Origin of the sequence: Geobacter sp. AOG2, assembly GCF_019972295.1 — a bacterium.
Lineage (GTDB): Bacteria > Desulfobacterota > Desulfuromonadia > Geobacterales > Pseudopelobacteraceae > Oryzomonas.
In genome coordinates this window covers 1-115,343 of the sequence record NZ_BLJA01000001.1, presented here as the reverse complement: position 1 = coordinate 115,343, position 115,343 = coordinate 1, and the positions used below count along the sequence as shown (strand labels likewise).

105 protein-coding genes and 1 riboswitch (1 of these 106 running past the window's edge) are annotated in these 115,343 nt (G+C 59.8%); of the genes, 32 read left to right on the top strand and 73 right to left on the bottom strand.

Going from position 1 to position 115,343, the window contains the following annotated elements:
* From LDN12_RS00525 to LDN12_RS00500, 6 genes are all read left to right on the top strand, one after another.
* A protein-coding gene (locus tag LDN12_RS00525) for an Nramp family divalent metal transporter (protein WP_223920623.1) crosses the window boundary here: on the top strand, positions 1-1,100 show its 3' portion. 247 nt of this gene lie to the left of the window's left edge; 1,100 of the gene's 1,347 nt are visible here — the last part of the coding sequence; the start codon falls outside the window, past its left edge; its stop codon occupies positions 1,098-1,100.
* Positions 1,101-1,104: 4 nt separating this feature from the next.
* Positions 1,105-2,010 (top strand): universal stress protein, encoded by a 906-nt coding sequence (locus tag LDN12_RS00520; protein ID WP_223920621.1) that lies wholly within the window; start codon positions 1,105-1,107, stop codon positions 2,008-2,010.
* Positions 2,011-2,251: 241 nt separating this feature from the next.
* The gene (locus tag LDN12_RS00515) at positions 2,252-3,010 is read left to right on the top strand and encodes a GPMC system MBL fold metallohydrolase (protein WP_223920619.1); all 759 of its coding nucleotides are present in this window, start codon (positions 2,252-2,254) and stop codon (positions 3,008-3,010) included.
* Between the two features lie 88 nt (positions 3,011-3,098).
* Entirely contained in the window at positions 3,099-4,934 is a 1,836-nt protein-coding gene (locus LDN12_RS00510) for a TIGR04442 family protein (RefSeq protein ID WP_223920617.1), read from the top strand.
* Positions 4,935-5,096: 162 nt separating this feature from the next.
* Positions 5,097-5,651 carry an acyloxyacyl hydrolase gene (locus LDN12_RS00505; RefSeq protein WP_223920615.1) on the top strand — a complete coding sequence of 185 codons (555 nt, stop codon included), beginning with the start codon at positions 5,097-5,099 and terminating at the stop codon, positions 5,649-5,651.
* Positions 5,652-5,703: 52 nt separating this feature from the next.
* Entirely contained in the window at positions 5,704-6,747 is a 1,044-nt protein-coding gene (locus tag LDN12_RS00500) for a hypothetical protein (protein WP_223920613.1), read from the top strand.
* A gap of 159 nt (positions 6,748-6,906) precedes the next feature.
* On the opposite strand, the gene LDN12_RS00495 is transcribed toward LDN12_RS00500, so the two are convergent.
* The 60 genes from LDN12_RS00495 to rpmH form a co-directional block, all read right to left on the bottom strand.
* The gene (locus LDN12_RS00495) at positions 6,907-8,259 is read right to left on the bottom strand and encodes an MATE family efflux transporter (RefSeq protein WP_223920611.1); all 1,353 of its coding nucleotides are present in this window, start codon (positions 8,257-8,259) and stop codon (positions 6,907-6,909) included.
* A gap of 95 nt (positions 8,260-8,354) precedes the next feature.
* A complete protein-coding gene (gene flgL / locus LDN12_RS00490; RefSeq protein ID WP_223920609.1) occupies positions 8,355-9,257 on the bottom strand; it encodes a flagellar hook-associated protein FlgL in 903 nt (300 codons plus the stop codon).
* An 11-nt stretch (positions 9,258-9,268) separates the two neighbouring features.
* Positions 9,269-10,660: a flagellar hook-associated protein FlgK gene (gene flgK / locus LDN12_RS00485; protein ID WP_223920607.1), complete on the bottom strand. Its 1,392-nt coding sequence runs from the start codon at positions 10,658-10,660 to the stop codon at positions 9,269-9,271.
* On the bottom strand, positions 10,660-11,139 hold the full coding sequence (gene flgN, locus LDN12_RS00480) for a flagellar export chaperone FlgN (protein ID WP_223920605.1): 480 nt from the start codon (positions 11,137-11,139) through the stop codon (positions 10,660-10,662). Before flgN ends, flgK begins: the two co-directional genes overlap by 1 nt.
* A 28-nt stretch (positions 11,140-11,167) precedes the next feature.
* On the bottom strand, positions 11,168-11,551 hold the full coding sequence (locus LDN12_RS00475) for a rod-binding protein (protein ID WP_223920603.1): 384 nt from the start codon (positions 11,549-11,551) through the stop codon (positions 11,168-11,170).
* Positions 11,552-11,603: 52 nt separating this feature from the next.
* Entirely contained in the window at positions 11,604-12,698 is a 1,095-nt protein-coding gene (locus LDN12_RS00470) for a flagellar basal body P-ring protein FlgI (protein WP_223920601.1), read from the bottom strand.
* A gap of 207 nt (positions 12,699-12,905) precedes the next feature.
* Positions 12,906-13,577 (bottom strand): flagellar basal body L-ring protein FlgH, encoded by a 672-nt coding sequence (locus LDN12_RS00465; RefSeq protein WP_223920599.1) that lies wholly within the window; start codon positions 13,575-13,577, stop codon positions 12,906-12,908.
* A gap of 184 nt (positions 13,578-13,761) precedes the next feature.
* Complete coding sequence (gene flgA / locus LDN12_RS00460; protein WP_223920597.1) at positions 13,762-14,484, bottom strand: flagellar basal body P-ring formation chaperone FlgA; 723 nt, start codon at positions 14,482-14,484, stop codon at positions 13,762-13,764.
* A gap of 96 nt (positions 14,485-14,580) precedes the next feature.
* The gene (flgG, locus tag LDN12_RS00455; RefSeq protein WP_223920595.1) at positions 14,581-15,369 is read right to left on the bottom strand and encodes a flagellar basal-body rod protein FlgG; all 789 of its coding nucleotides are present in this window, start codon (positions 15,367-15,369) and stop codon (positions 14,581-14,583) included.
* Between the two features lie 172 nt (positions 15,370-15,541).
* A complete protein-coding gene (flgF, locus tag LDN12_RS00450; RefSeq protein WP_223920592.1) occupies positions 15,542-16,276 on the bottom strand; it encodes a flagellar basal-body rod protein FlgF in 735 nt (244 codons plus the stop codon).
* Between the two features lie 155 nt (positions 16,277-16,431).
* Positions 16,432-17,181, bottom strand: coding sequence for a sigma-70 family RNA polymerase sigma factor (locus tag LDN12_RS00445; RefSeq protein ID WP_223920590.1), 750 nt, complete (start codon positions 17,179-17,181; stop codon positions 16,432-16,434).
* 3 nt (positions 17,182-17,184) lie between these two features.
* Positions 17,185-18,108, bottom strand: a complete 924-nt coding sequence (locus LDN12_RS00440; protein ID WP_223920588.1) for a MinD/ParA family protein — start codon at positions 18,106-18,108, stop codon at positions 17,185-17,187.
* Positions 18,105-19,436, bottom strand: a complete 1,332-nt coding sequence (gene flhF / locus LDN12_RS00435) for a flagellar biosynthesis protein FlhF (RefSeq protein ID WP_223920586.1) — start codon at positions 19,434-19,436, stop codon at positions 18,105-18,107. Before flhF ends, LDN12_RS00440 begins: the two co-directional genes overlap by 4 nt.
* Positions 19,426-21,510, bottom strand: coding sequence for a flagellar biosynthesis protein FlhA (flhA, locus tag LDN12_RS00430; protein WP_223920584.1), 2,085 nt, complete (start codon positions 21,508-21,510; stop codon positions 19,426-19,428). The genes flhF and flhA overlap by 11 nt, the downstream gene beginning before the upstream one ends.
* A 211-nt stretch (positions 21,511-21,721) precedes the next feature.
* A complete protein-coding gene (gene flhB, locus LDN12_RS00425) occupies positions 21,722-22,795 on the bottom strand; it encodes a flagellar biosynthesis protein FlhB (RefSeq protein ID WP_223923996.1) in 1,074 nt (357 codons plus the stop codon).
* A gap of 3 nt (positions 22,796-22,798) precedes the next feature.
* Positions 22,799-23,593 (bottom strand): flagellar biosynthetic protein FliR, encoded by a 795-nt coding sequence (gene fliR, locus LDN12_RS00420; protein WP_223920582.1) that lies wholly within the window; start codon positions 23,591-23,593, stop codon positions 22,799-22,801.
* Positions 23,594-23,720: 127 nt separating this feature from the next.
* Positions 23,721-23,990 (bottom strand): flagellar biosynthesis protein FliQ, encoded by a 270-nt coding sequence (gene fliQ, locus LDN12_RS00415; protein ID WP_223920581.1) that lies wholly within the window; start codon positions 23,988-23,990, stop codon positions 23,721-23,723.
* A 259-nt stretch (positions 23,991-24,249) separates the two neighbouring features.
* On the bottom strand, positions 24,250-25,005 hold the full coding sequence (fliP, locus tag LDN12_RS00410; protein WP_374045069.1) for a flagellar type III secretion system pore protein FliP: 756 nt from the start codon (positions 25,003-25,005) through the stop codon (positions 24,250-24,252).
* 11 nt (positions 25,006-25,016) lie between these two features.
* On the bottom strand, positions 25,017-25,430 hold the full coding sequence (gene fliO, locus LDN12_RS00405) for a flagellar biosynthetic protein FliO (RefSeq protein ID WP_223920579.1): 414 nt from the start codon (positions 25,428-25,430) through the stop codon (positions 25,017-25,019).
* Entirely contained in the window at positions 25,427-25,726 is a 300-nt protein-coding gene (gene fliN, locus LDN12_RS00400) for a flagellar motor switch protein FliN (RefSeq protein ID WP_223920578.1), read from the bottom strand. Before fliN ends, fliO begins: the two co-directional genes overlap by 4 nt.
* Complete coding sequence (fliM, locus tag LDN12_RS00395) at positions 25,719-26,699, bottom strand: flagellar motor switch protein FliM (RefSeq protein ID WP_223920577.1); 981 nt, start codon at positions 26,697-26,699, stop codon at positions 25,719-25,721. The genes fliN and fliM overlap by 8 nt, the downstream gene beginning before the upstream one ends.
* Before the next feature lie 16 nt (positions 26,700-26,715).
* Complete coding sequence (gene fliL / locus LDN12_RS00390; RefSeq protein ID WP_223920575.1) at positions 26,716-27,252, bottom strand: flagellar basal body-associated protein FliL; 537 nt, start codon at positions 27,250-27,252, stop codon at positions 26,716-26,718.
* 165 nt (positions 27,253-27,417) lie between these two features.
* The gene (locus LDN12_RS00385; protein WP_223920573.1) at positions 27,418-28,323 is read right to left on the bottom strand and encodes a flagellar hook-basal body protein; all 906 of its coding nucleotides are present in this window, start codon (positions 28,321-28,323) and stop codon (positions 27,418-27,420) included.
* A gap of 97 nt (positions 28,324-28,420) precedes the next feature.
* Positions 28,421-28,807 carry a TIGR02530 family flagellar biosynthesis protein gene (locus tag LDN12_RS00380; RefSeq protein WP_223920571.1) on the bottom strand — a complete coding sequence of 129 codons (387 nt, stop codon included), beginning with the start codon at positions 28,805-28,807 and terminating at the stop codon, positions 28,421-28,423.
* Between the two features lie 8 nt (positions 28,808-28,815).
* Positions 28,816-29,478, bottom strand: a complete 663-nt coding sequence (locus LDN12_RS00375) for a flagellar hook assembly protein FlgD (RefSeq protein ID WP_223920569.1) — start codon at positions 29,476-29,478, stop codon at positions 28,816-28,818.
* Between the two features lie 21 nt (positions 29,479-29,499).
* Positions 29,500-31,473, bottom strand: coding sequence for a flagellar hook-length control protein FliK (locus LDN12_RS00370; RefSeq protein WP_223920567.1), 1,974 nt, complete (start codon positions 31,471-31,473; stop codon positions 29,500-29,502).
* A gap of 116 nt (positions 31,474-31,589) precedes the next feature.
* Complete coding sequence (locus tag LDN12_RS00365) at positions 31,590-32,162, bottom strand: hypothetical protein (RefSeq protein ID WP_223920565.1); 573 nt, start codon at positions 32,160-32,162, stop codon at positions 31,590-31,592.
* Positions 32,162-32,605: a flagellar export protein FliJ gene (gene fliJ / locus LDN12_RS00360; RefSeq protein ID WP_223920563.1), complete on the bottom strand. Its 444-nt coding sequence runs from the start codon at positions 32,603-32,605 to the stop codon at positions 32,162-32,164. Before fliJ ends, LDN12_RS00365 begins: the two co-directional genes overlap by 1 nt.
* A gap of 23 nt (positions 32,606-32,628) precedes the next feature.
* Positions 32,629-33,945, bottom strand: a complete 1,317-nt coding sequence (locus LDN12_RS00355; RefSeq protein ID WP_223920561.1) for a FliI/YscN family ATPase — start codon at positions 33,943-33,945, stop codon at positions 32,629-32,631.
* Between the two features lie 12 nt (positions 33,946-33,957).
* The gene (locus tag LDN12_RS00350) at positions 33,958-34,698 is read right to left on the bottom strand and encodes a FliH/SctL family protein (protein ID WP_223920559.1); all 741 of its coding nucleotides are present in this window, start codon (positions 34,696-34,698) and stop codon (positions 33,958-33,960) included.
* Entirely contained in the window at positions 34,685-35,677 is a 993-nt protein-coding gene (gene fliG / locus LDN12_RS00345) for a flagellar motor switch protein FliG (RefSeq protein ID WP_223920557.1), read from the bottom strand. The genes LDN12_RS00350 and fliG overlap by 14 nt, the downstream gene beginning before the upstream one ends.
* Positions 35,678-35,719: 42 nt before the next feature.
* Positions 35,720-37,303 carry a flagellar basal-body MS-ring/collar protein FliF gene (gene fliF / locus LDN12_RS00340; protein WP_223920555.1) on the bottom strand — a complete coding sequence of 528 codons (1,584 nt, stop codon included), beginning with the start codon at positions 37,301-37,303 and terminating at the stop codon, positions 35,720-35,722.
* A gap of 212 nt (positions 37,304-37,515) precedes the next feature.
* Positions 37,516-37,818, bottom strand: a complete 303-nt coding sequence (gene fliE, locus LDN12_RS00335; protein ID WP_223920554.1) for a flagellar hook-basal body complex protein FliE — start codon at positions 37,816-37,818, stop codon at positions 37,516-37,518.
* Between the two features lie 63 nt (positions 37,819-37,881).
* Entirely contained in the window at positions 37,882-38,319 is a 438-nt protein-coding gene (gene flgC, locus LDN12_RS00330) for a flagellar basal body rod protein FlgC (protein ID WP_223920552.1), read from the bottom strand.
* The gene (gene flgB / locus LDN12_RS00325; RefSeq protein ID WP_223920550.1) at positions 38,319-38,741 is read right to left on the bottom strand and encodes a flagellar basal body rod protein FlgB; all 423 of its coding nucleotides are present in this window, start codon (positions 38,739-38,741) and stop codon (positions 38,319-38,321) included. The genes flgC and flgB overlap by 1 nt, the downstream gene beginning before the upstream one ends.
* 222 nt (positions 38,742-38,963) lie before the next feature.
* Positions 38,964-41,042: a tetratricopeptide repeat protein gene (locus tag LDN12_RS00320; RefSeq protein WP_223920549.1), complete on the bottom strand. Its 2,079-nt coding sequence runs from the start codon at positions 41,040-41,042 to the stop codon at positions 38,964-38,966.
* 71 nt (positions 41,043-41,113) lie between these two features.
* Positions 41,114-42,208, bottom strand: a complete 1,095-nt coding sequence (locus LDN12_RS00315) for a response regulator (RefSeq protein ID WP_223920547.1) — start codon at positions 42,206-42,208, stop codon at positions 41,114-41,116.
* Positions 42,209-42,276: 68 nt separating this feature from the next.
* Positions 42,277-42,783 (bottom strand): chemotaxis protein CheX, encoded by a 507-nt coding sequence (locus tag LDN12_RS00310; protein WP_223920545.1) that lies wholly within the window; start codon positions 42,781-42,783, stop codon positions 42,277-42,279.
* Positions 42,780-43,145 (bottom strand): response regulator, encoded by a 366-nt coding sequence (locus LDN12_RS00305; RefSeq protein ID WP_223920543.1) that lies wholly within the window; start codon positions 43,143-43,145, stop codon positions 42,780-42,782. The genes LDN12_RS00310 and LDN12_RS00305 overlap by 4 nt, the downstream gene beginning before the upstream one ends.
* Before the next feature lie 180 nt (positions 43,146-43,325).
* Positions 43,326-43,407, bottom strand: a riboswitch (cyclic di-GMP riboswitch).
* A gap of 109 nt (positions 43,408-43,516) precedes the next feature.
* Positions 43,517-44,926: a phosphoglucomutase/phosphomannomutase family protein gene (locus tag LDN12_RS00300; protein WP_223920541.1), complete on the bottom strand. Its 1,410-nt coding sequence runs from the start codon at positions 44,924-44,926 to the stop codon at positions 43,517-43,519.
* Between the two features lie 224 nt (positions 44,927-45,150).
* Positions 45,151-45,426 (bottom strand): EscU/YscU/HrcU family type III secretion system export apparatus switch protein, encoded by a 276-nt coding sequence (locus LDN12_RS00295; protein WP_223920539.1) that lies wholly within the window; start codon positions 45,424-45,426, stop codon positions 45,151-45,153.
* Positions 45,413-47,656, bottom strand: coding sequence for a flagellar hook-length control protein FliK (locus LDN12_RS00290; RefSeq protein WP_223920537.1), 2,244 nt, complete (start codon positions 47,654-47,656; stop codon positions 45,413-45,415). The genes LDN12_RS00295 and LDN12_RS00290 overlap by 14 nt, the downstream gene beginning before the upstream one ends.
* Positions 47,657-47,902: 246 nt before the next feature.
* Positions 47,903-48,847 (bottom strand): type II secretion system minor pseudopilin GspK, encoded by a 945-nt coding sequence (gene gspK / locus LDN12_RS00285; RefSeq protein WP_223920536.1) that lies wholly within the window; start codon positions 48,845-48,847, stop codon positions 47,903-47,905.
* Positions 48,844-49,473: a type II secretion system protein GspJ gene (locus LDN12_RS00280; protein ID WP_223920535.1), complete on the bottom strand. Its 630-nt coding sequence runs from the start codon at positions 49,471-49,473 to the stop codon at positions 48,844-48,846. Before LDN12_RS00280 ends, gspK begins: the two co-directional genes overlap by 4 nt.
* Complete coding sequence (locus LDN12_RS00275; RefSeq protein ID WP_223920534.1) at positions 49,451-49,864, bottom strand: prepilin-type N-terminal cleavage/methylation domain-containing protein; 414 nt, start codon at positions 49,862-49,864, stop codon at positions 49,451-49,453. Before LDN12_RS00275 ends, LDN12_RS00280 begins: the two co-directional genes overlap by 23 nt.
* 143 nt (positions 49,865-50,007) lie before the next feature.
* Positions 50,008-50,514 carry a prepilin-type N-terminal cleavage/methylation domain-containing protein gene (locus LDN12_RS00270; protein ID WP_223920533.1) on the bottom strand — a complete coding sequence of 169 codons (507 nt, stop codon included), beginning with the start codon at positions 50,512-50,514 and terminating at the stop codon, positions 50,008-50,010.
* Between the two features lie 170 nt (positions 50,515-50,684).
* Complete coding sequence (locus tag LDN12_RS00265) at positions 50,685-51,725, bottom strand: bifunctional UDP-4-keto-pentose/UDP-xylose synthase (protein ID WP_223920531.1); 1,041 nt, start codon at positions 51,723-51,725, stop codon at positions 50,685-50,687.
* 156 nt (positions 51,726-51,881) lie between these two features.
* Entirely contained in the window at positions 51,882-52,796 is a 915-nt protein-coding gene (locus LDN12_RS00260) for a formyltransferase (protein ID WP_223920529.1), read from the bottom strand.
* 309 nt (positions 52,797-53,105) lie between these two features.
* On the bottom strand, positions 53,106-54,062 hold the full coding sequence (locus LDN12_RS00255; protein WP_374045068.1) for a glycosyltransferase: 957 nt from the start codon (positions 54,060-54,062) through the stop codon (positions 53,106-53,108).
* Positions 54,049-55,203, bottom strand: coding sequence for a ribonuclease D (locus LDN12_RS00250; protein ID WP_223920526.1), 1,155 nt, complete (start codon positions 55,201-55,203; stop codon positions 54,049-54,051). The genes LDN12_RS00255 and LDN12_RS00250 overlap by 14 nt, the downstream gene beginning before the upstream one ends.
* Positions 55,200-56,270, bottom strand: coding sequence for a cyclic dehypoxanthinyl futalosine synthase (gene mqnC / locus LDN12_RS00245; protein WP_223920524.1), 1,071 nt, complete (start codon positions 56,268-56,270; stop codon positions 55,200-55,202). The genes LDN12_RS00250 and mqnC overlap by 4 nt, the downstream gene beginning before the upstream one ends.
* Positions 56,267-56,668: a YbgC/FadM family acyl-CoA thioesterase gene (locus tag LDN12_RS00240; RefSeq protein WP_223920522.1), complete on the bottom strand. Its 402-nt coding sequence runs from the start codon at positions 56,666-56,668 to the stop codon at positions 56,267-56,269. Before LDN12_RS00240 ends, mqnC begins: the two co-directional genes overlap by 4 nt.
* Positions 56,669-57,003: 335 nt before the next feature.
* Positions 57,004-57,657: a 16S rRNA (guanine(527)-N(7))-methyltransferase RsmG gene (rsmG, locus tag LDN12_RS00235; protein WP_374045022.1), complete on the bottom strand. Its 654-nt coding sequence runs from the start codon at positions 57,655-57,657 to the stop codon at positions 57,004-57,006.
* Complete coding sequence (gene mnmG, locus LDN12_RS00230) at positions 57,654-59,561, bottom strand: tRNA uridine-5-carboxymethylaminomethyl(34) synthesis enzyme MnmG (protein ID WP_223920521.1); 1,908 nt, start codon at positions 59,559-59,561, stop codon at positions 57,654-57,656. Before mnmG ends, rsmG begins: the two co-directional genes overlap by 4 nt.
* A 270-nt stretch (positions 59,562-59,831) precedes the next feature.
* Positions 59,832-61,202, bottom strand: coding sequence for a tRNA uridine-5-carboxymethylaminomethyl(34) synthesis GTPase MnmE (gene mnmE, locus LDN12_RS00225; RefSeq protein WP_223920520.1), 1,371 nt, complete (start codon positions 61,200-61,202; stop codon positions 59,832-59,834).
* A gap of 27 nt (positions 61,203-61,229) precedes the next feature.
* Complete coding sequence (locus LDN12_RS00220; protein ID WP_223920519.1) at positions 61,230-64,475, bottom strand: UvrD-helicase domain-containing protein; 3,246 nt, start codon at positions 64,473-64,475, stop codon at positions 61,230-61,232.
* Positions 64,476-64,693: 218 nt separating this feature from the next.
* Positions 64,694-66,298: a membrane protein insertase YidC gene (yidC, locus tag LDN12_RS00215; protein ID WP_223920518.1), complete on the bottom strand. Its 1,605-nt coding sequence runs from the start codon at positions 66,296-66,298 to the stop codon at positions 64,694-64,696.
* A 24-nt stretch (positions 66,299-66,322) separates the two neighbouring features.
* Positions 66,323-66,535: a membrane protein insertion efficiency factor YidD gene (gene yidD, locus LDN12_RS00210; protein WP_223920517.1), complete on the bottom strand. Its 213-nt coding sequence runs from the start codon at positions 66,533-66,535 to the stop codon at positions 66,323-66,325.
* Positions 66,508-66,888 (bottom strand): ribonuclease P protein component, encoded by a 381-nt coding sequence (rnpA, locus tag LDN12_RS00205; RefSeq protein WP_223920516.1) that lies wholly within the window; start codon positions 66,886-66,888, stop codon positions 66,508-66,510. Before rnpA ends, yidD begins: the two co-directional genes overlap by 28 nt.
* A gap of 7 nt (positions 66,889-66,895) precedes the next feature.
* On the bottom strand, positions 66,896-67,045 hold the full coding sequence (gene rpmH / locus LDN12_RS00200) for a 50S ribosomal protein L34 (RefSeq protein ID WP_223920515.1): 150 nt from the start codon (positions 67,043-67,045) through the stop codon (positions 66,896-66,898).
* A 368-nt stretch (positions 67,046-67,413) separates the two neighbouring features.
* On the opposite strand from rpmH, the gene dnaA reads away from it, so the two are divergent.
* The 6 genes from dnaA (at position 67,414) to LDN12_RS00170 (ending at position 75,079) form a co-directional block, all read left to right on the top strand.
* Positions 67,414-68,769 carry a chromosomal replication initiator protein DnaA gene (gene dnaA / locus LDN12_RS00195; protein ID WP_223923994.1) on the top strand — a complete coding sequence of 452 codons (1,356 nt, stop codon included), beginning with the start codon at positions 67,414-67,416 and terminating at the stop codon, positions 68,767-68,769.
* A 214-nt stretch (positions 68,770-68,983) separates the two neighbouring features.
* Positions 68,984-70,105, top strand: coding sequence for a DNA polymerase III subunit beta (dnaN, locus tag LDN12_RS00190; protein ID WP_223920514.1), 1,122 nt, complete (start codon positions 68,984-68,986; stop codon positions 70,103-70,105).
* Positions 70,106-70,117: 12 nt separating this feature from the next.
* Entirely contained in the window at positions 70,118-71,230 is a 1,113-nt protein-coding gene (gene recF / locus LDN12_RS00185; RefSeq protein WP_223920513.1) for a DNA replication/repair protein RecF, read from the top strand.
* A complete protein-coding gene (gene gyrB, locus LDN12_RS00180) occupies positions 71,223-73,631 on the top strand; it encodes a DNA topoisomerase (ATP-hydrolyzing) subunit B (RefSeq protein ID WP_274382175.1) in 2,409 nt (802 codons plus the stop codon). The genes recF and gyrB overlap by 8 nt, the downstream gene beginning before the upstream one ends.
* A 237-nt stretch (positions 73,632-73,868) precedes the next feature.
* The gene (locus LDN12_RS00175; protein ID WP_223920512.1) at positions 73,869-74,417 is read left to right on the top strand and encodes a DUF1003 domain-containing protein; all 549 of its coding nucleotides are present in this window, start codon (positions 73,869-73,871) and stop codon (positions 74,415-74,417) included.
* An 80-nt stretch (positions 74,418-74,497) separates the two neighbouring features.
* Positions 74,498-75,079, top strand: a complete 582-nt coding sequence (locus LDN12_RS00170; RefSeq protein ID WP_223920511.1) for a DUF4337 domain-containing protein — start codon at positions 74,498-74,500, stop codon at positions 75,077-75,079.
* A gap of 78 nt (positions 75,080-75,157) precedes the next feature.
* Here the strand turns inward: LDN12_RS00170 and LDN12_RS17830 are convergent, their stop codons facing one another.
* Positions 75,158-76,033, bottom strand: a complete 876-nt coding sequence (locus tag LDN12_RS17830) for a hypothetical protein (protein WP_274382174.1) — start codon at positions 76,031-76,033, stop codon at positions 75,158-75,160.
* 211 nt (positions 76,034-76,244) lie between these two features.
* On the opposite strand from LDN12_RS17830, the gene LDN12_RS00160 reads away from it, so the two are divergent.
* Complete coding sequence (locus LDN12_RS00160) at positions 76,245-77,195, top strand: D-2-hydroxyacid dehydrogenase (RefSeq protein ID WP_223920510.1); 951 nt, start codon at positions 76,245-76,247, stop codon at positions 77,193-77,195.
* Between the two features lie 25 nt (positions 77,196-77,220).
* The gene (locus LDN12_RS00155; protein WP_223920509.1) at positions 77,221-79,605 is read left to right on the top strand and encodes an ATP-dependent DNA helicase; all 2,385 of its coding nucleotides are present in this window, start codon (positions 77,221-77,223) and stop codon (positions 79,603-79,605) included.
* A gap of 114 nt (positions 79,606-79,719) precedes the next feature.
* On the opposite strand, the gene LDN12_RS00150 is transcribed toward LDN12_RS00155, so the two are convergent.
* Complete coding sequence (locus LDN12_RS00150; protein ID WP_223920507.1) at positions 79,720-79,941, bottom strand: hypothetical protein; 222 nt, start codon at positions 79,939-79,941, stop codon at positions 79,720-79,722.
* 311 nt (positions 79,942-80,252) lie between these two features.
* Between LDN12_RS00150 and LDN12_RS00145 the strand changes: the two genes are divergently transcribed.
* The 4 genes from LDN12_RS00145 (at position 80,253) to truA (ending at position 84,601) form a co-directional block, all read left to right on the top strand.
* On the top strand, positions 80,253-82,316 hold the full coding sequence (locus LDN12_RS00145; RefSeq protein WP_223920505.1) for a M1 family metallopeptidase: 2,064 nt from the start codon (positions 80,253-80,255) through the stop codon (positions 82,314-82,316).
* A gap of 229 nt (positions 82,317-82,545) precedes the next feature.
* Positions 82,546-82,809, top strand: a complete 264-nt coding sequence (locus tag LDN12_RS00140; RefSeq protein ID WP_223920504.1) for a hypothetical protein — start codon at positions 82,546-82,548, stop codon at positions 82,807-82,809.
* A gap of 108 nt (positions 82,810-82,917) precedes the next feature.
* Complete coding sequence (gene hslO / locus LDN12_RS00135; RefSeq protein ID WP_223920502.1) at positions 82,918-83,811, top strand: Hsp33 family molecular chaperone HslO; 894 nt, start codon at positions 82,918-82,920, stop codon at positions 83,809-83,811.
* Between the two features lies 1 nt (position 83,812).
* On the top strand, positions 83,813-84,601 hold the full coding sequence (gene truA, locus LDN12_RS00130) for a tRNA pseudouridine(38-40) synthase TruA (protein WP_223920501.1): 789 nt from the start codon (positions 83,813-83,815) through the stop codon (positions 84,599-84,601).
* Here the strand turns inward: truA and LDN12_RS00125 are convergent.
* A complete protein-coding gene (locus LDN12_RS00125) occupies positions 84,576-85,094 on the bottom strand; it encodes a TlpA disulfide reductase family protein (protein WP_223920500.1) in 519 nt (172 codons plus the stop codon). The genes truA and LDN12_RS00125 overlap by 26 nt on opposite strands.
* 6 nt (positions 85,095-85,100) lie before the next feature.
* A complete protein-coding gene (trxA, locus tag LDN12_RS00120; RefSeq protein WP_223920498.1) occupies positions 85,101-85,430 on the bottom strand; it encodes a thioredoxin in 330 nt (109 codons plus the stop codon).
* A 220-nt stretch (positions 85,431-85,650) separates the two neighbouring features.
* Here trxA and LDN12_RS00115 point away from each other — a divergent pair, with 220 nt between their 5' ends.
* The 9 genes from LDN12_RS00115 (at position 85,651) to LDN12_RS00075 (ending at position 99,592) form a co-directional block, all read left to right on the top strand.
* Complete coding sequence (locus tag LDN12_RS00115; protein ID WP_223920496.1) at positions 85,651-86,244, top strand: bifunctional precorrin-2 dehydrogenase/sirohydrochlorin ferrochelatase; 594 nt, start codon at positions 85,651-85,653, stop codon at positions 86,242-86,244.
* On the top strand, positions 86,241-87,059 hold the full coding sequence (gene ccsB / locus LDN12_RS00110) for a c-type cytochrome biogenesis protein CcsB (protein ID WP_223920494.1): 819 nt from the start codon (positions 86,241-86,243) through the stop codon (positions 87,057-87,059). The genes LDN12_RS00115 and ccsB overlap by 4 nt, the downstream gene beginning before the upstream one ends.
* Positions 87,060-87,121: 62 nt before the next feature.
* Positions 87,122-88,423 (top strand): glutamyl-tRNA reductase, encoded by a 1,302-nt coding sequence (gene hemA / locus LDN12_RS00105; RefSeq protein ID WP_223920493.1) that lies wholly within the window; start codon positions 87,122-87,124, stop codon positions 88,421-88,423.
* 18 nt (positions 88,424-88,441) lie between these two features.
* Positions 88,442-89,134, top strand: coding sequence for a DNA/RNA nuclease SfsA (gene sfsA / locus LDN12_RS00100; protein ID WP_223920492.1), 693 nt, complete (start codon positions 88,442-88,444; stop codon positions 89,132-89,134).
* A 457-nt stretch (positions 89,135-89,591) separates the two neighbouring features.
* The gene (gene hemC / locus LDN12_RS00095; protein WP_223920491.1) at positions 89,592-90,542 is read left to right on the top strand and encodes a hydroxymethylbilane synthase; all 951 of its coding nucleotides are present in this window, start codon (positions 89,592-89,594) and stop codon (positions 90,540-90,542) included.
* Positions 90,539-92,080, top strand: coding sequence for a uroporphyrinogen-III C-methyltransferase (gene cobA, locus LDN12_RS00090; protein ID WP_223920488.1), 1,542 nt, complete (start codon positions 90,539-90,541; stop codon positions 92,078-92,080). The genes hemC and cobA overlap by 4 nt, the downstream gene beginning before the upstream one ends.
* A gap of 263 nt (positions 92,081-92,343) precedes the next feature.
* Positions 92,344-95,526, top strand: coding sequence for an AsmA family protein (locus LDN12_RS00085; RefSeq protein ID WP_223920486.1), 3,183 nt, complete (start codon positions 92,344-92,346; stop codon positions 95,524-95,526).
* Positions 95,527-95,565: 39 nt separating this feature from the next.
* Positions 95,566-96,222: a DUF1318 domain-containing protein gene (locus LDN12_RS00080; RefSeq protein ID WP_223920484.1), complete on the top strand. Its 657-nt coding sequence runs from the start codon at positions 95,566-95,568 to the stop codon at positions 96,220-96,222.
* A gap of 400 nt (positions 96,223-96,622) precedes the next feature.
* The gene (locus LDN12_RS00075; protein WP_223920482.1) at positions 96,623-99,592 is read left to right on the top strand and encodes a PAS domain S-box protein; all 2,970 of its coding nucleotides are present in this window, start codon (positions 96,623-96,625) and stop codon (positions 99,590-99,592) included.
* Between the two features lie 377 nt (positions 99,593-99,969).
* Here LDN12_RS00075 and LDN12_RS00070 read toward each other — a convergent pair whose 3' ends face one another.
* From LDN12_RS00070 to LDN12_RS00040, 7 genes are read right to left on the bottom strand one after another with little or no spacing between them, the layout of a single operon-like run.
* Positions 99,970-100,689, bottom strand: a complete 720-nt coding sequence (locus tag LDN12_RS00070; protein WP_223920480.1) for a response regulator — start codon at positions 100,687-100,689, stop codon at positions 99,970-99,972.
* On the bottom strand, positions 100,686-103,358 hold the full coding sequence (locus LDN12_RS00065) for a sensor histidine kinase KdpD (protein WP_223920478.1): 2,673 nt from the start codon (positions 103,356-103,358) through the stop codon (positions 100,686-100,688). The genes LDN12_RS00070 and LDN12_RS00065 overlap by 4 nt, the downstream gene beginning before the upstream one ends.
* Before the next feature lie 47 nt (positions 103,359-103,405).
* The gene (gene kdpC / locus LDN12_RS00060; RefSeq protein WP_223920476.1) at positions 103,406-103,987 is read right to left on the bottom strand and encodes a potassium-transporting ATPase subunit KdpC; all 582 of its coding nucleotides are present in this window, start codon (positions 103,985-103,987) and stop codon (positions 103,406-103,408) included.
* A gap of 51 nt (positions 103,988-104,038) precedes the next feature.
* Positions 104,039-106,108, bottom strand: coding sequence for a potassium-transporting ATPase subunit KdpB (gene kdpB, locus LDN12_RS00055; RefSeq protein ID WP_223920474.1), 2,070 nt, complete (start codon positions 106,106-106,108; stop codon positions 104,039-104,041).
* Positions 106,109-106,110: 2 nt separating this feature from the next.
* Positions 106,111-107,895 (bottom strand): potassium-transporting ATPase subunit KdpA, encoded by a 1,785-nt coding sequence (kdpA, locus tag LDN12_RS00050; protein WP_223920472.1) that lies wholly within the window; start codon positions 107,893-107,895, stop codon positions 106,111-106,113.
* 54 nt (positions 107,896-107,949) lie between these two features.
* Positions 107,950-108,246, bottom strand: a complete 297-nt coding sequence (locus tag LDN12_RS00045) for a P-II family nitrogen regulator (protein ID WP_223920470.1) — start codon at positions 108,244-108,246, stop codon at positions 107,950-107,952.
* A 2-nt stretch (positions 108,247-108,248) separates the two neighbouring features.
* Positions 108,249-108,527, bottom strand: a complete 279-nt coding sequence (locus LDN12_RS00040; protein ID WP_223920468.1) for a hypothetical protein — start codon at positions 108,525-108,527, stop codon at positions 108,249-108,251.
* Positions 108,528-108,665: 138 nt separating this feature from the next.
* On the opposite strand from LDN12_RS00040, the gene LDN12_RS00035 reads away from it, so the two are divergent.
* From LDN12_RS00035 to LDN12_RS00015, 5 genes are all read left to right on the top strand, one after another.
* Entirely contained in the window at positions 108,666-108,812 is a 147-nt protein-coding gene (locus LDN12_RS00035) for a hypothetical protein (protein WP_223920466.1), read from the top strand.
* Positions 108,813-109,007: 195 nt separating this feature from the next.
* A complete protein-coding gene (locus LDN12_RS00030; RefSeq protein WP_223920464.1) occupies positions 109,008-109,607 on the top strand; it encodes a peroxiredoxin in 600 nt (199 codons plus the stop codon).
* A 149-nt stretch (positions 109,608-109,756) separates the two neighbouring features.
* A complete protein-coding gene (locus LDN12_RS00025) occupies positions 109,757-111,997 on the top strand; it encodes a DNA polymerase domain-containing protein (RefSeq protein WP_223920462.1) in 2,241 nt (746 codons plus the stop codon).
* A gap of 198 nt (positions 111,998-112,195) precedes the next feature.
* Entirely contained in the window at positions 112,196-112,612 is a 417-nt protein-coding gene (locus LDN12_RS00020; RefSeq protein ID WP_223920460.1) for an exosortase system-associated protein, TIGR04073 family, read from the top strand.
* Between the two features lies 1 nt (position 112,613).
* A complete protein-coding gene (locus tag LDN12_RS00015; RefSeq protein WP_223920459.1) occupies positions 112,614-113,084 on the top strand; it encodes an exosortase system-associated protein, TIGR04073 family in 471 nt (156 codons plus the stop codon).
* Here the strand turns inward: LDN12_RS00015 and galU are convergent.
* Positions 113,038-113,904, bottom strand: a complete 867-nt coding sequence (gene galU / locus LDN12_RS00010; protein ID WP_223920457.1) for a UTP--glucose-1-phosphate uridylyltransferase GalU — start codon at positions 113,902-113,904, stop codon at positions 113,038-113,040. The genes LDN12_RS00015 and galU overlap by 47 nt on opposite strands.
* A gap of 281 nt (positions 113,905-114,185) precedes the next feature.
* Entirely contained in the window at positions 114,186-114,422 is a 237-nt protein-coding gene (locus LDN12_RS00005; protein ID WP_223920455.1) for an FmdB family zinc ribbon protein, read from the bottom strand.
* Between the last annotated feature and the right edge of the window lie 921 nt (positions 114,423-115,343).

Below are 115,343 nucleotides of genomic sequence, written 5' to 3'. Positions count from 1 at the left end.
TGCTGGTCTGGGTGATCGTGGCCAGCAACCTCATGGCCATGCTCATCCAGACCCTTTCGGCCAAACTCGGCATCGCCACGGGCATGAACCTGGCCGAACAGTGCCGGGCCCACTTCCCCCGCCCGGTGGTCTTCGTCATGTGGGTCCTGATGGAGTTCGTGGCCATGGCGACGGACCTGGCCGAATTCCTCGGCGCCGCCCTGGGCTTTCAACTCCTTTTGGGCGTACCGCTGTTTGCCGGCGCCCTGCTCACCGCCCTGGCCACGGTGCTGATCCTCGGCCTGGAACGTTACGGGTTCAGGCCTCTGGAGGCGGTCATCTCGGCCATGGTCGGGATGATCGCCCTCTGCTACCTGCTGGAGACCATCATCGTCAAGCCCGATTGGGGCCTCGTCGCCTACCACGCCATCGTACCGCAGTTCTCCGGGGCCGAGAGCGTCCTTCTGGCCTCGGGAATCCTGGGGGCCACCGTCATGCCCCACGCCATTTTCCTCCATTCCGCCCTGACCCAGGGGCGTATCGTCGTCCGGGACAAAAAGCGGTTGCAGAGCCTGTACCGGTTCGAGATCGCGGACGTGGTCATCGCCATGGGCATGGCCAGTTTCGTCAATGCCGCCATGCTGATCATGGCGGCCGCCACGTTCCACTACTCGGGGCACGCCGCCGTCGGCACCATCGAGGAGGCCTACCGCACCCTGGAACCGCTCCTGGGATCATCGGCCAAATGGATCTTCGGCCTCTCGCTGCTGCTCGCGGGGCTATCGTCGTCCACCGTGGGCACCAGCGCGGGGCAGGTGATCATGCAGGGCTTCATGCAGCGGCACATCCCCATCTGGCTCCGGCGCCTGGTGACCATGGCGCCTTCACTGGCCGTCATCGGCATGGGCCTGGACCCGACCCGCACCCTGATCGTCAGCCAGGTGGTGCTCAGTTTCGGGCTCCCGTTCGCGATCATCCCCCTGGTCATGTTCACCCGCCGCGCCGACATCATGGGCGAGTTGGTCAACAAACGCATCACAACGGTCCTGGCCGGCATGATCGCGGGGGTCATCCTCGCGCTCAACGCCTACCTCCTCTATAAAACGCTGATAACGGGGTGATCCCATGTTCAAACACATCCTCGTACCTTTAGACGGCTCGGTCCTGGCCGAGGCGGCCCTGCCCGCCGCCGCTTTTCTGGCGGCCCGGTTCGACGCGCGGGTCACGCTCTTCCATGTGGTGGAGAAAAACGCCCCCAGCGAGGTCCATGGCCAGCCGCACCTGAGAAATGCGGAAGATGCCGCAACCTATCTGCAACTCCTGGCGCAACGCGCCTTTCCGCCGGAGATAACGGTGGACCGCCACGTCCACGCCACGGAAGCGGACGATGTCGCCGGCAGCATCGTCGCCCATGCGGACGAGCTGGAGCACGACCTGGTGGTCATGTGTTCCCACGGCCGCGGCCAGGCCCTGCACCTGTTTCTGGGGAGCATCGCCCAGAAGGTCATCGCCATGGGCGCACGCCCGGTCCTCATCACCCACCCGGACGAACAAGGCGGAGCACCGCCCTTTGCCTGCCACAACATCCTGGTCCCCCTGGACGGAGAACCCGGCCATGCGGAGGCCCTGCCGGTTTCGGAGGAGATCGCCCGGGCCTGCGACGCGGCCCTGCGCCTCGTGATGGTCGTTCCCCGTTTCGCCTCCCTGTCGGGTGCGGAAAAGGCCTCCGGCAGAATGCTCCCCGCCACCACCGCCCGGATTCTGGAAATGGCGTCCCAGGATGCGCGGGAGATCTTCCGGGAACAACTGGAATCCCTGCACAGACGGGGTTTTACGGCAAGCGCCCATGTGTTGCGGGGCGACCCGGCGAAAACGATCGCAAAGGCCGCCGACAACGCCAGGGTGGACATCATCGTTCTGGCGACCCACGGGAAAACCGGCATGGAGGCGTTTTGGGCCGGGAGCGTGACCCACAGGGTCTGCACCCTCACCAAGGTCCCGCTGCTCCTGGTCCCCCTCGAACGGGCGTAAGCCCCCCCGGCATCCCCCCAGGGAAGCGGCGGGCATGGGCGGCCGGCCGGAAATCCGCCTTGCCTGGCCGGGGGATTTCTGTTATTTTTCGTGCACCTTATCCCGGTTTCACATCAATGACGACATCAAGGCGGCGAGGATCGAGGCGACGAAGGCGTACAGGCCGTACGTTGGGGAGCCGAAGACAAGCCAACGCAGATGCCGCTTCGATTTGGAACCGGAATTACGGAAAGGACGCTGTATGAAGGTAACCATCCTGGGAAGCGGGACATCGACCGGGGTTCCCATGGTGGGATGCAGGTGCCGGGTATGCAGTTCCGACGACCCGAAGGACCGGAGGACGCGGGCTTCCCTGCTGATCCGGCACGCAGGGCGGAACATCCTGGTGGACACCTCCACCGATCTGCGGCGGCAGGCCCTGCGCGAAGGCCTGGACAGGGTCGACGCCGTCCTCTTCACCCATCCCCATGCCGATCACGTCAACGGCATCGACGACCTGCGCGGTTTCCATTTTTTGCACAAAGAGGTCATTCCCTGTTATGCCTCCCCGGCAACCTTCGAGGTGGTGCTGGCGGGATTCAGGTACATTTTCGCCGAACTGGACGGATCGGGCTATACCCCGCTTCTGTCGGCCCATGAGGTCTCGGACCCCTTCGAGCTGTTCGGACTGACGGTCGTCCCGGTGCCCCTGGAGCACGGCAAGAGCAGCGCCACCGGCTTCCGCATCGGGAGGTTCGCCTATCTGACGGATTGCAGCGCCATTCCCGACAGCTCCCTCCGGCTTCTGGAAGGGCTCGATGTGCTGGTCATGGACGGACTGCGCTGGACTCCCCATCCGTTCCATTTCAACATCGAAGCGGCCATTGCCGCGGTGGAACCGATCAGGCCGGGGCGCGTCATCCTCACCCATCTGACCCACGAAGTGCTTCACAGCGAGCAGACCAGGCTGCCGCCCGGTTTCGAATTCGCCTGGGACGGCCTGGAGTTCGATGTAAGCTGAATCCGTGAGCCTGAACGGTGGAGCGGGCGGAACCGTGAAGGCGCCGCGGATTCGGGTTATATGGGCAATTGCCATTGGAGAGGGAGTTATGCACAAGGACATACGGCTTCACGGGCAGGTCGGCGACCATGTGGAATATTTCGTCATGGTGGTCGGCAACGACGCCTATCAGCGCTACTTCTTCAACATCGTCCAGGAGGAGGACCACCTCCGCATCTTCTCGCCGGGCAACGAGTTCATCATCGCCCCGGAGGGGATCAGCTACCAGGGCAACGGCGGCTATTTCTGCGAATACATGTTCGGGGTCGACCAGCCCTCCTCCGACCTGGCCAAACCGGACATCATCAACCGCCTGGTCATGTACGGGGCGCGCTCCGACGACAAGGGCTCCATCCGCTTCAGCGACCGCACCCACGGGGAAGAGAGCTTCGAGAATATCTTTTTCGAGGGAAACGCCGTCTGCAACTACTACTTTTTCGTCCACTCCAACCAGCTCTCCCGCAAACTGAAATACCAGCAGGAAGAGTTGGTCAAGAGTCTCGGCAAGATCGTCAAACGCTCCGGATCGGTGGGCGACGAGCGGGACGACGCCCTCATCTCCCATATCTTTCCGCTGCTCAAGGACGAGGCCGCCCAGCTCTTCATCATCAAGCTGATCGACCGTCACCATCGCGAATACCGCGATCTCTTCAAAAGCCTTTACTACCGCAACAAGAAGATCGCCGACGACGATTTCGCCCGCCTGGTCAAACTTGCCGCCACCTACCGGATCGACCGCTACCAGCAGGAGCGCATGCGCATCGACGCCATGTACCGCCATCCGTCCAACAAGCGCATCGTGGACGAATACCGCAACATCCTTCTGGCCTGCAACAGCAAGGGGGAGATCAGCCCGCTGGACAACGCCCGCCTGACCCGGCTCAAAACGCTGTCGGTGCGCAACAAGATCCCCGGCGCCCTCTTCTACACCCTGGACGAGATGCTCAAGAAGGGGCGCAACCTGGTCCATCGCAAGGAGCAGGACTACATCGCCGCCACCCGCGAGGTGCTGGAGGGGTTCTTCCTCAAGGAAAAGCAGATCGAGAGCCATATCGACCGCGAGGACATGCTCAACCTGGTCAAGGCCAAGAAAAAGGCCGTGGAAAACCGCGATCATTCCTTCGATCAACTCATGCTGGACGCCAGCAAGGAGTGCGACGAAAAGATCCGCGACGGGGCCGATCCGGGGTTGATGGACGGGTTTTCCTACGTCATCACCTATCTGGACCGTTTCGACAGCGTCTCGAACCTGGTCAGCCAACTGGCCTTCATGGAGAACGTGCGCATCAGCGAGGAGATGCTCCAGGGGCTCTTGGAGCACAAGGCCGCCTTCGACAACCTCAAGGAGGGGTGCTTCGATGAGCTGTTCATCCGCGAGCTGTTCCAGAACGCCTATCTGGGCCGCTTCGGGCGCCGCAAGGTGACCGCCCTGCTGGAAGGGCTCAACGCCGTGGAGAGAGGGACCCGCATCGAGGAACTGCACAAGCGGCTCCAGGAGATCGACCAGGAAGAACGTATTTCATCGGTTCTCCTGGAGCATGTGCGCGACCGGATCCGCAACTTCTACTCCAAGTTCACCACCAGGGCCGATCAGGAGGCGCTGCGCCGGGAGGTGGTCGAGGAGTTGAAGAACAAAAGGCTCCTCAAGGCCGATATCCCCGACCACCTCTTCCACGAAACCATCTTCACCATCAAGAAGGAGGCCATGTACCTCCATTCCCTGTTGCCCCAGATCATCACCGAGCGTAATGTGGGGCTGCGGGAGGATTTCCTGGAGAACTCCGGCCTCGACCGTTTCTACGTGGAGGAGCTGGAACGGGAATACTACGAGAAGAACGGCTTGGACCTGGAGGGGCTGTACCAGATCAGGAAAGGCTTGAGCTAGGGACAAAACGACGCCGGGGCACTTTACTCTTCATTAAACCGCGGTACAATCATAATGAAGATTGTACGCAGGCTGAAAAACAATCTTGCATATCGCCGTATTTCCCCAGAACCAATGCAACGTTGCGGTTGTCTTTTCCCATGGGCCGACGAGGAGGGCGCTGTGGCGGGAAATCTCGTCGTCATTTTTTTACTCGTGTTTCTTCTTCAAAACCCTTGGCAGGCTTTCTGTGCGGATGCGCCGGCGGGGTGGAATGAAGTCGGCCTGAGGATGGGCCTGCAGGCTGACCGCAAACTGGAATATTTTCATCAGTACGAACTGTTCGCGGTGTACGGACTGCCCTGGAATTGGCGGTCGTCTTCAGGCTGGGGGCTGTTCCCGCAGCTCAACGTGTCCGCCGGCGCCCTCCATTCGGCGCGGGCAACCGGTTTCATAGGTTCCATGGGGACCGGTCTTGTCCTCGACAACCCGTATTTCGGCCTGGCCCCGGAGGTCGGCATCAATGTCAACATAATGGACAGAAGCCGGTTTGGGGATCAGGATTTCGGCAGCATCCTTCAATATGGCGCCTATATGGGCCTTTTTTATCGCTTCGCCGACGGGCTCAAGATCGGTTACCGCTTGCAGCACATCTCGAACGGGCATATTTTTTACAGCACCGGGACCCCCAACCCGGGCCTCGATACCCACGTGATCGGAGTAAGCTGGACCTTTTAGCTGTCGCGTCGCCATCATTGGAGATGAGCCTGTCACGCTCAAAAATCATCCTATGCCGGATCTGCCGCACAAAATAGCCGCCGACGCGCCGGCCGGGCGTTATGCCTTCCTGTCGAGGCAGATCTTCCGGCTGGCCCTGGCACTGGTCCTGCTGGCACTAAGCCCGCCCGCCCTGCGGGCGCAGGAGCTTTATCTCCTGGGCGGTCTGCTGCAAAATGCGAATGACGGCAAGGACTCCTACGCGTGGCAACTGGAATACATCGAAGGTCTGGGAGAAAATTTCGGCCTGGGGGTATCATACCTGAACGAGGGGCACGTGCCGGGGCATCACCGTGACGGCAACACCCTCCACCTCTGGGCGCGCACCAACCTGCTGGACCGGAAGCTCTCCCTGGCGGCCGGTATCGGACCGTACTACTTTTACGACACCTTGCCGGCAAAAGCCGGCACCTCCTACCAAAACGACCATGGCTGGGGCATGATCTTCAGTTCCGCGGCCACGTGGTACACGGATAGCCGCTGGCTGTTGCAACTCCGCGCCAACGTGGTGGAAAATTTCGCCACGTTCAATTCCTTTTCCGTCCTCGCGGGCATCGGATACCAGCTCGAAGCGCCTGCCGTGCCGGGTCCCGTGGACAAGGCGCCGCTCCAGGACCGGGAAAAAACGAAAAACGAATTCACCCTCCTTTTGGGCCAAACCATCGTGAACAGCCTGGAATCGCAGAAATCGGTCGCCCTGGCCGTCGAATACCGCCGTCGCGTCCGGCGGTATGTGGACTGGAGTGCAAGTTGGCTCTACGAGGGCGATAATCGCCTCTTCCGCCGCCACGGCGTGGCGAGCCAGTTGTGGGCCATCAGGGAGTTCTTCGACGACCGTTTCACCGTCGGCATCGGCGGAGGGGCGTATTTTCCCCTCAGCATGCGCGCGGCAAGCCGGCACTTCGGCGTCGACAGGAGCGTGTGCGGCATAGTGACCCTGACCTCAAGCTATCGCTTCCTCCCCCGATGGGACGCGCGCGTGTCCTGGAACCGCATCATCACCAGCTACAACCACGACACGGACGTGATCCTCGGGGGTATCGGCTACCGGTTTTGAGCAACGTGCCTGCGATTTTGGGATCAGTGGCATTATCAGGCTGTTCAAAAATAGTCAGATCGTCGCACCCGCAGAAAGACCCGCGGAGGCGTAGCAGCGCTACGCCGCACAAGGTGGCTTTCGAGGATGGCGGCGAGATGGCTGTTTTTCAACAGCCTGTTATACAATCGCGCCGTGCAGGTCCCGCTTGTGATACCGCCAGGCAAAGGCCGCCCCCCGGAAGTACCAGTCGATCAGGAACACCCCCCACACGGCGTACAGGGAGAGGTGCAGCCATTCGGCCGCCACCCAGGACAGCGCCACCCGTATCCCCCACATGGCCACCAGCGTGGCAATGAAGACGTAGAACGTGTCCCCCGTACCCCTTAAGCTGCCGGCATAGACGAAGGAGATCGCCAGCGGCACTTGGGCAAAGGCCACCAGCCTCAGGAACATGCTCCCCTTTTCGATGACGTCGGCGTCATGGGTGAACAGCCCGATCAGGAAGTGGGGGGCGCAGAAAAAGAGCAGCGCCATGAGGGTCATGACCACCACGGCCAGGCGAAGCGCCTCGTTGTGGCTGATACGGGCGCGGCGCAGTTTGTTGGCCCCCAGGGCCTGCCCCATGAGGGTGGCCGCGGCGATGCCCATGCCGGCGCCGGGCATGAAGGAGAGCGATTCGATGGAGAGCCCGATCTGGTGGGCGGCGTAGGCGCTGGTGCCGTAACCGATGATGAAGCTCGAGTAGAAGAGCTGGCCGCTCTGCTGGGCGACACGCTCCAGGGCCACCGGCCACCCGATCCGCCAGATCCTGCCGAACAGCGGGCCGTCCGGCCGGCCGAACGTGAGATAGCGCTTGCGCACCGCCTGGACCAGCAGGTAGGCACAGCCGATGAATTCCGAGCTGTTGATGGCGATGGCCGCCCCCTTGACCCCCAGCGCCGGCAGGCCGAACCTGCCGTAGATCAGCGGCCAGGCCAGGGCGACGTGCAGGATGTTGACCAGGATGACGGCCTTCATGGGCGTCCGGGTGTCCCCGGCGCCCTGCATGATGGCGGAAAGGATATTGAGGCCGGTCGTCCAGATCAGCCAGAGGAACACGAGACGGATGTAGTCGGCCGCCAGGGCCTGGACATCGGCGGCGACGCCCATCATCCGGGCGATATCCCCTCCCCAGACGGCGCCCGCCACGGTACAGACCGCGGTCATGGCCAGGCAGGCGAGGCAACTCGCGAAGGCGGCCCGGCGCGCCTCCTCGCGTCTCCCGGCGCCCCACAGATGGGCGATCACCACCGTCGCCCCGGTGGCCAACCCCCAGAACACGGTCATGGTGACGAACATGAGCAGTTGGCCCAGCCCGGTGGCGGCGATGGCCGCGGCCCCCAGACCGCCGGTCAGAAAGATGTCGACGATGGAGACCAGCCGCTGGAACAGGGAGGAGAGGAGCACCGGCATGGAAAGGCGAAAAACGTCGCGCCGGATGGAGACCGGCTTATGGCGGCGCGAAAGGGCTTTGAGTGGACGGCGGGACATGGTTCTTTATAGAGTTCGCATCAAACAAGGTCAAGGCCTTCGAATAAAAAAAAGCGGGACCTCCCGGCCCCGCTTGGCGAACTCCCCGGTGCGGATTACAGGTAATTCAGCAACGACATTTGGGAGATCTTGGCCGTTGCGGACAGGGCGGCGCTGTAGGCGGTCTGCTGCTGGGCCAACTGCACCCCCACCGTGGCCAGATCGACCTCCTGGATGTTACTGGCGATGTTCTGCAACGTCGTCTTGTTGTTCGTGTTCATTTTGGTCATGCTGTCGAGCCGCGTCATCCGGGAGGCCAGGTCGATCTGGGCGTTGGTGACCTGCTGGGCGCCGGCCTCCAGATCCGTCGCCCCCTGCTTCATGGCGGTCACGTCGTTCGCGTTCACCGCTGTGATCAGGTTGTCCAGGGTCCCCAGGATATCCGTCGAGCCGTAGCTGGGGCTCGAACCGACGCCCTTAAGAACCCGGTCGCCGGTTATGTTCATGGCCTGGGTGGAATTTTGGGCCACCTCGATATTGACCTGGGTGCCGTCGCCGGCATAGGTGTTGTTGGTGGTGTTGAAGGGGGGAGTGGCGCTGGTGGTGCCCCCGAAGATGTACCGGCCGTCCGCCGACTGGGTGTTGGCCATATCGACGATCTGTTTCTTGAGCGTGGCCAACTGGTCGCTGACCGTCTGGCGTTGCGTTGCGTCGCTGGTGCCGCTGCTGATGCTGTCCACGAGCGATTTGGCCTGGGTGATGAAATCGGAGATCCCGGTCAGGGCCGTACTGGTAGTCTGCATGAAGGTGGAGGCCTTGGTGATGTTGCTGTTATACTGGTCGGTTGCCTTGAGCCTGTCGGCGATGTCCAGAAGGACCCCGGCCGAAGCCGGATTATCGCTGGGGGTGTTGATGTTCTGCTGGGATGTGGACAACTCCTGCAATTTGCTCAGATTGGCAAGGTTCTGCTGGAGGTTGTAAATGGCATTATTGGCGGTCATGTTTGTGGTGATGCGCATGGCGGTAGCTCCTAGCTTATGAGTCCTAAGACCGTATCCATCATTTCGGTCGCAGTGGTGATGATCTTGGAGGAAGCCTGGTAGGAACGCTGAAAGGTAACCAGGTTGGTCAGTTCTTCGTCCAGCGATACGCCGGAATTGGATTCGCGCAGCGTACTCAGCTGATTGCTGAACGCCTCGTCCCGGGATACGGTGTTCTTGATCGACTGGACATCCAGGCCGACCTTGCTGACCAGGCTGTTGTAGGCGCCGCTGAAGGTCGACCCCGCCATGGTGGAGGTGTCGTTCAGCAATGCGGCCATCGCCAGGGCGTTGCTGTTGTCGCTGGAATTGGCGGCGCTTCCCGCCGCCGCGGCCGCGATCTGGCTCGTGCCGGTGATGGCCGGGTTGATGGCGATGGTCGCCGCGCCGGTGGCGGGGCTGAACAGGGCGATGCCCGCGGTGCCGGTCAGGTCGGCCCCTGCCTGCTGCTGGGTGTTGACCTTGGAGGCGATGGCGGTTGCCAGGGCGTCCACCTGGCTCTGGTAGTCGGGGATGATCGTATCGCGCAGCGCCAGGGTCGCCCCCAGCACCCCTTGGGTCGGTGCCACCACTGCTGCTGCGGCCCCGCCGGCAGGCGTCAGGTTGACGTCGTACAGGCCGGTGGCGGCATTGGTGGTCAGGGAGAACGACCCGGCCTGGGAGCCGGTCACCAGGGCGGCGCCGCCGTCCGCGAACTTGATGTCCGTGGTCCCGTCGCTGTTTTCCGTGTAGGTGATGCCGACCTGCTTGGAGAGGTCCTGGACCAGCAGGTCCCGCTGGTCCTTCAGCTCGTTGGCGTTGCCGTCGGCCATCTGGGTCGTTTTGATCTGGCCGTTGAGCTTGGCGATGCTGTCCAGGGTCGCATTGATACTGTCGGTCGTGGAAACGAGCGAGGTATTCTGGGCGGTGACGGTGTTGCTCAAGGTCGTGCTGACGGAATTGAAGTTGTCCACCAGGTTCTGGGCACTGGTCAGGACCGCCTGGCGCTCCGCCGTGCCGGTCGGGTTGAGGCTCAGATCCTGCCAGGAGGCGAAGAATTTGGAAATCGCGTCGCCTAAGCCGTTCGTGCCGACCTCGTTGAAGGCCGGCTCGATCTGCTGCAGGACGGTGGACTTGGTCGTATCGTAGCCGAGGGTGGTCTGGGCGGTGACCATCTGTTGCTGCAACAACCCGTCATAGTAACGCTGCACGCCGGAGACCGTGACGCCGGTTCCGAGGGAAAAGCCGTTGACCGTGCTCTGCGGGGCGGTTTCCAGAATGGCCCGCTGGCGGGAGTAGCCGGGGGTATTGACATTGGCGATATTTTCGCCGGTGACCTCGGTGGCCACCTGATACGCGGCGATACCGCTCCTGCCGATCTGCATAATCGAATTAAGACTCATCACGCCTCCTTGTTGATCATGACCGCCCCCGACGCACGCTGCTGGTAACCGCCCGAGGCACCGTACACGCTGGACTGGTTGATGAGACGGGTTAAAAAGTTCAGCGTCGTGGTGGCGGTGGCCGCAAACCGTTCCGCAATCTCGCGGTTCATGGCGGCGCGCTCCTGAACGCGCCGGGCGGTGGCGTTCAGTTCGCGGTACAGCCGCGGGATCTCCTTGTGCGCCGTTTTGGCAACAACGGCCCCCAGGGTTGCGTCCGCGGCAAGCCCCAGCTCGAGAGCGGCCGTGGCGATCGCCTGGCGAAGCGCCCCGGTATGGGCCTCGATGCGTTCGGTAAGCTCCTCCCTCATCCGGTTCACTTCGGCCATGGCGTCCAGGTTCATGTCGCCAAGCTCCCGCGTTTCCCGTTCCAGGAGGCTGTAAAGCTCTTCCAGCAGGTGCAGCTGGATCGTGAGTATCTCCGACAGCGTTTTATCCATAGGTGTCATCCCCGAACCACGGTACTGCCTACTCTTGCGGGTCCGTTTTCTTGACGGGCCGCCGGCTTTCCTGGCGAATGATGTCCTTCTCGATGATGGGCGCCAAACCCAGACTGCCCTGCTTGGCTGCGGCTGTGGCATACTCCTGGTCCAGCAGGGAGCGGTACACCTCTTCGCCGTGGCCGCCGTTAATCAGTTTGTCCTTGCCGACCGTTGCCCGCATGGATTTCATCATCATGCCCACGAAAAGGGCTTCAAAGTCCTGGGAGACCTTGTGGGCCTGCTTGAGCTGTTGCTCGCTCATGCCGCCCGCCTTGCCGCCGGCCGTCTGCCGTTGCAGTTGCCGCGCCTTTTCGGCGGCGGCGGTATCGGTGTCGGTCGTTATCTGGGAGATGCCGATATCCATAGCCATTCTTTCTTATCGCCATATCGGCCGGCTTCTTGAGTAACCGGCCCAAATAAAACTAAATGATGGAAAGATCCGCCTGAAGCGCCCCCGATGCCTTGATGGCCTGGAAAATGCCGATCAGGTCGCGGGGGGTTACCCCCAACTGGTTCAGGGCGCGCACGACATCGCCGATGCTGGCGCCTTCCGGCATGACCATCAAACGGCGCGACTCCTCGGTAACCTTTACCTCGGTCCGGGGCACGGTCACCGTTTTGCCGCCCGTGCTGAGCGGCGCCGGCTGCGACACCTGCGGCGTCTCCTTGATGACCAGGGAAAGATTGCCGTGGGACACCGCCACCGTGGAGATGCGGACATTCTCGCCCATGACGATGGTGCCGGTCCGTTCGTTCAGCACCACCTTGGCCTGATTATCCGGCCGCACCTCGAGGGTTTCCAGGGCGGCCACGAAATCGACGGTACGGTTGGCGTAGTTTTCCGGAATCCGCAGGATCACCGAGCCGGGGTCGGTGGTTGTCGCTATGGTCGAGCTGAACTTGCTGTTAATGACGGCCTCGATGCGGGCGGCGGTGGTGAAATCCGCCTTGTGCAGATTGAGACGCAGGGTCGTTTTACCCGCCAGGACATTGGGGAGTTCCCGTTCCACGAGCGCGCCGTTGGGAATGCTGCCGGCCGTGGGATGGTTCTTCTGGGCGCTGGCCGCCTGCCCGCCGAAGGCAAAGGAGTTGGTCAGCACCGACCCCTGGGCAACGGCATACACCTGATTGTCGCCGCCCCGGAGCGGGGTCATGATCAGGGTGCCTCCGGCGATGCTCTTGGCGTCGCCCAGGGAGGAAACCGTGACATCCAGTTGGTTCCCCTGCTTGGTGAAAGGCGGCAATGTCGCCGTTACCATGACCGCAGCCACGTTCTTCAACTTGATGGAACCGACGTTGGTCGTAATCCCCATCCGCTCCAGCATGTTGACGACGGACTGGATATGGATCGAGGCCTGGTCGCTGTCGCCGCTGCCGTTGAGGCCGACAACCAGCCCGTATCCCACCAACTGGTTCTCGCGCACGCCTTCGAACGAGGCGATGTCCTTGATGCGGATGGCATGGGCGTTGGAGGCCAGGAACAGGGCAGCTATCAGGAAAAAGAGTGTTCTTTTCATTTCACATCACCTTTGAGCACTAACACGCTGTTGAAAAACTCAGGTTGTTCAAAAATAGTCAGATCGTCGCACCCGCAGAATGCCCTTCGTGCGGCGTATAATTATGCGTGAGCATAATTATCGGTGACGGAGCGATAGCGTAGTCATCCCGCTTAGCGGGACGCCGATAGGCGCTAAGATGGCTGTTTTTCAACAACCTCCTAAACCTTAGAAAGGCCAGACCTTGTCGATGATATTCATCAGCCATCCCGGGCTCTGGCGGTCGGAGATGATCCCCCGCCCGGCATAGCTGATCTTCGCGTCGGCAACGAAAATGGAGTTGACGGTATTGTCCGTACTGATGTCGCGGGTTCTCACGGTACCGGTCAGGATGATCTCCTGGTCCTCGTTGTTGACCTTGATGTTGCGGCGCCCCTCGATAAGCAGGTTGCCGTTGGCAAGCACGTCGATCACCTTGGCGGAAATGGTTGCCGTCAGGTTCTCCTGGCGCGACGTGGAGCCGGAACCGGCGTACTTGGAATCGACGTTGGCATTGATCAATTGACTCAGATCCATGTTGTTTTTGAGTATGCCGGCCTTTTCCAGACCCAGAAAATTGGGCATGCCGGCATTGATCGACGTACTCCGCCCCGTGCTGGTGCTGGCCTGTTTGGACGCGCTGGCCGTCTCCGAGATGACGATGGTGATGATGTCGCCCCGGCGGTAGGCCTTGAAATCCTCGGTAACGCTCCGGGAGGCCGCCTGCCAGATCGAACCGCTGGAATAATCCAGGGGCGCTTTCTGGATCTGCTCGTCGAGGCTTGCAGTCCTGACTTCGGTTTTCTGCGTTGCGCAGCCGGCGCACAGCAGTACCAGAAAAAGACATATATTCCGCTTCATACTTCGTCCTCTTCTCCCGTACATCCGGGAGGTTGTTGAAAGGCTCGGGTTGTTCAAAAATAGTCAGATCGTCGCACCCGCAGTATAATCGCCTCCGGCGATTATCGGTGACGGAGCGTCAGCGTAGTCATCCCGTTGAGCGGGACGCCGATAGGCGCTAAGATGGCTGTTTTTCAGCAACCTCCTAGAACCCCACCTGTACGGTTGTGGCATTGATCACCCTGGCCGGGATATCCTTGAGCGAACTCAGGTTCTGCACCGTGATGATGTCCCCTTCCGCCCCGGCGCTCCTGGCCCGGCCGGTAACGGTAATCTTCATGACCGCGTTCTCGGCCACGATGGTCACCATCTGGCCGGATTTGATGATGGGGACCTTTTCCACCTGATCGGTCCGTACCGCGGCATTGGCCTTGATCGACGTCCTGACCCGCCGGCCCACGATCTCGCCCGGGTCGCGGGTATACCTGCCGGCCACCGAGGCGATATCCCGCTTCTGAACGGTGACATCCGTTCCCGAAATGACATCTCCGTAGTCGAGCTGGCGCAGGGCGACAACCATGTCGGTCAGCGCCTCCACCTCCACCTGCACCGGGGCGTTCAGCACCACACGGCCATTCTGCCGCACGACTACCGCCAGATTGGCGCTGCCCCATCCTTCCCACTGTTGCGGGGCAATCACGTCAAAATCCAGCGGCCCTTCCGGCAGGGTGGCGTTTCCGTTGATGTTCAGGCGCTTGATGCGGATCTCCAGGCCGAGATGAGCGGTCTTTTGCAGGATATACCCGGAAACGGCCTCCCGGACCCTGGCCTCGCCCGCCGAAACGTCCGGCTGCGCCACGGAAGCCGCAGCCATGACGGGCAGCGGCAGAAGACAAAAAAGAAAGACAATAATAATTCGCTGTATCATATGTTTGTTTGGGTCCGGCGGTGTTGGCGCGAAAACGTGTGCGCGCGAGCTCCACGCATGGCGTGAAGCCATCAAGTAACCGGCTGTCCAGCCCGGCTATCTCTTCATATTGTTAGCGGTCTGCAACATCTCGTCGGACGCCTGGACCGCCTTGGAATTGATCTCGTAGGCCCGTTGGCCGACGATCATGTTGACCATCTCGCTCGCCACATTGACGTTGCTCATCTCCAGGAATCCCTGGGTGATGGTCCCGATGCCGGTCTGGCCGGGGGTGCCGGTGGTGGCGTTGCCGGAGGCGTCCGTCTGGAGGAAGAGGTTCTTCCCCTGGGCTGCTAGCCCCGCCGGATTGGCGAACTGGGCCAGTTGGATGTTTCCCACGTTTGTGGGGGCGGTCTGCCCGGCCTGGGTCACCGACACGGTCCCGTCGTTACCGATGCTGATCTTGGTGGCGTTGGTCGGGATGACGATCTCCGGGAGCAGGGGATAACCGTCGGAGGTGACGATACGTCCCGTACTGTCCTTCTTGAAGGCGCCGGCCCGCGAATAGGCCGTGGTGCCGTCGGGCATCTGGATCTGGAAGAAGCCGTCGCCTTCGATGGCCATGTCCAGGTCGTTGCCGGTCTGGGTGAAGTCACCGGAGGTAAACAGCTTGGTGACCGCGGCAAGACGCGTCCCGAGGCCGATCTGGATCCCGGTCGGCACCTGGGTGGTATTCGTTGACGGCGAACCGGTCGTCTTCAGGTTCTGGTACATCAGATCCTGGAAATCGGCCCGGCTCTTCTTGAACCCCGTCGTATTGACGTTGGCCAGGTTGTTGGCGATGACGTCGATATTCGTCTGCTGGCTCTGCATGCCTGAAGCGGCTGTCCAAAGGGCACGTAACATGGTTTCGACTCCTTTTTACGATAACGTGATTGAATTTCTTATAGTAGGACCCAGGTTGTTCAAAAGCAGTCAGATTGTCGCACCCGCAGAAGGCCCTGCGGAGGCGTAGCAGCGCTACGCCGCACAAAAGGGCCTTCGAGGACGAAGGCCTGATGGCTGTTTTTCAACAACCTCACAGCTTGCCCAGATCGTTGGCGGCCTTGCTGGCCATACCGTCATAGCCCAGGATCACCCTCTGGCACGCATCGAAGTAACGGTTGGTTTCGATCATCTGGACCATTTCGCTGACCGGGTCCACATTGGCCCCCTCCAGATGCCCCTGGCGGACCTCCGCCTTGGACGCCTGGGGCGTGGCCTGCGGATCGGACGGCACGAACAGGGCGCTGGCCGTCTTCGTCAACTTGTAGGGTTTGGGAAAATCCACCATGGCGATGGCCCCCGCCGCGGTGCCGTCGACCGTGATCTCTCCCTTTGCGTTTATCTCGACCTTGCCGCCCTTCAGGCGGATCTCGCCTCCCTGGCCCATGACCGGGAAACCGTCGGTCGTCACCAACGTTCCGTCCGCCGTCAGCCGGAAATTGCCCTGCCGCGTATAAGCGGTCCCGCTGGGGGTCGAGACGGTGAAGAAACCGTCGCCGTCTATCGCCAGGTCCAGGGCATTGCCGGTCTGGCTGACCGGCCCGGCGCTGTAGTCGATATAGACGTTTTCCTTTTGCAGGATCGGGTCGGCCGTCTTGGATTGGGGAACCGCCGGCGGCGTGGTGCTGCTGGCGAGCATCCCCTCGAAGGACATCTGGTCTTTTTTGAAACCAGGGGTATTGACGTTGGCCAGATTGTTGCTGATGATGTCCATCCGCTTCATGGCCGCAATATTGCCCGAGAGGGCCGAATACATACCACTGTTCATATACAGTCTCCTTTAGCAGGTTGTTGAAAAACAGCCATCTCGCCGCCGTCCTCGAAAGCCGCCTTGTGCGGCGTAGCGCTGCTACGCCTCCGCGGGGCTCTCTGCGGGTGCGACGATCTGACTATTTTTGAACAGCCTGAGTTCTCCAAAACCTCTTAATCCCGGTAAAGCTTCAACTTCCCCTTCAGCCGTATCATGGCCTGGCTGAGGAGTTGCGAGATGCGCGACTCGGTCAACCCCGCGGTTGCACCTATTTCCTTGAGGTTCATGCCCTCGTTGTAGTAGAGCGTCACCGCCAGCCGCTCCTTGTCCGGCAGCGTTTCGATGGCGGCGCCCAGCGCCGTGATCAGCTGCATCCTCATCACCTGATGCTGCGGGTTCCTTTCGGTCGGCTCGCTCAGGACGTCCGCCAGGCAGAGCGAGTTGCCCTCGTCATCCTCCCAGCTATCGTCCAGGCTGATGAACGTGAGTACATGCACATCGTCCAATAAGTCGAAGTATTCGTCGAGACTTATGGACAGGGCCTTGGCCACCTCTTCACTGGTGGGGTTCCTGCCCAGGGCGTGCTCCAGGACCGTTACTTCCCGCTCCAGCCGCTTGTACTTCTCGCGCATGGACCGGCTCAGAATATCGTAGGAGCGCAACTCGTCGATGATGGCCCCACGCACGTGCTGTTCGGCGAACGTCTTGAACAACACGCCCCGCGCAGGGTCGTAGCGATCCGCTGCATTTATCAGGCCAATCACCGCCGCGCTCGTCAAATCCTGCGGGTCCAGATGCGGCGGGAGTTGGGGGACGATACGCCCCACCAGATACTTGACCATGGGCATGTTTTCCATGATCAGCGTATCGCGCAGTGCCGGTTCGGCCCCGGCGTAGGGGCTTTGTAGCTTGCCGGCGCCCACGGCTCAGTCGCCCGTCGGATTATCGAGAAACCGTCGGAAAAAGAACTGGATATTCCCCTTGAGCCTGGTTTGGCGCGTATTTTCGATGACCCTCCGTGCCAGCGTGGTGAAACAGGTGGCCGCCTCGGATTCGGGAAACAGGTCGTATACCGCCCTTTGCCGCCTGACCGCCTCCACCACCTTTTCGTCCTTGACGACGCACCCCAGGTAATCCAGGGAGATGTCAAGAAAACGACCGGCCACGTTGGCCAGTTTGCGGAACACCTCCAGGGCATCCTCGCTATCCTTGGCCATATTGACCAGCACCTTGAAGTGATGCTCCGAATAACGCGTCGCCAGCAGCTTGATCAGGGCATAGACATCGGTGATGGAGGTCGGCTCGGGAGAGACGACGACGATGATCTCCTGGGCCGCCACGGTGAAATAGGTGACATTTTCCGATATGCCGGCCTCGGTATCCACGATCATGATGTCGAACTGCTCTTCCAGCATGTCCAGCTCGTCCAGAAGTTTCAGCTTGTCGTGCTGGCTCAGGCTGGTCACCTCCTGAACGCCGGACCCGGCCGGGATGACCTTGATGCCGGCGGGGCCTTCGATAATGATGTCGCTGATGCTCTTCTCGCCGTTGAGCACATTGTTCAGGTTATACATGGGGGAGAGCCCCAGGAGCACGTCCAGGTTCCCCAGTCCCAGGTCCGCATCGATGATCAGCACCTGCTTGCCCTGGGCGGACAGGGCCATGGCCAGATTGGAAACCACGTTGCTCTTGCCCACGCCGCCTTTGCCGCTCGTTACCGAGATGACGCGAATGCCGCGATCTTCGTCTTCGCCGGCCGCAGCCGATTTGGGCGTCGCATCTTTGCGGTTCTGCCGAGCCATCTGGCGCAGGGTGTCGGCTTGATCGCCCATTCCGGTTACCATGCTCATTCGGCAGCCTCCCGCAGGATCATATCGGCCAGTTTGGCGGAGGTCGCCACCTCGATATCCTCCGGCACCCGTTGCCCGGTGGTGAAGTAGGCTATCTGCAGATTGTCCTTCATCAACAGGTTGACCATGTTTCCAAAACTCTCGCTCTCGTCGATCTTGGTAAAAACCACCTTGCTGACCTGGAATATTTTGAAACGGTTGAGGATTTCTTCAAGCTCACGGTCCTTGGTCGTGGCGGAGAGGCACAGATAGACCTCGATGGGGATCTTGTTGTCGAGAAAATTCTTCATCTCGTCCAGCTTCTCTTTGTCCTTGTGGCTTCTGCCGGCCGTATCGATGAAGATCAGGTCGCAGGCGGAATGTTTCTCCACGGCCTTTTCCAGCTCTTTGGGGGTGGACGCCACCTCCAGCGGGATCCCCATGATGCGGGAATAGGTTTTGAGTTGTTCCACCGCGCCCACGCGAAAGATATCCATGGTGATCAGCGCCACCTTGTTGCCCCGGTTCAAGGCGTACATGGCGGCCAACTTGGCGGTGGTGGTGGTCTTGCCGACGCCGGTCGGCCCCACCAGGGCAATGATGCGGGGAGAGTTCTTGCGCATCTTGAGGGTGCCGGCAAATTTGATCAGTTTCGAGAATGTGGTCCCCAGGCGGCTTTTGAGGTTCTGGCCGCCGTCATCGGCCGGCAAGGCGCTGAGGGTATCGAGGATCCTTCTGATCAGGTCCGTGGAAATACCGGATTGGACCAACTCCCGGGCCAGTGGCGAATCCTCCGGCAGGAGGTCCAGGCCGGACTGCGGCTCCGCCGGGGACGGTTCCGACGCATTGGGCCACTGCACCGTCTTGGCCCCTCCTTCCTGGCTCTTGGCCAGGGTATTGAGCAGGAGTTTCTTGATCTCCTCCAGATCCTCGCGGGGCACGTTCTTGAGGTTGAAACCGAGCGGCTGCGTCTCTTCCCGGCTTTCCTCCCTGCCGGGCTTGCCGGCATCCACTTCGCGCCGGGAGAGGGCGTCGACCTTCTCCCGCAACTCTTTAAGCTCCCGGGCCAACGGCGCGAACATGGAGCTTTCCAACTCCTCTTTTGCCGTCCGCTCCCGCTCCGGCCGGGGACGCTGGGTTCCATACGCCGCCGGCGGGGGTGGCGGGGCCTGTTTCTGCACCGGATCGATCGCGGCGGTCACGCGATACACCGATTTGCTGAAAAACCCGAGAATCCCGCCGGTGTTTTCCTTCTTGGTCGACAGGATCATGGCATCCGGGCCGAGTTCGGCTTTAACCATGCGGAGCGCCTCGGCCATACTCGCTGCTTGAAAGGTCTTAACCAGCATTGACGCTCACCACTCCTAGTGACTGGATTTTGATGTTCTGCGGAATTTCATTGTGGGAAAGCACCGCCATGTGCGGCACGAACCGTTCGATAAGCTTTCTGACATGCCGGCGGATGGTCGGGGACGCCAGCAGCACCGGCTGGGCGCCGCTCGAGCCGAAACGGTCCGCCATGGTGCGGATGGTGGTAATGATCTGCTGGGCCACGTTGGGTTCGATCGCCAGGAAACTCCCCTGGTCCGACGGCTGGATGGCTTCGGCGATGATATCCTCCACCCCGCGGTCCAAGGCTATCAGATAGAGCGTATCGTCGTCCAGCTTGTATTGATCGACGATGAAACGGCCCAGCCCCTGGCGCACGAACTCGGTCAGGACGTCAGGGTCCTTGGTAAGACCGGCGTAATCCGCCAGCGACTCCAGGATGGTACGCAAATCCCGGATGGAAACCCCTTCCTTGAGCAGGCTCTTGACTACCCGCAGCACCGTCCCCAGGTTGAGCTGGTTGGGGATCAGGTCTTCCACGACCTTGGGGGCGCTGACCGCGACATTATCCAGCAGTTGCTGGAGTTCCTGGCGCCCCACCAGCTCGTGGGCGTAGCGTTTTATGATCTCGCTGATATGCGTCGCCACCACCGTGGTGCTGTCGACGACGGTATAACCGCTGACCTGGGCCTGATCGCGGTCCTCGGAACGGATCCAGACCGCCGGCAACCCGAAAACCGGCTCCTTGGTGCTGTTTCCCGGCAAGGCGGCGGTCACCGCGCCCGAATCCATCGCCAGATACTGGCCGGTCAATTCGCTGCCGCCGACGCGGGCTCCCCGGATGAGCAGGTTGTACTCGTACGGCCTGAGCTGGAGGTTGTCGTGGATATGGATGGGGGGCACGACAAAGCCCATCTTCTGGGCATACTGGCGGCGGATCGAACGGATGCGCTCCAGGAGTTCCCCGTCCTGGGAGGCGTCCACCATGGGGACCAGGCCGTAACCGACCTCCAGTTCCAGCACGTCCACCGGCCGGATCGCCGAAGCCTGGTCGATGGACTCTTCGCCGCCGGCGGTTTCGGGCAGGCCGGCCTCTTCGACGACCTGGGCCTTCTCCCGCGCCATCTTGCCGACCAGGAAGGTCGCGCCCGAGAGCAGCAGGAAGGCGAAGTGCGGCAGACCGGGGATCAGGGCGAACAGGAACAGCACCCCCGAAGAGACGTAGAACGCCTTGGGGTAGTTCATGAATTGCCCGGTAATCTCGACGCCGAAGTTGTTTTCGTCGGCGGAGCGGGTCACGATGATGCCGGCGGCGGTGGAGATGATCAGGGCCGGGATCTGGGCCACCAGGCCTTCGCCGATGGTCAGCAGGGTGTAATTGGTCAGGGCGGCCTGGAGCGGCATCCCCTGCTGCCAGACACCGATGATCAAGCCGCCGAAGATATTGACCATGACGATCAGGATGCCGGCCACGGCATCGCCGCGGACGAACTTGCTGGCGCCGTCCATGGAGCCGTAAAAATCGGCTTCACGGGAGATCTTGGTCCGCCGCGCCCTGGCCTCTTTTTCGGTGATCATGCCGGCCGACAGGTCGGCATCGATGGCCATCTGCTTGCCCGGCATGGCATCCAGGGTGAAGCGGGCCGTGACCTCGGCCACGCGACCGGCGCCCTTGGTGATGACCACGAAGTTGATGATCACCAGGATCAGGAAGATGACGGCCCCAACGATATAATTCCCCCCGACCACGAACTGGCCGAAGGCCTTGATGACCGCCCCGGCCGCTTCGACACCCTCGCTGCCGTGCAGCAGGATCAGGCGGGTCGAAGCGATATTGAGGGCCAGGCGGAACAGCGTGGTGACCAGCAGGACGGAGGGGAACACGGAAAAATCCAGCGCATGTTGCGTATAGAGGCACACCAGCAGGATGGAAAGGGCAATGGTGATGTTGGTCGCCAGAAACAGGTCCAGGATGAATGCCGGCAACGGGATGATCATCAGCGAAAGCACGCCGATCAGGGCGATCGCCACATAGATATCCGAATTCTTGCGGAAGCCCTGTAATTCTATTGCTTCGGTTGTTCCGTTTGCCATGGCTGGTCCGTTACCGTTTTCTTTCGGGGGAAACTAAAAAATTCACATCTATTATGCATTTTTTGTGCCGCAAAACACCCCGCAAGGCGGCGCCCGGCAGCCTATACAACCTGCGGGAGTAGCTATAAGGCGGCTCGGCCGCCACGAATCCCGCGAGTCAAATCCTTGAAATTGTCATATTATTGACATAATTCCCGGAGCCGGGCCGGCGTCACATCTTGCCCTTGAGGCGATACACGTAGGCCAGGACCTCCGCAACCGCGGCATAGAGCGACTCGGGGATCGGCTCGTTCTCATCCACCTGGTCATAGAGCTCGCGCGCCAGAAACCGGTTTTCCACCAGGACGACCTTATGTTCCCGGGCGATCTTCTTGATGGCCTGGGCCATCACGTCGGCCCCCTTGGCGATGACGACCGGGGCGAGCATCCGCTCCCGTTCGTACCTGAGAGCCACGGCATAGTGGGTCGGGTTGGTGATGACGACATCGGCGGTCGGGACGATCTTGATCATCCGGCGCCGCGCCATCTGGAACTGCATCTTCTTGATCCTGCCCTTTACTTCCGGCGGCAGGTCGTGCTCCTTCGCCTCTTCCTTGACCTCCTGCTTGGTCATCTTGAGGTTGTCGATGTAGCGCCACTTCACGTACATCAGGTCCAGAACGCCCAGCACGATCAGGACGCCGCAGGCGTGGGTGATGATGTTGAACGCTATGTGGCCCACATAATTGATGATCGTTTCTATGTCGGCCTCGGCCAGAAAAGCGATGTTCTGGCTTTCGTCCCTCATCACCCGATACGTTATGTAGCCCACCACCAGGAGCTTGAGGAACGACTTCACCATCTCCATCAGCGCATCCCGGTTAAAGATCTTGCCGATGCCGTTTTTCGGGTTGAGCTTCGTGAAGTCGAATTCGAGGCGCTCGGTATTGAACGTGAACTGCCCGTTGTCCTGGATGATATTCGCCATTATCGCCGTTACGATGACGGTGATAACCAGGGGCGCGAGCAGCATGATGATCAGCGCAAAGAGCTTGAGCGAGAGGGTGTACATGTTGGACTCGGTCAGCTCGAAGTTGCCCATGGTGCTGAGGACCGCCACCATGTTCTTTTTCAGGCCCTCCATCATGTAGCTGCCGAAGATATACACGCTGACGATCCCGGCCAGGAGGGTCAGCGACGAGGTGAGCACCTGGCTTTTGGGCGGCGCTCCTTTTTTCCGTGCCTCGCTAAGCTTTTTTGCTGTGGGCTGTTCTGTTTTGGAGTGTTTGTCGGAATCTTCCCCCAGACGTCATCCCCCCTTTGCCATCAATCTGAAAAGGGTGCCGATCTGTCCGTTCAGATTACCGAATGCCACTTCCAGGACGTGAAAGAAGATCATCAGCGTCCCGCCCATGATCAAAAAACCGAGACCGATGTTGAGCGGCATGCTGACGATGAAGATATTCATCTGCGGAAAAGCGCGCGCCATGATGCCCAGGGCCACGGTGGCCAAAAGGAGCGATACCATCACGGGGGCTGCCAGACGGATGCCGAGCACGAAGATGTCGGAGGTGCGCTGGACCAGAAAGGAAACCAGTTGACCCGAAACGTGCCAGCCGCCGATGGGGATTATGCGGAAACTTTCGACGATGGCGCGGATGAACACGTGATGGACGTCGAGAGCCAGGAAAAGCAGCGTCGCAAACAGGCTCTGCAGCACGGACATGAGCTGGACCTGGGTGCCCCGGGTGGGATCGAGGATCGAGGAGATCGTCAGTCCCATTTGCATACCGATGATCTGGCCGCTGAACTCGACCGCGCTGAAGACCATCTGGGCGACAAACGCCAGCGTGAGCCCGACCGCCACCTCGCTCAAGGCCAGAAGGCCCAGGGTAAAGGCGTCCGACGGCATCGGCGGCGGGGTTATCTTCAGGACCGGGAAACAGACCAGGGTGATCATGAACGCGATCACGACCTTGATGCGCGTCGGCACCGCCCGCCCGCCGAAGGTCGGCAACGCCGCGAAGATGCCGGCTATGCGGCTCAGCACCAGGGCAAAGACGATCACCTCGCCCGGCGAGGGAAAGGGGTAGAGCGGCACCATGCCCTAGCACCCCGTACGCAGCCGGCCCGGCGCACGGCCGTGCGCCGGCTCCGGGTGGCTGCCACAGGACCGGCCCGCCGGCATTACTGCCGCAAACGGTTCTCCACACCAGCGCGCCGCCACCATGTCAGCGGCGCATGGTGGCGATGAAGGAGTAGATCTCGCGGGTAAAATCGCTCATATAACTCATCATCCAGGGGAAGAAGATTATCATGGCGATCATGACGACGATGATCTTCGGGGCAAACGTCAGGGTGGCTTCGTTGATGGAGGTCACCGCCTGGAAAATGCTTATGAGCAAACCAACCACCAGGCTGCCGATAAGGAGCGGGGCAGCCAGGAGGAGCGTCGTCTCGAAGCTGCGGCGCGCAAGCTGGACAACAAATTCGGGTGTCATAGAAAACCTCTTCCCGGACGATAGCTGTTGAAAAGTCCAGGTTGTTCAAAAATAGTCAGATCGCCGCACCCGCAAAAACCCCGCGGAGGCGCCCGAAGGGTGAAGCCAAAGGCCTCCGTCACAAAAGGGCCTTCGAGGACGGCGGCGTATAATTATGCGTGAGCATAATTACCGGTGACGGAGCGCTAGCGCAGTCATCCCGTTCAGCGGGACGGCGATAGGCGCCGAGATGGCTGTTTTTCAACAACCTCCTCACGTTTTATCCGAAACTCTTCACCAACGACCCTATCACCAACCCCCACCCGTCGACCAGCACAAAGAGCAGGATCTTGAAGGGGAGCGAAATCATGACCGGCGGCAGCATCATCATGCCCATGGACATCAGTACCGAGGCCACCACCATGTCAACCACGATGAAGGGAATGTAAATCAAAAAACCGATCTGGAAGGCGGTCCTCAGCTCCGAGATCATGAAGGCGGGGATAATGGTCAGGGTCGGGATGTCGTCGGCATTCTTGGGCCGCGGCAGCTTGGAGAGGCTGACGAACAGCGCCAGGTCCTTTTCCCTGGTCTGGGTGAGCATGAACGTCCGCACCGGCTTGACGGCCCGCTCCATAGCCTGATCCTGGCTGATCTGCTGGGCCTTCCAGGGTTGGTAGGCGTCCTTGTTGATCTGTTGCCAGACCGGGCTCATGATGAAAAAGGTCAGGAACATGGAGAGCGCCAGAATGATCTGGTTGGACGGCGCCTGCTGGGTCCCCATGGCGGTGCGCACGAAGGAAAGCACTACCGAGATGCGGGTGAACGAGGTCGTCATGATCAACAGGCCCGGAGCCAGGGAGAGGACCGTCAACAGCAGGAAGATCTGGATGGTCATGGCAACGTCGCCGGGCTTGGTCGCCGCACCCACACCGATATTCAACGCCGGAAACGGCAGCGGATCGGCCGCCAGGGCCGTGGCGGAGACAAGCACCGCCAGGGCGGGGACTGCCAGAAAACAGAGTTTTTTCGTCATTCGGTTCATATTCATGATCGCAGCCTGTCCAAAATCCCCGCAAAGCCCGTTGCGCTCCCCGTGCCCTCGGGAAGGATCTCGATCTCCTCAAGCATGTCGATCTGCTTGATGAGGGTAAGTCTGTCGTCGGTACACGACAAAAGCAGATATTCCCCCCCCACCTCGACGAGTATGAGCGACTTTTTGGGGGCGATGTAGCGGGACTCCACCACGCGGATATGCTTTGCAGCGAATCTTCCGGCGGCGATGCCCCTGGTGAACCTGTTGAAGAAGTGCCACGTGATGAGGATCAAGCCGATAACGACCGCCAGGGCGGCAATCATCTGGAGAAAACTGGAAAAAAAACTGAATTCCTGCCCGGTGGTGTTTTCGGCGCAGGCGATGGATGGCAGGCAAAGGAGTAGCGCGGGAACCGCACCTCTCACAAAATCTTCTCCACGCGCTCGTTGGGGCTGACGATATCGACCAGGCGCACGCCGAACTTGTCGTTGATGACCACGGCCTCGCCCCGCGCGACCAGTTTGGAGTTGACGAAGATATCCAGAGGTTCGCCGGCCAGTTTGGTCAACTCCACCACCGCCCCCTGGTTAAGCTGGAGGATATCCTTGACCAGAAGCTTGGTACGGCCCAGTTCCACGGTAACCTGCAAGGGGATGTCAAGGATGAAGTCGAGGTTCTTCCTGTCCTGTTCCGGCTCGTTCACTTCAGGCTTGTCACTCACTGCTGCCCCCTTTTATCTTGGTGATCTGAATCGCTTTATTGCCATGGCGGATACCGGGGACACAACTGAATTTCGGCATCCCCTCGATCTTGGCCAGCAGTTCGCTGGAACAGGGTTTGTCCAACATGATCGTATCGCCGACCGTAAGGTCCAGAAGTTCCCGCAGGGAGATTCCGGCATTGCCCATCTCCACGGAGACCTCAAGCGGGGCCTCGAGGATTTCGGACGAAAGCCGGTACGACCACTGGGGATCGATGGCCATCAGGTCGAACTGCATCCCCGACTTCAGCTTGTCGCGTATCGGGTCGATGGTCATGTACGGGACGGCAAACACGATATTCCCGGCTGTCTCTTCAATCTGGATCTTGAGCGACATGGTCACGATCTGGTACTCGGGCGGAACGATGTTGACCAGACGGGGATTCATCTCCATGCGCAGCAGATTCATATGGGTTGCGTAGAGCGGCGCCCACGCCTTCTCGAAATCCTGCAGGATGTCCTTGGCGATCTTCTCCACCAGCCGTACCTCGATCGACGTAAAAAGCCGGCTGGCGGCGGTAACCTTCGAATTGCCGGTACCGCCGAGCAGGCTGTCCACCAGGGCCAGCACCAGCGGGCTGTCGAAGGCGATCAGTGCGGCCCCCTTCAGGGGTTCGATCTTGAAGATGGCCATGCAGGCGGGCGACGGCAGGGTCTGGAGGAAATCGTCGAACTTGTAGGAACGGGCGCCGACCTTCTTGATCTCGACCACTTTGCGCAGCCGGTTGGAGAGGGTGACGCGATTATAACGGATCAAGCTGTCGTAGACAATGTCCAGGTTGGGGACAAAGCCCTTGTGGGCCTCCGTGTTGAAGAGGTCATAGGTGACGGCGGTCCCTTCGGTCTTGGCCAGTTCCTTCTCCGGCTCGATCCTGCCGTCGAAGACGGCGTTTAAGAGCGCCTCGATCTCTGCTTTGGTGAGAATCTTTTCCATAACGGCCCGCCGCGACCTACTGGACAACGAAGTCGGTGAAATAGACCTTGGCGACCTTGCCGGGCGGGATGTTCTTGTTTATCGCCGCCAGGATCTCTTCCTTGAGCTGGTTTTTCCCCTGCACATCCTGTATGTCCTGAAGGGTCTTGGCGCTCAGAAGCACCAGGATCGAATCCCTGATGGCCGCCAGGCGCGCATCGAGATCCGCCTTGACGCCGGCCCCGACCATCTCCAGCTCGATCTTGATCTTGAGGTAGCGCAGTTCCTGGCCGTCGTAGATGTTAACGATAAACGGCTCCAGCGGATAGATGTTGCTTACCGCCGCCCCTTCCTTGCCGCCCCCTTCGCCGCCGTGTCCGCCGGCCTCGGCCTTGGCCTCGACCTTGGCTTCTTCCTTGCCCTTATCCTTTTTGTCCCCTTTACCCGCCATCATGAAGACGACGACGCCCAGGATGACCGCTACTGCAACGGCAGCCCCGATGATGATAAACAGCTTCTTGTTGCCGCCGCTTCCGCCTTCCGTTTCAACAGCAGCCTGATCGTCCTTGGCCATCTTCTTCCTCCGTGCGCATCAATACTGATTCCAATGAAGTTGATGAGTAGTATCTTTATTAAAACTTATTGCGTGCCAATGCAACCAATTAAACCAACCAATTAAACCGGTACGGAGGCGCGTTCCCCAAGCGGGGCGCGCCCCCGTGCCGTTACCCGGAACCGATTACTGCTTGAGGCTCAACACTTCCTGGGTCATCTGGTCCGCCGTGGTGATGGTCTTGGAGTTGGCGGAATAGGCCCGCTGGGTGGTGATCATGCTGACAAGTTCCGTCGCCATGTCCACGTTGCTCTGCTCCAGGTAGTTGGAGAGCATGGTTTCGGAGGTGCCGTTGGCCGCGGTAAACACCATGCCCGCTGCCGGCGTACCGGTCGCCGCGCCCGACGCGCTCGTCAATTTGTAAAGCGAATTCCCCTGCTTGGCCATCCCGTCGGGATTGGCCACGGTTGCCTCGGCTATTGCCACTGCGCCGCCGGCAACGGTTGTGACGGGGGTCGTGCCGGTTGTGCCGTTGCTGCCTGCATAGTATACCGTGGCCGTGTTGCCGGCCGCGTCGGAATACAGCAGCGAGATGTTGCCGTTGGAGTCCACCCCGGAGACCTTGGAAAAGGTGAGGTTATTGGTGCCATCGTTGTACGTTCCTGCGAAGACGATGGCGTTGCCGTCGGCGCCTAACACCTTGTAGCCGTCGGAATTGACCAGCCCCAGGCCGGTGCTGTCGAGCTTGAAGGAACCCGCCCGGCTGTAATAGGCCGTAGCCGCGGTAGCCGATGTGGAGCCGGGGCCGCAGAGGGCAAAGAAACCGTTACCCTGGATCGCCAGGTCGGTGACGTTGGTCGAAGGCGCCAATGACCCTTCGGTAAAGTTGGTGCCGACGCTTTGAACCTTTACGCCGGTGCCGATCTGGGAATTATTCCCGGCGGTTTGGTAGAGCAAATCGGAAAAGAGCGTGCTGGCGGTTTTGTAACCGACCGTATTGGTATTGGCGAGGTTGTTGCCTATGACGCTGATGGCTTGCGCCTGGGACAGCAGACCGCTCGTTCCCGTGTACATTGCGGATGTAAGACTCATGATGATGCCTCCTTCATTTTTTTGAGTTTGGGTGAAACGCGTCAATCGGTCGGCGTTTCATGGGCTTCCTCAAGGAGGTCCAGCCCTGTTTCGTTATCTAGATAATGACCGCGGAATCGATATTCGTAAAAACATTTCCCTGCATCTGGCTTCTGTCCAGTGCGGTTACCACGGTGCGGTTCGTGATGCTCACCACCAGCGCCGCGTCTTTCATCATGACCAGAGATTCCTTGCCGCCTTTCTGGGCCACATTATTGACAGCCCCTTCAAGATTGGCGATGTCGTTGGCGGAGAGGACGATGTTACGCGATTTGAGCCTCTCCTGAGCATGTTGCGAGAACTTTACTCCCTGAGCCGGGAGCTTTTCATCCAGTACTCGGGCAAACGAAGAATCCGAAACCTGTCCGCTTGTCGGCTTCTGCGGCTGGGGGCGTTCTTGCCTCCCCGGCTGGACGGGGTTTGGGAAAAAAATCTGGTCTACCATTTTTCCGGTTACGCCCCCTTAACGTTGATGATATCCGACAATGACACCGACACGGAGCCGATGGTGAGGGTCGGAGTACCGTTGACAAATGCCACGCCGTCAACCGTCCCGGTCGTATAGGTCGTTGCCGTCAGGGCGGAGCCGCCGGACGACGTGCTCGATACGGAGAAGGTGTAGGCCCCGGCCGGAACCGTTGTTCCGCTGTTGTTGGTGCCGTCCCAGGTATAGCTGTTGTCCCCTGCGGACTGCGCCGAAACGGTGGCGGTCTTGACGGTCTTTCCCGACGAATCGGTGATGGTGATGGTGGATGAGGCCGAGGCGCCGGAAAGGTTGTACTGAAGCGTCGCCGCCTTTGACCCGTCGAACGACACGCTGCTGCCGTTCGCCTTGACGGTCTTGCCGATAAACGCCACGGTGTCCATGCTGGTGGCGTTATTCTGTGCCGTCAGCAGGCTCTGCAGGTTGGTGTTCGTGTCGTAGGCCTGTTCCACCTGTGCCATCTGGGCCAATTGCGTCATCATCTGCGATGAATCCTGGGGTGACAATGGGTCCTGATTCTGCAACTGGGCGATGAAGAGCTTCATAAAGTCCTGGCTGGTAAAGCCCAGGTCCTTTTGCATTTGGGCCGAAGCCGACGATGTATCGGTTGTTGAAGTTACGCTGCTTACCATTGGAAATCACCTCGCTTTCTTTTAGAAATGGAGATCGACCATCGTATGGGATGATGGCGTTTGATACGCCAGTTGGCTCGGGACCGTCGTCACCTCCGGCAGGCGATAGCCACCGGACGACATCCAGGCGTTCTGCTGTTGCTGCTGGGCAAACTCGCGCCAGCCGTTCTGTTGCTGCCCCTGGCCGGGATTTCCTGCGCCGCGGCCGTCGGTGGTCACGCTAAACGAATCCATGCTGATATTTTGACGCGCCAGCGATTCCTTGAGCGAATCGCTGTTTTGCAGCAGGCTATCGCGCACCATGTGGTTTTGCGCAACGATCTCGACCTTCAGACGCTGCCCATCCATGGTCAGGTTCACCTTCAACTCGCCGAGGTTCTCAGGGGAGAGCCTGAGCACGATCTGATCGCTGCCCGTTTTGATCTCGTGACCGGCAAGACGATCCTTCACCTGCTGCAAAATCTGCTCCGAAAGACCGGACGGCTGTGCACTGCCCTGAAGCGGAGCGGCGACGGTGCCCGTTGCGCTTGCGCCGTCCACATTCCCCTGCTGATGCATCAGGGTCGTGTGGAACTGGCCGTTCATGAAGCTGTCGGCCGTACCTTTATCGTCACCGGCGCTGAATTCTCCTCCGGATGACCCCGCGCCGGCAAGTTTCGCCGCGTCGATCGCGACGTTTTGCACCGGCTTTGCCGTTACTGCACTCTCAGGACGGGTCTGGACGGTTTCCCCTCCAGCTTCCGCACCTGCTTTTTCTGCCGCAGGCACAACAGCCGCCTGAACGGATTTGGTTGCTTCAAGGGTACGGTCGTTCGGTACTGCCGCCTGCTCCGGCTGTGGCGCAGAAGCCTGCGACGGCGCGGCCGGTACCGGTATCGAACCCGCTTTCACGGGGCGGATATCCTGCTGCAACGGCGGCGTCTTTTCCGTTGAAGCGGCGGTAATCCCGTCTACCGGCGTATTCTGCGCCGATGAAACGTTTTGAGTCTGCCCTGTCGTGCGGACCTCATTCTGGGGAACGCTTTCCGCCAGCGCCACCTCGAGGGGGGCGGAGCGGAACAGGGTCACTTCCTGCTGGGATTGTACCTTTACGTCACCCCCGGAGGGGGAAACCGGAGCGCCGGCGCTTCCCTTCCGGTCGCTTGGCGTTTTACCACGTTCTGTGGAAACCATGTCGCTCCCGACCGCCTGGTTCTTCTGCCCGGCGGTGGCCGAAGCCTGCTGTTGGGACTCAACCGCCCCAAGGGTGGCGGAATCCGCTGAAGCGCCTTTCGAGAGGGCATCCGTGCCGCCCTTGTTCGCAAGCGCCGTGACGGCGCCATCGGCAGCCGGGGCATCAACCGCCTGCTGCGCACCCGCGCCATTGGCCTGCGGCATTCTACCGCCCGTCACCTGAAGCATCTGGGCCATCAGCATCCCACCCGCATCCAGGCCCACATCCTGTGGCTTCCTGTCCGAAGCGGCCACCGGCGCCGGGTCTTCAGCGCCGTCTCCCGCGGCCGATGCCGACTGCTCATCCGGCCCCTGAGACGCCTGCTGCTCAACCTCGTCATTGATCTGCGGCGTTCTGCCGCTGTCCGCCTGAATCGGCAGGGCCATTTGAAGGCCATCCGCATTCAGGGCCACATCCTGTGGTTTTTTGCCCGGGGTCTGTGCTGCCGCCCGTGCTTCCGTCTCCGTTGCCGGCGATTTTTCGACCGCGTCGAGGGCATTCAACAATCCCGCCATCAACCCGGACAGGCCGTCCTGCTGTGCCGCCGTTGCGGCGGCCTCGGCGCTTTTCTCCGGTACCGGGGCATCTTTGTCGCCGGAAACCGGCACTGCCGCTCCCTGGGGAGTGCTCAGGGGGGTCATTGCCGCCAACAGCCCGACGAACAGCCCGCCTGCCTGGTCTCCCGAATCCGGCAGCGCCGTTGCGGAAGATGATAGCTGCGCGCTACCCGGTGTTGCTACGCCGACATTCGCCGGCATCATACTCATCTGTCCTGTATCCATTGTGTCTCACCTCCTTTCTGAAGAGATTTTTTATGGGCATGGACAGGTATCTGCCCATAAAAGCCGATTCGTTATCCAGGGTTACGACCGGAAAGAGTTCCTTTCCGAATCGGAAACTATTTACCCTGAAGGTTCTCGCTTATCCACTTGACGACGCGCGGCTGGTTGATGAAGGGGGCCAGCTTCGCCACCGTCTTGGTGTCCAGACGGCTCAACAACGCCAGGGCCAGGTCCTCATGCAGGCTGTCAATCAATTGACCGGCCTGTTCGCTGCGCATGGCCTTGAACAGCTTGACCATCTTCTGCGCTTTTTCGTCCTGCTGCTTCTTCTGGGCCGACGAGCGGGCCTTCATGCTCTCATCGACTCTTTTCCTGCTCTCCTCCAGGGCCTTGACCTGGGCCTCAAGCTTGGCGCTGAGCTTTTTCAGCTCCTGTTCCTTGGCAGCCAGGGCCGCCTCTTTTTCCGCCAGTTGCTGGCGGCGCGCATCCTGGATGGCCTTCTCCTCGCGGGCCGCGCGGGAAGCGTTGAAAGGCTGCTGCCCCTGCGCCGCTTCCGTGCCCGTCTCCGCACCCCTCCTGGAGGCTGTCCCGCTCTCGGCCGTGGCATGGGTGGCCCCCTGAGCCAGTATCCCCAAGGCCAAACCGGCCACGGCCACAAAGCACAGCAATAATCTGACCCGGCCGCGCATTAGAGTTTCGTACCTTTTTTCTGGATGGAGATTTCGTCCAGAAACGTCTGTTCCTTATGATCCATCATCAGTTTAAACTCTTTCGTCTTTTGTTCTTTAAGCGATTCCAGCACTTTTTTATCCTTGGTCGCGTCCAGCAGGAAATCCCGCCGGTCGTTCATGATAGTTCCAAGCTGGTCGAGCCGGTCCTTCTGGTTCCTGAGGTCCTCCCGCTTCCGGGCAAAGAAGTCGGCGTACATGCGCATCTCCTGGATGCTCTCCAGTTCTCCCTGGCGGTGGCAGAACTCCTCCGAGACGTTTTCGACGCGCTCTTTTTCCCGCCTGAGCCGGTCATCGGCATGCTCAAACTCCCGCTTGGCGCTGGCAAACTCCTGCTTGCGCATCTTTTCGATCTCGCAGCGGTAGTTGAGCACCTGCTCCAATTTGAAGCCGTTACCTTTCACGACTGCTCACCTCGGTCCGCGGTTCAGGACTCAAAAAGCTTTTTAAGATCCCGGACCGCATCGAACATGGATACCGGGTCCTGGACCGCCTGCTTGAGATAGGTCACCATCCCGTCATAGTGTGCTACAGCATAATCTATACCGGGATTGCTGCCCGCCTTGTAGGCCCCGATATTGATAAGGTCCTCCGACTGGCGGTGTGTCGCCAGGGCTTCCTTGAACCTGCCGGCCAGGTCCATCTGCTCGCGGGGGGCCACGTCCGCCATGACCCTGCTGGCGCTGGCCAGCACGTCGATGGGCGGGTAGATGTTGCGCGCCGCCAAGCTGCGCGAGAGAACGATATGGCCGTCCAGGATGCTGCGCATGGCGTCCGATATCGGCTCGTTGAAATCATCCCCTTCGACCAGCACGGTGTACAGGGCGGTAATGCTGCCGTCGGGAAAATTGCCGGTGCGCTCCAGCAACTTGGGCAGAGCGGCAAAAACCGACGGCGTGTATCCCTTGGTGGTCGGCGGCTCGCCGATGGCCAAGCCGACCTCGCGCATGGCCATGGCGAAACGGGTGGCCGAATCCATCATCAGCAGCACCTTCTTGCCCTGTTTCTGAAAATATTCGGCAATAGTGGTGGCGATATAGGCGCCGCGCATGCGCACAAGCGGCGGCTGGTCCGAGGTTGCAACGACCACCACCGACTTTTTGAGCCCCTGCTCCTGAAGGTCCTTCTCGATAAACTCCCTGAGTTCGCGGCCCCGTTCGCCGATCAGGGCGATTACGTTGACGTCGGCCTCGGTATAGCGGGCGATCATGCCCAAAAGCGTCGATTTCCCCACGCCGGAACCGGCCATGATGCCGACCCGCTGCCCCTGGCCGCAGGTCAAAAGCCCGTTGATGCTCCGTATGCCCAGGTCGAGCGGCTTCCTGATGGGGGGCCGTGTCATCGGGTTGACAGGCGTGGCGTAAATCGGGTACTCCTCCTCGACCCTGATCGGCCCCTTATCGTCAATAGGGTTGCCAAGACCGTCGATCACCCGGCCCAGCATCAGCGGCCCCACCCCCAGCGAGGCATTTTCCCGCCGGACGGAGATCAGGCTGTCCAGCCCCACTCCCCGCAGCTCTCCCAACGGCATGAGGAGGGTCTTGTTGTTGCGGAAGCCGACGACCTCCGCCGGGATCGGCTCCCCACTCTGGGGCCTGATCTCGCAAATGGCCCCAACCGAGGTATCCGGGCAATATCCCTCGATCACCAACCCGACGACCTGGGTGACCTTGCCGTGTAATTTGACCGGCTTGGCCGACTCCAGCGCAGCCCGGTATTTCTTCATCAGATTGAGTGGCGGCATGGGGTTCCCGGATCAAGCGCCGGGAGCCGAGGCCAGGCTCCGCTCCTCAAGCAAACGCCGGTGGATTTCGTCAAGCTGGGCGTCGATGCTGGCATCGATGGTCCCCAACTCGGTATCTATCTGGCAATTACCCGGCAAGACCGCAGCGTCCGCCTTGAAGTGCATCTGATCGTTCTGCAGCTCCTGGCGGAAATAGTCCCCGTGGCCGCTGGTAATCATCGCATAGTCGTCGGGGCTGAGTCGTATGGTCAGGCTGTCGCGCTCGGACAGGCCCGAAACGGCGGATCGGACCATATCCTCAAGGATGGACCGGTCCGCCCGTACCTCGCGCAGGATCACCTTGCGGGCGACCATGACGATCAGGTTGAGGAGTTCGTCCTCCGATTCCCGCATGACCTTTTCCCGCAGGTCGCGAATCCCCTCGGCAGCCCCGCGTAACGATTTGAAAACATTGACCAGGCCGCGCTCGGCCAGGTTTTTCCCCTCCTGGAGGCCGCTGTTGAAGGCGTCGCGAAGCTGCTGGTCCAACTCTTCCTCGGTCAGGACGACCCCGGCGGGTTCCACAATCTCCGGAACCTCTTCGGAGACCGCCGTTGCCCGTGCCTTGTCGATCTCCGACGAGTCGAATATGCCCATGGGGACAAAACCGCTCTCATCGGCCCGGCCGTGGATCTGGCCAACCTGGCCGAAGGCGTACTCCGTCACGACGAGCCCGTCGGAGTTGGCGGATTTCAGTATCCTAGACGAGGACATCGTCTCCCCCGCGGCCGGCCAGCACGATCTTGCCTTCCTCTTCCATCTTGCGCACGACCTTGATGATCTCCGACTGGGCCTTGTCCACATCCGAGAGCCGCACCGGCCCCATGACCTCCAGGTCCTCCTTGATCATCTCCGCCGCGCGGCTGGAGATGTTCTTGAAGATCTTGTCCTTGACCTCGTCCGGTGAGGTTTTCATGGCCAGGGTCAGGGTGTCGTTGGAGACCTCGCGCATGATGGCCTGGATGCTGCGGTCGTCCAGCTTGAAGATGTCCTCGAAGGTGAACAGGTGTTTGCGGATGATCTCGGCAAGGGGCGGACTGAGCACGTCCAGTTTGTCGAGGATCTGCTTTTCCTTGCTGCGGTCGAAATGGTTGAACATGTCCACAACCTTCTCGACACCGCCCACCTTGTAGCGCTGCCCGCCGCCCATGGACTTGATCTCCCGGCGTATGACGTCGTCGATCTCCTGGAGGATCTCCGGCGAAACCTGTTCCACGTCGGCAATGCGCAGAACGACTTCCGCCTGCAATTCCTGCGGGAGCAGGCTGATGATCTCGCTGGTCTGCTTGGATTTCAGCTTGGCCAGGATGACCGCAACGGTCTGGGGATGCTCCTGGGACAGGAAATTGGCGATACTCTTGGAATCCATGTTGCCCAGGATATCCACCAGGTCGCCATAACTGGAGGCCTGCAACTCCTCCATGAGCATCTCGGCCTTGGCGGGGCCAAGCGCCTTTTCGAGGATCTTCCGGACGAACTCTTCTCCCTGGGAAAAGATCCCCGCCTCGGGGTTGATGACGCCGGTAAAATCCTCCACCACCTGCATAATAGTGCTGCGCGGCACATGGCCCAGGTGGGCCATGCTTTTACTGATCCTTTTTATCTCGTCGTCATCCATATGCTCGAACACCTTGCTGGTAACCTCGTTACCCAGGTAGAGCAGCAGGATGGCAGCTTTTTCAGACCCTGTCATGGACCCTGTCATGAATACACCCGTTCATCGCTGTGAATATTTTTATTTGTTCTCTTCACCCAACCAGTTCTGAAGAATCTGGGCGACCTGGTAGGGGTCCTTCTTGGCCGTTTCGATGATACTTTGCTGTTCGGCCATCTGCATGGCGATCTGGGCCTTTTCGGCGGAAGAAAGTTTCTCGGGCATCTCGCCGATCGGCTCAAACGTCTCGAATGCCGGCTGCTTGATCACCTTGAGCGATTTGAGGAGCGGCCTGATGACGAACATGACCATCGCCAGGAATCCCAGGCCGATCAGCAGGTTTTTGTAGAGAGCCATGAAAAACGGGCTGCTCCACCAGGCAGACGTTTCGGCCGTGCCGGTATCGTCCGTATCCTGGAAAGGGATGTTCTGTACGCTCAGCTGGTCCCCGCGCTCGGCGCTGAAGCCTATCGCGCTTTTCACCAGGGTTTCGATCTTCTGCAACTCCTCGGGAGAGCGGGGGGTATACTTGGCCTTCACGGCCTGGCCCTCTTTGACGGCCGCGGGCATTTCATACTTGCCGTCCACCAGGACGGCCACGGATATCTTGCTCAGGGTCCCCACCGGTTCGATGGTTTTGGAGGTCGACCGGCTCACCTCGTAGTTGAGGGTTTCGTCGTTCTTGGAACCGCCGCCGGAAGCCGAGGCGGGCTTGGGGGCCGTCTTGCCGAGGTTGGTCTGGACACCGGGGACGCCGGCGATCGCGGTGCTTGACGCGCCTTTTTCCTCGCTGCGCTGCTCGCTCCTGACGGCAATGGTTTCAGGGTCGAATTTCTCGTCAACCCGCTCCACCTGCTTGAAGTCAAAGGTCGCCGTCGCCCGGGCCACCGATTTTCCCGATCCGACGATACGGTCCAGGAGCGACTGGATACGCTCTTCGACATTCTTCTCGTACATGCGCTGGGTATCCTGCATGGTGGCGGTCATGCGGGCAGCCGGATCGCTGCTTCCCCCCTTGCTGAGGATCTTGCCGCGGCTGTCGAGTACGGTGACGTGCTCGGGGTCCATCCCCTCGATCGAAGAGGCGACCAGGTGCACCACCCCCTGGACCTCACCCTCGCTCAGGGAACGGTTCGATTTCATCTTGAGCACGATAGAGGCGGTGGCGGGCTTTTCATTCTCCTTGAACAGCGATTTTTCCGGAATCGCCAGGTGAACGCGCGCCTGCTCGACGCCGTTGATCTGGGAAATGGTGCGGGACAGCTCCCCCTGGAGGGCGCGCTGGTAATTGAGCTTCTGGACGAACTCCGTCATACCGAAATTCTTGCGGTCGAAGATTTCGAAACCGACCCCGCCGCCTTGCGGCAACCCCTCCGAAGCCAGGGAAAGCCGCATCTCGTAGACTTTATCGGAAGGGACGAGAATCCCCTTGCCATCCGCCGTAATCTGGTAAGGGATTTTGGAATCCTTCAGTTTTTTTACGATCTCCCCCGCATCCTCCGTGGCGAGATTGGTAAAAAGCGGTCGATAGTCGGTGCGGTTGACGACGAAGATCAACACGGCAAATGCCAGCGCCGACAGGAACGCTATCCCGCCGACGAGCATGCGCTTGCCGGGGGACAGCGCCATAAAAGGCTCTATAAGTCTCTGGAATCCTTCAGGCATGTAGAACGCTAACATCCTTTCACGTACAGGTACAAAGCGGGTTATCTCTCAGGGCGCCCCGCGCGGGACGCTAACAGTCTGTTGAAAATCCAGGTTGTCCAAAAATGGTCGGATCGGCGCACCCGGAGAAAACCTGAGGAGGCGTAGCAGCGCTACGCCGCACGAAAGGGTTTTCGAGGATGGCGCTAAGATGACCGTTTTTCAACAACCTCCTACACCTGCATGCGCATCACTTCCTGATAGGCCTCCACAGCCTTATTACGCACCTGGGCCAGGAACTGGAAGGAAATGCTGGCCTTTTCCATGGAGATCATCACCTCATGGAGATTCTTGTTCTCTCCCGTGGCAAGCCCTTGAATGGCCTGGTCGGACTGCGTCTGCATGTCGTTTACCTTGGAAACGAGCTCACTGAAAAATTTTCCGGCCCCTTCGACCACCGACGTCGATTTTGTCCCGCTGACTCCGGGGAGTGCCGCGCCGAGGCCGAGATCGCTTCCAATACCTTTCAATTCCACACTAAACCTCCCTGAGGGTTCAACCGGTCACGCACCGTTCGGTGCCAGGGCCCGGCTGGGTAACTATTTGCCGATTTCGAGGGTTTTGAGCGCCATGCTCTTGGCCGCCTGCACCGCCGTCACATTGGCTTCATAACTGCGGCTTGCGTTGATCATGTCGGCCATCTCCTCAACCACATTCACATTGGGCATGGCCACGTAGCCCTGGGCGTTTGCGTCGGGGTTGCCGGGGTCGTACTGCATGCGCGGAGGATTCTGGTCCTCGACGATCTCCGTGATCTCCACCTGGCTGGCCTGCTGGCCGGCGGCGCTGTTCAGCGCCCGGTTGAAGCGGCTCTCCACGGGGGTTGCGGCGAAGACCGCATCCTTGCGTTTGTACGGCCCGCCCTCGGCGGTCCGGGTTGTACTGGCGTTGGCCAGATTGCTGGAGATCAGGTTCATCCTGGTCCGCTCAGCCGTAAGGGCCGAGGAGCTGATATTCATCGAGCTGAAAAAATCCATCAATTACCTCCCTTGATCGCCATACTCAAATCGCTGAACTTTTTGGAGAGCATCTGGACCGAGGCGTTGTACATGATCTGGTTCTCCACCATCCTGCTCATCTCGTTCTCCAATTCCACCGAGTTGCCGTCGTTGCCGGGGGTCTTGGCGGGGGTCTCGACGACCTGGCCCGTCACGGACTGGAGACGGGTCGCGGCCCCTTTCAACGGCAGGTGCCGCGGGTTGGTAATGGCCGGTGTCCCCTTGCTGCCGTTTTTGACCGCATCCTGCAACTCCTGCTCGAACTCCAAAGCCTTGGGGGTGTAATTGGGGGTTTCCGCATTGGCGATATTCGATGAGATCAGGTTCTGGTTTTTGGTCCGCAAATCTATATTCTTGCCCAACAGGTCAATGGTTGTGCCAAAAATTCCGTCAACCGGCATGGTGAACCTCCCCTTCGATAAAAGAACGCACCGTGACCCTTAATGCAAAATGCGTTCCGTTTTGCGGGTCAGGCAGGAACAGGCGGCTATTGCACGAAGGAGCCCGTCATCATGACATCGCCAACAGCAATTGCCTGTGCACAGTTCTGCCACAGTTTTGCCACAATTCGTGTCGGTTTTTTGACCGGGTCTGATTATTGACAGTTGCGACGCTTCCGCCGGTTACCGCTTGACCGGCTCTGGACCCAAGGAATCCATGGCCTGCTGGGCCAGCCTTTTCCAATCCCCGTCCTTGCCTTTTTTTACCACTTGCTCGAAATACGAGCGGGCGACCTGCTTTTTCCCCTCAAGGGAATTGATCTCGCCCGCCTTGTAGAGGAATTCTTCGCTACGGTCGTTGCCGGGCAGCTTGATGCCCGCGTCGAGCAGACGCAGGGCGCCCTTGCGGTCCCCCGATGCCAGGCGCGCCGAGGCGGCCACGTAATAGGCGTCGGGCAGGAAACGGGTATCCTTTTCATCCCGGCCGGCCGTGGCAATGTAGAGGGTCATTGCCTTATCGGCCTGGGGGCCGCCCTTTTGCTCCCACAAGGAGCGGCCGAGATAATAGTAGCTTTCGGCCTTCAGGGCGTGCTCCTTCTTGTTGAGCAGCCATAGCAGGGTGTCCCGGGCCTCCTGATACTTGCCGTCCATGAAATACATGGCTCCCAAACGCTCCAGCATAAGCCGCGCCCGGGGATGGGCGGGGTATTTCCGCAAGAAGGTGCGCAGGGTTTTCTCGGCCAGGACGCTATCGCCGAGAAGATCCGCATTGGAGGCAACCTCCTCATAGAGGTACGGGGCGCTGGCGGCCGCCCATTGGTGATCGAGCAGGGTCGTATAGAATTTGATCAGTTCGATGGGCTGGCCCGCCTCATCGAACGCTTTGGCCACATTCGGGAGAAAGTCGGGCAGGTCCATGCAGGCGGCCAGGTAGTCCTGATGCTCCTCGACAAACCTGATCAGACCGGGGGCATCCTTGCCCCAGGCGCTTTCATGGTAAACCTGGGCAACCAGGACCTCCCGGATGGTGCGGCACACCGTGGCATAGACTCCGCGCGGGAACCGTTTCTGAAACGTCACGAGTTGCTGCAGGGCATCGGACGCCTCGCCGTTTATGGCATTCAGCAAGGCATGCTTGAACAGCGCCTCCTCGCGCATGTCCACATCGCTGCTCTGGCGCGAAATCTCCAGGTAGAGGTCGCTCAGGCGCTGGTGGTCCCACGGGGTGGCGCGGAAAAAATCGCGGTCGGCCAGGCGCAACTGCGCCATCTGGTTGGCCTTGTTGTCCGGGAAGTTGTCCGCCACCGTTCGATAGATGGCCAGGGCCTCCGGGTCGTGCCCCTGGCGCGTCAGGATATCGGCCAGCCGTACCAGCAGGGTAGGGGCGAATTTCTTGTCCGCAAGCCGGGCGATCAGGCGGGCAAGGAGTACGCGGGCGCTGGCGAGGTCGCCGCTCCGGGCGATGCTGTCCCCATAATAGAACGTAACACTCGGGTTGAACACGAGGTATGCCGGCCAGAGCTTCTCGGCTTCGCGAAAGGCGGCCAGCGCCTGGGGGTACTTCTGCAGCTTATACCATGTTTCGCCGAGGCGGTAGAGGGCCAGCGGCCTCACCGCGCTCTGCCGGGAGGCGAACTGGGTGAAGGGCTCCTCGGCTTCGGTCAGAAAGCCTTTGTAGAGGGCCGCCTCGGCCGCAATGAACGCCTGTTGGTCGCTGTCGTTAAGGATATTCTTCAGAATCTGCCGGTCGGTCGGCAGGAAGGGGATGTCCGTTTTCAGCGGGGGGTCAAAATCCCGCACCAGCTTCTCCGCACCGTCCCAGATCCTTTCGCGCCCGGCAATATACAGGCGGGGAGGGGCCGGGCTGAACTTTTTGCCGATATCCAGGGTAATGGCGCAGGTGCCCGCGACGCTGATATCCCGCCAGCCGGTTCCGGGCGCCGTTTGAAACGTAACGTTCAGGTCCGCGCCCCGCCGGGTGAAGAGCAGGCCGCCGATGCTGGAATCGGAATAGCGGCGGTATTTGTGGAAAAGCGGGCCGTCCGTCTCCTGGAGCTCCAGCCGCAACCTGTTGCCGGGCAGGGACACAACGGAAAAGCGCGGATCTTCTTTGAACCGCAGAATTATACGCGTATACCCTTGTTTGGGTCTGATATCGACCCGGAACACGTGGTTAGGGATGGAGGCCTGGGCTGAGGACGGGCAAAACCCCATGGCAAGCATGGCCGAAAGCACCATCGGCATGGCAGCCGCGAAAGTCATGCCACGCATCAGCGTGCGTATGCCGCACCGATAAGACAACATAAAGGGACCCCCCCGCCCGTTACGGGCCGCTACTGCACCGGCGGGTTACAGAACCTGCGCACCTTGGCAATCAGTTCCTCTTCGCTACACGGTTTGATGATAATCTCCCGCGCGCCGTATTTCAATGCCTTCAATACGGCTGTCCGGGTCCAACGCTGGGCACTCATGATAATCGGGGGCGGGGAATCCTGGCGAATGGCGTTGACCTTGATGCAGACCGCCAGTTCGTGGTCATTCGCATCCTGCGAACCTATCAACACCAGCCGCACGTTGCGGCCGGCAAAGAGTTCCTTGATATCGGCGTTGAGCGTCCCTTCAACTACCTGATAACCGCTCAAAACCGCCACCGCCACCATCTGGCGGCGCGCTTCGCCATCGTCCTCCAGAACCACGACGCTGTCGATCCCGCTATCCGCCGAACCGGACTCAAGCGCCTGGGCGGCCGTAACACTTTCGCCATCCTGGGCTTGCGGCTGTGCCGGGGTATCCTCGGCCGGGGCCGCCTGGTCGGTCTCCTCCTCCGCCGGAGGGGCCGCCGGTTCCTCGCTGGGGGGATCGAACTGGTTGCCCAACCCAACGGGTATGAGCACATCCAGGTAGTTCAATTCCTGGTCCGGCATCTCGAGTTTCGAGCGGAACATGAGGTAATCGCCCTCGGGGAGCGGCTCGCTCTCGCTCAACTCGTCGACTTCGGGGATAAACTTTTTGGGTGAAAGCAACTTCAGATGCACCTTGTTGGGGAGGCTGCCCTGAAAAACGGTGTTGAACGCCCCGTTGATCATGTTGGCAATCTCGGCAAAGGCATCGATGTCGTCGCTTTCAATGATGCACAGGCGCTTCTTTTCCTGGATACGGGCGGGAGGGATGCCCAGCAGGATGCTGCTCATCACGATGGCGTCGCGCAGGGAGAACAGCAGGTAAAACTGGCCGGTGTAAGACTCCCGCGATTCGACGCCGATCACGAAACAGGCGTCTTCAAGACCGCCGAAATAGGAGGTCTTGCTGGACTTGAGCGAATCCGAAAGGGTGATGGCAAGCTCCTGCCCCAAAAGCATGCCGCTTTCTTCGCCGGCCTGCTTCAGGGCAGAAGCCAACATCTCATGTAACGTGGTATATCCATCCATCGGGGGTTGTCTTCCGTCCAGGATCGCGCTGTGCGCGGGGCAAGCAACCTTGCGCCCGCAATGCGCTGTTAGTCTTCCTTCTTAAGGGTGAGTCCGACGAGGAACCTGTTGTCGTTGACCTTGAAGGGAATGACGACGCAGTCGATATCGGAGAGCGAATTGACGGTATAGTCTTCTCCGGAGATCACCGTCGGGATCGAGAGTTTTACATCCATCCCTCCCTTCGACAGGACCTGCTTGACGCTGCCCCCCAGCATATTGGCGATTTCGCCGATGGCATCGTTCAAGTCCTCGTTGACCTCCTCGCACTCCATGCCCAGCATGCTGGAGGTAATCTGAAGGGCCAGGGCGACCGGACAGTGTATGGAGATCACCCCCGAATAGATGCCCGCGAACCCCACCATGCCGGTGATGCTGCATTGAAAGCGGTGAATGGGCTCCTTGAGAGGATAATCGTCGGCCGGGTCCATCATGACCATCGTGGAGAAAACATCCTTGGTGGCGTCGATCACGTACCGGGCGAGCTGTTCTTCCGTAAATCGTGCCGTATCAGCGATGTCGGCGTTAAGGCTCATATCAGCCCTCCCAGTTTCTCCTGCAACTGTTCAGGCGTAAAGGGCTTTTTGATGCTGTCGCTGGCTCCGCTCGCGATAGCCTCCTTGAGGATCTCCTCGCCCCCCTCCGTGGTGATCATGACGATCGGGACCGGATTGCCGTTGGCCCTGACCTGCTTGATGAATTCCAGGCCGTCCATATTCGGCATGTTGATATCCGAGAGGATCAGTGTAACCGGCTTGCCGGAGGCAAGCACGCTCAACCCTTCGATACCGTCGCCCGCTTCATATATTTCATCAACCGTCAGGCCGGCCTGCCTGAGCGAACGCGAAATGATCTTGCGCATTGTGGAAGAATCGTCAACGATGAGAATATTCGCCATGCCAGTAATCCTCCTCTTTCAAGTATCCCATTGGGCTTAGTATTTACGCTCATTTATACGTGGCAACTAATATCACAAAAACAGCAAAATTCATCCATTTTTATCATTTCTCTAATGTTACGGCCTTCCGCACAAAGAAAGCCTACCCAGATAACCGCAGTAGGCTTTATCCTGAGCCGATCGTATAGCCCCTCTTTCCATAAAGATGCGTGGACAGGTGGCTTTGCGTCACACGGTTGCCCATGTTTTGCCCTCTGATGGCTGGCTGATTATACTAACTTACCTTGATATAAAAAACTATACGAGGATATGTCAAGTTATTAATTCCATACCGTATAATTTTCGCTGTTTGCGGTCCTGACCGCAGTATTTCAAGCCGCCGCCAGGACCTCCGCCGCGCGCAGCAGCCGGTCCACCTGCTCCGGGGTTCCGGCCTCGCTGTAGAGCCGCAGGACCGGTTCGGTCCCCGAGGGGCGGATCAAAAGCCAGTCGCCGTTCTCGAAGATGAATTTGAAGCCGTCGCTGAAGTTGGTGGAAGCCACCCGGCGGCCGTCGATCTCGACCGGAGGGCGGGCATTCAGACGCGCAATGAGTTGTTCCTTGGCGGCAACCTCGATACGCCGGTCGATACGGCGGTAGGAGAAGTGCCCGATCTCGTCCATGGTTTCGTCAAGGAGCCGGCGCAGACCTTTCCCGCTTACCGCCACGGCCTCCAGCAGCAGCAACCCCAGCAGGATGCCGTCCCGCTCCGGGATATGGCCCTTGACGCCCAGACCGCCCGACTCCTCGCCCCCCATGAGGATATCCTCCGTCAGCATCAGCTCGCAGATATGCTTGAAGCCGATGGGGGTCTCGAACAGCGGCAGATCGTATTTCCGGGCCAAAAGGTCCACCATGCGGGTCGTGGAGACGGTCTTGACCACGCCGCCCCGCAGCCCCTTGTGCTCGATAAGGTGCCGCAGGATGACGGTGAAGATACAGTGGGACGAGAAAAAATCGCCGTTCTCATCCACTGCCCCGATCCGGTCGGCATCACCGTCCAAAGCCAGCCCTACCCGGTAGTCGCCGCCTCTGAGCAGCGCGGAGAGCTCCGTGAGGTGCTCGCCGATCGGCTCGGGAGCCTGCCCTCCGAAAGAGGGGTTCTCGCTGTTGTGGATCTCGTGGACCCCGGCCAGCAGGCGGGGCAGGAAACCAGAACCGGCACCGTACATAGGGTCGACGACGACCGGAATGCCGGCTTTGGCGATCAGCTCCAGATCCACATAGCGGCCGATCTGGCGGAAATAGCCCGCACAGGGGTCGAAAAATTCAACCATCCCCTTCTCCAGGGCCTCCTCGAAGGGGGTTGCCACCACGCGACGGTCGTTGGCCTGATTGAAGGCGACGATCTCCTCCAACACCTTTGTGGTGGAGGGGCGGGCCGAGCCGCCGAAAGACTCTTTGACCTTGAAGCCGTTGTATTCCGGAGGGTTATGGCTTGCCGTGATCATGACGCCCGCCCCGGCCCCCAATTCGCGAACCGCCCACGACACGGCCGGTGTCGGCGCATAGCCGTCGGTCAGGCGGACGCGTATGCCGTTGCCCGCCGCCACTTCGGCAACGCGCCGGGCGAACTCGCGGGAGAGGAAGCGCCGGTCATAGCCGATCACCAACCCTTGGGCGCCTGAACCGTCACGGTTGAGATAATCCATGGTGGCCTGGGCCACCCGGGAAAGGTTGTCAAAGGTGAAATCGCGGGCAATGACCCCCCGCCAGCCGTCGGTTCCGAATTTGATCTGCATTGTTCCCTCCCTCTAACAGACTGTTGAAAACCCAGGTTGTTCAAAAATAGTCAGATCGTCGCACCCGCAGGGAGACCCGAGGAGGCGTAGCAGCGCTACGCCGCACAAAAGGGCTTTCGAGGACAGCGGCGTATAATTATGCGTGAGCATAATTATCGGTGACGGAGCGATAGCGTAGTCATCCCGTTTAGCGGGACGCCGTTAGGCGCTAAGCTGGCTGTTTTTCAACAACCTGATTCCTGTTCGATTCCGTACAGCCACACCAACACCTCCGCCACGGCGCGGTACAATTCCGGCGGGATGAACTGGTCGGTGTCCACCTGCATCAGCAGGTTGACCAGTTCCGGTGACTCGTGGACATAGACCCCCGCCTCGCGCGCGCAGGCGATGATCGCCTCGGCCATCACCCCCTTGCCCCTGGCAACGACCACGGGGGCATAATAGCCCTGTTTGTAGGTCAGGGCCGCGGCGCGGCGTTCTTCGTCCTTACGGGATTTCATGCGTTACGCCGATCTCGGACGGCACCAGCCCGGAAGCCTCGAGCTGCTCGGCCAGGCGGGGTATGCCGCTCCTCAGGAGTCCGGCCGAATCGGGCTGTGCGGCGTGCAGCTCGATACTCACCCGGGTGCCGTCGAGTTTCAGGCTGGCCGTGACATTCCCCAACTTCGGCATATCCAGGGTAAGCGACGTCTCCCAGGAGCGGGTCTGTTCCCCCGACGCATTGCGGCGCGCCTCGCGCTCCCGCACCGTCCACTCCAACTGCTGGCCCGGCACCAGGTCTCCGCTGAAAACGAGTTGTCCGCTTTGCAACGTGGCCAACTGTTCCTTGACAACCGGTAAGGCCTGCTGGTCCACGACACCTTCATGGGGCATGGCGGCGCCGGCCTTCTGGAAGGCCGCCTCCAGAGACTCCAGGCTCCCTTTCAAACCGGCCGGGAGCGCATCCTGCGGCGGATTGGCCACCTCCAGCCCGGACGGCCGGCGTAGCGCGGACAATTGCCCCTGTGGTTCCCGCAGGATATCCTCCAGGGGATAGTCGCCGCCAAACCAGCGCGCCAGATGGGATTCGTAGAACAGGCCGCCATCCCGCAACCCCTGCTGCAAAAGCCGGCTTACCTGGGAGGCGTCGGTCGGTGGCTCGGACAGCAGGGCCTTCACTATTCCCAAGGTCTCCCGGGCCGGAACCTGCTCGCCGGCAGTGCCGATAAACCCGCTCAACCACCGGCCGGTTTCGCTGACCCGCGCATCGCCCGGCTTGCCGAAACGGGCCATCAGAAAGGTGGGTTGCGGCTCGTCGGTGACAAAAAAGAGCGTGGTCATGTCGCCCTGCCTGATGCCCTTGGGCAGCGAGAACTCCATGGCCTGTCCGGCCACCTGCACCATGAAGCGTCCCCCCCCCAGGGAGGCGACGACCTCGCCCTTGAGCTGCTGCCCCGGCACAAAACCGGTCCCGGCGGCCTGTTGGTTGATGGCTTCGAGGAGCGCCAGGCGATTCCCCTTGATCAGCGCCTGGAGCAGCTTGGCCATGTCGTCGCTGAGGACGATGCCGTTGCCCGGCAAAAGCGGGGCCTGCTGGCCGGACACGACGGCCGCACCCGCCTGGAGCGCCGTCTCCGGTTGTGCGGAGGGCGGTTCGGCGGACTGGCGGCCGCGCATGACCGTCTGATAGGTGATGGCCTCGTCCTGGATCGCGGTAAAGGCCGGCGAATCGGGCGGCAGGCTCTTCAGTACCGTGTTCAGCCGCTCCAGCACGTATATCTGTTGTTCCGAAACGCCCCCTTCCGTATGCTCCAGCGCGCTCAGCCAGCGACCGGCCTCGCTGAGGGAGCTGGGGACCCCGGCGGCGGTGCGCTGCAACGCGAACAGCGGCCGGGGCTCGGAGGTGATGAAGGTCAGACGGAGGATATCCCCGGTTTGGACCTGGCGGGGAACAACCAGTTCCAGCGCCGTTCCCGCAAGCTGGACGAACACCCGGCCGCCGGGCAGGGTGCCGAGCACCGCCGCGTCAACCTCTTCGCCCGGCATGAGGGGAAGCGGCGTTACCGGCTGGTTGGCCGCCTCGGTCAGGTCAAAACGGGAGTTTTGGGCGATATTCCGGAGGAGTTGGGCCGCATTGGCCTCGAATGACGACAGACGCGCCTGCTCGGTGGGGCCGCCTTGGGCGCCGGCCGCCGCTCCGCCCCCCTGCCCGGCACGGTCCTGCTGGAAAGGAACCTCCGGCAACAGGGTTGGCGCCGTGTCCCCCTCCCGTGCCGTACCATAGGTAAGGGCCTCGTCCATCAGGTTGGCAAGAACGCCGGCCTCTCCAGGGGAACGCCGCAGCATGTCGCTGATGCTCAGCAGAGAGGCGCGCACCTGCGGGTCAACGATCTCTTCGCTGCCGACCAGGAGGCTCAACAACCGGGACGCATCCGAAAGGGTAACCGCCGGGGCGGGGACATCCTGGCGCGCAACGGCAAAGGTCGAGCGCGGCTCCCCCGTAACGAAGGTCATCTCCAGGGTCTGCCCCGGACGGACCGTCATGGGCAACGCCAGATTGAAGCGCTCCGTGCCGATCTGCACCTGGGTCATGTTGTTCGGCAGCGTTGTCAGCACCTGGGCGCTCACCTGCTGGCCGGGGACAAAGCTGACCCGTGCCCCCGGCTCCTGCTCGGCGCTTACGAACGAGAGGTTGGACGCCTGGGAGAGCAGGTCGTAGACCTGGCGTTGGATGTCAGTCGGTATGGCCATAATACCCTGGAGGTTGTTGAAAAACAGCCATCTTAGCGCCTATCGGCGTCCCGCTAAACGGGATGACTACGCTATCGTTCCGTCACCGATAATTATGCTTACACATAATTATACGCCGCCGTCCTCGAACGCCCTTTCGTGCGGCGTAGCGCTGCTACGCCTCCTCAGGACATTCTCCGGGTGCGACGATCTGACTATTTTTGAACAACCTGAGTTTTTCAGCAAACGGCTAAACCCCCACGGTCCTCAGTACTCCTGCCACGACAGGATCTCCGGCGTCCCGTCCATCCTGACCACGGCCTCGACGGTGCGGGCCGCGTCCTTGACGAAGCCCCGTGCCGTGATCCGGAACAAGGTCCCTTTGTATATGAGCGTCACTTTGTCCCGGCTTGGCAGATTGTCAAACAACGAATTATTGACCCGCGACCCTGGTGTGTCCGAGTTCGTGAACGGTAGCCGGTTCCGCTCCTCGATGACCCGTTCCGCCAGCCCCTCGTCGATGTCGCTGTCCAGGGCCATGATGACCTCCTTGGGCGCAGTGTTCACATTGACGCGGACACTCTGGGCGACCAGGCTCCCCGGCTGGTCGGCGTAGATGGTCACGAACGGCGCGAGTTTGGCGACCATCTCCGGCGTAAACCCCTTGACCAGGGTCAGTTCGTTCACGGTGGTCAGCCTCCCGTTATGGGCCGAGTAGGGCGGGCTCAGGGACAGGTAATAGGGGCTTTCGGAACCGCCCGACACGGGGAGGTCGTCAGTGTCGATCCAGTCCGCCAGGGCGTTCCAGGCGCTCTCCGGTATCTGCAGCGGCGTACCCAGGCGCTTCAGGATATTCAGGGTCTCCTCTTTGACGGTATTGTCGGGATTCACCAGCGCATTGAGATTGATCTTGCCGCTCTCCTCGGTGACCGTGATCTCGATGCGGCCGGTCTCGTCCTCCTGTTTGAACGGCGCGGCCCATGTGTCCGAGAGCGAGGTATAGCCATCCTGGCTCGAAAGCGCCATCCGGAGCAACCTGATGCCGCCGTAGAGCCCGGACTCCGCCAGAAGCGAGGCCTGCTGGCCGTCGCGGAAATTACGGTTGAGTGACGTATCCACGTACACCTGGTGGATCAGTTCCACCGCCGCCGCCACCATCAGGGCGGTGACCACCAGGGTCAGGACCAGGGCAAAGCCCTTTTCGCCCCTCACAAGCTGCCCGCCCTGGGGGTTGCATAGACGGAGAACGCCACCAGGCTGCCGTTCTCCTCCACCTGCACCGTGACGCGCACCCATTTCGGCAGTCTGCCGTTCAGGGCGGTATCCCAGCTTTTCACCCATTTCGAGCCGTCGCTGCTGCATTCCACCAGAAAGGAGCTGATCCGCTCCATCTGCGGGTAGGCGGACACGTCGGTCGATTCCAGCAGGACATCCTGCTCCCTGCGGGTCAGGATCAGGTGCTTGTCCTCCTTTTCCTCCATGCGGTACTGCACGTCGATGACGCCCGATTCCTTGCGCCCGTCCACCAGAGGCGCCGGAGGCGCCAGGGTCGTCACTTCCAGATTGGAGGCCGGCTGGCCGAAACTGTCCCGGTCCTCGACGACGAATTTGAGCCGCTTGTCGCTGCTCGTGTAGAGGGCGGAGTCGATCTCCCGCCGCAGAAGGTCAAGGGTATTGCCCAGTTCCCGGCGTTCCTCCATCCCCTCCGCCGACCGTTCCCTGGCTTTCAATACCGCGAAATAGCTCCCGTACAACGCGGCGGTGAGGATTCCCAGGAGGACCACGGCGATCAGGACTTCCAGAAGGGTAAAACCCTTATTTCGTGAGATAGCGCTCAAGCACCACCTCCCGTTTGTCGCTGGTTCGCCACACCCGCAGCACCAACTTCCGGAGCACGGGGAGGTCGGTGGGAAACTGCTCGGCCTGCCAGGAGATTTCCGGATGGTCCGGGGCCAGGGTCCCCTCGGCCTTCTGGGGGATGCCCTGACGCTCCAGTTCGGACATCTTGGCCCGCGCCAGAATGGTCAGGGCGGTGCTGTCCCGCTCGTTGGTGATGATGGTGAGGTGGTAGTTGACCGCACCCAGCACCGTCAGGATGACGCCTGCCATGATGGCCAGGGCCACCATCACCTCAAGCAGGGTAAAACCTCTCAGTGGTTGTTGAAAAACAGCCATCTCGCCGCCGTCCTCGAAATCCCCTTTGTGCGGCGTAGCGCTGCAAACCCTCACCCTTGCCCTCTCCCAGAGGGAGAGGGCAAGGCATGCTCTCCCCCTCTGGGGGAGAGATAGAGAGAGGGCCTGCCTCCGCGGGGCTTCCTCCGGGTGCGACGATCTGACTGTTTTTGAACAACCAGAGTTTTCCAACAGCCTCCTCATAGCGCATCTTCCTGGTAGCCTTGGTAGACCTTGACCTTGCCGCTGGAAGGGAAGCCCATCACCGTCCAGAACTCGCCGTCGGGCGAGCTCAGGTGGATGGTGACGAAATCCCGCAGGCCTCCCGCCCCGATATCGAGGCGCACCTGCCCGTCGCTCAGCTTGCCCAGGCGCGGGATGACCACATCCGCCACCAGCACCCCTTCCTTGGTCGGCCGCTGTTGCAGGAAGGGATCTTCCGGCTCTTTTTCGCTCCCGTCGCCCGCCGCCTGCATCACCTTGACCGTGTCCGTGCCCGGCTCCAGGTGCAGATAATAGGTCGTCCCGGTGGTGGTTGCCCGGTCCTGAAGGTAGCGCAGCGTCGAGGCCAGGGTCCGCGCCGATATCTTCAGGTCCTCCCGCTCGGAGTTCGGCAGGCGCGGGATGACCAGCATCATCACCATGCCGATGATCGCCAGCACCACCACGATCTCTATCAGCGTGAAACCGCGACGGTCAAACATCATTCACGGTACGTGCCGCAGAGGCACGGAGACGCAGAGCTATGGCGGAGCTCATTTCAGAATGAACCATACGGGAAACGCGCTGTTCCATTGTGAATTTCAGATGACCCGCCATGCTGTTCTCTATGGTTTTATCTCCGAGCCTCTGTGGCTCTGTGGCAATCCGCCTCGGTTTACAGGAATTCCGACAGCTTCTCCCGCTCATCCACCAGATAGAACTCCAGGGTCTTGCGCAGGGCTTCGTCGGCGCTCGTCACCGGCTCCCATCCCAGGCATTCCTTGGCGCGCTTGACCGAGGGAACACGGGTCAGCATGTCCTGGTACCCCTTGCCGTAGAACTGGTCGGACGATATCTCGACGATCCGGCATTTCTCGGCCTTTTCCCGGTAGAGCGGGAATTCCGCCACCATGTCGCGCAGCTTGTGGGCCAACTCCTTGACGGACAGATCGTTGGCCGGGTTGCCGATGTTGAAGATCTTGCCGTCGGCGCAGCCGTCCTTGTTCTCGATGATCCGCATCAGGGCGTCGATGCCGTCTTCGATAAAGGTGAAGGAGCGGCGCTGGTTGCCGCCGTCCACCAGTTGGATCGGCTCTCCGGCCAGGATGTCGTACAGGAACTGGGTCAGGACCCGGGAACTCCCCTCCTTGGCGGTGTGGATGCTGTCCAGCTTGGGGCCGATCCAGTTGAAGGGGCGGAACAGGGTGAACTTGAGCCCTTCATGCATGCCGTAGGCGTAGATCACCCGGTCGAGCATCTGCTTGGCGCAGGAGTAGATCCAGCGCTCCTTGGCGATCGGCCCCAGCATGAGCGGCGAGTTCTCTTCGTCGAACTCCCGGTCGGGCGACATGCCGTACACCTCGGAGGTGGAGGGGAAGATGACCCGTTTCTTGTACTTGTGGCACAGCCTGATGATCTTGAGGTTTTCCTCGAAATCCAGCTCAAAGACCCGCAGCGGGTCCTTGACGTAGGTAACCGGCGTTGCGATGGCAACCAGCGGCAACACGACGTCGCACTTCTTGATATTATACTCGATCCACTCCTTGTTGATGGTGATGTCTCCCTCCAGGAAGTGGAACCGGGAATCCCCCAGGGAGCGCTCCAGCTTGTCGCAGGCCATGTCCAGGCCATGGACCTCCCAGTCGGTGGTGGTGAGGATACGGTGGGTGAGTGCGTTGCCGATGAAGCCGTTGACGCCCAAGATCAGTACTTTCATGCTCTATTTCTCCTTGAGAGGTTGTTGAAAACAGTCCTCTCGCTGCCGTCCTCGAAAACCCCTTGTGCAGCGTAGCCTTGCTACGCTTCCGCGGGGCTTTTCTGCGGATGCAACGATCTGACTATTTTTGAACAGCCTGAGTTATTCAACAGTCTGTTACGTAAACTGCCGTGCATCCGTGGTAAATTCCATTGCGGCGACCTCGGCCCCGTTCTCCGCCTGGAGCGACCGGATCTCCAGCAGCCCTTCCCCGGTGCCGACCAGAAACGGGCGAAGCGACACGATGCGCCCCGGTTCCCCGCTCCCCGCCACCGGCCAGGCGGACCAGATGACGACCTTTTGGCCGTCCAGGTGGCTGAACGCGCCGGGGTAGGGGTGGGTCACGCCGCGGATCAGGTTGTAGATCCGCACGGCGCTTTGCCGCCAGTCGATTTGGCCGTCGGCGGGCTTGCGGCCGCCGAAGTAGGCGCCTTCCGCCAGGTTCATGGGGATGCACGCCGCCCTCCCCTCCCGGACCTGCGGCCAGGCGCGGGCAATGACCGCCGCCGCCGCGTCGGTAACCTTGTTGAAGACATCGAAAGCCGTGTCGGTGAAGGCGATCTCCACCCGCTCCTGGTCCACGATAGCGCCGGCGTCCGGCTTCTCCACCATGTGATGCAGGGTCGCCCCGGTTTCGCTCTCGCCGTTGATCACCGCCCAGTTGACCGGCACCCGGCCGCGGTACCTGGGCAGGTACGAGCCGTGCAGGTTGAACGCGCCCCGCTTCGGGATCTCCAGCACCGCCGGTTTTATCATGTTGCGGTAGTAGAAGGAGAAGAGGAAGTCCGGCGCGATGGCCCGCACCCGCGCCACGTTCTCCGGAAGGGAGATGTCCGTGGTCAGGTACGGGATGCCGTGGGCATCCGCCAGCTCGCGCACCGACTTGAACCAGATCTCCTCCGTGGGCGAATCCTCGTGGGTGAAGATCAGGGCGATGTCCGCCCCCTGGCGCAACAACTCCTCGATGCAGCGATAGCCCACATTATGGTAGGCGCAGATTATCAGTTTGTCGGCTTGCACTGTTTTTCCCATGAAATGGTTATTTTCAATTATCCGCTCAGGTTGTTCAAAAATAGTCAGATCGTCGCACCCGCAGTATAATCGCCTTCGGCGATTATCGGTGACGGAGCGCAGCGCAGTTCATCCCGCAGGGACAGAGCCGGAACGGCTCTGCTAAAAAAACCGCGGAGGCGTAGCAGCGCTACGCCGCACAAGGTGGCGTTCGAGGACGGCGGCGTATAATTATGCGTGAGCATAATTATCGGTGACGGAGCGATAGTGTAGTCATCCCGTCTAGCGGGACGCCGTTAGGCGCTAAGATGGCTGTTTTTCAACAACCTCCTATTCTTCGAACCCGTAGGTCTGACGCACCACATACCGTGGCCGTTTGCGCACTTCCTGGTAGATCCTGCCGACATACTCGCCCACGATGCCGATGCCGAAGATGATGATGCCGACGAAGAAGAACAGGATGGCGAACAGGGTGAAGACCCCCTCCACCTCCGCCCCGACGATGAAGCGCCGCACCAGCAGGAACAGGGCGAATACCAGGGAAAACAGGGCGGTGCAGATGCCGAACAGGGCGAAGATCTGGAGCGGCACCACCGAAAAACCGGTCATCAGGTCGAAATTGAGCCGGATCAGGCTATAGAACGAATACTTGCTCTCCCCCTCCATCCTCTCGGCGTGTCCCACCTCGATCTCCGTGGGATTGGAGGCAAAGGTCTGGGCCAGGGCCGGGATGAAGGTGGTGGCTTCCCGGCAACGGTTGATGTTGTCCACCACGTAACGGTGGTAGGCCCGCAGCATGCAGCCGTAATCCTGCATCTGCATGCCGGTGATCCGGTTGGTGGTGATGTTCACGATGCGCGAGGCGGATCTCCTGAAAAAGGTATCCTGGCGTTTTTGACGGATGGTGCCGACCACGTCGTGCCCTTTTTCGATCTCCGCCACCAGGCGCGGGATCTCCTCGGGCGGGTTCTGCAGATCGGCGTCCAGGGTGATGACGATCTCCCCCCGGGACACCTCGAAGGCCGCCAGGATGGCCATGTGTTGGCCGAAGTTGCCGTTGAACTCGATCACCTTGACCCCGGGATACTCCCGCACCATCCCGCGCAGGATCTCCAGGGAGCGGTCACGGGAACCGTCGTTGGTAAAGATGATCTCGAACGGCCGGCCGGTCCCCTGGACGGCAGGATAGAGCCTCTCCATCAGGGGGCCGAGATTGCCCTCCTCGTTGTAGACCGGTATGACGATACTCAGGTAGGGTTGTTCCGTGCGTGTTTCATTGTCCATCAGCTTCAAGCACCTCGATCAGCTCTCTTCCGTAGAGCCCTTTCTGCCACTCCCGCATCCCGGCGACTCCGTCCAGGTCGGCGGGAGAGGCGGCATTCACCTCCGCCACAGCCTCCAGAAGCCAATTGGGGGCAACCACCCCCGGTTCAAGCCCCAGGGCTGCACTCGATCTTTCGCGCCACGACTTGAGCCTCTTGAGCCGTTCCTTGGCACCATCGGACGGTTCTTCCCTCCGGGTGCGCGGGAACCGGGGCAACAGATCCTCGGGCAGTTCCAGGGCGGTCGAGACCGCCGCCAGCAAGGCCGGACCGTGGCGATGGAGCTGTTTGGGGGTCATGCCCTTGATACCGGACAACTCGCTCAGGGAGCGGGGCTTCTTCTCCGCCGCCTCCAGGAGCGTTTCGGCAGACATTACCTTGAAGGGGGGCCGGTCCAGGAGCCGGGCCTGCTGGTCGCGATAGCGCAGCAACCCTTCCAGTGCCGCCAGGCTGCGGCCTTTGAGCTTTCCCGCTCCCTTGCAGGAGAGAAACAGCGGCCCCTCCTTTTCGCTGACCCGCGCCCGGCACACCAGGGCGCATTCCTCCTCCTGCCAACCGAGGCGGCCTTTCGCGGCCAGTTCGGCGTGCAGTTGGTCATACAGGGGCAGCAGGTCGGACGTATCGGCCGAGGCATAGGCGCACATCTCCGGGCTGAGCGGCCGCTTGCTCCAGTCGGCCTTCTGGTACTTCTTGTCCAGTTCGATGCCGAAACGCGCCCTGAGCAAGGCAGCAAGGCCGAACTCGGCGATGCCCAGAAAGCGCGCCGCAATCATGGTGTCGAAGAGGTTTTGCACCTCGATGCCGAAGTCGCGGTGCAGGGAACGGATATCGTAATCCGAGCCGTGCATCACGATCAGGATCGCCGGATTGCCCAACGGCGCGGCCAGCGGGGACAGGTCCTCCAGCGCCAGCGGGTCGATCAGCCAGCTTTCGCTGCGGGTCGATATCTGGATCAGGCAGACCTTCTCCCGATAATGGTGGAGCGAATCCATCTCCAGATCTACGGCCAATTCGTGGTGCCGGCAGAGATGGGCTGCCAGTTCTTTCAGGCGTGGTGCGGTAGTGACGATTTCACACGTTCCGGCCTGCCGGGTTAGAGATATCAAGCCGGAAACTCCTTTAGGATGTGATAGGTAGTGGTACGCTGGACGGCACGAAAACCGGCCCCGCGAATAAGATCGATCATCTCTTCCCGGGACATGCGGAAACTGCAGCCGGCCGCGGCAACGACGTTTTCCTCCAGCATGGTGCCCCCCAGGTCGTTGGCCCCGAAAAAGAGGGCGACCTGCGCCATCTTGGCCCCCTGGGTGACCCAACTGGCCTGGATGTTGGGGATGTTGTCCAGCACGATGCGGGCCAGGGCCAGCACCTTCAGGTATTCCACGCCGGTGGCGGTGTCGCCCCCCAGTTCCGTATTCCCCGGCTGGTAGGTCCAGGGGATGAACGCGGTAAACGAGCCGCCCCCGTCCTGGATCTCCCGCACCCGGAACAGGTGTTCGACGATGTCCTCCGGCTTCTCCCGGCTGCCGAACATCATGGTGGCGGTGGTCGGCATGCCGAGCCCCGCTGCCTTGGACATGACCTCGGCCCACTGGCGCCAGCCGATCTTGTTGGGAGAGATGCTGCCGCGAACCTCGTCCACCAGGATCTCGGCCCCGCCGCCGGGGATCGAATCGAGACCGGCCCGTTTGAGCCGTTTCAGGGTTTCATCCAGCTCAAGCCCGGAGTTCTTCGCTATGCAGACCACCTCGGCCGGCGAAAGGGAGTGGTTCTGCACCGAAGGAAAACGCGCCTTGATCTCGCGGAACAACTGCTCGAAAAAATCGATCTTCAGATCGGGGTTGAGCCCCCCCTGCATGAGGAGCTGCGTGCCGTCCAGCCTCACCAGTTCATCGATCTTGGCGAAGATTTCCTCCTGGGTGAGCACATAGGCGTCCGCCGCGGCGCCGTCGCGGTAGAAGGCGCAAAAGGCGCATTTCGAGTCGCAGATGTTGGTGTAGTTGACGTTGCGGTCGACGACGAACGACACCATCCCCTCCGGGTGGAGTTTGCGACGTATTCTGTCGGCACAAATCCCCAGCTCCAGCAGTTCGGCGCCCTGCAGCAGGCGTAACGCCTCTCCGCGCTCGATGCGCGTTCCGGCGGCGGTATCCACGGTTTGTTGCGTTGTCATGCCTCCTGTACCGCCCCTTCCTCTAGCACGCGCCGGATCTCCTGCGGAATCCGTCGCGCCTTGCGTTGCGGGCCGATACAGGCGAGGCTGACTTGCGCCTCCACCAGAAGCCGGCCGTCCGATTGGCGCACCGCCTGTTGCCGTACCGTAAAAGATGAGCCCCCAACCCGTTCCGGGCGGGTAATGATCGAGACCAGCTCATCGTGCAGGGCGGGCGCCTTGAAATCGATCTCCATGCGGATCACGGGAAAGACGAAGCCGGCATCGGCGAGTTCCGCCACCCCAAGGCCCCGTTCCCGGAAGTATTCCGTTCTGGCCCGTTCAAAAAATTTCAGGTAGCTGGCATGGTAGACCACGCCCGCTGCGTCGGTGTCCTCGTAATAGATGCGGATGTCCATGTGTTATGCGAGCCTCGGGTCGAGCATGCGCGCCGTGGCGCTCTCGTTCGTGGCGCACGGGGAAAGATGCGCCGTCATCATCTCCGGACAGATGATTTTCCCCATGACTCATCTCCCCTACTATAATTACACTCTTCTCTGGTCACTTTAGTTCAGAATCCAGCGGTCTGCAACTCCATTCTATGCCAAAACGCCCGTTTCAGACGACATACGAAACAAAACGCCCAAATTTTCCTTTCAAGGCGTCCGGGCCGCCGAGGCAACCCTGCACCTGAACGCGCCCCGGAAACGGCGTCAGCGGCGATTTTTGGAATTTCGGCCCCCAAATGCCCATTTCAAGCGGCTTTGCGGGCTGTAACCCCTATCAGGTTACGTTCGCCCTTGTTGAACGGCAACCGATAGGGCGTGACCGACACGATTTCAAACCCCAGGGCGGCAAGACGCTCTTCATCCGCTTGGATTTCATCGGCGGCGCCCGGACCCTTCATGGCGACCAGCCGCCCCCCCTCCGCCAACAGCGGCGCGGCAAAACCGACAAATTGCTCCAGGCGCGAAAAGGCCCGCGAGGTGATCAGATCGAAGCCGTGACCATGGGTACGGCACAACTCCTCCACCCGGGCGTGGATAGCCTCGAAGCCGACGAATTTCAGGAGGCGGGCCACATGGCGCTGGAAGAGGATCTTTTTTCCGACCGCATCCACGGAGGTGACCGGAACCGAGGGTTTGACGATCTTCAAGGGGATGGCCGGCACCCCTGCCCCGGAGCCCATATCCAGCACCTTCTCGCCATCGCGCACGCAGCCGGCAAATACCAGGGCATCGAGAATGTGCTTCACCGCAATCTCTTCATCGGAGATGATGGCGGTGAGATTGATCTTGCGATTCCACTTTTTGAGTTGATCGGCGAAGAGTTCGAAAGCCAGGATATTCTCCTCCGAGATCTCCAGGCCCATCTCCTTCGCCCCCTGTTCAAGCGCGCGACGGATCACAGCGCCTCCGGCCCGGCTTCCCTGCCGCCCTGTTTCCCGCCCTTGGCCTTCAGGGCAATGGACAGCACCGAGATGGCGGCGGGCGTGACGCCGGGAATGCGCGAGGCCTGCCCCAGGGTGTCGGGCCGGTTCTTCGCCAGCTTTTCACGCACCTCGGTCGTGAGCCCGTTGATGGAAGAATAATCCAGATCCTCGGGTAACCGGGTGCCTTCCAGTTTGCGCGCCCGTTCCACCTGGTCAAGCTGCCGTTCGATATAGCCGCGGTATTTGACCTGGATCTCCACCTGCTCGCGCACCTCGGGAGACGTTTCACGTGAAACGTCGTCGAATTCCGCCAGCTCCCCATAGGTGATCTCGGGACGCCTGAGCAATTGTTCCAGGGAGGTCCCTTTCTGGATATCCCCAAGGTCATGCCGGGAAAGGAACTCCTGCTCCCGGTCATTCATGGTCAACCGGCCGGAACAGATCCGCTCGTATTCTGCGGCAATCATCTCCCGCTTCCGCAGGAATTGCCCGAAGACCTCCTCTCGAACCAAGCCGACGCTATGGCCCTTTTCGCGCAGGCGCATATCGGCGTTGTCCTCACGCAGGAGCAGACGGTACTCGGCCCGGGAGGTGAACATACGGTACGGTTCCCTGGTGCCCAGGGTGACCAGGTCGTCGATCATCACCCCGATGTAGGCCTCACTGCGCCCCAGCACCAAGGGCTCTTTCCCCTTGACCCTCAGGGCGGCGTTGATACCGGCCATCAACCCCTGGCCGGCGGCCTCCTCGTAGCCGGAGGTGCCGTTGATCTGGCCGGCGTGATAGAGATTGCGGATCAGCTTGGTCTCCAGGGAGGCGCGCAACTGGATCGGGTCCACGTAATCGTATTCGATGGCATAGGCCGGGCGCATGATCTCCACCCGTTCCAGCCCCTCGATGGAGCGATAAAACGGTATCTGGATGTCGATGGGCAGCGAGGTGGACATGCCGCTGGGATAGACCTCCACCGTTTCCAATCCTTCGGGCTCGATAAAGGTCTGGTGCCGGTCCTTGTCGGGAAAACGCACCACCTTATCCTCGATGGAGGGGCAGTAGCGCGGACCGATGCCCTCGATAACCCCGGCGTAGAGCGGCGAGCGGTCCAGGCCGGAACGGATGATCTCATGGGAACGCGGGTTGGTATAGGCGATGTGGCACGGCACCTGCGGCATGGTGATACATTCGGTTGAGAAGGAGAACGGCACCGGCGGGTCGTCCCCGTACTGGGGTTCCAACCGGGAGAAGTCGATGGTCCGGCCGTCGAGGCGCGCCGGTGTGCCGGTCTTGAGCCGCCCCACCTGGAAACCGAGCCGGCCGAGTTGCTCGGAAAGGCCCACCGAGGGGAGATCCCCGGCCCTGCCGCCCGGATAATTGGTCAGGCCGATGTGGATCAGGCCCCGCATGAAGGTGCCGGTGGTCAAAATGACCGTTTTGCCGAGAAAGCGGATGCCGGAGCGGGTATCCACACCCCGCAGTTCCTCACCCTCCAGGTAGAGCCCCGTCACCTCCCCCTGCTTGAGGTACAGGTCGTCCTGCTGCTCCAAAACCCGCTTCATGCGCAGCCGGTAGAGCTGTTTGTCCGCCTGGGCGCGGGAGGCGCGCACCGCGGGTCCCTTGCGGGTGTTGAGGATGCGGAACTGGATGCCGGTGGCGTCGATGTTCCTGGCCATCTCGCCACCCAGGGCGTCGATCTCCTTGACCAAGTGCCCCTTGGCAAGGCCGCCGATGGCCGGATTGCAGGACATGAGCGCAACCGCATCGAGGTTGATGGTCAGGAGCAGCGTGGAGCAGCCCATGCGGGCAGCGGCCAGGGCCGCCTCGCAACCGGCATGGCCGGCCCCCACCACAATCACATCGTATATGGTTTCATAGCAGTGCATCAATATCCTCCCCATGTTTCACGTGAAACATGAGCATCAGCTTGAATCCGCGACGACGGCAACTTCGTGTCCGGAAGAGCCGGGCCCGCGGACCTTGGTGTCATAACAGCCCACTCGCGAGGGCCCCGCCCGTATTCACGGCAGATTTGGCTTGGCCGATTGAGCAAAACCGCAGGCGTAGCAGCGCTACGTCGAGGATTTTGCAAGTGAGGCCGGGGCAAAGATGCCGTGAAGACGGGGCGGAGGCATGTTTCACGTGAAACATGGGCATCATTTTCCGATACAGAATGACGAGAAGACCACGTCCAGGACATCGTCCGTGGTGGTTTCCCCGGTGACCTGACCCACGGCAGCCAGGGCGTCGCGCAGGTCGATGGCCAGGGTTTCCAACTCCCGACCCTCGCCCAGGCCCGCAAGAAACAGCCGGAGGATCGAATGGGCCGAGGCCAGGGCGTCGCGATGACGGGCACGGGAGATGGCCACGAATTCGCGACTGTCCAGGGCCGCCCCGTGCAGAAAGGTGGTGCGGATCACCTCCCGAAGTCCGTCGATGCCGGCACCGGTGCCGGCGGACAGGGCGACGCGGGGCAGCGCCGCCAACTCGGGGGGCAGTTCCAGAACCGGCGGAAGGTCGCTCTTGTTCAACACCGCTATGGCCGTTTTCCCCGTCACGGCGTCCAGGATCAGTCGATCCTCATCCGTGAACGGCCGTGACGAATCGAGCACGAACAGCACCAGATCGGCCTGGGGGATCTTGTCCAGGGCGCGGCTGATCCCTTCGCGCTCCACAACGTCATCCGTGTGGCGGATACCGGCCGTGTCCAGCAGGCGGACCGCCAGCCCCCCCATGTTGACGGTTTCCTCGATGATGTCGCGGGTCGTGCCGGGTATATGGGTGACAATGGCGCGGTTTTCCTTGAGCAGGCGGTTGAGCAGACTGGATTTCCCGGCATTGGGCTTGCCGACGATCAATACGGAAATCCCGTCCCTCAGGATGCGCCCTTCGTCGAAACCGGCCAGCAACCTGCCGAGTTCCTCCAGGGCATCGGCAACGCCCGACCGCAGGGCCAGCGTGTCGGTCTCCCCGATGTCGTCTTCGGGGAAATCTATGGAGGCCTCGATAAAGGCAAGGCTCCTCGTCAACCCCTGGCGGATGGCTTCGATCCTGGCGGAGAGCGCGCCGGTACGCTGCCGCTGGGCAAGGGCCAGGGACGCATCGGTCTTGGCGGCGATCACATCCATGACCGCCTCGGCCTGCACCAGGTCGATCCTGCCGTTGATGAAGGCCCGGCGGGTGAATTCGCCCGGTTCGGCCAGACGCGCACCGCAGTCCAGGACCTTGGCCAGAACGCGCTCCACCACCAGCATGCCGCCATGGCAGTGCAGTTCCAGCACGTCCTCGCGGGTATAGGAACGGGGCGCCCGCATCAGGACCGCCATGGCCTCGTCCAGCACGCTGCCGTCATCCGGCGCCACCACCGTGCCGTAGTGCAGAAAATGATCGGTAAAGGCGCCGCCCGTGCGGAAACGGAAGAGCCGCAGGCCGATTGCCTCGGCACTGCCGCCGCTGATGCGCACGATGCCGATACCCCCCTCGCCCTGGGGGGTGCTGATGGCTGCGATGGTGTCCTCAATATACATGGCTGTTTCCTCGTTCCGTCCGGGGCGTCAAAACAGGTCCATCTGTCCCGGGTCCTGCGCACCCTTCGTTTTCCTGGCCGGACCTGCGGGCGCATCCGTCAGCAACGGTCGCGGGATCTCGGCGACAAACCGGGAGCGTTGACGGGGGGATGCCCCAACCCACGGCCTGTTGACGGCGGAGGTCACAATCACCCGCTCCCTGGCGCGGGTAAGGCCGACGTAGAACAGCCGGCGCTCCTCCTCGACATCCACATCCCGCCAGAGAGAACAGGGAAGCAGGCCTTCCTCCGCGCCCGCCAGGAATACAACCGGGAACTCCAGTCCCTTGGCGGCATGCAGGGTCATGAGGGCGACGGCCTCGGCCCGTTCGTCGTAGACCGTGGCCTCGGCATAGCGACGCAGGTGGCTGCCGAACCCCTTCAGGTCGCCGCCGAAGCTGCCGGCCAGATCCAGGAATCTCCCCGTGACGGTCTGAGCCGGGTCCACGGACAGGTACGGCAGCACGTCGAGCAGCGCCGCGGCCAGGCCGCTGCAGGCGGCGGCACGAAACCGGCCCAGGGACCGCTCCAGGTCAAGGAGAGCGCCGCGCAACCCCTGGGGCAACTCCCGGCCGGAAAGGGAGGCGAAGAAATCGCCCGTCAGGGGGAGTGCCGCCTCCATCCGCCCGATACCGGCCGCCCCGATCCCCGGAAGGGCGCTTGCAAGCTGAAGCCAATCGGCTATGGTCTCCGACCCGGCGGCCGCCTGCACCCAATAATAGGCCGCCCGTATCTCCGGGGCAAGGTAAAAGGGCGTGACCCCGACCTGCTGGTACGGTATGCCGCGCCGTTCCAGGGCGGCGGCAACCTCCTCGGCCTGCCTGCCGAGCCGGAAGAGCACAGCCAGGTCGCCGAACCCCAATCCCCGTCCTGTTTCGCCGTCCCCGCCCCGACCGGAATGGAGGGAAAAGTGTTCGATGCCCCCCATCAACTCCTCGATACGGCGCACGATGAATTCGGCCTCGGCCGCCCCGGTCGGCGCGGTATGCAGCTCAATGCCGCCCCGCCGCCCGGAAACGGCGGCCAGCGGCAGTCCGCTGCGCCTGTCGTTGTGGGCGATGACCGCCGTCGCCGCTGCAACGACCGAAGCGGGGCAGCGGTAGTTGCCGGTGAGGGATAACCGCTCGACACCCGGCATCCCGCCGAAGCGGAAGAAGAACTCCAGGTCGCTTCCCCGGAAGCCGTAGATGGCCTGGTCGGGATCGCCGATGGCAAAGATCCGGGCCCGGTCGGCCAGGATGGCCACCAGCTCGAATTGACTTTCGTTCAGGTCCTGGAACTCATCAACGAAGAGGTGCCCGACGCTGTCGCAGAAACGGCTGCGCAGGCCGGGCTCCCGGCCCAGCCGCTGGACAAAGGCCGGAATGACGGCATCCAGATCGAGGGCGACGAGGCGGTCCAGTTCGTCGAGATAGCGTTGAACCGGCTCGGAAACCTCATCGTCCGGTTGGATGAAATGATCGGCCACCTCGTCACCCAGGCGCTTCCGCTCCGTCACGCCCAGTTCCGGGAAGAGGCGCTTGAACAGACGCTCCCGGTCCTCCGGGCCGACCACCGCCAGACCGGGTGTTTCGCGACGGAGCCAATCGAGACAAAACCGGTGGAAGGTGCCCACGAACACCCCCATGCCGGCCGGCCCGACATCCCTCAGCAGGCGCTCGCGCACCTCCTCGGCCGCCTTGGCGGTAAAGGTGATGGCCGCCATGCGGGCCGGGTCGTTCCCCGCCGCCAGCAGGGTCGCCACCCGTCCTATCAGGGCCGTGGTTTTACCGGTCCCCGGCCCGGCGGCAACCAGGGTATGACGGCTCGTGGAGGCGATGGCCGCCGCCTGCTCCGGGTTGGGACCGGACGATTCCGCCGGGGGGACAGGGACAGGCGTCGCGTCCGTCTCCAGGGCAGGCAGCGCCACGGCCTCCGTCTTCTTTCTCCGGCGTCGCGGCGCCGGCCCATCGCCGAACAGGCTTCCCTGACCGGCCAGGCGTTCCGCCTCGCCTTCCTCGAAGACCCTGATCACGCCGTACTCGCCGTCGAAACCGGGTTTGCGGATGACCCGGCCGGCGCGCATGCGTTCCACGGCCTCTCCCAGGATCGGCGAAGCCTCGCGGATCTCCTCCAGAGGGGCGTGCAGCAACAGGTTGAATTCCGAACCGAACCGCCCGATGGTGCGGGCGTACTGTTCCATGACCCCCTTGGAGGCCGGTCCCGCCCCGACGATCTCTCCCAGCACCTCGGGCAAGGGGATGAGGCTGAACACGCTGGGCGCGTCCTCGCGGTAGAGCGGCTTCTCCCGGTCGGCCAGTTCCATCACCCGGTGATAGACACCGATGGTCAGGGGTCTGCCGCAGACGGGGCAGCGCAGCCCCAGCCTGCGGCTCTCCACGGGATCGAGGCAGACATGGCAGGCCCGGTGGCCGTCGGCATGGTACTTACCCTCTTCGGGGAAGAATTCCACCGTGCCCCGGAAGGTATCCCGCCGATTCCCCTTGATGGCGTCCCGCAGGGCGAAAAAATCCAGGTCGGTGGCCAGGAGGTTGGCCTCGCGCCCCAACTTGGAGGGGGAGTGGCAGTCCGAGTTGGAGATCAGGGCGAAACGGTCCAGGCCGGAGATGAGCCGGTTCATGTCCGGGTCGGAGGAAAGTCCGGTCTCCAGGGCAAAGACGTGGGGCGTCAGGTCGTCGAAACACTCCTCGATGGCGTCGAAGCCCGATTTCGAACCGAACAGGGAGAACCAGGGGGTCCAGATATGGGCCGGAACCAGGAACCCTTCGGGAGCCTCTTCCAGCAGGATCTCCAGCAGGTTTCGGCTGTCCAGCCCCAGGATGGGGCGGCCGTCGGACTCGATGTTGCCGATGCCGGCCAGTTTGGCGTTCAGCCGCTCGGCAGAGGCAAAGTCCGGCACGTAGAGCAGGTTGTGGACCTTGCGCACCACGCCGTGGCGTTTGTAGATACTGCTGATCTCGGCCGAGAGGAGAAACCGCACCGGCCCGGCAAGGGGCGTTGCCCCCGGCAGCGGCGAGGGGATGGCGGCCTCATTCTTCAGCCGGAACAACCCCGGTTCGGCCGGCTCCAACTCGTCCTTGAGGCGGCGGAACCAGCCGGGGTGAGTGAAGTCGCCGGTGCCGACCACCTGGATCCCCTTGACCCGCGCCCAGCCGGCCAGGCCGGCCGGATTACTCTCCGGGCTGGTGGCCCGTGAGTAGGGGGAATGGATATGAAGGTCGGCGATGTAGTCCATTAGACTGTGTCCCTAAGAGGTTGTTGAAAAACAGCCATCTCGCCGCCATCCTCGAAAGCCCTTTCGTGCGGCGTAGCGCTGCTACGCCTCCTCAGGGCTTTCTGCGGGTGCGACGATCTGACTATTTTTGAACAACCTGAGCTTTTTAACCTCTAAAGCAAAAAGCGCCCCTTGCCTGTGCAGGGGCGCTTTGATTGTGCCGCAACGGCCGGCGTTCGTCAATCCTTGACCAGCTTGTTGATGTACATCTGCTGGCCGATGGTCAGGATATTGTTCACCAGCCAGTACAGGACCAGGCCGGAAGGGAAGCTCAGGAACATGAAGGTGAACACCACCGGCAGGGCCAGCATCATCTTCTGCTGCATCGGGTCCATCTGGGAGGGGGTCATCTTCTGCTGCACGAACATGGTGATCCCCATGATGACCGGGGTGATGTAGTAGGGGTCCTTGTCGGACAGGTCGGTGATCCAGAAGAAGAACGGCGCGTGGCGCAGTTCGATGGAAGACATGAGCGCCCTGTAGAGGGCGAAGAACACCGGGATCTGTACGACCATGGGCAGGCAGCCCCCCAGCGGGTTGACCTTGTGCTCGCGGTACAGTTCCATGACCGCCTTGTTCATGCCGTCGCGGTCGTTTTTGTACTTCTCGCGGATCTTGTTCATCTCCGGCTGGATCTTCTGCATCCCCTTCATGGACTTGTAGCTCTTGTGGGTCAGCGGGAAGAAGATCGCCTTGAGGATAACGGTGATGATGATGATGGCGATACCGTAGTTGCCCACATAGCGATGGAAGAATTTGAGGGTATAGAGCAACGGCTTGGCTATGACCGTAAACCAGCCCAGGTCAAGGGACTGTTCCAGCGAATCGCCCTGGGCCTTGAGGATGTCGAGGTCCTTGGGGCCGACGAACAGGCGCTGCGACACCGTGGCCGCATGCCCCGGATTGATGGTGAACTGGGGGGCGGTGACGATCGCTTCCAGGAACCCGGCGGCGTTCTTTTTCACCTCGACGGAGGAGATGCTCCCCTTCTCGGCCAGAATGGCGCTCAGGAAGTATTTGTCGGCAAAGCCGGACCAGAGGATGTTCCGGTCGTATTTTTTCGATGCGGAGGCCACATCCTTGGTCTTGTCGGACTTGAGGCTGTTGTCGGTGTAGATGTAGGACCCGGACACGTCGAGACGGCTGTTCTTGACCTTGTGTTCGGCGGTATAGGTCATGACCTGCTGGATGGCTCCCACCAAAGGAGCAGCGGAATTGTTGAATACCTGGGTATCCAGCTTGATGCCGTAGGAGCCTTCGGCGAAGGTGTAGACCTTGCGCACCGTAAAGCCCTGGCCCGATACGTAGTTGAACGTCAATTGCCGGCTCTCGCCGGAGGACAGCGTAATCTTGTCGGCGTCCGGCTGGAAGACGGTGCCGTCCGGGAGGTTGATCCCGGTAGCCCTGGTCGAGAAGTTGAGAAGGGAGGGATCGGAGTGGATGCCGAGTACGACCTGGCTGGCCGTGGGGGTATTCTCCTCCCGGTATTTTTTCAGGGTCAGGGTTTTGAGGCTCCCGCCGCGGGAAGAAAACACCGCGGTGTAGAGGTCCGTATCCACGGTAACGTCCCGCGCGCCGGCCTGGCTCGTCTGAACGGCGGCACCATTGGCGGCGGCGGCCGGCGGCACCGCCGGCTCAGGGGCGGGGGTTGTCGCCGCGGAGGCAGAGACCGCTTCCTGAGCGGTTTTTTGCGGAAGCGGTTTCTTTCCCGGTCCAAAGACCATGGAAAATGCGTAGAAAACCGCTATCGAGAGAATGACTGCCAGAAATGCGCGCTTTTCCATAAAAGCTCCAGTTGTGCTCTTTAGTTAAGGTACCGGATCAAATCCACCCGGATGAAAGGGATGGCATTTGCAGAGCCTGATAAGGGTAAGCCAAACTCCCCTGGCAACTCCATGCCGTACAATTGATTCGCGGGAATACTCGGAACAGGAGGGATAAAACCGGCAGGTCTGCGGAAGAAGTGGCGACAGCAGCTTCTGGTACAACCTGATTACGATGAGCGCAATGCGCTTGAGCATGGGGATGTGCCGATATGCCTGAAGGCCTTTTCAAGTTCGCGCTGAACGGCGCTGAAATCCAGTGCCGCGGCGTCGCGCCGTGCCACTACGTTGATGTCGACCCCCGGTAACGGAAACCGCATCTGCCTGAACGACTCTCTGATATAGCGTTTGACCCTGTTGCGAATCACGGCGCAACCGACCTTTTTACTGACCGTGGCCCCCAGGCGTGCCTGGGTTCCACCGTTCTCCAGCCATACGACAAGGAAACCCCTGGTGGCAAACTTGTGGGGAGAGTTCAGAAGCCTGAGGAATTCGAAACGTTTCCGCAGCCGTACCGACTTGGGAAACGCATCGGCGCCCCGCTCTCCCACAAATCGGCTACTTGGTTGCAATGCCGACGGACAGTCTTTTACGGCCTTTGGCCCTTCTGCGCTTGATGACGAGACGTCCGTTCTTGGTGGCCATGCGGACCAGAAAGCCGTGGGTGCGCTTGCGCGAGATGTTGCTGGGTTGAAAGGTTCTTTTCATATTATCACTCCTCTAAAATATTTATCAGGAAATGGGTTTTTAATCATATCGTCTTGAAATTGTCAAGATAATTATTACTGACCCGGAATGCGCACCCAGAGGTGATTTGCCTTGAAAAATGGTGCGGCCTCTGTTAATCTGCCCTAGCCCGAAAAAACCCTGAATATTCAGTAAAGTATGTTTAAGTATTCGATTTTATTACAGTTAAAGTTATCAACAGGTGTTGAAAATTATGTTGATAACTGTTGATATTCCATAAGGGGCAGCGAAGTAAAAACGGTTCATACCATTGGTAATTAGTCATATCCGACCACTGTGGATAACCCCACTGCCTCCACTCCCCCTGATAATGAGAATGTGATGTGAAAATGCACGTAGCCTGGCAACAAGCCGCCGAAAACCTGGAAAAAGTCCTTTCCGAGCGAGATTTTGCCACCTGGATCAAACCGGTAAATTACAGCCATGTCGAGGGCACTACCGTCTATCTTTCCGTTCCGACCTCCTTTTTCAAGGATTGGCTGGAAGAGAATTATCAGAAGGTCATCCTTGGCGCGTTATCGGTCACTTCGGGGCATAACCTGTCCCTCTCCTTTGTCGTCAGGGATCAAAACAGCGAATCCGAAACCGTCTTGCCGGAAGATCTCATCATCAAGGGGCATCAGGAAGAGTCCGAACAGGCCAAGAACGCCCAGGTCGATTCGACCTTCACCCATTTAAACCCCAAATATACCTTCGATCTGTTTGTCAGCGGAACCGGCAACCACTTTGCCCACGCAGCCGCCATGGCGGTGGCCAACAATCCGGCCGATACCTATAACCCGCTCTTCATCTACGGTGGCGTCGGCCTCGGCAAAAGCCACCTGCTGAACGCCATCGGGCATACCATCCGCAGCGCATCGCCCGCTTTGAACGTCTGCTACTGCTCGGCCGAAAAGTTCATGTACGAGATGGTGAATCATCTGCGCCTCAAAAAAATGGATATGTTCAGAAGCCGCTTCAGGAATGTGGACGTGCTCCTCATCGACGATATCCAGTTCATATCCGGCAAAACAGGGACCCAGGAGGAGTTTTTCCACACCTTTAACGCTCTCCATGAGGCCCATAAACAGATCGTCATTACCTCCGACAAGTTCCCCCGGGAGATATCCGACCTGGAGGAGCGGCTCCGGTCCCGCTTCGAATGGGGTTTGATAGCCGACATCCAACCGCCCGACCTTGAGACCAAGATCGCCATTCTCAAGAAAAAGTCGGAGGTGACGAAGATCCGTCTGCCCGAGGATGTCACCTATTTTCTCGCCTCCAGCGACACCCGGAACATACGCGAACTGGAAGGGATGCTGATCAGGCTGGGCGCCTACAGCAGCCTGCAGAATATCCCCATAACCCTTGAGATGGCCAAGGAAAGCCTTAAGGACATCCTCGGCGACCGGCGCAAAGAGATCACCATCGAGTTGATCCAGAAAGCGGTAGCCGAGCAGTTCGGTATCAAAATAGCCGACCTGAAATCGGAAAAGCGGCAGAAGAACCTCGTCCAGGCCCGTCAGATAGCGATCTGGCTCTGCCGGGACATGACGAAGGCCTCCTATCCCGATATCGGCTCGAAATTCGGCGGCAAGGACCATTCAACGGTTATCTACGCCACCAAAAAGATCGAAAAGGCGTTGCATGACGACCAGAAATTTTTCAAGGTGGTCGACGATATACGGCAGGGCATCCTGAAATGATAACAACCCTGTTAACTGCGTGTGGATAGATGTGCATAACATCCGTCTTGTTGATAACCGGCCCCTGCGACCGAAACTTATCAACAGGCCTGTAAGCGAAAATCTTCCATTGAATTTGAGTGTTATGCAATTTTAACGATATCAACAGGACCAACAATAACAACAAAGGTTTAAAAATCTTTTATATAAAACCTTTTCCTGTAAGGAGTGACAGATGGAATTTACAATCGATAAGGAACTGTTCCTCAAATCGCTGCAGAAGATCCAGGGCATCGTGGAAAAGCGGACCTCCATGCCGATTCTGTCAAATGTCCTTTTGGAAGCGACGGATTCCGCACTCCACGTCACGGCCACCGACCTGGAAGTGGGCATGAAGAGCACCTATCCGGCCGAGGTCGCGTCACCCGGCAGGATTACGGTCGGCGCCAAGAAGCTGTATGAGATCGTCAAGGAACTCCCCAACCAGGCAATCGTCTTCTCCACAAAGGACAACGACTGGGTGGAGATCAAATGCGGCAAGGTGCAATTCAACATTGTCGGGCTTTCTCCCGACGAGTTTCCCTATTTTCCGGACATCAAGGAAGAAAGTCTCTTCGAGATCGAGAGCGCCCTTTTGAAGGGGATGATCGAGAAGACCTCCTACGCCATTTGTAACGACGAGACCAAATACAACTTAAACGGCATATTCGCCAAGGTCGAGGTCAACGGCAACGGTGAAAACTCCCTCAAAATGGTTGCCACCGACGGCCATCGCCTGTCCATCGCCACCGGGCCGCTGAAGGGAACCGCCGGTCCCGAGCTTTTGAAGGGGGTCATCCTCCCCAAAAAAGGCGTGTATGAGATGAAAAAGATCACCGAGGAGGACAGCGGCACCCTGCTGTTCGGCTTCATGGACAACAGCGCGGTGATCAAGCGGGGCGATTCCTACATGGTCATGCGCCTGGTGGACGGTGAGTTTCCGGACTATAATCGGGTCATCCCCGCGGCCAACGATCGCATCGTCACGGTCAGCAGGGAGAACTTCACCCACTCCGTCCGCAGGATGGCCATACTCTCCAGCGAAAAATTCAAAGGGATCATGCTGGAGATAACCCCGGACGGGATAAAGATCTCCTCGAGCAATCCCGAACTGGGCGACGCCATGGAGGATCTCGACGTAAGCTACACCGGCGAGCCGATCTCCGTCAGGTTCAATGCCCGTTATCTTCTGGACGTGCTGGCCGTGGCCGAAACCGACAGCGTCGAGATGAAATTCAGGGATGAACTCTCCCCCTCGATCATCGTACCGGAGAATTCGGACAGCTTCTTGGCAGTGATCATGCCGATGAGGCTCTGACGACAGAGACGGATGCGGCTTAAACACCTTGCTGTCGCCGGTTTCCGGAATATCGGGGCAGTTCGCATACAACCCGGCGAAGGTTTCAACCTGCTGTACGGCCTCAATGGGCAGGGCAAGACCAACCTGCTGGAGGCGATCTACCTGCTGGGGAGCCCCCGATCCTTCAGGAATGCCCGCCTTCCCGAGTTCATCGGGCATGACCGGCCCATGGCGCAGATTCAGGGCGAGGTCCTCTCGGCCGGCACGCTGAACCGGATCAGGTTGACGCTGGAGGCTGCCGGCCGCCGGGTAGAGGTGGACGGCAAAGGCATTCAACGGGCATCCGACCTGCACGGCAGGCTGAACGCGGTGGTTTTCTCCCCCGACGATACCGGCATGGTCAGGCTGGGGCCCGACGCGCGACGCCGTTACCTGGACCGGGCCGTCTACATGGGAGACATCGGTTACCTGCACAGTTGGCACGGCTACCACCGGATTCTCAAACAGCGCAACCACCTCCTGAAAGGCGCCGACCGGACCGGCCTGGATACCTGGACCGAACAGCTGGCCGAGGCCGGGGCCGAGGTCATCGAACGGCGGCGGCGCTACGTGGCGCTGCTCAACGGCATGCTTGAACGGCACTATGCCACGATTTCCGGGGATGGTGAGACGGCGGGCATCGCCTACCACCCCGAAGGGATACAGGCCAACGACCGGGAGGCCATTCGCGGCCAACTGCTGGAGTTGTTCGCCCGGCATGCCCGGAGCGACGAACGGTACGGCACGACAACGGCCGGACCCCATCGGGACGACCTGATGCTCTGCCTGGACGGCAGGCCGCTCAAGAGTTTCGGATCCCAGGGACAACAGAAGAGTTTCGTCCTGGCGCTGAAGATGGCCGAGGTCGACAACCTCCAGGCGATCTTCCGGGAGCCGCCGCTCTTGCTTCTGGACGATATGAGTTCGGAACTGGATGCCCGCAGGAACCGGAATTTGATGGATTTTCTCTGCTCGCGGGAGATCCAGGTATTTATCACCACCACGGAACGATCACCGGCCCTGTTGGGCGCTGCTGCACACTGCGCCGTCTTCCGCGTGGAAGACGGCAATCTGACGTTTGAGGGAAATGAACCGCATGAGTGAACAATCGGACAACATGACGCATGATGTAGAAGAGTATGGAGCGGATAATATCAAGGTTCTGGAAGGCCTGGCTGCGGTGCGCAAACGCCCGGCCATGTACATCGGCTCTACCTCCAGCGCCGGTCTGCACCACCTGGTGTACGAGATCGTGGACAACTCCATCGACGAGGCCCTGGCCGGCCACTGCGACAGTGTCAGCGTAACCATCAACACCGACGGTTCGGTGACGGTGGTGGACAACGGCCGCGGCATACCTACCGATATGCATCCCACCGAAGGCAGGTCGGCGGCTGAGGTCGTCCTCACCGTGCTGCACGCCGGGGGCAAGTTCGACAACGACTCCTACAAGGTCTCGGGCGGTCTGCACGGCGTCGGGGTTTCCGTCGTCAACGCCCTCTCCAAGTGGCTGGAACTGGAGATCCGCCGGGACGGCAAGGTCTGGCGCCAGTCCTACCGCCGGGGCGACCCCCAGGCGCCGCTGGCGGCAACCGGCGAGACCAAGAAGCGGGGCACCAAGGTCACCTTCATGCCGGACGAAGAGATCTTCGAGACCACGGAATATTCCTTCGACGTTCTCTCCCAGCGCCTGCGCGAGCTGGCCTTCCTCAATGCCGGGGTCAGGATCAAGATCACCGACGAGCGGGTGGAGAACAAGTCCCACGAATTCTACTACGAGGGGGGCATCAACTCCTTCGTGGAATATCTGAACCGCAACAAGACCCCGCTGCACCCGCGGCCGATCTACATCAAGGGTGAAAAGGGAGGGGTGGAGACCGAGGTCTCCATGCAGTACAACGACTCCTACGACGAGAAGATCTTCACCTTCGCCAACAACATCAACACCCACGAGGGGGGTACCCACCTGGCGGGCTTCAAGGCGGCCCTGACCCGCACCATGAACAGCTACGCCACCGCCAACAACCTGCTCAAGAACGCCAAGGTGACCATCTCGGGCGACGACCTGCGCGAGGGGCTGACCTGCGTCATCTCGGTCAAGATCCCCCAGCCCCAGTTCGAAGGGCAGACCAAGACCAAGCTGGGCAACTCCGAGGTCAAGGGGTACGTGGAAACCCTGCTGAACGACAAACTGGCCCAGTTTCTGGAGGAGAACCCCCAGATCGCCAAGCGCATCCTGGAGAAGTCCATCGACGCGGCCCGGGCCCGTGAGGCGGCCCGCAAGGCGCGCGATCTGACCCGCCGCAAGGGCGCCCTGGATATGGGGGGATTGCCGGGCAAACTGGCCGACTGCCAGGAAAAGGACCCGGCCCTGTGCGAACTATACCTGGTCGAGGGCGATTCCGCCGGCGGTTCGGCCAAACAGGGGCGCGACCGGAAGTTCCAGGCCATCCTGCCGCTCAAGGGGAAGATCCTCAACGTGGAGAAGGCGCGCTTCGACAAGATGATCTCCTCCCAGGAGATCCGCACCCTGATCACGGCCCTGGGGACCGGGATCGGCAAGGACGACTTCGACATCGCCAAGCTCCGCTACCACCGCATCATCGTCATGACCGACGCCGACGTGGACGGCTCCCACATCCTGACCCTGCTTCTGACCTTCTTCTACCGCAACATGCAGGAGCTGATCCAGCGCGGGCACCTGCACATCGCCCAGCCGCCGCTCTACAAGGTGAAACGCGGCAAGAAGGAGATGTACCTGAAGAACGAGGCGGCGATGCAGAACTTCCTCCTGGAGGAAGGGGCCGAGGACCTGACCCTGCGCCTGGAGAAGGGGGACCGGACCTATATCGGGAAACAGATCATTCCGGTCATCAAACAGCTCATGGAGAACCGCGCCATCTTCGACAAGGTGGTCAAGAAGGGGATCGCCGGCGACCTGCTCTCCCTGGCCATTCGCAGCAATGTGCCGGCCGGCCTGGAAGAGCTTTCCGGCCTGGAACCGTACCTGGAAGCCATGAAGGCGCTCTCCCCCGGTTCCGACTACCAGGTGGAGGAGGACCGGATCACCTTCCGCATCGGCAACATCCGGGCGATCATCGACCACCAGGTGCTGTCCGTACTCTCGACCCACGAGTACGAGTTGTTGGTGGAGAATCACCGCCGCGTGGTCGAGACCATGGCCGACGGCCGGGCCTTCCTTGAACAGCAGGAGGGAGGGAAAGTCCTTTTGGAGACGGCCAACCATGAAGAATTGCTCATCTTCTTCCTGGAACAGGCCAAGAAGGGGCTCGCCATCCAGCGTTACAAAGGCCTGGGCGAGATGAACCCGGAGCAGCTCTGGGAGACGACCATGAACCCGGAAAACCGCGTGCTGCTCCAGGTCAAGATCGAGGATATCGTCGAATCGGACGAGATCTTCACGATCCTGATGGGGGACCAGGTGGAGCCCCGCCGCGAGTTCATCGAAACCAATGCGCTTAATGTCGTGAATCTGGATATCTAGGATTTATTTTGTAGGGGGTGAGAATGATTTCGTCCGGGACGGAGTCTTTCATCCGTATGGTAAAGACCGTGCCGGTCAACTCCAGGTTGATCGCGCGGTCTTTTGTTTTGTCCGCGAAGACGTTACTCAGCCCCGTCATATGCTGAGTAACAAAAAGATCGATACAGTGGGTAGGAACAGCAAACAACGCAGCAATTCTTTTCTACTGGAGGCGGTGTAGCCTATAAAGGAGACCGTATGGAAAAAGAGCCCAAGGTAATTGATCCTGCCCCCGTCACCGATGGCCTGGATAACTATTTCCGGTTCCATCGTCCTCACCGCCACCTGGGCCCTGTCTTCGGGGATGATTGGTTTTCACTGAAAGCCGAAGCGTTCGCCCGTTTTTTCGGGACGCCGGTTTTTCTCGTTACCCAGACCGTAATTGTTGCCATCTGGATCGGGCTGAACGTAGTCGGATTTACCAAGTTCGATGTGTACCCGTTTATTCTGCTCAACCTCGCATTCAGTCTCCAGGCAGCCTATGCCGCTCCCCTGATCCTGCTTGCTCAGACGAGACAGGCGGACCGCGACAAGGCGCACGCCGACGCCGATGCGCAACACCGGGAAGCCCTGGCCCTGGCCAGCGAGCAGCGGGAGACCCTTGCCGCGCACCAAGCCTGCCAAATAATGGAATTGCTACAACAGAATACGCAGTTGACGGAACTTGTCAGAGACCTGAGCCAGCGTATCGAGGCGCTGACCACGGAGATGCACGGCAAGATCGTCCAGGGAGCCGTAAAACCTTAGGGAATTGCCCCTGAAGCTGAAACGGCAAGCTGCGAGTACCCATCAGACCGCACCAACCGGCGAATGAAAGGAGGCACAGGATGCCCGAAGGGCCGGAAGTCGAAACCGAAAAACTGCACGAAGCCATCAAGGAAGAGCTGGAGCGGGAGGGGGGATCGTTCCTCAAGCAGATCTCCATCACCACTGCAATCCTCGCCGTTCTCGCCGCCATCGCATCGCTTCAGGCCGGCGCCACGGTCAACATGGCCCTGGTGTTGAAGACGGAGGCGACGCGGCTGCAATCCGAAGCCTCGGACCAATGGGCCTATTACCAGGCCAAGGGGATCAAGGCGGCGGTCCAGGAGGCGTCGCGCACGCCATGGCTGGCCATGGGCAAGAATCCTCCCCCTGCCTATGGGGAAAAAGCGCAGCGCTACGGCGAAGAGCAAAAGGAGATTGCGGCCAAGGCGCATGAGAAGGAGCGGGAACGGGACGAGCGGCTGCGGGAATCCGACCACCTCCTCCATAAGCACCACGGCTTTGCAAGTGCGGTCGCGCTCTTCCAGGTATCCATCGCCCTGGGCGCCGTGGCGGCGTTGACGCGCTTCAGGCTAGTCTGGTTCGCTTCGCTGCTCGCGGGAGGGGTAGGGATAATTCTCTTTGCCTGGCCCCTGTTGCAATGATCGCCGGATCGAGAGCCGAAAACAAAAACGCGGAGAGCGTGATCCGCTTCCGCGTTTTCATTGTGTCCTTCTCCGCCATCAGTGGCGGTGTTCTACCCGCCCGCGAAACGCGGGACGGTGAAAGCGCCCGTCGTAATGCCCTCTGTTGCGCTCATACCGGTCGAACTCCGCGTCCCGGAAATACCGGATGTTCTCGATCCGGTACCGGAGGAACACCGGCGGGCGAACCCTCCGCGGGGCAAACACCCACGGCCCGTTGTAATAGGGGCTGTGATACCAGCGCCCGCCGTAGAAGTAGAAGTACTCGCTCCCCGTATAGATCAGGTCGTAAGGAACCCCCACGGCCACATACATGCCCAGCCTGGGCGAATAGATGAACTGCGGGGCGGCATCGAGATAGATCTCCGGAGCCGGTTCCGGCACCACCTCGGGCGGCGGGGGCGGTACCGCCGCCCGGACCACGACAGGCGGCGGTGCCGTCACTACGGGCTTGGGCGCTGCGGCAACGACACGGGCCCGGTATCCGGGCACCTGGTTGCCGTAGCTGTACATGCACTGCACATAGGCATTGTCATACCGGCGTTGCGCTTCCTGGCCATAGACCTGGCCCGAACCCGAGCCTGCCGCCGTTCCGACGAGAAGCCCGCCGGCCGCGCCGATGAGGGCGCCCACCCCCGCGTGGCCGGAGGCGGAACCTACGGCCGCACCCAGCCCGGCCCCCACGGCCGTGCCCGCAACCGCCCCGGTGGCGACATTCCGGTCATAGGCTTCCTGGGTCGGCTTCCCCATCTGCCGTTCCGCCCACTGCCGGCACGTGGCCTCTTCGGCCCGGAACGTATCGAACGGCTTTCCTTGTGCCGGCAGCACGTTGACGCTCGGCCCTTCCGGAAGGGTCGCGCAGCCGCACAACAGCAGCAGCAAAAGATATGGCGCCTGTTTCCCTATAAATCCCATGGTGTTCTCATCTCCTTGTTTCCGGTGGCAGGGGCACGGAAGAAACTCCCCTTGCCCCCATCATTCCCTAGTAACAAGAACGCATCATGTTTAAAAAGGTTACAGGAAAGTTTTGCATTCCGGATGCCGTGCCCCGCGGACCGCGATTCCGGTTGACCACGCTTCCATGAATCGCTACATTCTTCCCGTGCAGCCTCCCGACGATGCCGTAATGAAAGAGAAAGAGCGCGCCATGGACATAACCCGCCTCCTCATCCACCTTTCCAACAGCGTAGACGCCTTCGCGCTCAAACCGCGCCATGTGGATCAGATCCGCGCGGCCCTCCCGGAGGTGCGTATTACCGTCGCCGAAGGGAACAGCGATTTTCTGGAGAAACTCCCCGAGGCCGATTGCGCCCTGGTGTGGTCGTTCAAGCCCGGCTGGTACGAACGGGCTCCCAGGCTGAAGGCGCTCTTTACCCCCGCCGCCGGACACGACTGGGTCGCGGAAGACCCGTCCGGCCGGGTGCGGACCTGTTACGGGAGCTTCCACGGCCGGATCATGCGCGAGAGCCTCCTCTCCATGATGCTGTTTTTCAACCGGCGCATCGGCCAGTCGCTTGATGATCAAAGTAACCGGATTTGGGGGCGCTCGGGCTATGGCGATTGCGTGGCGCTCTTCAGCCAGCGGGTGATGATCGTCGGTTGCGGGTCGCTGGGGCGGTCCGTGGCGGAATTATTGAAGGCCTTTGGAGCGCACGTCACCGGGGTCAAGCGCGATCCGGCGGGATTCGGGGGCACTCCCGGCATCGACAGGATGATCGCGTTCGACAGGCTGGAAGAGGAACTCCCCCATGCCGATCACGTGGTGCTGCTTCTTCCGGGAGGGAAGGGGACCGAGGGTATCTTTACCGCCCGGCACTTCACTGCCATGAAACAGGGGGCCTGCCTGTATAACCTGGGACGCGGCACCTGTTACCGGGAAGCGGACCTGCTGGCCGCCCTCGACCATGGCCCCCTTGCGGGCGCCGGCCTGGATGTCTTTGCGGAAGAGCCGCTGCCCCCCTCCTCGCCGCTCTGGGGGAGGCACAATGTCCTGATTACGCCGCATTCCAGCGCCATCAGCCGGGAGTACATCGATCTCTTCATCCAGGAGTGGCTTGCAGCCCTCCGGGGGATGTAAGCCAGTGTCCCGCGCGGTGCAGGAGATGAATAAACCGATTACCATACCGCTCCGCGATTTTGCCCTGCCTGCCCCGCGGTCCGGCAGCATTGAGGCGCACTCGGGCTACGGCCGCTCGGCGGCCGACGGACAGGAGATTCACGTCCGGGTGCAGAAGCAGCGGGCAAAGGCCGACCCCGCATATCAATCGGAAGTGCCGGTCAGCGGCCTGTTCGAGAGAGCCGGGTGCTCATTTCGCGTTGACGGCCGGATGGACGGGATATTCCGTCACGATGTGCCGAAGATAGAGGAGATCAAGAGCTCGTTCAACATCCGGGAGCTGGCGCGGCATCTGACGGACGCCCCCATGGATCATCCCTACTGCCTGCAACTGCTGACCTACGGTTACCTCTACTGGCGCGAACACCGCGTCCTCCCCACCCTCGCCTTCCATCTGGTCTCCTCCCGCACCAGCGAGACGCATGACCTTGATCTGGCCCTTACCCCGGCCCTGTACGAACAATGGCTCGACCGCCGCCTTGACGAACTGGTTGTTGAAACGCACCAGGCCGGGAAACGCGCCGCCCGGCGCCGCAAGGTCGCCGCCTCTTTCGCCTTTCCGTTTGCCGACCCCCGTCCCGGTCAGGTCGAACTCATGCAGACAATCGAGCGATTCATGGAGGAGCGGCATCCGATGCTCATACAGGCCCCCACCGGTCTCGGAAAAACCGTGGGCGTTCTCTACCCGGTCCTGAAGGAAGCCCTCGGCCGTGGGCAGAGGGTCGTGTACGTCACGCCGAAAAACAGCCAGCACTCCGTGGCCGAGGACGCCGTCGCCCGCTTCCAGGATACGGGGGCAAAACTCAAATCCCTCTCCATCACCGCCAAGGGCAAGATCTGCTTCAAGAACGAGCCGTTGTGCGATCCCGACTACTGCGAGTATGCCCGCGATTATTACGGGAAGGTCCACGGGCAGGGGCTCCTCCAAATGCTGGCGCGAAAAAGGAGTCTGAAGGCCCGCACGTTCCGCGATCTGGGGGAGCGGTACCAGGTCTGCCCGTTCGAACTGCAACTCGACAGCGCCCGCGAGGCGGACATCGTCATCTGCGATTACAACTACGTGTTTGCCCCGCGCTCGCCGCTGGGACGCACCACGGACATCGCCGTTGACCAGACCGGCAAGCCCAATCTGGTTATCGACGAAGCCCACAACCTTCCGACACGGGCCATGGACTCCTATTCGCCGGTGCTTTCGTCCGTCCTGCTGGAACAGATGCGTGCCGAAATCCAAAACGCGAACCCGCGCTTTCGCCATGAGGCCGAGGGGCTTCTGGACGGTTGCCTTCAGGCCGTTGCCGCCTGCCGAAAGCCCGGTTGCACGCAACCGCAGCGAATCGACCCTCCCGTGGACCTGTTTTTCAACCAACACTCCCGGCTCGGCGCCTTCCTCTCCCGCTACCTGGACTCGGGCGTGGAAATACCGCACCAGGACGTGATTCTGCGACTCTGCCATTACTGGGGCGAATTCACGGAGACCCTGGAGTTCGTCAGCCATCCGGACCGGCACGAGTTTTTCACCACCTATCATCCCCATCCGGCCGGCGGCGTGGTGAAAATAACCTGTTGCGACGCTTCGGCGATGCTGAAGGATTGCTATGGCGACTATCAGCAGGTGGTGGGTTTCTCGGCCACCCTGAAACCTTTTGACTATTATGTGCGCCTTTCCGGCCTGGACAAAGACAGGGTGAGAACGGCGGAGTTTGCCAGCCCGTTTCCGAAGGAGCGGCGCAAGCTCCTGATCATCCCCCAGATATCGACCCGTTACAGCCATCGCGGACGCAACTACGCCAGGATCGCGGAGGTCGTCCAGCGCGTGACGGCACTGCGCAAGGGTAATTATTTCGTGTTCCTGCCGAGCTTCGAGTTCCTTGAGCGGGTCGCCTCCCTCTTTCAACCTTCGGACGGTTTTACGGTGTTACGCCAGGAGCGGGGCATGAAAGCCGCCGGCATAGAGGAGATCGTCGGGAATCTTCGCGCCCGGAGCACTCCGACGATCGTCTTCGCCGTACAGGGGGGCTCTTTTTCCGAGGGCATGGACTACGCGGGGGAAACGGTTATCGGGGCCTTCGTGGTCGGGCCGCCGCTCCCTACCTACGATCTCGAACGCGAGCAGATGAGGGGGTATTACCAACAAAGGTACTCCGCAGGCTTTGAGTACGCCTACACGATACCTGCCATGGCCAAAGCGGTCCAAGCCGCCGGGCGGGTCATCCGCTCCGAGACGGACAAAGGCCTTATCGTCCTGATGGACGGAAGGTTCCTGGAGCCGGGTTTCAGCCAGGCGATGCCGGCCGACTGGTTCGCGTCGGATGTTACGGAGATGGTGTCCGGCAGCATTTTGAGCGAGGTCGCCGATTTCTGGGGGACGTGACGCGACCGGCGGCGGGCAACCTTTTCGCCCGCTTCATTGAAACAACAAAAGGGGCCGCATTGAGCGACCCCTTTACCGTGTGCCCTGATTCAATTTTCACCTCCCTGAGAGTGGTCAGGCTTTGTGTGCCTTCAATTCGTCCTTCACGACTCCCGTCATCCCTTTCGCCATTCCGAACATGAGCAGGAGGGCCGGCATGGCTTGTGCGAGGATTATCAGTGCGCAGAAGCCGAGGAAGATCCAGGAGAAGAGCCCGCTGTCGTCGACGCGCGGTGTGGAGGCTGCGAATGCGGTTGCGGGGGCGATGGTTCCGATGATGGTGGCGAGTGCTTTCATGACGTCCTCCTTTTATTTGGTGATCCGTTAGGCTCTTGACCAAGTAATAGCATCGAGCGTGCCATAACGGCGGGCTATCTCGACTGTTATGCTTAACATCTCGATATAATTAGATTAAATTGATGATAAGAACCTGCTGCCCGGGATGTGGGGCCGTCGCTCCCCCGCAGATGTATGGGAGCCATATACACCCGGGCAGGCCCAAAACGATGCCGGCGCCCCTGTCGGCGGCGTTTTTCCTGTTTTTATCCACCTCAGGGGGGTGTATATTTTTCAGGACGGCATGTCGGTATTGGGGCGGGAGGTGCGGGATGATGAGGTATGCGGGGGTGCGGGCGGCAGCGGCTTTTGCGGTATTCTTCCTGGCCGGTGTGGCTTGGGCGGACGGGACCGGACCGGTGGTGGAGCGGCAGGACATCGCCGTGACCCTCCAGCCCGAGAGCCATTCCCTGGTGGGCGAGAGTACGGTCACCTTTGCCGCCGGCACCGGGAGCGTAGCGCTCAGGCTCTCCGGGACGTCACGGATAGAGTCCGTCACGATAGCCGGCAGCAGGAGCGCCTTTTCCTTTACCGGCGGCATCCTCTCCCTCGATCTGCCCGCCGGGGAGAAGGCCCTCCCGGTCACCGTTTCCTACCGCGCCACCTTCAACGATCAAGTCTCGCACGCGCCTGCCGCCGGTGAGGACCCAAGCTACGGGGTGAATGGCGCCATTACGCGGGAAGGAACCTTTCTGGGGGGTGGCGCCTTCTGGTACCCGGTCCCGTCGCAGGTCCCGAAGCACCGCTCCGTCAGTATCTCGGCCCCCGCCGGCATCGAGGCCGTGACAGCCGGGAAAAGGACCCTCCGGGAGACGACCGGAGCCGTCACCCGCTCCCGGTGGGAAGAGGCGCGGCCCATAGGCGTGCTCACCCTGTGCGCAGGCCCCTACCGGGTCGAGCAGGGGAGCGTGGAAGGTATCGATATCTACACGTACTTCTACCGGGACAACGCCCCCATGGCGCCCCGCTATCTGGATGCCGTCGCCAGGTACCTGAAATTTTACCGCGATCTCTTCGGGCCCTATCCGTTCGAAAAGTTCGCCGTGGTCGAGAATTTTTTTCCCACCGGTTACGGTTTGCCTTCCTTCACCCTGCTCGGCGGGTCGGTGATCCGGCTTCCCTTCATCATCGACACCAGCCTCCCCCACGAGATCGCCCATTCCTGGTGGGGCAACGGGGTAGACGTGGATCAGCGCGAGGGGAATTGGTGCGAGGGACTGGTCACCTATCTGGCCGATTACCTCCTGAAGGAACGGCGCTCCGCGGCCGAGGAGTACCGCCGGCAACTCCTCATCGACTACGCGTCCCTCGTGACGCCGGCAAGCGATTTTCCGCTGAGCGCCTTCGCAAGCCGCAGCGACCCGGCCTCCCGGGCCATAGGCTACGGCAAGGGGGCCATGGTGTTCCACATGGTCCGCTCCATGATCGGCGATCACGCCTTCTTTGCCGCGCTGCGGCAGGTCTGCCGCGACCGTCTCTACCGGTCGGCCTCCTGGAGCGACCTTGTCCGCGCCTTCTCCAAGAGTGCCGGACGGGACCTCTCCGCCTTCATGGAGCAGTGGCTTGCCCGGCCCGGCGGTCCGCGCCTCTCCCTGGCGGAGGTGACCACCCGTCGCGACGCCGGGGGGTGGACCGTTTCCGGCATGATCGTGCAGACCCCGCCGCTCTTCCGGTTGGGCGTACCGCTTCGCCTGGAGACGGCGGGCGCCCGGAGCGGGGAGGTGGTGCCGGTCCTCCACGAGCGGACCCGGTTTACCATTTCGAGCACCGATGCCCCGAAACGGTTGCTTTTGGACCCGGAAGCCGGTATCTTCCGCATCCTTGCCCCCGGCGAGATCCCCGCGACCGTCAACAGCATCAAGGGCTCGTCGCAGCTCATAGGCGTCATGACGGAAAACTGCCGCGCGCGCAGCGAGACCTTCAAGGATTTCCTGGCGTCTCTTTCCCAAGGGGGGGCGAGGATCATAAACGAGGCCCAACTGGAGGAGAAAGAAGCAGCCCGAAACGACCTTGTTTTCTGCGGAGTGCCGCGCGATCGTTCGCGCCTGCCTCCGCTTCCCGAGGGGATCGACAGCGCCGCCACCGCGTTCGCCGTTGGCGGGGCGACGTATTCCGCCAACGACGGCCTGCTCATGCTGGTGATGCAGCGGGGCTCCGCCTCCGGACGGGTTGCGGCGCTTTTCCAGCCGTTGTCCGAAACGGCGGCCGCGCAGTACGCGCCCAAGATCACCCACTACGGGAAATACAGTTACCTGGTTTTTGCCGATGGGGCAAACCGGCGAAAAGGAACCACTACCGCTCCCTTCGCGGGCGTTGCGGTCGATGTGCGGCCCTGATCATCCGGGCAAGACGCAGCGACGCTTAACAGGCTGTCGAAAAGCGCAGGTTGTTCAAAAATAGTCAGATCGTCGCATCCGCAGAAGGCCCTTTCGTGCGGCGTATAATTATGCGTGAGCATAATTATCGGTGACGGAGCCATAGCGTAGTCATCCCGTCTTGCGGGACGCCGATAGGCGCTAAGATGACTGTTTTTCAACAACCTCTTAAAGGAGGGGCTGCGAGGTCATGAAGGCCGAGGTCTATTCCATAACCTACAGGATACCCCTGACGGATGCCCAACAGGCAAAGCTGGACCGGAAGTGGCCCGATGGCGACCCGTTCATATCCTATGAGCAGATGGCGTCCCTCTTGGAACCGCTCCCGGTGGAAGACCTGGACTGGTCCAACCACGCCGGCCGGTATTTCTTTTTTACCGTGCATGGAGACGATATCCCCGGCACGGTAAAAGAGGTCATGGAGCGGCTCGAACGCAAGCTGGGCACGAAATGATTGCACCCCCGGGCAGCGGTCAGGCGAGGAGGGGTTCTCATAAAATAGGGTTGCCGCCACTGGCGGGAACTTGTACCCTTGGAAGAGATCGAAAAGGAGAGCTATACCATGGCAGATACCATCATCCGCGCCCTGAGCGCCTCGGGCGGAATACGCGTACTGGCCGCCAGCGTCGGCGGTCTCGCCCGCGAAATATGCTCGTTGCAGCAGGCTTCAGCCACGGCGAGCGTGGCCCTGGGCCGCGGGCTGGCCGGCGGCGCACTGTTGGGCGCCCTGCTCAAGCCGGGCCAGAGAACGGCCCTCAAGTTCGAAGGCAACGGCCCCATGCGCAAGATGATCATCGAGGCGGATTGGGACGGAGCGGTACGGGGATGCGTCGGCGACCCCGCCGCCGAGGCCGAACCGCTGGGCGGAAAATGGAATGTCCCGGGGGTGTTGGGTCATGCGGGGTTTCTCACGGTCTCAAAGGATCTGGGAATGGGGGGCGAGCCGTACCAGGGCATGGTGCAACTGCGCACCAGCGAGATCGGCGACGACCTGGCCTACTACCTGACCGACTCCGAACAGGTCCCGTCGGCGGTCGGCCTCAGCGCCTCGCTGGATGAAGGGGGCGGCATCTCCCTGTGCGGCGGTTTCCTGGTGCAGGCGCTGCCCAAGGCCGATACCGCCGAGATCGATGAAATGATGCGGAGGATCGCGGAGCTGCCGCCGCTTTCCGGGCTTTTGCAGGAGGGGGGAGGCGAGGCGATCATGAGCCGCCTGTTCGAGGGCATCGCCTACAACCTGCTGGAGACCCGCGAGGTGTTCTTCCGGTGCGGCTGCAGCAGGGACAAGGTCGAGCGCGCCCTTTTGACCCTGGGGCCGGATGAAATCGACGACATGCGTGAGAAGGAGCGCGGAGCCGACGTGACCTGCGAGTTCTGCCGGAAGGGGTACCGTTTCGACGAGGCCGAGCTTGCGGCGCTTGCGGCATTGTCACGCACACCTGCCGGCACCTGCTGACATGCGGACCATCAAGCTGACCATAGAGTACGACGGCACCCGTTATTCCGGCTGGCAGATACAGCCCAACGGCCTGGCGGTCCAGCAGGTCATCGAGGAGGCCCTGGAGCGCCTGCTTGGAGAGGCGGTGCGGCTGCGTTCGTCGGGGCGGACCGACGCCGGCGTGCATGCCCGCGGCATGGCGGCCGCCTTTGCGACGCACCGGGACCTGCCCCTGCGCGCATTCGTCGAGGGCACCAACCGGTTTCTGCCGGACGACATCGCCATCATCGACGCCGTAGAGGTCCGGGCCGGTTTCAAGCCGATCAAAGATGCCCTGGCCAAACACTACCGCTACACCATCCGCGTCTCCCCGGTGCGTTCGCCGCTGCACCGTTTCCACGCCTGGCACGTTAAGGACCAGCTCGACCTGGCCGCCATGGAGGCGGCCCTGTCCGCATTCACGGGACGGCATGACTTTGCGGCGTTCCGGGCTTCCAATTGCGTATCCCGGACAACGGTGCGGAGGATCGACTCCGTTGCCATGAGCCGGGAAGACGACTTCATCTTCATTGACGTGGTCGGTGAAGGATTCCTGAAAAACATGATCAGGATCATGGTGGGAACCGTGGTTGACGTGGGGAAAGGGCGTTTTGCGCCGGATCATATCGCATGGCTGCTGCAGAACCGGGACAGAAAAAAGGCCGGCGTTACGGCGCCGGCCTGTGGACTCTGCCTGATGGAGGTCTTTTACCCCCCGGATGACGGCAAGGGCGAAGAGCTGCCTATTTCTCGGCCAGCAGCTTTTTGATCAACGACTCCATGGAATCGGCGATTTCGTCGGAGAATCCTCTGAATACCTCGGAAACCTTGCCTTTTTTATCGATGACGATCATGACCGGAACCGAGCGGACGCCAAAATCTTCCGTCGTATCACCCGCCAGGGCGACGGGATAATTCATGTGATGTTCCGCGGCAAACGACTTGACGACGAGCGGCCCATCCTCGTCGGCGCTCAGGCCCAGGATCTGCAGCCCCTGTTTCCCGTATTTCTGGTTCATCTTCACCAGGTGGGGGATGGACATACGGCAGGGCTCGCACCACGTGGCAAAGAAGTCGACCACCAGCACGTAGCCCTGATAGTTACTCAGGGATACCGCCTGTCCCGACGTGGTGACCACCTTGAATGCGGGCGCCGGCTGCCCTTTGCGGGGCAACGCCAGGAGTTGGGCCGGCAGGAGGGCTATGAGTCCTGCCAGGGCGAGGCTTGCGACAAGCCGACGGGTTGGCCTGATACGTTTCATGGTAAGTTAGAGCGCCTTGGCGATCAGGGCATCCAGCTGCGATTTGGGAACCGCCCCGACGATCTGGTCGACGACGACGCCGCCCTTGAACAGGATGATGGTGGGAATGCCGCGCACGCCGTATTTACCCGGTGTGGCCTGGTTCTCGTCCACATTGACCTTGCCTACCTTGACCTTGCCGGCATATTCGTCGGCAACGGCATCCACAAGCGGAGAGATAGCCTTGCAGGGGGCGCACCATGTTGCCCAGAAGTCAACGAGCACGGGAGTATCGGACTGGATCACCTCGCGCTCGAAATTAGCGTCGGTGAATGCAATTACCTTTTCACTGGACATAAAAAGCATCTCCTTTTGATGAGTTCATATGTAAAAAATCATATACTAGCCGGGGAAAAAATCAAGAATAAACTCAGAATATATCCCATTTATTGAATTACGGGACCAAAGGTTGTATGTTGTCAACTTTCCGATCAAAATCGACCGTTGTCTCCGGCCGTACCGGCAACCTGTCCCAATGAGCGAGGGGGGCCGGGGGCGTTTCCCGGAAGAAAGTCTCATGCCGCACCTTGCCCTGAACATAGATATGCGGAAACGGACCGCCCTGATCGTGGGGGGCGGCGCGGTTGCCGCCCGCAAGTTGCGGGTATTGCGCGAGGCGGGGGCCGGCGTCCGGGTCGTTGCCCCGGCAGTGCTGCCCGAAATCCGCGAGCAGGAGGCGGCCGGCGCCGTGACGGTACGGATCGGTTGTTATGAGGCCGCCGACCTGGACGGCATTGCGCTGGTGGTGGCGGCGACGGATGACGCCGCCGTGAACCGGCGGGTAGCCGCTGAGGCGGGGGAGAAAGGCATCCTCGTGGCCGTCGCCGACCGGCCGGAAGCGGGAGACTGCCATTTCCCCGCGATCTTGCGGCGGGGAGCGCTCGAGATCTCCGTCTCGACGGGCGGCCGTTGCCCGGCCCTTGCCGCCGAGGTCCGCGACGCCATCGCCGGGATGATCGGTAATGATTACGCCGGACTTGTGGAACAACTGGCTGCGGAGCGAGAAAAGCTATTGACGGAAGGGAATGGCACCACATACAATAAGACGCTTTTACGCACGATGGCGAGACGCCTGGTCGCCGAGCTTTCCGCACGCAAGGACATTTCATGAGCCAGATTTTCTTCTATTGCACCCTGGTGTTGTACGGCTGCGCCACAGCGCTCTATCTGGGCTATCTGCTGCATACGACGAAGGGGATGGCGACCTGGGCGAGCCGGCTGGTCTTCGCCGGTTTCGTGACCCATTCCCTCTCCACCATCCATCGTTTCAATGCGGCCGGCTACCTGCCGATCACCAACATGCACGAATCCCTCTCCTTCTTCAGCCTGGTCATTGTGGGGGCCTTCCTGCTCTTCGTGCGCAAGTACAAGATCGCCGTCCTGGGCTCGTTCGTCATCCCCCTGGCGCTGCTCATGATCATCGCCTCCAGCACCTTCCCGTCGGCCATCCATGAGCTGAACCCGGCCCTCAAGAGCGGCTGGCTGTGGGTGCACACCACCATGGCCTTCGTCAGTTATGCGACCTTCACCATCGCTTTCGGCGCTGCCGTGATCTATCTGATCCAGCAGCATTTTCTCAAGAAAAAGAAATTCGGGGCCCTGTTCCAGAAGCTCCCTTCCCTCGACACCCTGGACGATATCAACTATCGCAGCCTGACCATCGGTTTTCCGCTCCTGACGGTTGCCATCATCTCGGGCGCCATCTGGGCCGAAAAGGCCTGGGGCACATACTGGAGCTGGGACCCCAAGGAGACGTGGTCGCTGATCACCTGGTTCATCTACGCCGCTCTTCTGCACGGCCGCATGACCACCGGTTGGCGCGGGAAGCGCGCCGCGCTGCTCTCCATCGCCGGGTTTCTGATCATGCTGTTTACCTTTATCGGGGTGAACATGTGGCTGCCCGGCCTCCACAGTTATAACAAATAGGATATCGTGGCTCAGGCTCATCGTTTCCGCAGATATCACATGCTGTAAGGAATGCGTGCTGAATGAATATTATCGTCGTTGGCCTCTCCCATAAGACCGCAACCGTTGAGATACGGGAAAAGGTGGCCTTTTCGCCCAACCTGATCGAGAAACCGCTCCGTGAGCTGGTCTCCCTCGACGAAATCGTCGAAGGGGTGATCGTCTCCACCTGCAACCGGGTCGAGATCTACGCCACGACCCGCGACATCGCGGGCGGCATCGCCCGGATCAAGCGCTTCATGGCCGATTACCATCACATCCCGCTTGAAGCCCTCGAATCCCATCTCTACAGCTACCACTCAGAAGCCGCCATCCGGCATGTCTTCCGGGTTGCGTCAAGCCTGGACTCCATGGTCGTGGGGGAACCCCAGATCCTGGGCCAGATCAAGACCTCCTACGGGTACGCCGCCGAGTACAAATCCTCCGGCATCATCCTGAACCGTTTTCTCCACAAGGCCTTTTCCGTCGCCAAGCGGGTGCGCACCGAGACCAAGATCGCTTCTTCGGCCGTTTCCGTGGCCTTTGCCGCGGTGGAGCTGGCCAAGAAGATCCTGGGCAACCTGTCCGACAAGACCGTGATGCTGATCGGCGCCGGCGAGATGTGCGAGCTGGCCGCCAAGCATTTCCTGAACAGCGGAGCCCGCGGCGTGATGGTGACCAACCGCACCTTCGAACGGGCCGAGCGGCTGGCCGAAGAGTTCGGCGGCGAGGCGGTGCCCTTCGAGGAGTTGTTCCAGCATCTCCACCGGGCCGACATCGTCCTCTCCTCCACCGGCGCGCCCCATGTCATCATCGGCCCCAAGGACGTGGAGGACGTGATCAGGCGACGCAGGTTCAAGCCGATGTTCTTCATCGATATCGCCGTGCCCCGGGACATCGACCCCAAGGTGGACGACCTGGAGAACGCCTACCTCTTTACGGTGGACAACCTGCAGGAGATCGTCCAGGCCAATCTGGCCCAGCGCAACCTGGAGGCCGAGAAAGCCGAAGAGATCATCGACCAGGAGATCGGCCAGTTCTTCAAGTGGCTTTCGTCCCTGGAGGTAACCCCCACCATCGTTGCCCTGCGCCATCACTTCGACGAGATCCGCAAGGCGGAACTGGAAAAGACCCTGGCCAACTGGAAGGACCTGCCGCCCGACGCCGAAAAGCGCCTGGAAGCCCTGACCATGGCCATGATGAACAAACTGCTCCATACCCCCACCACGGTGCTGAAGAAGGCCGGCCAAGGGGGGCGGGTCGATCTGTACGTGGACGGCTTGCGGCAGCTCTTTGAGCTGGAAGCCGCTCTCGAAGAGGCCGAAGAGCTGGAACTTGAAGCCTAGCGCACGGGGCACGGGGCCTTGAGATTGCCGCCGCTGGTCGAAGGCCGTCTGATCAGGCGCTACAAGCGCTTCCTGGCGGATGTGGAACTGGAGGATGGCACCGTCATCACCGCCCACTGCCCCAATTCCGGCAGCATGAAGGGGTGTGCGCTTCCCGGCAGCCGGGTGTACCTGTCCCGCAGCGCCAACGAGGGACGCAAATATCCCTTTACCTGGGAACTGGTGGAAGCCGACGGCTTCTGGGCCGGCATCAACACCGCCCTGCCCAACCGCCTGACGCGGGAGGCGATCGAGGACGGCACGGTGGCGGAGTTGCAGGGATACGGGGCGATCCGTCCCGAGGTGCCCTACGGCGAGCACAGCCGTATCGACCTGCTCCTGGAAGGGGCAAAGGGACGCTGCTTTGTGGAGGTCAAGAACGTCACCCTGGTGGAAGGGGGCCGGGCGCTGTTTCCGGATGCCGTCACCACCCGCGGCCAGAAGCATCTGCGGGAGTTGATGCGGGTCGTCGGGGAAGGGGACCGTGGCGTGATCTTCTTCACGGTCCAGCGCGGGGACGGCCACTCGGTTTCGCCGGCCGACGCCATTGACCCGGAGTACGGGCGGCTGCTCAGGCTGGCCCTGGATAACGGCGTGGAGGCCCTGGCCTACCGGGCCCTGGTGATGCCGGAGGAGATCAGGCTGACGGAGCGGTTGCCGGTCGTCGTGTAAGAGGTTGTTGAAAAACAGCCATCTTAGCGCCTATCGGCGTCCCGCTAAACGGGATGACTACGCTATGGCTCCGTCACCGATAATTATGCTCACGCATAATTATACGCCGCCGTCCTCGAAAGCCCCTTTTGTGCGGCGTAGCGCTGCAAACCCTCACCCAATCCCTCTCCCATAGGGAGAGGGCAAGGCATGCTCTCCCCCTCTGGGGGAGAGATAGAGAGAGGGCCTGCCTCCGCAGGGCCTTCTGCGGGTGCGACGATCTGACTATTTTTGAACAACCTCAATCTGACACAGGGAGAGAAAAGCGGAAGAACAATGCAGGCCAAAAGGCAGGATTTTGCTTTTCCCGAAAAACGTTTCGCCTTTCTCTGTGAACCTCCGCGTCTCCGTGTCTCTGTGGCAGATGTTAATTTTTAAAGCAGTGAACGTTTGAATTTCCCGTGAATGGAGACAGATTATGCCCCCCAAACAGTTACGCATCGGTACCCGCGCCAGTCAATTGGCCCTCTGGCAGGCCAACTGGGTCAAATCCGAGCTGGAGAAGCGCTATCCCGGCATGGAGGTCACCCTGACCAAGATCAAGACCATCGGCGACAAGATCCTTGATGTGCCCCTGGCCCAGGTCGGCGGCAAGGGACTGTTCGTCAAGGAGATCGAAGAGGCCATGCTGCGCGGGGAGATCGACATCGCCGTGCACAGCATGAAGGATGTGCCCACCGACTTCCCGGAAGGGCTGGGGCTGCACTGCATCACCGAGCGCGAGGACCCGCGCGACGCCGTCATCTCCCGCAACGTCAGGTTCAGCGAACTGCCCCAGGGCGCCCGCATCGGCACCAGCGCCCTGCGCCGCCAGGCCCAGCTTTTGAAGGTGCGCCCCGACCTGCAGATGGTCATCATCCGCGGCAACGTGGAAACCCGCATCCGCAAGCTGGAAGACGATAACCTGGATGCCGTCATCCTGGCCGCAGCCGGTCTGAAACGGCTCGGTTTCACCGAAAAGGTCGGCGAATACCTGGACACGGACCTCTCCATCCCGGCCATCGGCCAGGGGGCGCTGGGGATCGAGTGCCGTCTGGACGACGCCGTGATCACGGAAACCATCGATTTCTTCAACCATCCCGACACCAGCTATGCGGTGCGGGCCGAACGCGCCCTGCTGAAACGTTGCGAAGGCGGCTGCCAGGTGCCCATCGCGGCCCACGGCACCGTATCCGGCGGGGTCTTGCGCCTGGTCGGTTTCATCGCGGCGGTTGACGGCCAGCGTTCCGTGCGGGGCGAGGTCAGCGGCCCGGTCGCCGAATGCGAAAAGCTGGGTATCCAGTTGGCCGACCAACTCCTCGGCGAGGGAGGCAAGGCGATCCTTGAAGAGGTCTACCAGAGAGAGATCGCTTCCCCTGCACACCCATGAGCAACGCCCCGTGTCATACCGGCATGGTGTACCTGGTGGGAGCCGGTCCCGGCGATCCGGGGCTGATCACCCTCAAGGGGGTGGAGTGCCTGCAACGGGCCCAGGTTGTGGTCTACGACTACCTGGCCAACGAGCAGCTCCTGGCCCATGCGCCGGATGATGCGGAGCTGATCTACGCCGGCAAGATCGGCGGCCGCCATAATCAGGATCAGGAGGAGATCAACCGCCTGCTGGTGGAAAAGGGGCGCGAGGGGAAGGTCGTGGTCCGGCTCAAGGGGGGCGACCCCTTCGTCTTCGGGCGGGGCGGCGAGGAGTGCGAGGCGCTGAGCGAGGCCGGGATACCCTTCCGGATCGTGCCGGGGGTTACCGCCGCCCTGGGTGCGGCGGCCTATAGCGGCATCCCCCTGACCCACCGTAATTTCACCACCTCGGTGGCCTTCGTCACCGGTCATGAGGGGAAGGACAAGAGCGAGTCGGCCATCGACTGGGACCGCCTCTCCCTGGGTAACGGCACGGTGGTCTTTTACATGGGGATCACCACCCTGCGGAGCAACATGGAGCGTTTGCTGCGGCACGGCAGGAGTCCCCGGACGCCCGTGGCGCTGGTGCGCTGGGGAACGGCGCCGACCCAGCAGGTTTTGACCGGCACCCTGGCCGACATCGCCGACCGGGCGGAGGCCATTGGTTTCAAGCCGCCGGCCGTGACCATCGTCGGCGAGGTGGTCGGCCTGAGAGACAAACTGGCGTGGTTCGACAACCGTCCGCTGTTCGGCCGTAAGATCCTGGTGACCCGCGCCGCCGACCAAGCCGGAGAATTTGCCGCCATGCTGGCGGACCGCGGGGCCGTGGTCCTGGAGTGCCCTACCATCAAACTGGTGGACCCGGAATCCTGGGAACCTTTGGATGCCGCCATTCGGGGTATCGGCGGCTATGACTGGCTGGTGCTGACCTCGGTCAACGGGGTGCGCCGGTTTTTCCAGCGTCTTGCCGCGCTTGGGCTGGATGCCAGGGCCCTTGGGACCTGCCGGGTCTGCGCGGTGGGGCCGAAGACGGCCGAGGCGATCCGCGCTTTTGGTATCAGCCCCGACCTCGTGCCCTCTGATTATAAGGCGGAAGGGGTGGTGGCGGAGTTCGGGAAGCTGGCAATGAGCGGCGCCAGGGTCCTGTTCCCCCGTGCCGACAAGGCCCGCGAGGTCATCCCCTGCGAACTGAAGCGCATGGGCGCCCGGATAGACAGCCCGGTGGCGTATTGTAACGTGATGCCGGACCGGCTGCCGCCCGAGGCGCTCTTCGCCCTTGAAAAGCGCACCGTCGATTGCATCACCTTCACCTCGTCGTCCACGGTCCACAACCTGGCCCGCATGTTGGGCAGCGACCTCCTGGTGGACATGCTGAAGGGGGTGGCGGTGGCCAGTATCGGCGCCATTACCTCGAAAACCTGCCGCGAACTGGGGCTCAAGGTGGACATCGAACCTGCCCGTTCCACACTGGAATGCCTCACCGAAGAGATTGAACGCCACTTCCATTCTCCCCGCTAGGGTGCTGTCCGTTTTGTTGTTGGAATTATGACAACGGATTAACCGGACGGCACGCGAGATCAGCCCTGAAACGGTATTACGGGCAGGACCCGCTCCATGGGATCCTTGCCGCCGTCATCATCGCCGTATTTCTTGTTGTTGATAATTTTCAGATCGGCACTACAATTATTACGCAACGGCGTGGCCCTTCAGACCCGTGGACCGAGTAACGGCAAAAAGCCCGGAACCCTGCCGGTAACAACCTTTCCAGGATATATTTCCCCATGGAAGACTCACATGCCGGAACATACAAAAAGATCCTGCTCGCCATCGTTGTTGCCGCTACGCTCCTGGCAGTAGCTCTTCCTGCAATTCTAAAATACTACCTTGCCACCCCCCAGGCCGCATCACATATTTCCCAGATGCTTTCTCATGCCCTGGGCCAGCCTGTCCACATCGAAAAGGTCTCCGTTTCGGATGGCGCTCTGCACCTGGAGGGCTTGTCTCTCGCCAATCCGGAGGGCTTCCCGCCGTCCAAGCTCCTGTCTGTCGATTCGATTATGGTAAAACCACTGTGGTTTACGTTGCTGTCCGGCAAGAGAATCTTTGAGAAAATTGCCGTGGAGGGAATTACCGTAACCTTGCGGCGAAACCGTGACGGTGCCTGGAATTTCAGCCAACTGCAACGGAAGTTTTCATCTTCGAAACCTTCTCCCGCCGAACTGTTCATTCGTAACCTCTCCATGACCAAGGGAACGTTGCAGATAAACGATCAAACCTTTGCCGGCCTGGCCCTGAATATTTCGAACCTTGCAACGAAAGGGTCGGAAAAATCGGGGATCGGCCTGGAGTTCGATGACCCGGGCCGAAACCATTATGCCCTGTCCGGAAAGGTGCGGCTGGGCAAAGACCCCGAGTTTGAGATGGCGGTGTCGTCTTCCTCCATATCCTTTAAAAGCCTCTCCGACGTGGTGAAGAGCAAAAGCGGGTACCTGCCGGAAAAGGGTACTGCCAGACTCCGGCTGTCCGTAGGCCTCAGGAAAGGGAAAATCCGCAGCTCGGGGGAAATGAGTTTCAGTTCTACGGTGATGGCCGCAGCCGGAAGGGGTAGCGCCTTCAACGGTAAAGTCTCTCTTCTCGCCGACTATGATATGCGCGAGGATCGTCTCACCATCGAAAATCTCGCAGTGCATCTGAACGAATTGCTCGCCTGCCGCGCCTCCGCCAGTGTGAGGGAACTGAAGCGGGCCAAAGATTTCGAGATCACTATCGATTCGGATGAAATTGATCTCGGTAAGATTGCCCCATTGATCCCAGCGTTGGAGCAGGGAAAAATGGTGGTCGGCGGCAGGTTGGGGAAGGGTTTTGTGCATCTGGCGGGCAATGCCGTTGACGGAATCCTTTCCGCCAAGGGACGCCTGGAGCTTTCCCAAGGGTCGCTGATGCGGGATAAACGGCTCTTTTTCAAGGATCTGTACGCCGCCGCCACGATTTCCGGCACAGGCGATCACCTGACGGTAACGGGAAAAGCCACGCAGGCGCAATCCGAAGGGGGGGCATTTCTCGAGGCCCTTAATGCTCCGTTCAAGGTCACGCTCGATAGGCATTTCAAAACCGTTACGGCCTTTTCACCTGAATTATTCGCAAAGGGTCAGGGTGTCTCCTTTACCGGCAGATTATCCTATGCGAATGGAACCGGCCTTATGGAAAATGCCACCGTGAAGGCAAAAGACTTATCGGTGGCTATCGGACATCTCTCGGCAGGGATACCGGTGAAACATGTTTCGTCGGCAACCGTGCGCTACCCGATAAAAGCGGAATTCCGCGAGTGCAATGTGCGCCGTGGCGATATGGTGCTGAACAAGGTTTCCGGAAACATAAGGGGGGCTTATGCCTACGATCCCAACTCAAAATGGTTGGAGGGGACGGCAGAGCTTTCCGCGGCAAAGGCGGTCTGGGAGGGTAAAGAGGTCGGCGCTTCCAGGATTACCACGCAATTTTCGAAATCAGGCGGCAAAGCGGATTTTACGACAGCTCTGCTGGGTGGTTCAATCCAGGGAACCGCGGCTTTCAACCCTTTTGCCCTGAAAGACAAGGTGGTATTCAACAGCACCGCGAAAGGGATCCAACTGGCCGGGATCACTACCTATGCCGGGTTGCGGGGAGATACGGCATGTGCGGGAGGGGTGCTGGAAGCTGCCGCCGCCGGCACCTATTCCTTATCCAATGGCCTTTTCTGCCATATTGAGGCGAACGGGAAAAATATTACGGTGACCGGCAAAGCCGGCAAGACGGTTCTTTCATCCGCCGGGGTTAAAGTTGATAGTGAGGTCTCCGGCAAAAAGCTTGTTATTAACCAGGTCCTGCTGACTGCCGGAAAGGGTGTTGCCGTCAAGGCCAGTGGCGCTCTTGAGAATGCTTTTCTGCGGGACCGCTACGGGCGGATTGCCTTCACGGTGCCAAGAATATCGCTTACGGATGTTGTGGACTCATTTCTCAATCTATTGCCGCGATGGATGCAGGAGGCAACGGCTGAGGGGAGCCTCGCGGCAGAAGGCGGCGTCAACCTGCAGGAGGGTAAAATTCTTGTCGATGGCGCAGTTACGCTTGCCAATATCGGCATTGACGCCCCTACGGAAAAAATAAAGGTAACGGGTATCAACGGTGTGCTGCCGTTGTCTCTTGATCTTGCAGGTACAACCGCCGTCAAGCCATTGTCTTCTTCCCGTTTTGACCGTCAGAACTATGATACCCTTGTGAAGCAACTTCGCCAGGCCGCGGGAAAAGGCGACGCCATTACCATAACATCTTGCAGTTTCGGTAATTTAGGTGCCGATTCGATAAAAATCAGGTTGAGAGCGGATAGGGGTGTCACTGAAATCATCTCTCTCGACTCTTCACTCTATGAAGGCGCTCTGTTGGGCAAAGGGTTCATTACGACACAAAATGGAGTATTCTATCGCGGTGACATACTGTTCAACGATCTCAGCCTGGTGCAGATATGTAAAGCCTTTCCCGCTATTGCAGGCTACATATCCGGCAGAATCGACGGAATAGTGAGCATTCAGGGAAGCGGCACGTCACTTTCAGGGATAACCGGCTTTACCGAATTTTGGGCGCGGGAGACCTCCGGTGAAAAGATGCTTGTCAGCAAGGAGTTTCTCCAGCGCCTGTCGGGGAAAAAACTGAGCGGGTTCTTTTTCAGTTCCGACAGGCCCTATGACCATGCAGGTATAAAGGCGGTCCTTGAAGATGGTTTTCTGAGCTTTGACAGCCTGGGTATCTCGCATACGAATTTTTTCGGGGTCCGGGACCTGAGTGTCTCTATCGCCCCCAGCCAGAATCGGATCGCCCTGGATCATCTGCTGAATTCCATCAAAGAGGCAACGGTGCGCGGCAAGGGGGCGGCCGGAAAGGAAGCCCCCTCCGACGCTGCACCGGCAACGGAATTCAAGTGGGCCGAATAACCTGGATCGGATACGTACACTCAAAAGGGAGGATGGGAGATGAAATCTTTGAAATGGTTGTTGGCTGTGGGATGCGGACTTTTGGTTTCCTGTGCGATCATCACCGTGAATGTCTATTTTCCTGAAAAAGCGGTGAAGGATGCGTATAAATCGCTTGACGAAATACTCTTGAAAAAAGAGGGGCAAAATGTGCCGAATGCTGGAAAACAACCGGCTGTGGAACCAAAAGTGTCGCAACCGGGACCCCAGAGCAGCCTGCCGGACAGGTTGCCGGAGTTATCCTTCACCGCTGTTGCCCAGGCCGCCGAAAATGGCGATGATCTGGCCATAGAATTGGGAAGCATGCCTGAGGTTGCCGCCGCTTATGCCGAAATGAGCCAGAGACAGTCCGCCCTGGCGGCCCTTTTTGACAGCGGGGCGGTCGGATTGACAAGCCAGGGGCTGGTCTCGGTGCGGGATAAAGCAAAGATGTCCGCTCAAGACGAAGCGTTGGTCGGCGCGGAAAACAGGAATCGCAAGACGATCATCGGCGGCATGGCAAAGGCCATACTGAAAGTGACCAAGCAGGAAGCAACGAAGGCCGCGCTTGATCAGACCATGGGCAAAGCAGCCGCGACATATGCCGAAACAAGACGCGAATCAGCAAAAGCGGGCTGGTGGATGCAGTTGCAGAACGGCAAATGGGTGCAGAAATAGGTGCTGTTTCACAGGATGTAACCCGGCAGCATCTGTTGACTCTCTGGAAACGACAGAGCGATTGGTTTGGCAGAGTGGTAAGCGACAAGAGTGCTGTCATTGGTCCTGACGCTTCACGGAGCCCCCAAGGCATCGGAGGTGCCTTGGGGGCCCTCGATGTAAAAAGGTCGCAATTTCCGTTAGCGCTTTGCAACGGAGTGTTTCCCTTTCGCGGCTCCCCCAACCGAGTTGCCGTTAATTGGCCCACTTATAAAGCCGGCCTGCTTTACGAGATTTTCCGGCGATTGGCCGGTGTGCCGTCAACTTCAGCATGGCGAAGTGACGATGGTAATTGCTTTTTTGGTCAATTTGGCTATAGTTAGCCCATCACATGGTACTTGGAAGGCGGGAAGTAAGTCTTATGCGCTCATGCAAAAACTTCTGCCACATCCTCTACCTGCCGATAATATCGCTGGCAGTTCTCCTCTGCTTTGTCGCCTCCGCAGTTGGAAATCCAACCTCAACGGTACCTCTTACCGATGCCGAACTGCAATGGTTGAAGAACCATCCCCGTATTACCCTTGCCCCGGACCCCGACTTCAAACCGATTGAATTTTTCGATAAGAACGGCGCCTATCAGGGCGCCGCTGCCGATATTATCCGAATCCTGGAGAAAAAGCTTGGCGTGACCATCACGGTTGTTCATCTGAAGAACTGGGATGCAGCAATGGCCAAGTTTAAAAACCATGAAGTAGACATGCTCGGGGCCATGGTCAGGACCCCCAATCGTGAAAAATTCGCCCTGTTCACCGATACCCTGGTGACGGTGCCGGGAGGGATCTTTGCCCGTAAAGGCTCTCGAGCCGACCTGACCCTGAAGGACCTGAAAGGGAAAAGGGTCGCCGTCGTCTCAAACTACGCTGCCCATGATGTCCTGAAGGAAAAATATCCGGACATAATTCTGGATGTGGTCCCGGACGTCTCCACCGGCCTCGCTAAAGCTTCCCTGGGGATGGTCGATGCCTATGTGGAGAACATGGCCAATGCCACTTACTATGCCCAGGAGGCGGGCATAACAAATCTGCAACTTGTCGGCAAAACCGATTTCGATTATCGCTGGGGCATCGGGATCCGCAAGGACTGGCCCGAGTTGCAGGGCATAATCAACAAAGGGCTGGCAGCCATCAGCGACGTGGAGCGGCAACATGCCATCAATGGCTGGGTCCATGTGGAAAACATGCGCTGGCAACCAGGCAAGGCCTTCATAATTGGTTGTTTAGCCGCCATTTTCGGGTTTCTGCTCCTTATTATCGTAGCCTGGAATTTCTCGTTGCGGGGAACCGTGCGCCGGCGTACCGCATCCCTGAACCGGGAACTCGATGAGCGGCGCAAGGCCGAACTTGCCCTGAAAACCATGGCTGATGGTTTGGAGGGCCTGGTCAGGGACAGGACTGCGGAACTTGAGCGGCAGATAAGAGAACGGATCAAATCCGAACGTCTTTTCCGGGAGCTGTTTGAAAACATAGCGGACCCGATCTATATCTCGGATCTGTCGGGAAAGATCATTGCCGTCAATAACCAGGCCTGCCAAGAGCTTGGATACGCCCATGATGAACTGCTTGCGCTGCATATTTCCGACCTGGATACCACCTTTACGGCCCCGGAAGCGGTTTCCGGGACCCTCAGGGATGTTACGGAGAATGGGACCAGCTTTTTCGAATCGGTCCATCGGCGGAAAGACGCATCCCGATTGCCGGTCGAACTGCATGTCAGGCTCATTGATTTTAACGGCCAGGCGGCGGTAATGGGCGTCGCCAGGAATATCTCCGAACGGAAACAGAGCGAACAGGCTTTAAAGGACAGTGAAGAGAACTACCGTTGCTTTGCCGGTCTTACCTCGGACTATGTCCACCGCTGCTCGAGAACCGGAACATCGCCATTCCGCATCCAGTGGATGGGCGGCTCAGTCAGCGCTATTTGCGGCTACAGCATTGAGGAGATTTTCGAACAGGGCTGCTGGCTTCCCCTCGTTCACCCCGATGACCGGCAAAGCGTCGCCTCCTACCTCTTCAGCCTGGCCCCGGGGGATGTTAAACAGATTGAATTCAGGATGGTCACAAAAGGCGGAAACATACGATGGATATCCGAAACAAGCCGCTGCGAGGCTGGTGAAAAAGAAGGGGAACTGGTTCTCTTCGGGGCGGCCACGGATTTCACCGATCGAAAAAATGCCGAAGATGAGCGCGACAACCTTGAACGGCAAATTCTTCATGCGCAAAAACTGGAAAGCCTGGGCGTTCTCGCCGGCGGGATCGCCCATGACTTCAACAACATCCTGATGGCGATAATGGGTAATGCGGACCTGGCGCTGATGCGCATCAGCAAAGAATCTCCCTGCATTGAAAACCTGAGGAAGATCGAGGATGCAGCCGCCCGGGCGGCCGATTTGGCCAGGCAGATGCTGGCCTATTCCGGAAAGGGAAAATTCGTAGTCGACCAGATCGATTTGAATGCCCTTCTGGAAGAGATGCTGCATATGCTGGAGGTCTCGATCTCAAAGAAGGCGGTCCTGCGGCTCAATCTCACCCCAAACCTTCCCACGATAGAGGCCGATGCCACGCAGATGCGCCAGATAGTCATGAACCTGGTCATCAACGCCTCGGAGGCCATTGGCGATAAAAGCGGCGTTATCGCCATCACCACCGGCTGCATGGATTGCGACGGGAACTACTTGAAGAATGTCTGGCTGAACGAAAACATCGCCGAAGGGCTGTATGTCTACCTTGAGATTGCCGACGCCGGCTGCGGCATGGACGCTCAGACCATAGCCAAAATCTTCGACCCGTTCTTCACCACCAAGTTTACCGGGCGCGGCCTGGGCATGGCAGCGGTCCTGGGCATCGTCCGCGGCCACAAGGGGGCCATCAAGGTTTACAGCGAGGTGGGCAAGGGCACCACCTTCAAAGTGTTGTTGCCTGCTTCCGGCAAACCGGCCGAGCTGTTCAGCCACGGCGGTCACGACGTTGACTGGAGCGGCAGCGGCACGGTACTGCTGGTGGACGATGAAGAAACCGTACGGGGTGTGGGGAAGGAAATGCTCCATGAGCTGGGGTTCGCAACCATCACGGCCAATGATGGCCGGGAAGCGCTTGAGATCTTCAGAAACAACCCCGGCATTGCCTTTGTAATACTTGACCTGACGATGCCGCACGTAGACGGCGAGGAGTGCTTCCGTGAATTGCGGCGAATAAATCCGGACGTCAAAGTGATCATGTCCAGCGGCTTCAATGAACACGAGGTCACTCAAAAGTTTGTCGGGAAAGGGCTCGCCGGCTTTATCCAGAAACCGTATAAATTGTCCGTGCTTAAAACGGTAATACAGGGTATTTGACAAAAAATATTTTGGCCCGTTACGGAAATATGCCGGTATGGCCATGTTCAGCGGATACCTTGTTTCGTCATTTCCACATAAGTGCCACATGGCAAAAAATGTTGTCGCTAGGCCGATAGGTAATTTCTAATTATATTGAAAAGAAGCTATAAGATGGAGAAGTGTAAAATGTTACGTTGCCGATTGCATTGCACTGATCGTACCAAGTTGGATAGGAGGCTGCCCCGACGATAACAGGTGAAAAAACATCAACTTTTTTGAAGGCTTCTGATCGGGCAAACCTGATCGAAATACGACGATGGCGCGTGCTAACATGTTAAGCAACGGCAGGAGTGCTACCTGGCCAGCCGGCTGTTCGGCTGAGACGTCATCAATTTTCACATGAACGTGGTTTTTAAGCGATACCCAATCCCGGGTTCCGTAACAATGTAATGCGGGCGGGATGCATCAACCTCTATTTTCTGGCGGAGGTGGCTGATGTTGACCCTGAGAATATTTTGTTGATCCGTATAGGCACCTCCCCAGATCTGCTTGAGGATCTGGCCATGAGTCAGCACTTTGCCTGCATTGATCACCAGAAGGCGAAGCAGGTCGTACTCAGTAGGAGTCAGCTGGACCTCCCTCCCTGCCACAGAAACAATCCGACGCGGCAGGTCGACCTCCAATTCGTCAATCCGGCAGATGGGCTCAGGTGCCTCCCGAAGGGAGCGGCGGAGCGCCGCTTTTATTCGTGACATGAGCTCACCGACGCCGAATGGCTTGGTCAGGTAATCGTCTGCACCCGCATCCAGAGCCTCCATTTTGTCCCCTTCGCGTTCCCGCACCGAAAGTACGATGATCGGGATCTGCGACCACTCCCGTATCCGCCTGATCACCTCAACGCCGTCAATATCGGGAAGCCCCAAATCAAGGAGTATGATGTCTGGCTTAATTGCAACTGTCGCAGCCAGTGCGGCATGCCCGTTCTCCGCCTCATGGACTGAATACTCGCCTGTTTCCAGAGAGGTATGGAGCAAACGCAGAATTGCCACCTCGTCATCAACGATCAATATGCGAGGGAGATTGATCTTTTTCTTTGTGTCATGTTTAGCAGTCATGATTCCTCTCTCATAGGGATTGTAATGATGACCCGCAGACCGCCGCCTGCACGGTTTTCAGCGCGAATCTCCCCGCCGTGGGCCTCAACTATCCCTTTGCATATGGCGAGACCCAGCCCGGTCCCGCCCGCCCCCTCGGGAACCGGAATCCGATAAAACTTGTCAAATACCTTGGTCAGGTCTTCCGGCGGGACACCGGGACCTCGGTCGAGAACTTCCAGAATAAGCCTACCATCCTCAATTCGTGCAACTAACTCAATACTTTTATCTTCCGGGGCATATTTTATGGAGTTATCCAGGAGATTAACCAATACCTGCATCATCAATACCATGTCCAACCTGACCAACGGCAAGTCGGGAGAGAGTTGAACATCAATATTACGTGCGCCGATTCTTTGCTCGAGAGTAGCCAAGGCACAACCTATAAGATCCTGGATATCGCAGTGGACGTCCTTCGGTTTGACCGCGCCTGCTTCCAGGCGGGTCATATCGAGGAGATTGCCGACAAAGCGGTTCAGCCGCCCCGCCTCCTCTCTGGCCGTGAGGAGAAAACTATTTCGTGCCTTTTCCGTTATCTGCGCCCTTTTTTCCCACATGTTGTCGAGAGCCACGGTTATCGTCATCAGTGGAGTACGAAGATCATGGGAAATGGAATTGAGAAGCGCTCGTTCCAATGTATCACGGGCATGGAGGATTTGGGCCTGTTCGGCCTGCTTGACGAACTGGGCCCGCTCGATGGCCAGGGTCGCCTGAGTGGCAAAGGCATTGAGAAGCCTACGAGTCTCCGGAGATCTATAGTTGGTATCATCCGTCAGCTTGATTCCCATCACCCCCAATACGCTTGAGGTGGTCTGCAACGGCAGGTAGAGGAGTTCCGACGAAACGAGGGTCTCCGTCCCTCTCCCGGCAGGTTGCCGATTGCGAAAAGCCCAGTCGGCAACCGCCAACTCTTTTTCATGAAGGGTAAAATCCTCGCTGGCAGCCTTCATTGCCAAATGTTCTCCCTCTGGGAGAAGAACTATCAATTGGGCCTCGAGGCTACCACCGATGTTCTTGATAACAGCGTCGAGAATACCTTTGGCATCGACGGCTGATGCGAGGTCACGGCTGAGATAGTAAAGGCTTGCCGTCTGGACCTCACGCACCCGTATTGCCTCAGCGCGTTCACGGGACTGGGAAACGAGCGTGCTGATGACGACACCAACGACAAACAGGGCGAAAAAAGTGAGGAAATATTCGGTATCGCTAACGGCAAAGGTAAAGCGGGGTGGCACAAAGAAGAAATCAAAAGCCAGCACGCTCAAAAATGCGGTCATGATTGCCGGTTTACGGCCCAGACGCGTTGCAGCGAGCACCACGGAGAGCAGATAAATCATGACCAGGTTTGTAGGAGAAAAAAACTGAAAGGCGAGCTCGGAAACGGCCGTAGCCGCGATCACCAAGACCAGACTTTTCATATAGCCTGACCAGGGGATTTCCTTTCTGGGAGGCGCCATACCGGATTCGGGTTTTTTCTCAACTTCGCCCAAACTGACGACGTAGACATCGATCGTCCCGCTCAAACGGATGATCTGGTCCACGAGGGGTTGGCGCAGAAATTCCCGCCAACGCGGCTTGGAGGGCTTACCGACAACGATCTTGGTGATGTGGTTCTTGCTGGCATACTCCACGAGGGCGCTTGCCACCGAGGTGGCCGTCATAGTGGCCACCTGGGCACCCAGCGTTTCAGCAAAGCGGATGTCGCGCCATACTCGTTCGCGGTTTTCCCGCATCTGCTTGCCGCCGCCGGGAGTTTCAATATAGACAGTGTGCCAAGTGGCCTTCAATTCATCGGCCAGTCGCCGGGTGGTGCGGATCAGTTGTTCGCTGTAAGGGCTGCCGCTGACGCAGACCAGGAGCCGTTCTGCAGTCGGCAAAGGCCCGGAAATGGAGCGAGCGTCCATATAGGCCCGCATCTGATCGTCAACACGCTCCGCAGCACGGCGGAGCGACAGTTCGCGAAGTGCCATCAGGTTTCCCGGCTTGAAGAACTTGTCCATGGCCATGGTCGCCTGCTTGGGAATGTACACCTTTCCTTCCTGCAGACGCTGAAGAAGGTCTTCCGGAGGGATATCCACCAACCGGATCTCTGCGGCCAGATCGATGAAGCTGTCCGGGACCGTCTCGCGCACCTTCACCCCGGTGATCTGAGCAATGGTGTCGTTTAGGCTCTCGAAATGCTGGATGTTGACCGTGGTATAAACATCTATCCCGGCGGCCAAAAGTTCCTCTACATCCTGACACCGCTTCTCGTGACGGGAGCCGGGGGCATTGGTATGGGCAAGCTCATCAACCAGTGCGATTTGGGGTTTGCGAGCCAACACCGCATCCAGATCCATTTCCGGTAACGTCACCCCCATGTATGAGATCTCAGCCTTGGGGATGATCTCCAGCCCTTCCAGGAGAGAATCGGTTTCGAACCTTCCGTGGGATTCAACATATGCCGCCACTACATCCCGGCCGTCCAGCCTACGCTGCCAGGCAGCTTCCAGCATGGCGTAGGTCTTACCGACACCGGGGGCATAACCGAGGAAAATCTTCAGCTTCCCCCGCCCATCTTCTTGTTCTTCTGCCTTAGCGAGCTTCAGCAAAGCTTCAGGAGAAGGCCGTTTGTCGTCAATTTCGGTCATCATCGCTCCGGGTTAACCTTGATGGCTCTGCATGGACAGATTTGTCCTCATGGTGCTGCCTGTGATTTCAGCGAATCCAGCTTCAGGTTCAGTTCAAGCACATTAACTCGCGGCTCGCCTAAAAATCCCAACTGACGGGCTTCAGTGTGAGCGGCAACGATTTTGGTCAGCTCTGCTTCGCTCATCCCGCGAGCCTTGGCAACACGTGCAACTTGCACATTGGCCGCTGCCGGCGAGATGTGCGGATCAAGGCCGCTGGCCGACGCTTCGACCAAATCAGCCGGGACGTTGCCGATGATGCCCGTATCATGGAGAACCTTAACCCGGTCACCTACCGTCTTGATAAAATCGGGATTGGTCGGGCCTGAGTTGGATCCACTCGATCCAGCCGGATTGTAGCCGAAATCGGTTGTCGCGGACGGGCGTGGCCAGAAGTATTTTGAATCTGAGAAGGGCTGGCCTATAAGTACCGACCCTATTTTTTTTCCGCTGTTATCGGTGATGAAGCTCCCCTTTGCCTGTTTCGGGAAGACAGCATAGGCGACACCGGTGACGACTGCAGGGTAAATGCCGCCGCATATTACGGTGAGCACGATTAGCATCAGTATTGCTGGGCGTATCTCTTTCATGATGATTTTCTCCCATGGCGGCGCGGCATTCGCACCGCCACATAAACATAGTTAGACGAACAACCCAATCGCCAGATCGATTGCCTTGATACCGATGAACGGCGCGATAATCCCCCCGACCCCGTAAAGGAGGAGGTTGTGGATCAGGAGCTTTTCGGCCGGCATGGGGCGAAACCTGGTCCCTTTGAGCGCCAGCGGCACCAGTAGCGGGATGATAAGGGCATTGAAGATGACCGCCGACAGGATCGCACTCATGGGAGTCGCCAGGTGCATGACGTTCAGCACTCCCAGTTGAGGATAGATGGAGAGCAGCATTGCCGGGATGATGGCAAAGTACTTGGCTATATCATTGGAGATACTGAAGGTGGTCAGGTTGCCCCTGGTCATCAGGATCTGTTTCCCTACTTCGACTATGTCCAGAAGTTTGGTCGGGTTCGAGTCCAGGTCGATGATATTGGCCGCCTCGCGAGCCGGTTGGGTACCTGTGTTCATCGCCACGGCAACATCCGCCTGGGCCAGGGCCGGAGCATCGTTGGTGCCGTCGCCGGTCATGGCCACCATGAAACCAGCCTCTTGGTTCTCCTTGATGAGACGGAGCTTGTCCTCAGGCTTGGCCTGGGCCAGAAAGTCGTCCACCTGGGCCTCGGCAGCTATTGCGGCGGCGGTGAGGGGGTTGTCGCCGGTAATCATGACGGTTTTAATCCCCATACTGCGCAGTTGCTGAAATCGTTCCTGAATGCCGCCTTTGACAATGTCCTTCAGATTAATGACTCCGTAAATCTCGGTGTCGCAACTCACCACCAATGGCGTTGCTCCGGCCCGGGCTATCTTGTCGACGACGTCGTTGAGGTTGCTGGGGACGTTCAGTGCGCCAAGTTTTTTTACGAAGGAAATAGTCGAATCGGCAGCGCCCTTGCGGTACTGTTTCTTCCCGGTGTTTACGCCGGAAAGACGGGTGTCGGCACTGAAGGCTATGGTTTCCGCGTCGGAGGGGAGCGTATCCAGTTTCATGCCGTATTTCTGGTTCGTCAACACCACGATGCTTCGCCCTTCCGGGGTTTCATCGGTCAGCGACGCCATGAGCGCTACCTCAGCCAGTTCCCTTTCCGTATGACCTCCCACAGGGACGAAGGCAACCGCCTCACGATTGCCCAGAGTGATGGTCCCGGTCTTGTCCAGCAGCAGCACGTTCACATCCCCGGCCGCTTCAATGGCGCGGCCCGACAAGGCGATGACGTTCTTCTGAAACAGCCGGTCCATCCCGGCAATGCCGATGGCGGGGAGTAGCGCAGCAATGGTGGTCGGCGCCAGGCAGACAAAAAGTGCCACGAGGATGGTCAGCGATACCGGTGTTCCCTGGCCTGCTGCCTTCACGCTGTAAATTGAAAGCGGGCTGATATTGGCACATACGAGCAGAAAGACCAGGGTCAGGGCGATGAGAAGCACCTCCAGGGCGATCTCGTTGGGAGTCTTGCGCCTTTTGGCCCCTTCGATGAGGGAGATCATCCGGTCGAGAAAAGTTTCCCCAGGATTGGCGGTGATCCTGACAATGATTGCGTTAGCGATGACCGTTGTACCGCCGGTGACAGCGCTCCGGTCCCCGCCTGACTCGCGTATCACCGGGGCCGACTCGCCGGTAATGGCCGATTCGTTTACCAAGGCCGCTCCTGTTACGACGTCACCGTCGCCGGCGATCAGTTCGTTGGCCTCAACGAGGATATAGTCGTCCTTGCGAAGCTCCGTTGCGGAGACCATCTCGAAGGATGCACCGAACTCCGGCTTTGTCAGGCGCCTGGCCATCACGTCCGTACGGGTCTTACGAAGCGAAGCGGCGCGTGCCTTGCCGCGTCCCTCCGCAAGGGCCTCGGAAAAGGCCGCAAAGATGACCGTCAGCCAGAGCCAGACGGAAACGGTACCGGTAAACCAGGCCGGCTCCTTGTTGGTGCCGGTGAGCGACATGACGAAAGTCACCAGAGTAATGATGCTGGCGATCTCCACGCAGAGCATGACCGGATTGTGCCACAGTTCACGGGGATCGAGTTTTTTGAGTGATTCGAGCAGTGCGGCCCCCATGATCCGCGCGTCAAAGATGGATATCGGTTCGGCTTCATGTTTCGACATTATTATGTACCTCCCGGCATGGTCAGGTGTTCGACGATCGGCCCCAGGGAGAGAGCCGGGAAAAAGGTTAAGGCACCTACGATCAGGATGACGAGGGTCAACCAAAGGGTAAACGGAACCTTGTCAGTGGGGAGCGTCCCCAGGCTGGGAGGAACGTATTTTTTCCCGGCCAGGGAGCCGGCCATTGCCAGCGACGCTAGAATCGGAGCGAAGCGGCCGATGAATATTGTCACCGCGCCGCTCACATTGTAGAAAATGGTATTACCGTTCAGCCCAGCAAAGGCGCTGCCATTGTTGTTGGACATGGAGGCGAAGGCGTAAAGCACTTCGGATAGGCCATGGGCGCCGGGGTTACTCATGGAGGAAACGGCAGACGGGATCATCATGGCTATCCCCGAGAAAATGAGGATCAGGATACCGGAAGTAAGAACCGTGATGATGGACATCCACATTTCGCGGACCTCAATCTTTTTCCCCAGGAACTCGGGGGTCCGGCCGATCATGAGGCCGGCCACGAAAACCGCGATCACCACGAAGGAGAGCATGGTGTAGAGCCCCGTGCCGACGCCACCAAAGATCACCTCGGAGAGGAGTATCAGGGAGAGCGGCACCATTCCGCCTATGGGGGTGAGGGAGTCGTGCATGGTGTTGACAGCTCCACAGGAAGTGCCGGTGGTGGCAACCGCAAAGAGAGAACTTCCAGCCAGCCCGAAGCGGGTCTCCTTACCCTCCATGTTGATGCCGGTAGCGCCAAGTTTGGAGATCAGCGGGTTGCCGCTGGCCTCGGCCCAATAGAGAACGCCCATGGCAAATATCAGGATGGCAAGCATGACCGCCAAAAGTGCCCAGCCCTGACGGGGGTTCCCAGCCATCCGGCCGAAGGTATAGGTGAGACCACCGGAGATCAGGAGAATCAGGAAGATCTCGGCCATATTGGAAAGGGGTGTCGGATTCTCATAAGGATGGGCCGAGTTGGCGTTAAAGAAGCCGCCGCCGTTGGTCCCCAACTCCTTGATCGCCTCCTGAGAGGCGACCGGCCCCATGGGGATAGTAACTTCTTTCGCGGTTACACTCTCGGTGATCGGGTTACCCTTGGCATCCTTGAGCGGGTTCCCTTTGTCGTCCAGTTTCGGCTTATCGTAGGTCGTCGGTTGGACAAGCGATATCGTCTTGTAGGGGCTCACATTCTGGATCACCCCCTGGGAGACGAGAAAAATCGCAAATATGAGCGACAGGGGCAACAGGATGTAGAGGGTGCTCCGGCTCAGATCCACCCAAAAATTGCCGATGGCAGAGATTTTACGTCGAACAAAACCGCGGATAAGTGCGATGGCGACCGCCATCCCGGTGGCGGCGGAGGCGAAGTTGTGTACCGCAAATCCGAACATCTGGGTGAAATAGCTGGCGGCCTGCTCGCCACTGTAGTTCTGCCAATTGGTGTTGGTCATGAAGCTGATGGCTGTGTTGAGCGCCAGGTGCCAAGAGAAGGCCGGAAATTTCTGCGGGTTGAGAGGCAGGATTCCCTGGAGCAGCAGGATCGCAAAGAGGCTAAAACCGCACATGAGGTTGAAGAGGGTCAGGCTGATGGCGTATTGCTGCCAGCCCATCTCCTCGTCTTTCTCCACACCGCAGACCCGATAGAGAAGATTCTCGCAGGGAGCGAGGACAGGGGTAAGCAAGGTCCGCTCCCCTTGGTAGACCTTTGCCATGAATGTGCCGAATGGCTTGATCATGGCAAGCAGGACGGCAAAAAAGAGAATTGTTTCCACCCATTCATACTTGTTCATAAGTTATCTCCGATTGGCACAATGTTGTCTTTTCTCACAAACTTTACTATAGTTTTAAAACGCCTCAACGAAGGGCAGGATGAAGATCCGGCAATCCTCCTTGCGCTCCGTATTGGCAATGTCGCCAGTGACGTCGATAATTTTCTCCACGGACTCATCTGCAGCTATAATCCCGAGTTTCACTTTCTCGACAAAATCGAGGACGAATTCGGCGCCGCGATAGAACACGGCCTCCCCCTTCTGACGGCCATGGCAGGCGAGTGTGCTTTCAATAATATCATCAATGCCTATGGTTTGCAGGGCAGCCCTGACTTCTGTGAGCTTGATCGGTTTAATTGCCGCTTCTATCATCTTCAGAATCTCCCTCCGTCCTTTTGTGAGCCCTGCGGATCACTCATCTTCTGACGAATAGCTATTATCTTCGCGAATGATGTTACGAAACAGGCCACCGTACCTTTCTTAGCCAGATAGCCGGGATGCAATTCACCTCCAATCACTTCCCCTTCGAAAAAATAATCCCCCGACGTGAGTAGTATCAGCGCCATACCGGTTTCTTTGCCTCCCAATGTGAAGTCAGGATGATATTCCCGAGAGACGGTTAATACATCGTTTACATTGATGGAATTTTTCACATCGTCCGTACCGCTGTGAAACAGGTACACTATTGAACCGGGTCCTATGGTTGTTTCTTCCTTCCGCCCTCTGAAAACTTTTTGCTGACTTTCACCTTAGCGCTTTTGGCATTAAGTTGGCGTTAAAAGGGATGCCGAATGCGTGAAGAAAACATTAAATTAGATATGCAGTTGAATATTCTCGACAAGCAGGATCGCCTCAGCGATCTCCCGCATGCTCTTAGCTTTGCTTATGGCCAGTCTCTCGTTTTTAAGAAACGTCTCATGACCGGAAACACCCTGTGACAGCATAAGAGCAGCTTTGGCCTTATCGATTAACCGAGGTGTAACCAACAACAATTCATCTTTTTTGCAGCGTCGATAAAGGCCTCCTTTGTAAAAAAGACTAAAAGACTATTTTTATCCTCTTGACAGGTGCCGGATTGGCTGGTATTAGTTATTCCATTCGATGCAACTATTTACAAAAAAGGAGAGAATCCCATGGCTATCGCTACCCTCGTCACCCAACAGGCCCCTGATTTCACCGCCGATGCGGTCATGCCCGACAATACTTTCGGTCAGATCACCATATCCAGCCTCAAGGGCAAAAATGTCGTCCTGTTCTTCTACCCGCTGGACTTCACCTTCGTCTGCCCCTCCGAGATCCTGGCCTTCAACAAGAAGCTGGATGAGTTCAAAAAGCGCAACACCGAGGTGATCGGGGTCTCCATAGACTCCAAATTTACCCATCTGGCCTGGAAAAACACCCCTATTGAGGACGGCGGTATCGGCAATATTCAGTACCCGTTGGTGTCCGACCTGAACAAGAACATCGCCAGGGAATACGGTATCCTTTTCAATGAATCAGTCGCCCTGCGCGGCCTCTTCCTGATCGACACCAAGGGCGTCATCCGACACGCGGTCATCAACGACCTGCCCCTGGGCCGCAATGTCGGAGAGGCGCTGCGCATGGTGGATGCCCTCCAGTTCGTCGAAACCCACGGCGACCAGGTCTGCCCGGCCAATTGGCAGGAAGGCGACGAAGCCATGAAGCCGACGGAGGAAGGGGTCGCCAGCTACCTCGCCAAACATGGCAAATAGCAGGGGAGCATGTTGTGTGTCCGGTGCCCGCTAAGAGACGCCACGACCCTCCCGTGGCCATACGTGGCATCATTCGCGAAAAAGGCGCGGCAGTTATTGTCGCGCCTTTTTTGTTGCCCTGCCCCTGGGAGTTGCCATAGAGTTGCGCCATGCAGATGAGCGATATGGGACATAATCCGCTGTTGTTCGGGCACGACAGCCGGGCCGGCATCATCGCCGTCGAGCCGGCGGGGCCGTTTGTGCGCCTCTTCTTCAGGGCGGGCCACGGCGTCCGGTTTCACGACGAGCCCTTTCACCCGTTCATCCTGCTCAGCGATCCGGCCCTCGTGAGCGGCTGCCGGGCGCCCTGTTCGGTGCGCCAGTTGGAAGGCGACGATTTCTACCGGTTTCAGCTCCTGTTCGATTCGTGGGGCGACTGTCTGACGGCGCGGGACTTCCTTGCCGCCAAGACCGGCGTACCGGCCGGTTCCGCCGATGCCCCTTACCTGTTCATTGCCGATCTTTCCCACCAGTATCTGCTGACCACCGGTACCACGCTGTTCAAGGAACTTGAGTTCGGCGACCTGCGCTGCCTGGCGCTGGATATAGAAACCTATTGCGCCGAGGGGTTCGAGTTCTCCAACCCCAAGCGTCGGGAAGACCGGATCGTCTCCATTGCCCTCAAGGATTCCCATGGCGGGGAAACCGTGCTGCGCGGGGACCAACTCGACGAGCCGGCCATGCTCCGGGCGCTCAACGAGGCTATTCACCGTTGCGACCCGGATGTCATCGTCGGCCACAACATCTTCCGGTTCGACCTGGAGTACATCGCCACGCGCGCCGATCTGCACGGCATCCGCCTCGACTGGGGCCGTAACGGCGCCGCCCCCCGCATCGCGGCAAATTCCCGCTGGGCCCTGGCGGAGAAGGTCATCGATTACCCCCGCTGGGACGTGTACGGCCGCCACATCATAGACACCTATTTTCTGGTGCAGCTTTACGACATCTCGTTGCGCAGCCTGGAAAGCCACGGCCTCAAACAGGTCGCCCGGCATTTCGGCATCGCGGCGGACGAGCGGGTCTATCTGGAGGGGAGCGGGATCGCGGCAACCTTTGACCATGACCCGGAGACGCTCTACCGCTACAACCTGGACGATGTGCGCGAAACCCTGGCCCTGTTCCGCCTGCTGGGCTACCCCTGGTTCCTGCAGACGCGCATCTTTCCCTACTCCTTTCAGAACTGCCCCCTGCGGGGCAACGCAACCCGCATCAATACGCTGTTTTTGCGCGAATACCTGTTCCGGGGCCACGCCATACCCCGGCGCACCGGCGAGGTCTCCGCCTTCGAGGGGGGCTACACCGAGAGTGCGGTGCAGGGGGTTTCGGGGCCGATCGTCCATTGCGACGTGGCGTCGCTCTACCCCTCCCTGATGCTGACCTACCGGCTCGGCCCGGCCAAGGATACCCTGGGGCTCTTTCTGCCGATGCTGGCGGAATTGCGCCGTTTCCGGCTGGAGGCAAAGCGGGCCGCCCGGGAGAGCGCCGATGACAACGAGCGTCACTACTACGATGCCCTGCAACAGGTCTTCAAGGTGCTGATCAACTCATTTTTCGGTTACCTTGGGGCTCCGTCGCACAACTTTTCCGATCCTGACGCCGCGGCCGAGGTGACCCGGCTGGGGCGGTTGACCATCAGGACCATGATCGAACTTCTGAAGGGGGAAGGGGCGGTGCCGGTGGAGGTGGACACGGACGGGATCTACTTCAGGCCGCCGGCCTCCTGCGTTACCGAGGCGGACGAGTCGGCCCTGGTGGAACGGGTGTCCCACGGTTTTCCCGAAGGGATCGAGGTTGAGATGGACGGCAGATACCGCTCCATGTTCGCCTACAAGGCCAAAAACTACGCGCTTCTGGAATATGACGGCCGGATCGTCATCAGGGGGAGCGGGCTCCGTTCGCGGGGGTTGGAGCGATATCTGCGCGAGTTCATGCGTGATGCCATTACACTGCTCTTGACCGGCTCACCGGCGGCAATAGAACGGCTGTACCAGGAATATCTGGACCGCCTCAGGTCCAGGGATCTCGACGTGGCATGGGTTGCCCGCACGGAGACGCTCAACGAGTCGCCTGCCGCATACCGGGAGAAGGTCGGGAGAGGCAGGCGCAATCCCGCGGCCGCCTTCGAGATCGCCCTGGCGTCGCAACGCGTCTACCGGGCCGGCGATCAGGTCAGTTACTACGTCGGCGGGTCGGGGCGCGATGCGACGGCTTATGAGCATTGCCGCCCCGTGAGTGCCTTCGATCCTGCCCGCCCCGACATAAACGTCCCCTACTATGTCGAGAAGCTCCGACATCTCAAGCGCCGTTTCGAGCCGTATCTTCCCAAGGAGCCGACCCTTTTCGACCTGTGAAGCTTGCATGCGGCGGTCGTTTGTGGTAAGAGGCTACTAAAGAGGTTGTTGAAAAACGGTCATCTCGCCGCCATCCTCGAAAGCCCTTTTGTGCGGCGTAGCGCTGCTACGCCTCCGCGGGGCTTCCTCCGGGTGCGACGATCCGACTATTTTTGAACAACCTGCTAAAGACCGTATTCGCCGACAAAAGGAGATGCCATGAAGACGAACCTGCTGCTTCCCGTTGTGCTGCTGGCCGTCGTACTGATGGTTCCGGTTATGGCCCGTGCCGATCAGCAGCCTGAGATGATCGCTGAAAAGATGGCCGTCAAGTTTACCCGCGGCGTAACCAACCTCGCGACCTGTGTTGTCGAACTCCCCAAACAGTCGGTGCTGACCGTCCGTGATATGGGTGGTGCCGGCTATGTCGTCGGCCCGCTCAAAGGGGTCGTCATGACCCTTTACCGGGGATTCATCGGCATGACGGAGGCGGTATTCTTTCTTGTTCCCCAGCCCGGTTACTATGACCCCATGATCGATCCGTCCTACGTGTGGGAGGGGTGGGGGCCGAAACGGGATACCTCGGCAGGCTTATCCCAAAGCGTCCCGGAGCCTTCCCAACAGGAGGCGCGTTAGCATGCGGCAGATTCGCCCGTTGGCGGTAGCGGGCCTTATCCTCGCGATAGGCCTCTGTGCGGAACCCTCCCAGGGCTCGGACCCGTTCAAGACGGTAGAGGACTCGACGCCCCAAGAGGTGGTCGGCGGGATGTCCCACAAGATAGTCCGCGGAGTATCCAATTTTGCTTTGGGGTGGTGGGAACTGCCGAAGCAGGTTTACCAGACGTTTCGGGAGGAGGGGGTGACCATGGGGCTTACGGTCGGCCCCCTCAAGGGGGTCGGCATGACGCTGGTCAGAACTTTGAGCGGAGCGGGAGAGGTTCTTACGTTTCCTTTTCCGTTCCCCGGTTTTTATGATCCCTATTTTGAACCTGAATATGCCTGGCAGAAGGAGCGGAAAGTAGATAGCCCCGGCGCGCCGCCCCTGAACAGTGACGGAGCGGTCACTGCGCCAACCTCCGGCGCAGGTAGCTCTCAAACTCAACCTTGAACTCATCGCGTTTCAGGGCCATGTCTACCGTGGCCTTGAGGAAACCCAGCTTATCGCCGCAGTCGTGGCGCAGCCCCTCGAAGAGGCAGCCGTAAACCGTCTCTTCCTTTGAAAGCTTGAGGATGGCGTCGGTAAGCTGGATTTCACCCCCTTTTCCCGGTTCCTGCTGTTCCAGAATCTTAAAAATGCGCGGCGTCAGGACGTAACGGCCGATAATGGCCATGTCAGAGGGCGCTTCCTCCCGTTTGGGTTTCTCCACCATGTCCTCCACCTGAAATATCCGGTCCGACAGCCGCTCTGCCTTGACACAGCCATAGGACGAGATGTTCTCCATGGGGACCTTCTCAAGCGCCAGCACCGAACCGTTCCGCTCTTCGTAGACATCCAGCAGTTGCCCTAAACAGGGGTGTTTACTGTCGATGATGTCGTCACCCAGGAGGACGGCGAAAGGTTCGTTGCCCACAAAATCCTTGGCGCAGAGGATGGCGTGCCCCAACCCCAGCGCCTTTTTCTGACGGACATAAAAGATATCGAGCATGTCGGCGATTTCGCGAATGGCCTTCAGGGTCTTCTGCTTCCCCTTCTCCTCCAGATGCGACTCCAACTCCATGGAGATGTCAAAATGGTCCTCGATGGCCCGCTTGCCTCTGCCGGTTACGAACAGGATCTGTTCGATACCTGAAGCGACCGCTTCTTCAACCACATACTGCACCAGAGGTTTGTCTATCAGCGGCAGCATTTCCTTGGGCGAGGACTTGGTGGCGGGTAGAAACCTGGTGCCCAGGCCGGCAACCGGGAATACCGCTTTTTTGACCTTCATGTGCATTCCTCTCGCAATGTAATCATCGGCTCATTGGTGTTTTCCGCTTTCGCGACCAACCCGGGCACGACCTCTTTTGCCAAACCTGACGCTGGTGGGTCCTCATTATTTGCGAAAATAAGCCCTGCCGGCCACAATCAGTGCATTTTTTTCCATCGAGCACTTGCGTCGGCAAAAACCAGTGGCATAATACGATTCAGCCGGTCGATTTGTAAAGAAACATTAAGGAATTGCAGACAAAAACCATGTAGAAGGGAATTTACATGGCAATTAACGGAGGATTACTTCCCTCCGCAACAGCCGCCTCCTGCGCAGGCCGCAGGTTTGGGGGCTTCTGTCTTGGGGCAGTACCCCTGGGCGAACCACCCGTCCCCTTTAAGGCTGAAGGCCGTGGCCGATATCATTTTTTGTACGGCTCCACCGCACTTGGGGCATTCGCTGGCTGGTGGATCGGAAAATTTTTGGCGAAGTTCAAACTGATGGTTGCAGGCAGAACAGCAATATTCGTAAACAGGCATACTTTTTATTCCAACCTCCTTGACGGATCGAGTTTTCTTTGCTTCACAGGAATATAGTAATAACTCTATGGCTGGTTTGTCAATCTTGACGCTTGGCTTTCGCCGCGAGTTTTTACGGATTTTGTACCCGCCTTGGGATCTTCGTATGTTTTATGGTGCATTCCATCACCGGCGGCGGGCATTTCAAACAGGTTAATCCCACGAGGTACGGCAAATCACTGAGGGTTGCTTCGCAGAGACATTTAGAACGATTGCCGAAGTGTCGTAACTTCTATCCTGCTATTTTTTCGACATATTTTATAAACATTACTCATATCAGCATGTTATCCGTTTTTTGGCTCACGTTGTGCACATTTCAACGGGTCTGTACAGGCAGCAATGCCGCCATTGATGGGCATTTGGCTGGGTGGCCGATCCTAAGTGTCATTATTTGTTTGTGTTTTTGACATTTCTGTCTTTAATGCAAAAAAGATGAACGGTGACACAGCGTTTGCAGACTGACGTTAATTGACGGAGTGAAACGCTATTTAACGGTTTATGCGCAAGTAAGCATTAAGACAAAAGGATTTTGCTGTAAGCCGATTTTTCAGTAATATCGAGGTTTTGTTACGTGATTATCGCAATATGCAGCAATGGTACGTTAACGTATAAGCGCGCAATGAGAACCGTTATTTCACGGTAACGGCGGTAACAACGGTTTCATGCTTTAAGGAGGGCTTTAGTGGGCCATATTCCATAGCAAGAAGAAAGGTGGTGAAGAAAGGCGGGCTATTGATTGGCTTTAGGGTCGTGAGATTACATGAAAGGAGGTTTCTGATGACATGTAAAAGATTTTTCTGCCTGCTGGCCTGCATAACGGTTGTCCTGGCATCGACAGCCGCCTGGTCGGCGGAGATCCACGGCAGAAGTTCCACCCAGTTT

Excerpts from the sequence above, each read along its gene's own strand:
- LDN12_RS00520 (WP_223920621.1), top strand. The coding sequence starts at position 1,105 with ATGTTCAAACACATCCTCGTACCTTTAGACGGCTCGGTCCTGGCCGAG.
- LDN12_RS00515 (WP_223920619.1), top strand. The coding sequence starts at position 2,252 with ATGAAGGTAACCATCCTGGGAAGCGGGACATCGACCGGGGTTCCCATG.
- LDN12_RS00510 (WP_223920617.1), top strand. The coding sequence starts at position 3,099 with ATGCACAAGGACATACGGCTTCACGGGCAGGTCGGCGACCATGTGGAA.
- LDN12_RS00500 (WP_223920613.1), top strand. The coding sequence starts at position 5,704 with ATGCCGGATCTGCCGCACAAAATAGCCGCCGACGCGCCGGCCGGGCGT.
- LDN12_RS00495 (WP_223920611.1), bottom strand. The coding sequence starts at position 8,259 with ATGTCCCGCCGTCCACTCAAAGCCCTTTCGCGCCGCCATAAGCCGGTC.
- flgL (WP_223920609.1), bottom strand. The coding sequence starts at position 9,257 with ATGCGCATCACCACAAACATGACCGCCAATAATGCCATTTACAACCTC.
- flgK (WP_223920607.1), bottom strand. The coding sequence starts at position 10,660 with ATGAGTCTTAATTCGATTATGCAGATCGGCAGGAGCGGTATCGCCGCG.
- flgN (WP_223920605.1), bottom strand. The coding sequence starts at position 11,139 with ATGGATAAAACGCTGTCGGAGATACTCACGATCCAGCTGCACCTGCTG.
- LDN12_RS00475 (WP_223920603.1), bottom strand. The coding sequence starts at position 11,551 with ATGGCTATGGATATCGGCATCTCCCAGATAACGACCGACACCGATACC.
- LDN12_RS00470 (WP_223920601.1), bottom strand. The coding sequence starts at position 12,698 with ATGAAAAGAACACTCTTTTTCCTGATAGCTGCCCTGTTCCTGGCCTCC.
- LDN12_RS00465 (WP_223920599.1), bottom strand. The coding sequence starts at position 13,577 with ATGAAGCGGAATATATGTCTTTTTCTGGTACTGCTGTGCGCCGGCTGC.
- flgA (WP_223920597.1), bottom strand. The coding sequence starts at position 14,484 with ATGATACAGCGAATTATTATTGTCTTTCTTTTTTGTCTTCTGCCGCTG.
- flgG (WP_223920595.1), bottom strand. The coding sequence starts at position 15,369 with ATGTTACGTGCCCTTTGGACAGCCGCTTCAGGCATGCAGAGCCAGCAG.
- flgF (WP_223920592.1), bottom strand. The coding sequence starts at position 16,276 with ATGAACAGTGGTATGTATTCGGCCCTCTCGGGCAATATTGCGGCCATG.
- LDN12_RS00440 (WP_223920588.1), bottom strand. The coding sequence starts at position 18,108 with ATGAGCATGGTAACCGGAATGGGCGATCAAGCCGACACCCTGCGCCAG.
- flhF (WP_223920586.1), bottom strand. The coding sequence starts at position 19,436 with ATGCTGGTTAAGACCTTTCAAGCAGCGAGTATGGCCGAGGCGCTCCGC.
- flhA (WP_223920584.1), bottom strand. The coding sequence starts at position 21,510 with ATGGCAAACGGAACAACCGAAGCAATAGAATTACAGGGCTTCCGCAAG.
- fliR (WP_223920582.1), bottom strand. The coding sequence starts at position 23,593 with ATGGTGCCGCTCTACCCCTTTCCCTCGCCGGGCGAGGTGATCGTCTTT.
- fliQ (WP_223920581.1), bottom strand. The coding sequence starts at position 23,990 with ATGACACCCGAATTTGTTGTCCAGCTTGCGCGCCGCAGCTTCGAGACG.
- fliP (WP_374045069.1), bottom strand. The coding sequence starts at position 25,005 with ATGACGAAAAAACTCTGTTTTCTGGCAGTCCCCGCCCTGGCGGTGCTT.
- fliM (WP_223920577.1), bottom strand. The coding sequence starts at position 26,699 with ATGGAAAAGATTCTCACCAAAGCAGAGATCGAGGCGCTCTTAAACGCC.
- fliL (WP_223920575.1), bottom strand. The coding sequence starts at position 27,252 with ATGGCCAAGGACGATCAGGCTGCTGTTGAAACGGAAGGCGGAAGCGGC.
- LDN12_RS00385 (WP_223920573.1), bottom strand. The coding sequence starts at position 28,323 with ATGAGTCTTACATCCGCAATGTACACGGGAACGAGCGGTCTGCTGTCC.
- LDN12_RS00380 (WP_223920571.1), bottom strand. The coding sequence starts at position 28,807 with ATGGTAGACCAGATTTTTTTCCCAAACCCCGTCCAGCCGGGGAGGCAA.
- LDN12_RS00375 (WP_223920569.1), bottom strand. The coding sequence starts at position 29,478 with ATGGTAAGCAGCGTAACTTCAACAACCGATACATCGTCGGCTTCGGCC.
- LDN12_RS00370 (WP_223920567.1), bottom strand. The coding sequence starts at position 31,473 with ATGGATACAGGACAGATGAGTATGATGCCGGCGAATGTCGGCGTAGCA.
- LDN12_RS00365 (WP_223920565.1), bottom strand. The coding sequence starts at position 32,162 with ATGCGCGGCCGGGTCAGATTATTGCTGTGCTTTGTGGCCGTGGCCGGT.
- LDN12_RS00355 (WP_223920561.1), bottom strand. The coding sequence starts at position 33,945 with ATGCCGCCACTCAATCTGATGAAGAAATACCGGGCTGCGCTGGAGTCG.
- LDN12_RS00350 (WP_223920559.1), bottom strand. The coding sequence starts at position 34,698 with ATGTCCTCGTCTAGGATACTGAAATCCGCCAACTCCGACGGGCTCGTC.
- fliG (WP_223920557.1), bottom strand. The coding sequence starts at position 35,677 with ATGACAGGGTCTGAAAAAGCTGCCATCCTGCTGCTCTACCTGGGTAAC.
- fliF (WP_223920555.1), bottom strand. The coding sequence starts at position 37,303 with ATGCCTGAAGGATTCCAGAGACTTATAGAGCCTTTTATGGCGCTGTCC.
- flgC (WP_223920552.1), bottom strand. The coding sequence starts at position 38,319 with ATGGATTTTTTCAGCTCGATGAATATCAGCTCCTCGGCCCTTACGGCT.
- flgB (WP_223920550.1), bottom strand. The coding sequence starts at position 38,741 with ATGCCGGTTGACGGAATTTTTGGCACAACCATTGACCTGTTGGGCAAG.
- LDN12_RS00320 (WP_223920549.1), bottom strand. The coding sequence starts at position 41,042 with ATGACTTTCGCGGCTGCCATGCCGATGGTGCTTTCGGCCATGCTTGCC.
- LDN12_RS00315 (WP_223920547.1), bottom strand. The coding sequence starts at position 42,208 with ATGGATGGATATACCACGTTACATGAGATGTTGGCTTCTGCCCTGAAG.
- LDN12_RS00310 (WP_223920545.1), bottom strand. The coding sequence starts at position 42,783 with ATGAGCCTTAACGCCGACATCGCTGATACGGCACGATTTACGGAAGAA.
- LDN12_RS00305 (WP_223920543.1), bottom strand. The coding sequence starts at position 43,145 with ATGGCGAATATTCTCATCGTTGACGATTCTTCCACAATGCGCAAGATC.
- LDN12_RS00300 (WP_223920541.1), bottom strand. The coding sequence starts at position 44,926 with ATGCAGATCAAATTCGGAACCGACGGCTGGCGGGGGGTCATTGCCCGC.
- LDN12_RS00295 (WP_223920539.1), bottom strand. The coding sequence starts at position 45,426 with ATGAAATCCCGTAAGGACGAAGAACGCCGCGCCGCGGCCCTGACCTAC.
- LDN12_RS00290 (WP_223920537.1), bottom strand. The coding sequence starts at position 47,656 with ATGGCCATACCGACTGACATCCAACGCCAGGTCTACGACCTGCTCTCC.
- LDN12_RS00270 (WP_223920533.1), bottom strand. The coding sequence starts at position 50,514 with ATGATGTTTGACCGTCGCGGTTTCACGCTGATAGAGATCGTGGTGGTG.
- LDN12_RS00265 (WP_223920531.1), bottom strand. The coding sequence starts at position 51,725 with ATGAAAGTACTGATCTTGGGCGTCAACGGCTTCATCGGCAACGCACTC.
- LDN12_RS00260 (WP_223920529.1), bottom strand. The coding sequence starts at position 52,796 with ATGGGAAAAACAGTGCAAGCCGACAAACTGATAATCTGCGCCTACCAT.
- mqnC (WP_223920524.1), bottom strand. The coding sequence starts at position 56,270 with ATGACAACGCAACAAACCGTGGATACCGCCGCCGGAACGCGCATCGAG.
- LDN12_RS00240 (WP_223920522.1), bottom strand. The coding sequence starts at position 56,668 with ATGGACATCCGCATCTATTACGAGGACACCGACGCAGCGGGCGTGGTC.
- mnmG (WP_223920521.1), bottom strand. The coding sequence starts at position 59,561 with ATGCACTGCTATGAAACCATATACGATGTGATTGTGGTGGGGGCCGGC.
- mnmE (WP_223920520.1), bottom strand. The coding sequence starts at position 61,202 with ATGTATATTGAGGACACCATCGCAGCCATCAGCACCCCCCAGGGCGAG.
- LDN12_RS00220 (WP_223920519.1), bottom strand. The coding sequence starts at position 64,475 with ATGGACTACATCGCCGACCTTCATATCCATTCCCCCTACTCACGGGCC.
- yidC (WP_223920518.1), bottom strand. The coding sequence starts at position 66,298 with ATGGAAAAGCGCGCATTTCTGGCAGTCATTCTCTCGATAGCGGTTTTC.
- yidD (WP_223920517.1), bottom strand. The coding sequence starts at position 66,535 with ATGCTCAAGCGCATTGCGCTCATCGTAATCAGGTTGTACCAGAAGCTG.
- rpmH (WP_223920515.1), bottom strand. The coding sequence starts at position 67,045 with ATGAAAAGAACCTTTCAACCCAGCAACATCTCGCGCAAGCGCACCCAC.
- dnaA (WP_223923994.1), top strand. The coding sequence starts at position 67,414 with ATGCACGTAGCCTGGCAACAAGCCGCCGAAAACCTGGAAAAAGTCCTT.
- dnaN (WP_223920514.1), top strand. The coding sequence starts at position 68,984 with ATGGAATTTACAATCGATAAGGAACTGTTCCTCAAATCGCTGCAGAAG.
- recF (WP_223920513.1), top strand. The coding sequence starts at position 70,118 with ATGCGGCTTAAACACCTTGCTGTCGCCGGTTTCCGGAATATCGGGGCA.
- gyrB (WP_274382175.1), top strand. The coding sequence starts at position 71,223 with ATGAGTGAACAATCGGACAACATGACGCATGATGTAGAAGAGTATGGA.
- LDN12_RS00175 (WP_223920512.1), top strand. The coding sequence starts at position 73,869 with ATGGAAAAAGAGCCCAAGGTAATTGATCCTGCCCCCGTCACCGATGGC.
- LDN12_RS00170 (WP_223920511.1), top strand. The coding sequence starts at position 74,498 with ATGCCCGAAGGGCCGGAAGTCGAAACCGAAAAACTGCACGAAGCCATC.
- LDN12_RS17830 (WP_274382174.1), bottom strand. The coding sequence starts at position 76,033 with ATGGGATTTATAGGGAAACAGGCGCCATATCTTTTGCTGCTGCTGTTG.
- LDN12_RS00160 (WP_223920510.1), top strand. The coding sequence starts at position 76,245 with ATGAAAGAGAAAGAGCGCGCCATGGACATAACCCGCCTCCTCATCCAC.
- LDN12_RS00155 (WP_223920509.1), top strand. The coding sequence starts at position 77,221 with ATGAATAAACCGATTACCATACCGCTCCGCGATTTTGCCCTGCCTGCC.
- LDN12_RS00150 (WP_223920507.1), bottom strand. The coding sequence starts at position 79,941 with ATGAAAGCACTCGCCACCATCATCGGAACCATCGCCCCCGCAACCGCA.
- LDN12_RS00145 (WP_223920505.1), top strand. The coding sequence starts at position 80,253 with ATGATGAGGTATGCGGGGGTGCGGGCGGCAGCGGCTTTTGCGGTATTC.
- LDN12_RS00140 (WP_223920504.1), top strand. The coding sequence starts at position 82,546 with ATGAAGGCCGAGGTCTATTCCATAACCTACAGGATACCCCTGACGGAT.
- hslO (WP_223920502.1), top strand. The coding sequence starts at position 82,918 with ATGGCAGATACCATCATCCGCGCCCTGAGCGCCTCGGGCGGAATACGC.
- truA (WP_223920501.1), top strand. The coding sequence starts at position 83,813 with ATGCGGACCATCAAGCTGACCATAGAGTACGACGGCACCCGTTATTCC.
- LDN12_RS00125 (WP_223920500.1), bottom strand. The coding sequence starts at position 85,094 with ATGAAACGTATCAGGCCAACCCGTCGGCTTGTCGCAAGCCTCGCCCTG.
- trxA (WP_223920498.1), bottom strand. The coding sequence starts at position 85,430 with ATGTCCAGTGAAAAGGTAATTGCATTCACCGACGCTAATTTCGAGCGC.
- LDN12_RS00115 (WP_223920496.1), top strand. The coding sequence starts at position 85,651 with ATGCCGCACCTTGCCCTGAACATAGATATGCGGAAACGGACCGCCCTG.
- ccsB (WP_223920494.1), top strand. The coding sequence starts at position 86,241 with ATGAGCCAGATTTTCTTCTATTGCACCCTGGTGTTGTACGGCTGCGCC.
- hemA (WP_223920493.1), top strand. The coding sequence starts at position 87,122 with ATGAATATTATCGTCGTTGGCCTCTCCCATAAGACCGCAACCGTTGAG.
- hemC (WP_223920491.1), top strand. The coding sequence starts at position 89,592 with ATGCCCCCCAAACAGTTACGCATCGGTACCCGCGCCAGTCAATTGGCC.
- cobA (WP_223920488.1), top strand. The coding sequence starts at position 90,539 with ATGAGCAACGCCCCGTGTCATACCGGCATGGTGTACCTGGTGGGAGCC.
- LDN12_RS00085 (WP_223920486.1), top strand. The coding sequence starts at position 92,344 with ATGGAAGACTCACATGCCGGAACATACAAAAAGATCCTGCTCGCCATC.
- LDN12_RS00080 (WP_223920484.1), top strand. The coding sequence starts at position 95,566 with ATGAAATCTTTGAAATGGTTGTTGGCTGTGGGATGCGGACTTTTGGTT.
- LDN12_RS00075 (WP_223920482.1), top strand. The coding sequence starts at position 96,623 with ATGCGCTCATGCAAAAACTTCTGCCACATCCTCTACCTGCCGATAATA.
- LDN12_RS00070 (WP_223920480.1), bottom strand. The coding sequence starts at position 100,689 with ATGACTGCTAAACATGACACAAAGAAAAAGATCAATCTCCCTCGCATA.
- LDN12_RS00065 (WP_223920478.1), bottom strand. The coding sequence starts at position 103,358 with ATGACCGAAATTGACGACAAACGGCCTTCTCCTGAAGCTTTGCTGAAG.
- kdpC (WP_223920476.1), bottom strand. The coding sequence starts at position 103,987 with ATGAAAGAGATACGCCCAGCAATACTGATGCTAATCGTGCTCACCGTA.
- kdpB (WP_223920474.1), bottom strand. The coding sequence starts at position 106,108 with ATGTCGAAACATGAAGCCGAACCGATATCCATCTTTGACGCGCGGATC.
- kdpA (WP_223920472.1), bottom strand. The coding sequence starts at position 107,895 with ATGAACAAGTATGAATGGGTGGAAACAATTCTCTTTTTTGCCGTCCTG.
- LDN12_RS00045 (WP_223920470.1), bottom strand. The coding sequence starts at position 108,246 with ATGATAGAAGCGGCAATTAAACCGATCAAGCTCACAGAAGTCAGGGCT.
- LDN12_RS00035 (WP_223920466.1), top strand. The coding sequence starts at position 108,666 with ATGCGTGAAGAAAACATTAAATTAGATATGCAGTTGAATATTCTCGAC.
- LDN12_RS00030 (WP_223920464.1), top strand. The coding sequence starts at position 109,008 with ATGGCTATCGCTACCCTCGTCACCCAACAGGCCCCTGATTTCACCGCC.
- LDN12_RS00025 (WP_223920462.1), top strand. The coding sequence starts at position 109,757 with ATGCAGATGAGCGATATGGGACATAATCCGCTGTTGTTCGGGCACGAC.
- LDN12_RS00020 (WP_223920460.1), top strand. The coding sequence starts at position 112,196 with ATGAAGACGAACCTGCTGCTTCCCGTTGTGCTGCTGGCCGTCGTACTG.
- LDN12_RS00015 (WP_223920459.1), top strand. The coding sequence starts at position 112,614 with ATGCGGCAGATTCGCCCGTTGGCGGTAGCGGGCCTTATCCTCGCGATA.
- galU (WP_223920457.1), bottom strand. The coding sequence starts at position 113,904 with ATGAAGGTCAAAAAAGCGGTATTCCCGGTTGCCGGCCTGGGCACCAGG.
- LDN12_RS00005 (WP_223920455.1), bottom strand. The coding sequence starts at position 114,422 with ATGCCTGTTTACGAATATTGCTGTTCTGCCTGCAACCATCAGTTTGAA.